Source organism: Thiomonas bhubaneswarensis (assembly GCF_001418255.1).
Lineage (GTDB): Bacteria > Pseudomonadota > Gammaproteobacteria > Burkholderiales > Burkholderiaceae_C > Thiomonas > Thiomonas bhubaneswarensis.
In genome coordinates this window covers 55,886-171,228 of sequence record NZ_LIPV01000007.1, presented here as the reverse complement: position 1 = coordinate 171,228, position 115,343 = coordinate 55,886, and the positions used below count along the sequence as shown (strand labels likewise).

Annotated in this window: 95 protein-coding genes, 1 tRNA gene and 1 riboswitch (2 of these 97 running past the window's edge); of the genes, 51 read left to right on the top strand and 45 right to left on the bottom strand. The window is 65.3% G+C overall.

The window, feature by feature from the left end; all coding sequences use genetic code 11:
• The 3 genes from mctP to ASC45_RS10810 form a co-directional block, all read left to right on the top strand.
• Positions 1-628, top strand: partial view of a monocarboxylate uptake permease MctP gene (mctP, locus tag ASC45_RS10820; RefSeq protein ID WP_055451045.1) — the 3' end only. 911 nt of this gene lie to the left of the window's left edge; the window shows 628 of its 1,539 coding nt (coding positions 912-1,539); its start codon lies off the left edge, out of view; the stop codon is at positions 626-628.
• 175 nt (positions 629-803) lie between these two features.
• A complete protein-coding gene (locus ASC45_RS10815) occupies positions 804-1,202 on the top strand; it encodes an MAPEG family protein (RefSeq protein WP_055451044.1) in 399 nt (132 codons plus the stop codon).
• Positions 1,195-2,448: a CaiB/BaiF CoA transferase family protein gene (locus ASC45_RS10810; RefSeq protein ID WP_055451043.1), complete on the top strand. Its 1,254-nt coding sequence runs from the start codon at positions 1,195-1,197 to the stop codon at positions 2,446-2,448. The genes ASC45_RS10815 and ASC45_RS10810 overlap by 8 nt, the downstream gene beginning before the upstream one ends.
• 44 nt (positions 2,449-2,492) lie before the next feature.
• On the opposite strand, the gene ASC45_RS10805 is transcribed toward ASC45_RS10810, so the two are convergent.
• Positions 2,493-4,178, bottom strand: a complete 1,686-nt coding sequence (locus ASC45_RS10805) for a transglycosylase SLT domain-containing protein (RefSeq protein ID WP_245610029.1) — start codon at positions 4,176-4,178, stop codon at positions 2,493-2,495.
• A gap of 12 nt (positions 4,179-4,190) precedes the next feature.
• A complete protein-coding gene (gene gloB / locus ASC45_RS10800; protein ID WP_055451042.1) occupies positions 4,191-5,000 on the bottom strand; it encodes a hydroxyacylglutathione hydrolase in 810 nt (269 codons plus the stop codon).
• Between the two features lie 24 nt (positions 5,001-5,024).
• Here gloB and ASC45_RS10795 point away from each other — a divergent pair, with 24 nt between their 5' ends.
• Positions 5,025-5,912: a class I SAM-dependent methyltransferase gene (locus tag ASC45_RS10795; RefSeq protein WP_055451100.1), complete on the top strand. Its 888-nt coding sequence runs from the start codon at positions 5,025-5,027 to the stop codon at positions 5,910-5,912.
• A 5-nt stretch (positions 5,913-5,917) separates the two neighbouring features.
• Positions 5,918-6,373, top strand: a complete 456-nt coding sequence (rnhA, locus tag ASC45_RS10790) for a ribonuclease HI (protein WP_055451041.1) — start codon at positions 5,918-5,920, stop codon at positions 6,371-6,373.
• Positions 6,374-6,387: 14 nt separating this feature from the next.
• Here the strand turns inward: rnhA and ASC45_RS10785 are convergent, their stop codons facing one another.
• From ASC45_RS10785 to ASC45_RS10730, 12 genes are all read right to left on the bottom strand, one after another.
• Entirely contained in the window at positions 6,388-11,358 is a 4,971-nt protein-coding gene (locus ASC45_RS10785) for a non-ribosomal peptide synthetase (protein ID WP_055451040.1), read from the bottom strand.
• The gene (locus ASC45_RS10780; protein WP_245610028.1) at positions 11,358-18,740 is read right to left on the bottom strand and encodes a polyketide synthase; all 7,383 of its coding nucleotides are present in this window, start codon (positions 18,738-18,740) and stop codon (positions 11,358-11,360) included. Before ASC45_RS10780 ends, ASC45_RS10785 begins: the two co-directional genes overlap by 1 nt.
• A 254-nt stretch (positions 18,741-18,994) precedes the next feature.
• Positions 18,995-19,948 carry an XrtA-associated tyrosine autokinase gene (locus tag ASC45_RS10775; protein WP_055451038.1) on the bottom strand — a complete coding sequence of 318 codons (954 nt, stop codon included), beginning with the start codon at positions 19,946-19,948 and terminating at the stop codon, positions 18,995-18,997.
• Between the two features lie 9 nt (positions 19,949-19,957).
• On the bottom strand, positions 19,958-21,562 hold the full coding sequence (locus tag ASC45_RS10770; RefSeq protein WP_055451037.1) for an XrtA system polysaccharide chain length determinant: 1,605 nt from the start codon (positions 21,560-21,562) through the stop codon (positions 19,958-19,960).
• A 52-nt stretch (positions 21,563-21,614) separates the two neighbouring features.
• Positions 21,615-23,771, bottom strand: a complete 2,157-nt coding sequence (locus tag ASC45_RS10765; protein ID WP_055451036.1) for an XrtA/PEP-CTERM system-associated ATPase — start codon at positions 23,769-23,771, stop codon at positions 21,615-21,617.
• Between the two features lie 10 nt (positions 23,772-23,781).
• A complete protein-coding gene (locus ASC45_RS10760) occupies positions 23,782-25,452 on the bottom strand; it encodes a TIGR03016 family PEP-CTERM system-associated outer membrane protein (protein WP_055451035.1) in 1,671 nt (556 codons plus the stop codon).
• 38 nt (positions 25,453-25,490) lie between these two features.
• Complete coding sequence (locus ASC45_RS10755; RefSeq protein ID WP_055451034.1) at positions 25,491-26,108, bottom strand: XrtA/PEP-CTERM system exopolysaccharide export protein; 618 nt, start codon at positions 26,106-26,108, stop codon at positions 25,491-25,493.
• Between the two features lie 318 nt (positions 26,109-26,426).
• Positions 26,427-27,416, bottom strand: coding sequence for a sulfurtransferase (locus ASC45_RS10750; protein WP_055451033.1), 990 nt, complete (start codon positions 27,414-27,416; stop codon positions 26,427-26,429).
• Positions 27,417-27,501: 85 nt separating this feature from the next.
• The gene (locus ASC45_RS10745; RefSeq protein ID WP_055451032.1) at positions 27,502-28,224 is read right to left on the bottom strand and encodes a DUF6969 family protein; all 723 of its coding nucleotides are present in this window, start codon (positions 28,222-28,224) and stop codon (positions 27,502-27,504) included.
• A gap of 57 nt (positions 28,225-28,281) precedes the next feature.
• Positions 28,282-28,533 (bottom strand): hypothetical protein, encoded by a 252-nt coding sequence (locus tag ASC45_RS15530; protein ID WP_072243041.1) that lies wholly within the window; start codon positions 28,531-28,533, stop codon positions 28,282-28,284.
• A 104-nt stretch (positions 28,534-28,637) separates the two neighbouring features.
• Positions 28,638-29,240 carry a YeeE/YedE thiosulfate transporter family protein gene (locus tag ASC45_RS10735; protein ID WP_055451030.1) on the bottom strand — a complete coding sequence of 201 codons (603 nt, stop codon included), beginning with the start codon at positions 29,238-29,240 and terminating at the stop codon, positions 28,638-28,640.
• Positions 29,237-29,746 carry a YeeE/YedE thiosulfate transporter family protein gene (locus ASC45_RS10730; protein ID WP_055451029.1) on the bottom strand — a complete coding sequence of 170 codons (510 nt, stop codon included), beginning with the start codon at positions 29,744-29,746 and terminating at the stop codon, positions 29,237-29,239. Before ASC45_RS10730 ends, ASC45_RS10735 begins: the two co-directional genes overlap by 4 nt.
• Positions 29,747-30,171: 425 nt before the next feature.
• Here ASC45_RS10730 and ASC45_RS10725 point away from each other — a divergent pair, with 425 nt between their 5' ends.
• From ASC45_RS10725 to ASC45_RS10710, 4 genes are all read left to right on the top strand, one after another.
• Positions 30,172-31,461, top strand: coding sequence for an NAD(P)/FAD-dependent oxidoreductase (locus ASC45_RS10725; RefSeq protein ID WP_055451028.1), 1,290 nt, complete (start codon positions 30,172-30,174; stop codon positions 31,459-31,461).
• A 145-nt stretch (positions 31,462-31,606) separates the two neighbouring features.
• Positions 31,607-32,413 carry a sulfite exporter TauE/SafE family protein gene (locus ASC45_RS10720; RefSeq protein WP_055451027.1) on the top strand — a complete coding sequence of 269 codons (807 nt, stop codon included), beginning with the start codon at positions 31,607-31,609 and terminating at the stop codon, positions 32,411-32,413.
• 90 nt (positions 32,414-32,503) lie between these two features.
• On the top strand, positions 32,504-32,881 hold the full coding sequence (locus tag ASC45_RS10715; protein ID WP_055451026.1) for a PA2779 family protein: 378 nt from the start codon (positions 32,504-32,506) through the stop codon (positions 32,879-32,881).
• Positions 32,882-32,978: 97 nt separating this feature from the next.
• The gene (locus ASC45_RS10710; protein ID WP_055451025.1) at positions 32,979-33,968 is read left to right on the top strand and encodes a PA2778 family cysteine peptidase; all 990 of its coding nucleotides are present in this window, start codon (positions 32,979-32,981) and stop codon (positions 33,966-33,968) included.
• A gap of 24 nt (positions 33,969-33,992) precedes the next feature.
• Here the strand turns inward: ASC45_RS10710 and ASC45_RS10705 are convergent, their stop codons facing one another.
• From ASC45_RS10705 to ASC45_RS10665, 10 genes are all read right to left on the bottom strand, one after another.
• Positions 33,993-34,751, bottom strand: a complete 759-nt coding sequence (locus ASC45_RS10705) for a c-type cytochrome (RefSeq protein WP_055451024.1) — start codon at positions 34,749-34,751, stop codon at positions 33,993-33,995.
• Positions 34,748-36,085: an FCSD flavin-binding domain-containing protein gene (locus ASC45_RS10700; protein ID WP_055451023.1), complete on the bottom strand. Its 1,338-nt coding sequence runs from the start codon at positions 36,083-36,085 to the stop codon at positions 34,748-34,750. Before ASC45_RS10700 ends, ASC45_RS10705 begins: the two co-directional genes overlap by 4 nt.
• 10 nt (positions 36,086-36,095) lie before the next feature.
• Entirely contained in the window at positions 36,096-36,488 is a 393-nt protein-coding gene (locus tag ASC45_RS10695; protein WP_055451022.1) for a c-type cytochrome, read from the bottom strand.
• Positions 36,489-36,497: 9 nt separating this feature from the next.
• Positions 36,498-37,733 (bottom strand): hypothetical protein, encoded by a 1,236-nt coding sequence (locus ASC45_RS10690; protein ID WP_055451021.1) that lies wholly within the window; start codon positions 37,731-37,733, stop codon positions 36,498-36,500.
• 1 nt (position 37,734) lies between these two features.
• Positions 37,735-39,165 (bottom strand): cytochrome c family protein, encoded by a 1,431-nt coding sequence (locus ASC45_RS10685; RefSeq protein ID WP_055451020.1) that lies wholly within the window; start codon positions 39,163-39,165, stop codon positions 37,735-37,737.
• A gap of 315 nt (positions 39,166-39,480) precedes the next feature.
• On the bottom strand, positions 39,481-40,596 hold the full coding sequence (locus tag ASC45_RS10680) for an NADH:flavin oxidoreductase/NADH oxidase (RefSeq protein WP_055451019.1): 1,116 nt from the start codon (positions 40,594-40,596) through the stop codon (positions 39,481-39,483).
• Positions 40,597-40,713: 117 nt separating this feature from the next.
• On the bottom strand, positions 40,714-41,505 hold the full coding sequence (gene murI / locus ASC45_RS10675) for a glutamate racemase (protein ID WP_055451018.1): 792 nt from the start codon (positions 41,503-41,505) through the stop codon (positions 40,714-40,716).
• Positions 41,502-41,723 carry a cysteine-rich CWC family protein gene (locus tag ASC45_RS15525; RefSeq protein WP_072243039.1) on the bottom strand — a complete coding sequence of 74 codons (222 nt, stop codon included), beginning with the start codon at positions 41,721-41,723 and terminating at the stop codon, positions 41,502-41,504. Before ASC45_RS15525 ends, murI begins: the two co-directional genes overlap by 4 nt.
• 10 nt (positions 41,724-41,733) lie before the next feature.
• Positions 41,734-43,260, bottom strand: a complete 1,527-nt coding sequence (locus ASC45_RS10670; protein WP_055451017.1) for a fumarate hydratase — start codon at positions 43,258-43,260, stop codon at positions 41,734-41,736.
• 50 nt (positions 43,261-43,310) lie between these two features.
• Positions 43,311-43,961 carry a YqhA family protein gene (locus tag ASC45_RS10665; RefSeq protein WP_055451016.1) on the bottom strand — a complete coding sequence of 217 codons (651 nt, stop codon included), beginning with the start codon at positions 43,959-43,961 and terminating at the stop codon, positions 43,311-43,313.
• A 195-nt stretch (positions 43,962-44,156) separates the two neighbouring features.
• Here ASC45_RS10665 and acs point away from each other — a divergent pair, with 195 nt between their 5' ends.
• Entirely contained in the window at positions 44,157-46,136 is a 1,980-nt protein-coding gene (gene acs / locus ASC45_RS10660) for an acetate--CoA ligase (RefSeq protein ID WP_055451015.1), read from the top strand.
• A 50-nt stretch (positions 46,137-46,186) separates the two neighbouring features.
• Positions 46,187-46,277, top strand: a tRNA-Ser gene (locus ASC45_RS10655).
• A gap of 688 nt (positions 46,278-46,965) precedes the next feature.
• On the opposite strand, the gene ASC45_RS10650 is transcribed toward ASC45_RS10655, so the two are convergent.
• The 10 genes from ASC45_RS10650 to putA all read right to left on the bottom strand — a co-directional run bounded on the left by ASC45_RS10650 (position 46,966) and on the right by putA (position 58,769).
• A complete protein-coding gene (locus ASC45_RS10650) occupies positions 46,966-47,400 on the bottom strand; it encodes a hypothetical protein (RefSeq protein WP_055451014.1) in 435 nt (144 codons plus the stop codon).
• Positions 47,401-47,410: 10 nt separating this feature from the next.
• Positions 47,411-48,028, bottom strand: a complete 618-nt coding sequence (locus tag ASC45_RS10645; protein ID WP_055451013.1) for a hypothetical protein — start codon at positions 48,026-48,028, stop codon at positions 47,411-47,413.
• Between the two features lie 327 nt (positions 48,029-48,355).
• Positions 48,356-51,331, bottom strand: coding sequence for a DUF927 domain-containing protein (locus tag ASC45_RS10640; RefSeq protein ID WP_055451012.1), 2,976 nt, complete (start codon positions 51,329-51,331; stop codon positions 48,356-48,358).
• A gap of 13 nt (positions 51,332-51,344) precedes the next feature.
• The gene (locus ASC45_RS10635) at positions 51,345-51,656 is read right to left on the bottom strand and encodes a hypothetical protein (protein ID WP_055451011.1); all 312 of its coding nucleotides are present in this window, start codon (positions 51,654-51,656) and stop codon (positions 51,345-51,347) included.
• Position 51,657: 1 nt separating this feature from the next.
• Positions 51,658-51,930, bottom strand: coding sequence for a helix-turn-helix transcriptional regulator (locus ASC45_RS10630; RefSeq protein ID WP_055451010.1), 273 nt, complete (start codon positions 51,928-51,930; stop codon positions 51,658-51,660).
• Between the two features lie 127 nt (positions 51,931-52,057).
• Entirely contained in the window at positions 52,058-52,642 is a 585-nt protein-coding gene (locus tag ASC45_RS10625) for a hypothetical protein (RefSeq protein ID WP_141655775.1), read from the bottom strand.
• 105 nt (positions 52,643-52,747) lie between these two features.
• Positions 52,748-53,002 carry a hypothetical protein gene (locus ASC45_RS10620; RefSeq protein WP_055451008.1) on the bottom strand — a complete coding sequence of 85 codons (255 nt, stop codon included), beginning with the start codon at positions 53,000-53,002 and terminating at the stop codon, positions 52,748-52,750.
• A complete protein-coding gene (locus tag ASC45_RS15750; protein ID WP_156346983.1) occupies positions 52,995-53,171 on the bottom strand; it encodes a hypothetical protein in 177 nt (58 codons plus the stop codon). The genes ASC45_RS10620 and ASC45_RS15750 overlap by 8 nt, the downstream gene beginning before the upstream one ends.
• Positions 53,172-53,338: 167 nt before the next feature.
• Positions 53,339-54,547, bottom strand: a complete 1,209-nt coding sequence (locus ASC45_RS10615; RefSeq protein WP_055451007.1) for a tyrosine-type recombinase/integrase — start codon at positions 54,545-54,547, stop codon at positions 53,339-53,341.
• Positions 54,548-54,911: 364 nt separating this feature from the next.
• Positions 54,912-58,769 (bottom strand): trifunctional transcriptional regulator/proline dehydrogenase/L-glutamate gamma-semialdehyde dehydrogenase, encoded by a 3,858-nt coding sequence (gene putA / locus ASC45_RS10610; RefSeq protein ID WP_055451006.1) that lies wholly within the window; start codon positions 58,767-58,769, stop codon positions 54,912-54,914.
• 349 nt (positions 58,770-59,118) lie between these two features.
• Here putA and ASC45_RS10605 point away from each other — a divergent pair, with 349 nt between their 5' ends.
• From ASC45_RS10605 to ASC45_RS10585, 5 genes are read left to right on the top strand one after another with little or no spacing between them, the layout of a single operon-like run.
• Complete coding sequence (locus tag ASC45_RS10605; protein WP_082454362.1) at positions 59,119-60,267, top strand: branched-chain amino acid ABC transporter substrate-binding protein; 1,149 nt, start codon at positions 59,119-59,121, stop codon at positions 60,265-60,267.
• A 58-nt stretch (positions 60,268-60,325) separates the two neighbouring features.
• Entirely contained in the window at positions 60,326-61,231 is a 906-nt protein-coding gene (locus ASC45_RS10600; RefSeq protein WP_055451098.1) for a branched-chain amino acid ABC transporter permease, read from the top strand.
• Positions 61,228-62,175, top strand: coding sequence for a branched-chain amino acid ABC transporter permease (locus ASC45_RS10595; RefSeq protein ID WP_055451005.1), 948 nt, complete (start codon positions 61,228-61,230; stop codon positions 62,173-62,175). Before ASC45_RS10600 ends, ASC45_RS10595 begins: the two co-directional genes overlap by 4 nt.
• The gene (locus ASC45_RS10590; protein ID WP_055451004.1) at positions 62,172-63,005 is read left to right on the top strand and encodes an ABC transporter ATP-binding protein; all 834 of its coding nucleotides are present in this window, start codon (positions 62,172-62,174) and stop codon (positions 63,003-63,005) included. The genes ASC45_RS10595 and ASC45_RS10590 overlap by 4 nt, the downstream gene beginning before the upstream one ends.
• Before the next feature lie 2 nt (positions 63,006-63,007).
• The gene (locus tag ASC45_RS10585; protein WP_055451097.1) at positions 63,008-63,754 is read left to right on the top strand and encodes an ATP-binding cassette domain-containing protein; all 747 of its coding nucleotides are present in this window, start codon (positions 63,008-63,010) and stop codon (positions 63,752-63,754) included.
• Between the two features lie 3 nt (positions 63,755-63,757).
• Here ASC45_RS10585 and ASC45_RS10580 read toward each other — a convergent pair whose 3' ends face one another.
• The 3 genes from ASC45_RS10580 to ASC45_RS10570 form a co-directional block, all read right to left on the bottom strand.
• The gene (locus tag ASC45_RS10580; protein WP_055451003.1) at positions 63,758-64,543 is read right to left on the bottom strand and encodes a BPSS1780 family membrane protein; all 786 of its coding nucleotides are present in this window, start codon (positions 64,541-64,543) and stop codon (positions 63,758-63,760) included.
• A gap of 69 nt (positions 64,544-64,612) precedes the next feature.
• Positions 64,613-65,554, bottom strand: a complete 942-nt coding sequence (locus ASC45_RS10575) for a homoserine kinase (protein ID WP_055451002.1) — start codon at positions 65,552-65,554, stop codon at positions 64,613-64,615.
• 52 nt (positions 65,555-65,606) lie between these two features.
• Complete coding sequence (locus ASC45_RS10570; protein WP_055451001.1) at positions 65,607-65,954, bottom strand: hypothetical protein; 348 nt, start codon at positions 65,952-65,954, stop codon at positions 65,607-65,609.
• A 34-nt stretch (positions 65,955-65,988) separates the two neighbouring features.
• Here ASC45_RS10570 and polA point away from each other — a divergent pair, with 34 nt between their 5' ends.
• On the top strand, positions 65,989-68,757 hold the full coding sequence (polA, locus tag ASC45_RS10565) for a DNA polymerase I (RefSeq protein WP_055451000.1): 2,769 nt from the start codon (positions 65,989-65,991) through the stop codon (positions 68,755-68,757).
• A 10-nt stretch (positions 68,758-68,767) separates the two neighbouring features.
• Here the strand turns inward: polA and ASC45_RS10560 are convergent, their stop codons facing one another.
• Entirely contained in the window at positions 68,768-69,472 is a 705-nt protein-coding gene (locus ASC45_RS10560) for a fumarylacetoacetate hydrolase family protein (RefSeq protein WP_055450999.1), read from the bottom strand.
• A gap of 249 nt (positions 69,473-69,721) precedes the next feature.
• Between ASC45_RS10560 and ASC45_RS10555 the strand changes: the two genes are divergently transcribed.
• The 4 genes from ASC45_RS10555 (at position 69,722) to ASC45_RS10540 (ending at position 73,772) form a co-directional block, all read left to right on the top strand.
• Positions 69,722-69,988, top strand: coding sequence for a FeoA family protein (locus ASC45_RS10555; protein WP_055450998.1), 267 nt, complete (start codon positions 69,722-69,724; stop codon positions 69,986-69,988).
• Entirely contained in the window at positions 69,985-72,345 is a 2,361-nt protein-coding gene (gene feoB, locus ASC45_RS10550) for a Fe(2+) transporter permease subunit FeoB (RefSeq protein WP_055450997.1), read from the top strand. Before ASC45_RS10555 ends, feoB begins: the two co-directional genes overlap by 4 nt.
• The gene (locus ASC45_RS10545; protein ID WP_055450996.1) at positions 72,342-72,650 is read left to right on the top strand and encodes a FeoC-like transcriptional regulator; all 309 of its coding nucleotides are present in this window, start codon (positions 72,342-72,344) and stop codon (positions 72,648-72,650) included. The genes feoB and ASC45_RS10545 overlap by 4 nt, the downstream gene beginning before the upstream one ends.
• Positions 72,651-72,782: 132 nt before the next feature.
• A complete protein-coding gene (locus ASC45_RS10540) occupies positions 72,783-73,772 on the top strand; it encodes a potassium channel beta subunit family protein (protein ID WP_055451096.1) in 990 nt (329 codons plus the stop codon).
• 19 nt (positions 73,773-73,791) lie between these two features.
• On the opposite strand, the gene ASC45_RS10535 is transcribed toward ASC45_RS10540, so the two are convergent.
• The 3 genes from ASC45_RS10535 to ASC45_RS10525 all read right to left on the bottom strand — a co-directional run bounded on the left by ASC45_RS10535 (position 73,792) and on the right by ASC45_RS10525 (position 75,710).
• Positions 73,792-74,070 (bottom strand): YkgJ family cysteine cluster protein, encoded by a 279-nt coding sequence (locus tag ASC45_RS10535; protein WP_072243038.1) that lies wholly within the window; start codon positions 74,068-74,070, stop codon positions 73,792-73,794.
• 5 nt (positions 74,071-74,075) lie between these two features.
• Complete coding sequence (gene wrbA / locus ASC45_RS10530; RefSeq protein ID WP_055450995.1) at positions 74,076-74,678, bottom strand: NAD(P)H:quinone oxidoreductase; 603 nt, start codon at positions 74,676-74,678, stop codon at positions 74,076-74,078.
• A gap of 123 nt (positions 74,679-74,801) precedes the next feature.
• Positions 74,802-75,710, bottom strand: a complete 909-nt coding sequence (locus ASC45_RS10525) for a LysR family transcriptional regulator (protein ID WP_055450994.1) — start codon at positions 75,708-75,710, stop codon at positions 74,802-74,804.
• 120 nt (positions 75,711-75,830) lie between these two features.
• On the opposite strand from ASC45_RS10525, the gene ASC45_RS10520 reads away from it, so the two are divergent.
• From ASC45_RS10520 to ASC45_RS10480, 9 genes are all read left to right on the top strand, one after another.
• The gene (locus ASC45_RS10520) at positions 75,831-76,697 is read left to right on the top strand and encodes a pirin family protein (RefSeq protein WP_055450993.1); all 867 of its coding nucleotides are present in this window, start codon (positions 75,831-75,833) and stop codon (positions 76,695-76,697) included.
• A gap of 63 nt (positions 76,698-76,760) precedes the next feature.
• Positions 76,761-77,351 carry an NADPH-dependent FMN reductase gene (locus ASC45_RS10515; protein WP_055450992.1) on the top strand — a complete coding sequence of 197 codons (591 nt, stop codon included), beginning with the start codon at positions 76,761-76,763 and terminating at the stop codon, positions 77,349-77,351.
• Between the two features lie 71 nt (positions 77,352-77,422).
• The gene (locus ASC45_RS10510; protein WP_055450991.1) at positions 77,423-78,415 is read left to right on the top strand and encodes a fatty acid desaturase family protein; all 993 of its coding nucleotides are present in this window, start codon (positions 77,423-77,425) and stop codon (positions 78,413-78,415) included.
• A 121-nt stretch (positions 78,416-78,536) separates the two neighbouring features.
• Positions 78,537-80,402 carry a bifunctional diguanylate cyclase/phosphodiesterase gene (locus tag ASC45_RS10505; RefSeq protein ID WP_156346982.1) on the top strand — a complete coding sequence of 622 codons (1,866 nt, stop codon included), beginning with the start codon at positions 78,537-78,539 and terminating at the stop codon, positions 80,400-80,402.
• Positions 80,365-80,486, top strand: a riboswitch (TPP riboswitch). Its footprint overlaps the gene before it by 38 nt.
• A 31-nt stretch (positions 80,487-80,517) precedes the next feature.
• Positions 80,518-82,443 (top strand): phosphomethylpyrimidine synthase ThiC, encoded by a 1,926-nt coding sequence (gene thiC, locus ASC45_RS10500; protein WP_055450990.1) that lies wholly within the window; start codon positions 80,518-80,520, stop codon positions 82,441-82,443.
• Positions 82,444-82,445: 2 nt separating this feature from the next.
• Entirely contained in the window at positions 82,446-83,558 is a 1,113-nt protein-coding gene (gene thiO / locus ASC45_RS10495) for a glycine oxidase ThiO (protein WP_055450989.1), read from the top strand.
• Positions 83,555-83,788 (top strand): sulfur carrier protein ThiS, encoded by a 234-nt coding sequence (thiS, locus tag ASC45_RS10490; protein ID WP_055450988.1) that lies wholly within the window; start codon positions 83,555-83,557, stop codon positions 83,786-83,788. Before thiO ends, thiS begins: the two co-directional genes overlap by 4 nt.
• Positions 83,789-83,819: 31 nt before the next feature.
• Positions 83,820-84,650: a thiazole synthase gene (locus ASC45_RS10485; RefSeq protein ID WP_141655774.1), complete on the top strand. Its 831-nt coding sequence runs from the start codon at positions 83,820-83,822 to the stop codon at positions 84,648-84,650.
• Positions 84,651-84,652: 2 nt separating this feature from the next.
• Complete coding sequence (locus ASC45_RS10480; RefSeq protein ID WP_055450986.1) at positions 84,653-85,231, top strand: TMEM175 family protein; 579 nt, start codon at positions 84,653-84,655, stop codon at positions 85,229-85,231.
• Between the two features lie 64 nt (positions 85,232-85,295).
• Here the strand turns inward: ASC45_RS10480 and ASC45_RS10475 are convergent, their stop codons facing one another.
• Entirely contained in the window at positions 85,296-85,865 is a 570-nt protein-coding gene (locus ASC45_RS10475) for a hypothetical protein (RefSeq protein WP_245610027.1), read from the bottom strand.
• A gap of 188 nt (positions 85,866-86,053) precedes the next feature.
• Between ASC45_RS10475 and ASC45_RS10470 the strand changes: the two genes are divergently transcribed.
• The 4 genes from ASC45_RS10470 to ASC45_RS10455 all read left to right on the top strand — a co-directional run bounded on the left by ASC45_RS10470 (position 86,054) and on the right by ASC45_RS10455 (position 90,720).
• On the top strand, positions 86,054-87,568 hold the full coding sequence (locus ASC45_RS10470) for a bifunctional hydroxymethylpyrimidine kinase/phosphomethylpyrimidine kinase (protein ID WP_055450984.1): 1,515 nt from the start codon (positions 86,054-86,056) through the stop codon (positions 87,566-87,568).
• A 255-nt stretch (positions 87,569-87,823) separates the two neighbouring features.
• The gene (locus ASC45_RS10465; RefSeq protein WP_055450983.1) at positions 87,824-89,116 is read left to right on the top strand and encodes an NAD(P)/FAD-dependent oxidoreductase; all 1,293 of its coding nucleotides are present in this window, start codon (positions 87,824-87,826) and stop codon (positions 89,114-89,116) included.
• A 25-nt stretch (positions 89,117-89,141) separates the two neighbouring features.
• Entirely contained in the window at positions 89,142-89,678 is a 537-nt protein-coding gene (locus tag ASC45_RS10460) for a helical membrane plugin domain-containing protein (RefSeq protein ID WP_055450982.1), read from the top strand.
• Between the two features lie 106 nt (positions 89,679-89,784).
• Entirely contained in the window at positions 89,785-90,720 is a 936-nt protein-coding gene (locus ASC45_RS10455) for a sulfur oxygenase reductase family protein (RefSeq protein WP_055450981.1), read from the top strand.
• 73 nt (positions 90,721-90,793) lie between these two features.
• Here the strand turns inward: ASC45_RS10455 and ASC45_RS10450 are convergent, their stop codons facing one another.
• Complete coding sequence (locus tag ASC45_RS10450; RefSeq protein ID WP_055450980.1) at positions 90,794-92,434, bottom strand: 3-(methylthio)propionyl-CoA ligase; 1,641 nt, start codon at positions 92,432-92,434, stop codon at positions 90,794-90,796.
• Between the two features lie 90 nt (positions 92,435-92,524).
• Between ASC45_RS10450 and ASC45_RS16205 the strand changes: the two genes are divergently transcribed.
• From ASC45_RS16205 to ppk2, 3 genes are all read left to right on the top strand, one after another.
• On the top strand, positions 92,525-92,851 hold the full coding sequence (locus ASC45_RS16205; protein ID WP_342665700.1) for a hypothetical protein: 327 nt from the start codon (positions 92,525-92,527) through the stop codon (positions 92,849-92,851).
• Complete coding sequence (locus ASC45_RS10445; protein WP_342665699.1) at positions 92,800-93,570, top strand: CorA family divalent cation transporter; 771 nt, start codon at positions 92,800-92,802, stop codon at positions 93,568-93,570. Before ASC45_RS16205 ends, ASC45_RS10445 begins: the two co-directional genes overlap by 52 nt.
• 84 nt (positions 93,571-93,654) lie before the next feature.
• Positions 93,655-94,584 (top strand): polyphosphate kinase 2, encoded by a 930-nt coding sequence (ppk2, locus tag ASC45_RS10440; protein ID WP_055450979.1) that lies wholly within the window; start codon positions 93,655-93,657, stop codon positions 94,582-94,584.
• Between the two features lie 114 nt (positions 94,585-94,698).
• Here the strand turns inward: ppk2 and ASC45_RS10435 are convergent, their stop codons facing one another.
• Both ASC45_RS10435 and fabI read right to left on the bottom strand, forming a co-directional pair.
• Positions 94,699-95,538, bottom strand: coding sequence for a hypothetical protein (locus ASC45_RS10435; protein WP_055450978.1), 840 nt, complete (start codon positions 95,536-95,538; stop codon positions 94,699-94,701).
• A gap of 32 nt (positions 95,539-95,570) precedes the next feature.
• Entirely contained in the window at positions 95,571-96,383 is an 813-nt protein-coding gene (fabI, locus tag ASC45_RS10430; protein ID WP_055450977.1) for an enoyl-ACP reductase FabI, read from the bottom strand.
• A gap of 65 nt (positions 96,384-96,448) precedes the next feature.
• Here fabI and ASC45_RS10425 point away from each other — a divergent pair, with 65 nt between their 5' ends.
• The 14 genes from ASC45_RS10425 to ASC45_RS10360 form a co-directional block, all read left to right on the top strand.
• A complete protein-coding gene (locus tag ASC45_RS10425; RefSeq protein ID WP_072243037.1) occupies positions 96,449-98,284 on the top strand; it encodes an extracellular solute-binding protein in 1,836 nt (611 codons plus the stop codon).
• Positions 98,285-98,396: 112 nt separating this feature from the next.
• Positions 98,397-99,455, top strand: a complete 1,059-nt coding sequence (locus tag ASC45_RS10420) for a microcin C ABC transporter permease YejB (RefSeq protein ID WP_055450976.1) — start codon at positions 98,397-98,399, stop codon at positions 99,453-99,455.
• Positions 99,452-100,516, top strand: a complete 1,065-nt coding sequence (locus ASC45_RS10415) for an ABC transporter permease (RefSeq protein WP_055450975.1) — start codon at positions 99,452-99,454, stop codon at positions 100,514-100,516. Before ASC45_RS10420 ends, ASC45_RS10415 begins: the two co-directional genes overlap by 4 nt.
• Positions 100,517-100,521: 5 nt before the next feature.
• Complete coding sequence (locus ASC45_RS10410) at positions 100,522-102,132, top strand: ABC transporter ATP-binding protein (protein WP_055451093.1); 1,611 nt, start codon at positions 100,522-100,524, stop codon at positions 102,130-102,132.
• Between the two features lie 387 nt (positions 102,133-102,519).
• The gene (gene rimP, locus ASC45_RS10405; protein WP_055450974.1) at positions 102,520-103,092 is read left to right on the top strand and encodes a ribosome maturation factor RimP; all 573 of its coding nucleotides are present in this window, start codon (positions 102,520-102,522) and stop codon (positions 103,090-103,092) included.
• Positions 103,089-104,567 (top strand): transcription termination factor NusA, encoded by a 1,479-nt coding sequence (gene nusA / locus ASC45_RS10400; protein WP_055450973.1) that lies wholly within the window; start codon positions 103,089-103,091, stop codon positions 104,565-104,567. The genes rimP and nusA overlap by 4 nt, the downstream gene beginning before the upstream one ends.
• A gap of 61 nt (positions 104,568-104,628) precedes the next feature.
• Positions 104,629-107,520, top strand: coding sequence for a translation initiation factor IF-2 (infB, locus tag ASC45_RS10395; RefSeq protein WP_055450972.1), 2,892 nt, complete (start codon positions 104,629-104,631; stop codon positions 107,518-107,520).
• A gap of 21 nt (positions 107,521-107,541) precedes the next feature.
• Entirely contained in the window at positions 107,542-107,904 is a 363-nt protein-coding gene (gene rbfA / locus ASC45_RS10390) for a 30S ribosome-binding factor RbfA (RefSeq protein ID WP_055450971.1), read from the top strand.
• A gap of 31 nt (positions 107,905-107,935) precedes the next feature.
• The gene (gene truB / locus ASC45_RS10385) at positions 107,936-108,964 is read left to right on the top strand and encodes a tRNA pseudouridine(55) synthase TruB (RefSeq protein WP_055450970.1); all 1,029 of its coding nucleotides are present in this window, start codon (positions 107,936-107,938) and stop codon (positions 108,962-108,964) included.
• Positions 108,961-110,787 (top strand): translational GTPase TypA, encoded by a 1,827-nt coding sequence (gene typA, locus ASC45_RS10380; protein WP_055450969.1) that lies wholly within the window; start codon positions 108,961-108,963, stop codon positions 110,785-110,787. The genes truB and typA overlap by 4 nt, the downstream gene beginning before the upstream one ends.
• 27 nt (positions 110,788-110,814) lie before the next feature.
• Complete coding sequence (locus tag ASC45_RS10375) at positions 110,815-111,750, top strand: DMT family transporter (protein WP_055450968.1); 936 nt, start codon at positions 110,815-110,817, stop codon at positions 111,748-111,750.
• The gene (locus ASC45_RS10370; RefSeq protein WP_245610026.1) at positions 111,678-112,622 is read left to right on the top strand and encodes a spherulation-specific family 4 protein; all 945 of its coding nucleotides are present in this window, start codon (positions 111,678-111,680) and stop codon (positions 112,620-112,622) included. Before ASC45_RS10375 ends, ASC45_RS10370 begins: the two co-directional genes overlap by 73 nt.
• Positions 112,623-112,669: 47 nt before the next feature.
• Positions 112,670-114,256: a GMC family oxidoreductase gene (locus ASC45_RS10365; protein WP_055450967.1), complete on the top strand. Its 1,587-nt coding sequence runs from the start codon at positions 112,670-112,672 to the stop codon at positions 114,254-114,256.
• 257 nt (positions 114,257-114,513) lie between these two features.
• Positions 114,514-115,343 carry the 5' portion of a TIGR03013 family XrtA/PEP-CTERM system glycosyltransferase gene (locus ASC45_RS10360; protein WP_055450966.1) on the top strand. 571 nt of this gene lie beyond the right edge of the window, so only the first 830 of its 1,401 coding nucleotides appear in the window; the start codon lies at positions 114,514-114,516; the stop codon falls past the right edge of the window.

Sequence of the window (115,343 nt, the reverse complement as noted above, 5' to 3'; positions counted from 1 at the left end):
GCCTGATCTGGCGCCGTACTTCAAGCAGTACGGCCCGCAGTTCGCCATGCCTGGCCTGCTGCTGCATTTCTTCCCGAGCTGGTTCGTGGGCGTGGGCTTCGCGGCGGTGGCGATCGGTGCGCTGGTGCCCGCGGCCATCATGTCGATCGCGGCGGCGAATCTTTTCACCCGCAACATCTACAAGGCCTATCTCAATCCCAACTGCACGCCGCAGAAGGAAACCGACATGGCCAAGCTGGTGTCGCTGATCGTGAAGTTCGGCGCGCTGCTGTTCATCGTGTTCCTGCCGCTGACTTACGCCATCCAGTTGCAACTGCTGGGCGGCATCCTGATTCTGCAGACCCTGCCGGCCATCGTCTCGGGCATCTACACCCGCTGGTTCGACGCCAAGGCGCTGCTGCTGGGTTGGGCCGTCGGCCTGGTCTGGGGTATCTGGGCGGCTTCGCTCAGCGGCTTCAAGTCGTCGGGTTATGCGCTGCACCTCGCAGGCATGGTGATTCCGGCCTACATCGGGCTGTACGCCCTGGTGCTCAATTTCGTCGTGGCCGTGGTGGCGACGGTGGTCATACGGGCGCTGGGCATGGCGAACCCGCAGGACGCCACCGTGGCTGCGGACTACGCGGGTTAGGTTTAACCCAGATTGTCCATGAGGGCGCGGGATGATGGCGAGTATCACGTCAGTTGCGACTGGCTGCTGGGTTTAGCTCCCTGAAGATCGCGTTCGAACGCGACGGCAGTGCCAAGGGCCGACATCGTCGGCCCTTGGTTTTTGTATGCTGCACATTCCTCTACGGAGAACGCCCATGCTGCTCACAGCCATCTTGCTGCTCATCGCCTCGCAACTGCCCATCGTCGCCGCGGGCAAGGCCAAGGCGGGCACCTTTCGTTCGCAGGACAACCGCTACGACAACAACGAGCCCAGGCTATGGCTGGAACGCCAGACCGACCCGCGCAGACGCCGTGCCAATGCGGCGCAGGCCAACAGCTTCGAGGCGCTGCCTTTCCTGTTTGCGGCGGCCTTGTTCGCGCTGTACCTGAAGGCGCCGCTGCCGCTGGTCAATGGCCTGCTCATCGCCTGGCTGGTGCTGCGCGCCTTCTATCTGTGGTGCTATCTGAACGACAAGGCCTCGCTGCGCTCCGCGGTATGGGGGCTGGCCCTGCTGGTCAATATCGCATTGCTGTTTGCCCCGTTTTATGGATGAGTCGACCTCTTCAGTGCCGCGCGGTGCGCTCGACGGCCTGCGCGTGATCGAGCTGGGCAGCCTGATCGCCGGCCCTTTCGCCACCCGGCTGATGGCCGAGTTCGGCGCCGATGTGATCAAAATCGAATCGCCCGCGCAGGGCGACGATCCGGGTGGCGACCCCTTGCGCAGTTGGCGCAAGCTGCACAAGGGCGAATCGCTCTGGTGGGCGGCGCAGGCGCGCAACAAGCGCTGCATCACCGTCAACCTCAAGCATCCCGAAGGGCGCGACATCGTGCTGAGGCTCGTCGAGCGCGCCGACGTGGTGGTGGAGAACATGCGCCCGGGCGCACTGGAAAAACTCGGCCTCGGCTGGGAAGCACTGCGTGCGGTCAACCCCAGTCTGGTGATGGTGCGTATCTCCGGCTTCGGCCAGAGCGGGCCGATGCGCTCGCAGCCGGGCTTCGGCGCGATTGCTGAGGCCATGGGCGGTATGCGCTACGTGACGGGCGACCCCGACCGCCCGCCGATGCGCGCCAATCTGTCGCTGGGCGACTCGATCGCCGCCCTGCACGCCGCGTTTGGCGCGCTGGCCGCGCTGCGCCACCGCGACGCCACTGGCGGGCGCTGGAATGGCCACACCGGCGGCGAGGGACAAGTGGTCGATGTGGCGCTGACCGAGAGTGTGTTCAACATGCTGGAGAGCACGCTGATGGAATACAGCTACGACGGCACCGTGCGGCAGCGCACCGGCACCAGTATTCCGGGCATCACGCCGTCGAATGTCTACCGCAGCAAGGGGGGCGAGTGGGTGCAGATTTCGGGCAATGGCGACGCGATCTTCCGCCGCCTGATGCTGGCCATCGGCCGCGCCGACATGGCCGACGATCCCGGCTTGGCGCGCAATCCGGGCCGCATGGCGCGTGCCGACGAGATCGACGCGGCCATCCAGCAATGGGCCGCGACACAGCAGCCCGACGCCATCGTGCAGGCCATGCGCGCGGCAGAGGTGCCCGCCACGCGCATTTACAGCATTGCCGATGTCGTGGCCGACCCGCAGTTTCAGGCGCGCGGCATGATAGAGGCGCACACCCTGGCCGACGGCACCCCGGTCGATCTGCCCGCCCCGGCGCCGCGGCTGTCCCAGACCCCCGGTGCCACGCGCTGGCTCGGCCCGGCCCTGGGCGCGCATACCGACGAAGTGCTCGCCGAACTGGGGCTGGATGCGGCGCAGATCGCGGCCCTGCGCGAGAGCGGCGCGGTCTAGCGGTCTGTCAGTATCAATCGGCGCGAGCGCGCCGTACCGCACGTTTACTGCTGCGCGACGTCGATCAGGCGCTTGTCGCGCGTCTGCACGCTGTAGCGCAGATCCTTGCGCTCTGTGCGCTGACGTTCGGCGACCTTGACGGGTTTGCGCACGATGTTGCGGCGCTTGATCTGCGGTTTGCGCTCGGCCACCACACGCCGTTTCTCGGTCTTGCGCTCGGCCACCACCCGGCGCTGGTCAGCCTTGCGCTCGGCCACGAAAATGCGCGGCGTGTGGGTGACGTAAATGGTCACGAACTGACCCTTGCGGAAAATGCCGCGCTCCGTGGTGCGGTTCCACTGAGCCACCTGCAGCGGGCTGAGGTGATAGCGGTGCGCGACCCGTTCCACCGAATCACCATACTTGCCCACGCGCAACACCATGCGGCGCCCCGGCGGCGCCTCGGGGGCGAAGGCCAGCACGGCGTTTTCGGCGATGGCGGCGCTGACGTTCTTGTTGGCCTGATCGTCGGCCTTGGGGATCAGCACGGTCGAACCCGCCTTGATGAGCTGCCGCGCCGGAATGTCGTTGGTGTCGCGCAGCATGGCTTCGCTGATGTCGAGCGTGCGGGCCAGTTGCACCGGCGACTGCGTGGACTTCACCGTGTAGGCCGTCCAGGTAGACAGCGGGCCGTTGTAGGCCTGCAGCGCCTGGGCGAAATGCGTGGCGTTGTCATACGGCATGAGAATGCGCGGATTGGTCGCCCCGAGAATGACCGGCTTGGTGTAGGCCGGGTTGAGCGAGCGGAATTCTTCAACGGTCATGCCCGCGAGCTTGGCTGCAAGCGACACGTCGATGTCGCGGGTGATGGTGACGGCTTTGAAGTACGGATGATCGGGAATGTCGGGCAGGGTGATGCCGTACTTGGCGGGATCGGAGATGATGTCTTTCACCGCCTGCAGCTTGGGATAGTAATTGCGCGTTTCATTGGGCATGCGCAGGTCTTGATAGTCCACCGGCAGGTTATGCGCCTTGTTGTAGGCAATGGCGCGCTGTACGCTGCCCTCGCCCCAGTTGTAGGCGGCCAGGGCGATCTGCCAGTTGCCGAACATGTTGTAGAGGTTCTGCAGATAGTCGAGCGCGGCGTTGGTGGAGGCCAGCACGCTGCGGCGGTCGTCCTGGAACAGGTTCTGCTTCAGGTTGTAGTGCTTGCCGGTGGAGGGAATGAACTGCCACATGCCCACCGCATGCGCCACTGAGCGCGCGTCGGGGTTGTAGGCGCTCTCGATGAAAGGCAGCAGCGCCAGCTCGGTGGGCATGCCGCGCTTTTGCACTTCCTGCACGGTGTAGTAGAGATACTTGCGAGCACGCTCGGTCATGCGGGCCACATAGTCGGGCCGAGAGACGTACCACTGCGCGGCCTGGTCCACCAGTGGGCTGTCCATATCAGGAATGGCGAACCCGGCGCGGATGCGCTGCCAGATGTCGGCGTATTGCGGGGTGATGTCCTTGGTGTCGTCCTGCAGCGCTGTCTGCTCGGTGGGTGTGACCGGCGCACTGGCGAGCGTCTCGGCCTGCAGCGGGGTTTCGGGAGCAGCGGGGGGTTCGGTGACGGAGGCGGTCTGGGGAGAGGGACTGGGGGGAGGCGATGCGGCGGAGGTCTTGGCGGCGGGAGGGACGGCGGCGCATCCGGCGGCCATTGCGACCATTGCACCCAGCGCCCAGAATCGCAGTCGTCTCAGTTGCTGCATCGGTACTCACCCCTAGAAATCGTTTTTCCACTCTCGCAACCAGGCCAGTGCCTGCAATGCATCTTGCGGCCTTTGGCCCCTGTAACGCTCCAGCGCCTGCAACACGCCGGGTTCGCCGGTGCGCACAAACGGGTTGATGCTTTTCTCCAGACCGATGGAACTGGGCAAGGTGGGCTGCCCGTTGGCGCGCAAGGCCAGGCACCGTTGCTGGTGCGCCACCACCGCCTCGTTCATGGGGTCTGCAGACCGGGCGAATTGTAGATTAGAGAGGGTGTACTCGTGGGCACAATTTACGGTCGTATTTTCAGGGAGTTGCATCAGTTTGTTCAAAGAATGATGCATTTGGGCCGGGGTTCCTTCGAACAGGCGGCCGCAGCCCGCGGAAAACAGCGTGTCGCCGCAGAACAGCGCCGCCTGATCGCCCTGCAGCGGGCGGGCCACATAGGCGATATGCCCCAGGGTATGACCCGGCACTTCGAGCACCTCGAACCGCACCGGCCAGCCCTGCGGCGTGAACGTATCGCCCTCGCGCAGGGGCTGGGTGCGATGCGGGATGGCCTCGCCTGCCGGCCCCCAGACGGGCGCCGCATCGGCAGGGTGCCTCGCCTGCCACCACTGCAGCAGGTCGGTGATGCCGCCCACGTGGTCGCTGTGATGGTGGGTGACTAGAATGCCGCGCAGTTCCAGGCCGCGCCGCTCGAAGGCATCGATCACCGGCGCGGCGTCGCCCGGGTCCACAACCAGCGTGCGCGGATCGTTCGCGTCGGGCCGGATCAACCAGATGTAGTTATCCCGAAAGGCTGCAAGCGCTTCTGTATGCATGGTGACTCCGATCTGTGGCCTTCGATGAGCCTGCAGCACTGGCTGCAGACGCCGCCCGGTCGCTATGCGCTGGCTTGGGAACAGAGCCAGATCGACCGTGTGGTGAGCGATATTTTCGGCTATCACGCCCTGCAACTCGGCAACCCGGCGCTGCAGGGCCTGGCGCACAACCGCATGCCGCATCGCTGGCTGGCCCTCGATGGCGCCCCGCAGGCCACCTTCGACGGGCCGAGCGTGCGCCCAGTCTGCCTGCTGCCCGAGCATTACGGCGGCGAGCCGGTGTATGCCGAGCCGGGTCTGGTCGATGCGGTGGGTGTGGCCGCAGAAAATGCCCAGGCCCAGCCCGAGTCGTCGCCGTCCGATTTGCACGCCATCCACACCGAACACCTGCAATGCGACTTCACCGCCCTGCCGTTTCCCGCGCAGTCGCTCGATCTGGTGGTGCTGCCGCACACGCTTGAAGGCGTGGACGACCCCCACGCCTGCCTGCGCGAGGTTGAGCGCGTGCTGGTGCCCGGCGGGCAGGTCGTCATCAGCGGCTTCAACACCTGGAGCCTGTGGGGCATGCGGCAGCTCGTCGGCCGCGTCGGCGGCGGCTGGTACCTGCCGCAGCAAGGCGAATTTCTCGCCCCCCGCCGCGTGCGCGACTGGCTGCGGCTGCTCAGCTTCGAGGTGACGCAGGGCCGCTTCGGCTGCTACCGCCCGGCGCTGTGCTCGCCGCTGTGGCTGCACCGCTGGCGCTTCATGGACAAGGCGGGCGACCGCTGGTGGCCCGTGTTCGGCGCGGTGTATTTTCTCGCCGCGATCAAGCGCGTACCCGCCATGCGCCTGGTCGGCAAGGTGGAGATGCGCACCAAGCGCCGCGCCGTGGCGCTGCAACCCGTGGCGCAGCGACAAGCCAGAAAAATCTGAACGACATGACGAACGAGACCGACCCTGAAATCATCATCTACACCGACGGCGCCTGCAAAGGCAACCCCGGCCCTGGCGGCTGGGGCGTGGTGCTGCGCAGCGGCGCGCATGAAAAAACCCTACACGGCGGCGAGGCGCAGACCACCAACAACCGCATGGAACTCATGGCCGCTATTCAAGCCCTCGAAACCCTCAAACGCCCCAGCCGGGTGCTGCTGCACACCGACTCGCAATACGTGCTCAAGGGCATGACCGAGTGGATCGCCGGCTGGAAGCGCCGGGGTTGGACCACGGCCGATAAAAAGCCGGTGAAAAACGTCGATCTCTGGCAGCGCCTGGAAAAAGCCGCCGCCCCGCACGCGCTGCGCTGGGTCTGGGTGCGCGGCCACACCGGCGACCCCGGCAACGAACGGGCCGACGCCCTGGCGAACCAGGGCGTGGAGGCGGCGGGGCGAGGGTAGGGGGAGCTGCTTCGTCAGCCGCCGCGCGAAAGGCCGCCGAATAGTCGCTTGACGAGACCGCCCTTGCGCGCCGCGGCCACGGGCGCCTCGATCTTGCTGGTATCGAGCTTGCGAGCGAATTGCTCGAAGGACTCGAACACCAGCAATCGGGCGTCGACACGCCGACCGGTGCGCGCATGCAATTGCGCGATGACTTGCAGCGCTGAGAGTGAATCCCCGCCCAGATCGAAGTAATTGTCCTGGGGCTGGATGTCGCCAGCGGGGATGCCCAGCAGCGGACTCCAGATTTCCGCCAGCAGTTGCTCGCTTGCAGTCAAGGCGCGGCGCTGTTGCCGCGGTTTGACGTTCGGCGGCGGCGTTTGATCGGGGATGGCAGCGGCTGCCAGATGAGCCAGGGCGCGAGCGGAGGGCGACGCGGCCGAGTCGAGCAGTTGACCGACGGTTTGATCGGGCGCAGCGATCAACCTTTGCACGAGTTCGAGGAAGCGCTCGCGAAGATGGGTCGCCGTGGTTTCGGTGTAGATGTCGGCGTTATAGGTCATCCCGCCTTCCAGGCCGCTCGGTACTTCCATGAGCCACAGGCCGAGGTCTTCGGTGGCGCCCTTCTGGAAGATGAGGATGCTGCTCTGAATCAGTTCCCCCCATTGACGTGGACGTTCGCGTGCATCCTGGAAGGAAAACAACACCTGATACAGCCCGGCCTGTTTGGAGCGTGCCAGCATCTCAGGCTCCATGGCGAGGCGCTCGAAGGGAATGTCCTGGTAGTTGAGGGCGTTGAGGAATTCCTGCTTGACCCGGCGCAGCAAGGCGGTCACAGTTTCGTCGGGATCGAGACGCAGTTGAATGGGGATGAGGTTATTGAAGAATCCCATCACCGATTCGATTTGAGCAAGGGTGCGTCCCCGCACCGGTACCCCCACGGAAATGGTTTCACTGCCAGCCGTCTGCGCCATCATTGCGGCATAGACGGCAAGGGCGAGGGTGGTCATGGTCACGTCGGCCTTGCAGCTGATCGCGCGCAGCGATTCCGTCGAGGTCTTGTCGATGCGTACCCATGCAGATGCACCCTCGCCCGTCATGCCTGCCGTGCGCGGCTTGTCGGTGCTGGGCGCCTTGGGTGTTGGCAGGCTGTTGATGTGGGCGTTCCAGGCATGGAGTTGCTGGGCGAAGGCTTCGCTTTGCATCCATTCGGCCTGCCACTGCGCATAGTCGGCATACGTTCCCGGCAATGGGCGCGGTGCGGGGGGCGTATTTGCAACCATGGCGGTGTATTCCGACGCTAATTCCTCATACAGCAGATCGAAAGACCAGCCGTCCCAGATGATGTGGTGCGGCATGAACAGGAACGCATGCTCTGACGGGCCTAGCTTGAACAGGGCGGCGCGAAACAGTGGGGCCTGATGAATGTCCATGGGCTGATCGACGATGGCCTGCATCTGACGCATCAACTCGGCTTCGCGCTGTTTTTCCGCAATGCCGCTGAGATCGGTGAACGGGATTGCAATCTTCAGTTCGTCCTGAATGACCTGAGTGCGGCTGCCATCAGCCTCCTTCTGAATGAAGGTGCGCAGGGCGGGTTGCCTTTGCACCATGGCATGAAACGCACGCTCAAAGGCCGCAAGGTCGAACGGGCCACGCAATCGGTGCGCCGATGGCGTGTTGTAGGTCACCCGTCCCGGATGAAGCTCCTCCATGAATGCGATGCGCTCCTGCTGTGCAGTCAGGGGAGCAGTCTTGCGCGTTGGGTCATGCCGGAATACGGGGTATCTGGCCTTGCCATCGCCGAGCCGTTGCGCAATCTCGTGCGCCATGCGCTCGGCTGTCGGCGCTTCAAAGACCAAGCGGAAGGGAAGATGCAACTGAAAGGCATTGTTGAGTTGTGCGATCAGTTGCGCGGCCAGCAGCGAATGTCCGCCCAGGGCGAAAAAGTCGTCATGCACACTCAGCGCGGGTAGCTTGAGCACCTTCTCCATGACGGTCATGACGGTTTGCTCAACATCGTTGCGAGCTGCAACGCGGCTCGGTGCGGCCACGGTCTGGTCGGGCTGTGGGGCTGGCAGACGCTTGCGGTCGATCTTGCCGTTGGGCAGCAGGGGCAGTTTGTCGAGGGCGACGAAATGCTGCGGCATCATGTAGGCGGGCAGGCTGGCGGACAGATGGGCGCGCAGCGCGGCGGCGGTGGGGGCGGTGTGGCCCTGCGGCGGCACGACGTAGGCGACCAGGCGGGCGTCGCCCGGGGTGTCTTCGCGCACCAGGGCGACGGCCTGGGCCACGTCGGGGTGCTGCGTCAGGTGCGATTCGATGTCGCCCAGCTCGATGCGAAAGCCGCGCAGTTTGACCTGGAAGTCCAGCCGCCCGAGATGTTCGAGCTGGCCGTCGTTACGCCAGCGGCCACGGTCGCCGGTGCGGTAAAGGCGCGCGCCGGGTTCGGTGGAAAAGGCGTCGGGGATGAAGCGCTCTGCGGTCAGCGTCTCGCGCCGCCAGTAGCCGAGCGCGACGCTGGCGCCGCCGATGTGGATTTCACCCGGTACGCCGATGGGGCAGAGCTGTCCGCGCTGATCGAGCACCCAGACCTGGGTATTGGCCAAGGGGGTGCCGATGGCGATGCCTGCGGGGTCTTCCTGGACCCGCCAGCAGGTGGACCACACGGTGGTTTCCGTCGGGCCGTACATATTCCAAACTTCGCCGCTGCTGCGCAGCAGCTGCGCGGCGAGGTCGGCGGGCAGGGGCTCGCCGCCCACCAGGGCCTTGAGCTGTCGATTCCCTGACCAACCCGCACTGAGCAGCAGGCGCCAGGTGCTGGGGGTGGCTTGCAGTGCAGTGACTGGATGGCGTTCGAGCAGGTCGCGCAGGGCGAAGCCGTCGGCGGCCTGTTCGCGGCTGGCCAGCAACACGGTGGCGCCGTTGGCGAGCGGCAGCAGGAGTTCGAGCACGGCGATGTCGAACGACAGCGTGGTCACGGCCAGGAGCATGTCGCCAGCCTTGAGCCCGGGCCTTTGGGTGACGGCCAGCAGAAAGTTCACCACGGCGCGGTGCGGCAGCATGACGCCCTTGGGTTTGCCGGTGGACCCCGAGGTGTAGATCATGTAGGCCAGTGACTCGGGGGTGGCGTCGCGCTCGGCATCGGGCTGTGGCGCGGTGTCGGGCTGGGCGGCGATGATGGCGGCGTCGGCATCGAGCCAGAGGCTTTGCTCGCGCGGCCAGGGCAGGGCTTCGGCCGAGGTGGATTTGGCGATGAGCAGGGCGAGTTCGGCATCTTCGGCCATGTCGGCCAGCCGCGACGTTGGAAAGCTAGGGTCGAGCGGCACATAGCCCGCGCCCGCGACGAGCACGCCCAGCAACGCGGGCAGCATGTCGGCGTCGCGCGGCAGGCACAGGCCCACGCGGCTGCCGCGCTGCACGCCGCGTGCGCGCAAGGCATGGGCGATGCGATGGGCCTGCGCCCAGAGCTGGGCGTAGGACTGCGGCACGCCGCCTGCGATCTGCGCAGTGGCCTCGGGCGTGCGCAGGGCCTGGGCGTGCAGGAGCTGGTGCAGCATCAGGCCGGGGGGCAGCGGCACCGCGGTGGCGTTGAGTTGCGCGAGCTGCTGACGGTCGGCCTCGGTGACGATGTCGATGCTGCCCAGGGCTTGCTCGGGCGCGGCGCAGAGTCGGCTCAGCAAGGTCTGATAGCTCGCCAGCCAGCGGCGCACGGTGATGTCGTCGAACAGGGCGGCGGCATATTGGCATTCGAGCTGCAGGCCGCCATCGGGCAGAGGCACGGCGTTGACGAACAGCTCGAAATTCTCGGCCTGCCGCGGGTTGGACGAGACGTTCACCCGCAGTTCGCCGAAGCTGCGCAGGTCGATGGCCTGATCGAGGTTGAACATGACCGGCGCGAGCGGCACGCGCGAGGCGTCGCGCTCGATCAGCAGCTTCTGCAACAGGGTGCCGAAGGTGTAGTGCTGGTGCTCGAAGGCATCGAGTACGGCCGATTGCACCGCGGGCAGCGACTGCGCCAGCGGCGCGGCGGCATCGGGCATGAGGCGCAGGGGCAGCAGGTTGACGCCGTGGCCGACGACCGTCTCGAAGCCCGGCAGGGTTTGCCCCGCAGCGGGCACGCCGACCACCACGTCGTCATTGCCGGAGAGCCGTTGCAGCAGGGCGCCGAAGGTGCAGAGCAGGGTCGAGAACAGGCTGGCGCCGGATTTGGCCCCGAGTTGGCGCACGCCCGAGACCAGGTTTGCGGGCAGGACATGATCGATGCGCCTGGAGCTGAACACGCGCGTGGCCGGGCGGGTGTGGTCGCAGGGCAGTTCCAGCACGGCGGGCACGGTGGCGTATCGGCCGAGCCAGTAGGCCTCGTCGGCGCGATGGGCTTCTGTGCCCTCCCGCTCGGCCAGCGCCTGGGCGAAGGAAGCGAAGCTGGCGGGCGCATCGGGTTCTGGCGCTTCGCCCCGCTGGGCTGCGTAGAGCGCGCCGATCTCGCTGACCAGCACGCCGAACGACCAGCCGTCACAGACGATGTGATGCGCGCTGAGCAGCAGGGCGACGTGATCGTCGGCCAGCCGCAGCAGGCGGGCGCGGAAAAGCGGGCCTTGCTGCAGATCGAAGGGCGTGGAAACGGCCTGGGCTGCGGCCTGGCTCAGGGCGGCGTCGCGCTGATCGGGCGCAAGCCCGCGCAGATCGTCCACGGGGATGTCGAGCGCCAGATGCGCGGCGATGAGCAATTGCTGGCCATCGGCGCTCAAGGTGGCGCGCAGAGCGTCGTGTCTGTCGGTCAGGTTGCGCACTGCGGCGCTGAGGGGTTGCAGATCGAAGGCGCCATGAAGATGGAGGGTGATCGACTCGTTGTACGCCAGCGTGGCATCCCCGCCGAGCTGGCAGGCCAGCCAGATTTCGCGCTGGGCTTCGGTGGTGGGCACCACGCGGGCGACGGGCGCGGCGTCGGCGAAGGGGTCATAGTCGACCGCTGTAGCGGACGAGGCGTGGGAGAGGTCGTTCATCATGCGTCCAGGCGGAGATACTTGCCGGGTTGATCGGGGTTGGGGACGAACCAGGCGGGGTTGCCGCTGGGGTCTTTGCCGATGCGCGCGCCGGGCACGGGCGGGCGGCTGGCATCAAAGGCGGCGGGGGCCGCATCGGCGTGGCGGGGAATGAAGTCGGCTTCCTGCAACTCGGCCACGGCTTCCTTGAATGCGGTCTTGATGACGGCGATGTCCTGCGGGGTGTGGGCGGTGGTGAGGAAGCAGGGGAAGTTGTCGAGGATGTGCACGCCGCGGCTGCGCATCATGGCAAACAGCAGGTCTTGCATGGGGTGGTCTTCGGTGAAAAAGATTTTCCACACCGAGGAGAACGATTTGAGAACGATGGGGGCGCCCACTTGGCGGCAGTAGGCGTTGAGTTCGTCCACCATGGCGGCGGTGGAGGTGGTGAGGGTGTGCTGCAGTTCGGGGCCTGCGGCCTTGAGGTGCAGGAGCACGGCCTTGGCCGCGGCCAGGGCTAGGGGGTGGCGCACGAAGGTGCCGGCAAAGTAGGTCACGCCCACGGTGGGCACGGAGTCGTCGCCGTATTGCCACTGGCCGCCGTCGAGCGCGTCCATGAACTGGCGCTTGCCGGCGATGACGCCGATGGGGAAGCCGCCGCCCACGACCTTGCCGTAGCTCACCAGATCGGCGCGGATGTCGAACAGCGCCTGGATGCCGCCGGGATGCGAGCGAAAGCCCGTGACCACTTCGTCGAAGATGAGCAGGGTGCCGGCCTGCGCGGTGAGGTCGCGCAGGGCGTGGAGGAATTCGCGCGGCTGGAAGTCGGGGCGGCGGCTCTGTACCGGCTCGACCACGATGGCGGCGAACTCGTCCATGCGTTCCTTGAGGGCGGCCAGGGTTTCGGGGGTGCCGTAGTCGAACACGACGACGTTTTCCGAGGTGTTGGGCATGATGCCCGGCGCCGCGGGAATGGAGCGGCCCTTCTTGGTGCCGCGCACGATGACTTCGTCGAAGATGCCGTGATAGGCCCCGGCGAAAATGGCGATCTTGCTGCGGCCGGTGACGGTGCGGGCCACGCGCACGGCGCCCATGACGGCCTCCGAGCCGGTGTTGCACAGCGCGGCGCGGTCGGCGCCGGTGAGCTCGCAGATGAGCTCGGCCACTTCGCCCGCCAGCGGGTGCTGGGGGCCGATGTCGTAGCCGTCGTCGAGCTGCTTGCGCACGGCGTCGACGATGAAGGGCGGTTGCCAGCCGAACAGGCTCATGCCGAAGCCGCTGAGGGCGTCGACGTACTCGTTGCCGTCGAGATCCCACATGTGGCAACCGGCGGAGCGGGCGATGACGATCTGGTAGATGATTTCCTTGAGCTGCGGGCGGAAGCCGTTGACCACGCGCGGGTCCGCCAGATGCGGGCGGTGGCGTACGGTGTAAGCCTTGGAGGCCTTGGTGCGCTCGATGTAGCGGCGCATGAAGGCGTCGAGCCGCGCCTGCTGTCGGGCGCTGAGTTCGCCGGTGGGCGCGGTGTGGATGCGGGCGATGGCGCCGAAGGCCTTTTTCACGTCGTACTTGGCGTTGGCGTTGGGGCTTTCGTCATCGGCGGGCGGGGCGCTGGCTGCGGCGGGCGCTTCTGGCGATGGCGCGGGCGCCGCCGGGGCGGCTGGAGCAACCGTGACGGCTTGCTGCGCCTGCGGTGCAGCCTGCGCATCGGCCACGACCGGCTGGGCGAATGCCCCGGGTGCGCCGCTGGGCAAGCCGCCAAGAAGGGCGAGCTGCTGCGCCATCAGTTGCATCTGCTGGGCGATGAGCTGCTGCATGAAGGGGGTGTTCGCAGCCGCAGCCGGGGAGACGGGCATGGCTTGCGGGACGAAGGCGGCAGGCTGGGGCATGGCGAAGGCTCCTGCGGGTGGTGCGAGGGGGGCGTGCGGCGCGACGGCGGGCTGGGCTGCGGGTTGGGGCGTGGACTGAGGTGCGGTTTGGGGCGCTTCGGGCGGAAGCTGGCTGTCGATGTGCCGCGCCAGGGCGTCGACGCTGCGGTACCGTTCCATCAGGTCGCGGAAGGTGATGGGCAGGGCGAAGTCTTTTTTGATCTGCAGCGCGGCCTGGGTGAGGGTGAGCGAATCGAGCCCGAGTTCGACGAAGGCGGCGGTCGGGTCGGTGTCGGCCAGCTCGACGCCAGAGCTGTCTTCGAACAGGGTGTTGAGGCGGGCGATGAGCGTAGGCAGGCGCGAGGCGGCTTGGGTCATGGCGGCAGTCGTCGGAATGGAAATGGAAGAGGCGGCAACGATGGAGGCGGCAGGCGGGGTGCTGGTTGCAGCGCTTGCAGGTGCTGCGTTGGGCTGCAATGCGGTGGGTTGGGGCAGGGCGGGCTGGGGCGCCACGGCGGCATCCAGCCAGTAGCGCTTGCGCTCGAAGGGGTAGGTGGGCAGGAGGATGCGCTGGCGCCTTTCTGCGGCGTCGAACCAGGGCACGTCGTGACCCAGCGTCCAGAGCTGGCCCACGGCGCTGGCGAGTTGGCGCAGCTCGCTGGCAGCCGCGTCGTGCAGGCTGGGCAGGGCGATGGGTGCGCTTTGACCTGCGGTGCCGTGTTGCCGCATCAAGGCGCTCAGGCTGCCGCGCGGCCCGCATTCGACGCCGACCAGCCCGGCATGCAGCGCCTGCGCCGTGCGCACTGCGCTGGAAAAGCGCACGGTATCGCGCAGATGCCTGGCCCAGTAACCGGGGTCGGTGGCCTGCTCGGCGCTGAGCACCAGGCCGGTGCGGGTGGAGATGATGGTGCGCTGTGGCGCTTGCAGTGCAACCTGCCGTACCGCTGCCTCGAACGGTGGCAGGGCCGCATCCATCATCGCGGAGTGGAAGGCGTGCGAGGTCTGCAGCGGGCGGTTGACGATGCCCTCGGCGTCGAGCCGCGTCAGCAGCCGGGCGATGGCGTCGAACGGCCCGGCCACCACGCTGGCCTGCGGGCCGTTTTCTGCCGCGAGGTCGAGATCGGCGTCAAGATAGGGCGAGAGCGCGCTGGCCGCAAGCCGCACCGACAGCATGGCGCCCGGCGGCTGCGCCTGCATGAGCTGGCCGCGCAGGGCCACCAGGGCGGCGGCGTCTTCGAGCGAGAACACCCCGGCCAGCACGGCGGCGACGAATTCACCGACCGAGTGGCCGATGAGCACGCTGGGCTGCAGGCCGCGCTGAAGCCACCACTGCGCCACGGCGTACTCGACGCAGAAGGTGGCGGGCTGGGTGACGGCGGTGGGTTGCAGCGCCGTGGCATCGCTGCCGAACAGCAGGGCTCTGAGGTCGTACTCGGTGTGCGGGGCGAATGCGGCAAGGGCAGCATCGAGCGCTTCGCGGAACTCGGGCAATGCGTCGTAAAGGCCGCTGCCCATGGCCGCATATTGCGCCCCCTGACCCGGAAACAGCAGGGCGACGGGCGGGGGCGTGGCCGGTGCCTGGCGCTGCGCGCGCAACGGTGCCTGCGCTTCGCCGAGGGCGCGCACGGCGTCGGCGGCATCGTCGGCTACGACGGTGAGGCGATGGGCAAAGGCCTTGCGGCCGACCCGCAGGGTGTACGCGGCATCGCCCAGCGGGGTGTCGGGGTGAGCGCCGAGATGGGCGGCAAGCTGGGTGGCGCGCTCGGCAAGGGCGCTGGCGCTGCGCGCTGAAAGCCGCAGGATGAACGGCCCTTGAGCAGGGGTGCTCGGTGCAGGCAGTGGCGCTTCTTCCAGAATGGCGTGGGCGTTGGTGCCGCCGACGCCGAAGCTGCTGACCCCGGCCAGGCGCGGCTGCGCGTCGCGCGGCCAGGGGGAAAGGTCGGCGTTGACGATGAAGGGAGTCTGCTCCAGCCCGAGCCTGGGGTTGGGCGCGTGGAAGTGCAGGGTGGGCGGGATGGTGCCGGTTTGCAGCGCCAGCGCGATCTTGATCACCCCGGTGGCCCCGGCGGCGATGACCGTGTGGCCGATATTGCTCTTGGCCGAGCCGATGCGGCAGAACTGGGTGCGGGCGGTGGTCTGGCGGTAGGCTCGGGTGAGCGCCTCGATTTCCACCGGGTCGCCCAGCGGGGTGGCGGTGCCGTGGGCCTCGACGTAGCCGATGGCCTCTGCGCCGACGCCTGCGGCGGCCAGCGCCGCAGCCACCACGGCGGACTGCCCGTCCACGCTGGGGGCGGTGAAGCTGGCCTTGCCGCCGCCGTCGTTGTTGATGGCGACGCTGCGGATCAGGGCGTGGATGGTGTCGCCATCGGCCAGGGCATCGGCCAGAGGCTTGAGCAGCACCACGGCGGCGCCGTCGGAAAACACCGTGCCCTGCGCGTTGGCGTCGAAGGTGCGGGTGTGGCCGTCGGGCGAGAGCATCGCGCCCTCTTGGTAGAGATAGCCGCTGTCGGGCGGGCAGGTGATGGAGACGCCACCGGCCAGGGCCATGCCGCACTGGCCGCTGCGCAGACTGTCCACGGCCTGGCCGATGGCGACCAGCGAGGTGGAGCAGGCGGTGTGCACGCTCACCGCCGGGCCGGTGAGGTCGAGGCGGTTGGCGGTGCGGGTGGCGATGTAGTCCTTCTCGTTGGCGAGCATGACCTGGAACTCGCCCAGGCGCCGCACCTTGTCGGGATGGGCGCTGACATGGCGCTGAAAGTAGGTGGCGTTGTACATGCCGGCAAACACGCCCACCGGCGTGGCGGTCTGGCCGGGCACATGGCCTGCGCGCTCCATGCACTCCCAGCACAGTTCGAGGAACACGCGCTGCTGCGGGTCCATCAGCTCGGCTTCGAGCGGGCTGATGCCGAAGAAGGCAGCGTCGAAATCGGCCACGCCGTCGAGCACGCCGCGCGCCGCGACATAGGCCGGATCGGCGCGCAAGTCGGCGGGAATGGCCGGGTCGAGCTCGTCGGGGCGGAAAAAGCGTATGCCTTCGCGGCCTTCGGTGAGCATGCGCCAGAAATCCTCCACGCTGGGCGCGCCGGGGAAGCGCCCGGCCATGCCGATGATGGCGATGGGCTCGTCGCGCAAGGCGTCTGCCCTGTGATCGGCGCGGTGGGCGGCGGTGAGGCGGTTGGCGGCGACGCCAACCTGACCGCCGATCTGCGCGGCGATGCCTCGCGGGGTGGGGTCGCCAAAAAACGCGGCGACGCTGAGCTGGCCCTGGCCGCGCTGGCGCAGCGCAGTCAGGGCGCGTAGCACCAGCAGGGAATTGCCGCCGAGGGTGAAGAAGTTGTCCGATGGGCCTACGTGATCCAGACCGAGCACCTCGGCGAACACCGCGGCCACTTCCTGCGACAGACCTGCCGATGGATCGGAGACGGCAGCGCCGGTTTTGGAGATGCGCGTCGGCGCGGGCAGGGCCTTGCGGTCGAGCTTGCCGTTGAGGGTGACGGGCAGGCGGTCTAGGGCAATGAGGTGGGCGGGCACCATGTAGTCGGGCAGAAGCGCAGCCAGGGCGCTGCGCATGGCGCTGAGGTCGAGCACCGCGCCGCTTTGCGCCACGACATAACCAAAGAGTTGCGGACCCAGCGCGGCGTCGCGGTGCAGGTTGACGGCGCAGGCCTGCACGCCGGGCTGTGCAGCCAGCTTGGCCTCGATCTCGCCCAGCTCGATGCGATAGCCGCGAATCTTGATCTGTCCGTCGGCGCGGCCGATGTAGTCGAGCGCGCCATCATCGCGCCAGCGCACCAGATCGCCGGTGCGGTAGAGCAGGCCGTCGGCGTCGAGCGGGTCGGCCACGAAGCGCTCGGCGCTCAGTTCGGGGCGGTTCAGATAGCCCTTGGCCACGCCCCGCCCGCCCACGCACAGCTCGCCCACCATGCCGCGCGGCAGCAGCGCGCCTGTGGTACCTGAACGGACGAACACCTGCGTGTCCTGAATGGGGTAGCCGATGGGAATGGCCAGGGCGTCGGGGGGCAGCGCATGCGGAATACGGTAGGTGGCCGTGAAGGTGGTGCACTCGGTCGGGCCGTAACCGTTGATCAGGGCGGTTTGCGGCAGCGCCTGCAGCGCGCGACGAACGTGGGCGACCGACAGGGCCTCGCCCCCGGTGAGCAGATGATCGAGGCCCTGGAACCAGTGCGGGTCGTCATCGACGATGGCGTTGAACAGCGCCGCGGTCAGCCACGCGCTGCGCACACCGTGGCGCGCGATGCTGCGGGCGATGCCGGGGCCGGTGGGGATCGACTCGTCGTGCAGCACGCAGCAGCCGCCGTTGAGCAGCGGGCCCCAGATTTCGAGCGTGGAGGCGTCGAAACCCAGCGGCGCGGCGTGCAGCATGACGGTCGAGGCGTCGAGCGGCATGAAGGTGGCATCGACGACCAGGCGCAGGATGGCGCGGTGGGGAATGGCGATGCCCTTGGGTTCTCCGGTGGAGCCGGAGGTGTACATCACATAAGCCGTCCCCTCTGGCGAGCACGGCACCTCGTCGAGCAAGGGCGGCGCATCGGCGTCGTTCAACAAGTTCTGGAGGTCGAGGGTCTGGAGCCCGGCGGGAAACAACGCGGCCGTCTCGGCCTGAACGAGCGCGAGGCGGGCAGCCGCATCCCGCACCATATAGGCCACGCGCTCGGGTGGAAACTTCGGGTCGATGGGCAGATAAGCGGCACCAAGCATGAGTATGCCGAGCACCGTGGCGATGGCAGCGGGTGAGCGATCGACACACAGCGCAACCACGTCACCTGGCGCCACACCATGCGCCTGCAACGTCGCCGCCACGGCCCGCGCCTTGGCGTCGAGCTGGGCGTAGCTCCACTGACCATCTTGCCAGCGCAGCGCCGGAGCGTCGCCGTGCTGGGCGCATATCTTGCCAAAGCGTGCAGGCACGCTGAGTGCGGTCGGCGCGGGGCGCCTGGGCGGGTTGAGCGCAAGAAGGGCGGCTCGCTGTTCGGCATCGACCAGATCGAACTGTTCGACTGGCCGCATGGGATCGCGCTCGATGGCGCGGGCGACGGTGAGCACCGCGCGCAACAGCGATTCGGCCCAGGACGCCGGATAAAACCCGGAGGAGAGAACAGCGAGGGTTTGCCGCTGCGGGTCATGAATGAGCAGCAGGGCTTCGGGGAGCAGCGCCGGGGCGTCGTTGGCCTGAGTAGGGTCGAAAAGCCAGATCAGATCGGTGGATGCATCGTCAGGCGTCTCAGTGGGCGGATGAGCCAGATGTTCGCGCAGGCGGTCGATGAGGCCTTGAGCCGTCTCGCCGGGCGCGGCCACCACCGGGAACGACTGACCCGGTCGCACCAGCACCCGTAGCGGCGCATCGGGGCCGCAAAGCCTTTGCAGGGTGATCGCGGCCGCCGCGAGCAGGTGATGGGCCGATGCGTGACCCACTTCAAGCTCGACTCGATAAGGCGTGCGATGTGCTTCAGGCGCGAGCTGGGCGAAATCGCCGAGACGGGACTGGACACTGCTGCTGTTTGTAGGACTGTGCATGGCTGCCACCACCGAAGGCTTGGGTCGGCACTCGTCCGAACCCCCCGTTCGGCAGCCTCCGGCCATGAGGGCATTGCACAGCGTCGGCGGCGGTTTGACTAGGCCTCAAGCAGGGGAGAGGGGCGATCCCGTTGCGATTTCCGGGAATTTCTCACCGAATTCGCCAGAAAAGATGACGGTGCAAACCTATGCCATCAGTTAGGCCGCTTGGGTTCGGCCCCGTCCAGGCTGCCGCAGCGCGGCATGGGGGCGGTTCAATAGGCGTAGTAGCCGTAAGGCGAACCCGCTTTCGGTCCGCGGCTCTGGTTGAGCAGGGTGTAGACCATCGGGTGGTCCTGCAGCATGGTGAGCGATTGCTGTACCGTGCCCTGGTGGGTGCGCCCGGCCTGTACGACGAACAGAATCTGGCCGGCATGCAGCGACAGCGCGCGGGCTTCGGCGGAAGGCAGCAGCGGGGGCGCGTCGAGGATGATGACGCGGTCGCGGTAACGATGGGCCATTTCTTCGAGCAGCAGGTCCATGGTGGCGCTGGCGAACAGCTCGGTGGCCTGGGCGCTGGGCGTGCCCACGGGCAGCACGGCCAGCTTGGGCACGTTGGTGGCGAGGATGAGGTCGGACAGGTCGAGCTCGGGATGCAGCAGCTTGTCGATCAGGCCCTGCGCGGGGGCGATGCCCAGACGTTCGAGCAGGGTGCTGCGCGAGGGGTCGGCGTCGACCAGCAGCACGGTGTGATTGAGCTCGGCGGCGATGCTCATGGCGAGGTTGGCCGCGACGAAGGTCTTGCCTTCGCCGGGCAGCGAACTGGTCACCATGATGAGGTTGGGCCGGTCGATCTTGGTCGAGGCTGCGCCGGTGATGTTGCCCAGCAGCGGTCGCTTGATGACGCGAAACTCGTCGACCAGCAGAGAGCGCGTGGCATGCGGCACGATATAGCCTTGGGCCGCGAGCCGGCTGAGGTCGATCTCGACCTGCTTCGAGCGGGTGCCCATGTCTTGCGGCTTGGCGCTGCGCGCCGCAGGACTGGCGGGCTGGGGCGGCAGCGGGTGCACGCTGGGCGCTGCCGCTGGGCTGGCGGCGGGTGCGCCGGACACAAAGGGCGACGGTGCGGGTGCCGTGGCTTCGGTGGGCGGCGCGGGAGTCCAGGGCACGTCCACGCCTGCGGTGCGCAGCTCTTCCAGACGTTTGACGGCTTGTTCGATGGTGCTCATGGTGTTTCCTTAGACGCCGACCTGCCGTGTGAAATGCGCCCAGATGGCCCAGAGCAGGCCGATCAGGACCATCCCACCCACGCCCAGGGCGAGGTTCAGGTTGTTGCGTTTGTCGTGCGCGAGGATGTCGGGTGAATTCAGCATGGATATGCTGCCAAGCACAGGGCGGTCGATGGATTCCCGCAGGTGGCGCGGGCTGTGAAAGGTCGGCATGACCTGGGAGACGATGAAGCTCGCGGCAACGCCACAGATCAGCGCAAAGAGCACCAGCAGGGCGATGAGCATGGGTTTGCTCGGGAACAGCGGATGGTTTTCCACGCGCGGCGGATCGACCACGCGGAATACGGCGAGTTGCGAGGACGCATCCACCTTCTGCGTGAGCCCGGCCGACTGGCGTCGCGCCACCAGGTCGTCATAGCTCTTGCGGATGACGTCGTAGCCGCGCATCAGCTCGGCGTATTGCTGATCGAGCTCGGGCATCTTGCCGGCCTGGCTGCGCAACTGGCTCAGGCGGCTCTGCGCTTCGGCCACCTGGGCCTGCAGAGAGGCGACATTGGCGTCGGCCTGGGCGACCTGCACCCGCAACTGCTGATAGGCGGGATTGGCGGCGCTGATGGTGTTGAGGGTCGGGACGGGCTCGCCGGTATGGGCGGGCTGTTCTGCCGCAGCTTTCAGGCGCGCCTTCTTTTCGGCCTCCAGTCGGGCCAGGGTCTGGCGGGCGGTGATGACATCGGGATAGTCGTTGGTGTAGCGCTGCAGCAGATCGTCCAGCCGGTTGCGCTGCTCCTGAATGCGTCGTTCGACATCGAGAACCGCGGCGGGAACTCCGGGCGCCGCTGGCGCGGTAGCGGGCGCCATGTAGGGCGCGGTGACGCTGATGGTCGGGGACTCGCCGCGCATTTGCGCGCTGATGGCATTGCGCGCGGCAATCGCGGCGCTGAGTTGACCTTGCAACTGGGAGAGCAGATCGGAAGTCTGGTTGACGCGGGTGTAGTAATCGACGTTGGCGGCACCGGAATAGCCCGGATGCTGGGTCTTGAAATCCTTGAGCTTCTGCTCGGCCGCGGTGAGCCTGCGGCCGTAGTCGGCCACTTGCGCGTCGAGAAACTTGAGTGCCTGCTCGGTATCCTGCTGCTTGCCGCCTATGCCCGAGGCGAGGAACATGTTGACCAGATCGGTGACCACCTTGAGTGCGACCTTAGGGTCGGGGTTGGCGTAGCTGACGCCGTAGAGGTTTTCGCGGGCGTTGATGTTGAGCTTGAGATTCTTGTTGAGCGCATCGACCGCACGGCTCATGACGTCGGGACTGGCGTTGTCGGGGGCGAGATGGTTTTCGCGGACCAATCTTTCGATATTCGGCCGCGCCAGCAGGGTGCGGGCCACCATGGCGACCTGATCGTCGATATTGGGTTGCACGGTCAGGCCCTGCATCAGCGGTTTGAGCAGCGTCTGGGTATCGACATAGACGCGGGCGGAGGCCATGTAGCGCTCGTGGAACAGCGCCACGCCGACGCCTCCGAGCACCATGATGACCCAGGCGGTGAGCAGGCCCACCCATCGCCTGTCCCACATGCCGGGCAGGAGGTTGAACAGAGGACGCAGTAAGTCGTTCATGGTGTGACGTCTCAGAGAAATGTGGGGGCAGGGCTGCCGGAGGGTGCGCCGTTCATGCGTGGGTCTCCAGGGTTTCGAGCACCTGGTTTTCCCACTGGGTCATGAGCCAGGTCTCCAGCGCCTGCGCGATGCGGTCGGAAGCCTTGCCGTCGCAGTTGAAAGGGTTGGGACGCGCCTTTCGATCGCCCTCGAGAATGTCGCCCATCGCCTGGAAGATGCGGCGGAAGTCTCGCCCGACAACTTGATTACTGCCTTGGCGGAGGGTGTGCGTGCGGGCGCAATGGTCTTGCAGGGTCAGGCAGGGTATGCCCAGGTGCGAGCTGGCGTCTTGCAGGTTGGCGCGATCGGTCAAGAGGCAGGTGGCCTGCCTGAGCAGGGCGAGGGTCTGACCATAGGGCCGTTCGGGCACGCAGGCGACGCGGGCACCACGCAGGGCATTGCTCAGCCCGTATTGCAGCATGCGGCTGTGGGTGGCGGCGGGCATGGGCCAGATCACGGGAAGGATGCGACTCAGGCGCTTGGCGTTGGCCAGCATGTCGATCATCTTTTCGCGCGAGGCCGACCATTCGGCGTCTTCGAGCACGAGCAGCGCGTAGCCCTGCGCGTTGGAAAGGTAGGTCTTGGGCACGCCGATGTCGGGCGCGAATTGTTTGGGGTCTGGGGCCTGGGCGATGGCGCCAAGCGTGGCATCGATGCGCAGATTGCCGACGACGCGGATGGACTCGGGCGCGATGCCGTCGTGCGTCAGCAAATCGGCACCTCCCGGATCGAGCGTGAGATGCAGGTCGGTCAGCTGGTCGATCAGGATGCGGTCGATCTCTTGCGGATCGGCGCGGTCGCCGTGGCGCAGCCCCGACTCGATGTGCATGTGCGACAGGCGCCGACGCTTGGCCATCAGCGCCGCGGCCAGTGCGGCATCGCCGTGAGAGAAGGTCAGCACGGCGGTGGGCCGGTAGGTCTCGAAGATCTGATCGAGCCAGTTCGTCCACACGGCCAGGCCGGGCTGTTCTTCCTGTGCATCGGGCAGCAGGGCGAGATCGATTTCCGCCAGGGCCGGGTCGTTGGCAACCGCCGATGTGGCGAGGTGTTCAAGGCCGACGAGCAGGGGCGCTGGCAGGCCGACGTAGACCTTCATCTTCTGCATCAGCGGGTGCAGGGCAATGCGGTCTTCCTGCGTCTGGGCGATGCAGATCAAGGGCCCGGGTTCGCCGGGTTTGGGCGGCGCGGGCGCACGGGTCATCGCTTCGGCGACATCACGCAGGATGGGCAGTTCGGCCAGACCTTGCGGGGCTTGCGACGGCGGTGCATTGGGCTTGGCCGCAGGCGCGGGGGTGTGCACCGGCGCGGTGATCGTGGGCGCGTGGGGCTCCACGGGGTCGGCCGGGCGCATCAGGCCGCCGATTTCTTCGCGAATCTCGCGGGCCACGGTATCGACGCGGGTCGCGTCGATCTGCTCGATGTTGTCGAGAAAGGCCGAGAGCAGCAGCCGGTTGCAAAGCATGTTGATGCGGCGCGGCAGTCCTCCCGTCCAGTCGTGGATGGTGGCAAAGGCGGCGTCGTCGAACTGCGGACGGCCGGTCCATCCCACCCGCTTGAGGCGGTGGATGATGTAAGCGCGGGTTTCGTCTGCGTCCATCGGGCCGATGTGGCAACTGGCGATGATGCGCTGGCGCAGTTGCTCCAGATTGGGCGCGCGCAGCACCTCGCGCAACTCGGGCTGACCGACGAGATAACTCTGCAGCAGGGCGCGGTTGCCGTACTGGAAATTGGACAGCATGCGCAATTCTTCGATCGCGGCCGGGTTGAGGTTTTGTGCCTCGTCGATGACCAGCAGGGCGCGCCGGTTCTGCAGCATCAGCGTGGTGAAGTGCGCCTCGATGGCGGCCAGCAGCTCGGCCTTGGAGGCGTTTTTCGACGGAACCCCGAAGGCATTGGCGACCGCGCGCAGCAGGTCGTCGGCTTCGAGCTGGGTGCTGACGATCTGCGCAGCAGCGACCTTGGTCGGGTCGAGTTCATTGAGCAAGGCGCGCACCAGGGTGGTCTTGCCCGCGCCGATCTCGCCGGTGACGATGATGAAACCCTCGCCTTGCATCGCGCCGTAGCGCAGGTATTGATGCGCGTAGTTGTGGCCCTTGCTCTCGAACAGAAAGCTCGGGTCGGGATTGAGCTGGAACGGAGGGGCGCTCAGGCCAAAGTGGGCTGCGTACATGGGCCGGAGATCAGAACTGATGGGTCAACCCGGCGTAGATGGCCGACTCGTTAGCATTGAGAATGCCGGTATTGGCGGTGTCGAGCAGTTGCCTGCGGGCACCCACCACCAGCAGGGTCTTGGGCGACAGGCGGCGTGAGACCTGCACGATGAAAGTGGTCTGACGGATGCTCACGCCGGTGTTCAGGCCGAAGCCCGTGTTCAGCGCCCGCAACACGCCGACATTCAGGCTCATTACCGGAGTGAGCCTGCGGCCGTAGCTGAGGCCGACGCCGTTCTGCACATAATCGGCCGAGGCCAGCAACAGATAGTTCAGCGGCTTGGAGCCCGGCAGGATCAGGTCTTGGGTCTTGGTGTGGAACAGGCTGGCCGCATAGCTGTTGCGCTGGTCGAGCAATACGGCGGTGGCGGTGAGCGTGTCCTGCAGCGTGGCCGACTGGGTGTAGTAGTTGATCGCGTTGGGCAGGGTGGACGGCAGCCCGGTGACCGACAGCAGGTTCTGCACCGCGCGGGCGCGGGCCGCGGGGTCGGGATATTGCGAGGCCAGCATGCCATCGAGCAAATTGGACAGGCTTACTCCGGACGGAATGGTCTGCAACCCGGCCAGGAAGCTGGAGGGCGCGCGGTTCCAGTTCAGCCGCAGGCTGAGGCGCGCAATCTGCTGCGAGGCATTGACATTCCAGCCGGTGCCAAAGAAACGACGCTCCACCACGCCGTCCACACGGGTGAACACATTGGGCTGCCAGCGGGCCTGCACGCCGTAGATGCTGTGCCCCAGGCTGTCGTAAGACGTGGAGTAATGCTCGTAGCCGCCGATCAACCCGGCCTCGAAATGCGGTGTGAAGGCAAAGAGCGCACGGGCCCGCGCGATCTCGTCACGCACGGTGAGCGAGCCGCTGGTGGTGTAGACGGTTTCCTCCTGCCGCGCGTCGAGACCCCAGCCGAAGGGTGTGGGACGACGGTCGAGCTGGACCGATTGCACGCTGTAACGGCCGTTGCTCAGCGCTTGTCCGGTCTGGTTGCCGCTGATGTGCGTCCAGGTGTTGTCGCTGCGTGCGCGCAGTCGAAGGTTGTCGTCGAAGCGGTGGTCGATGTAGGGGCTGACGCGATATTGGGTTGTGGTGTAGGTGGCGGTGCCGGTGCCCTGCGCCGGAATGGTGAGCAGGGCGTTTTGCTGCGAGGTGATGCCGGCATCGAAATACAGCCACTGATCGACCAGCCGCGCACTCAGCCCCAGCACACCCGACGGCAGCACCGTGTTGCTGTAGGAGCCGCGGGCGTAGTACTGGGCATTGAGGGCGAAGTTGCCGAAGGTGCGCAGATCGGGGCCTTCGGTCTGGAAGGCGATGCCGGGCGTGATACTGATGATGGTGTCCGACTTCGCCGGGGTGGAAGTGCCGAAATACGCATTGCTCGTCTGCACCACCGACATGCCAAGTGACGGTTGCACGAAGTTGCCGCGCGGCACTGGCGCGCTGGCCGCATCCAGCGGGGCGGCCAGTGCGCCGCCCGTTTCATTGCCCTGAAAGGCCTCCGGCAGACCCAGGCCACCAGGCACGGCGGTATTGAGACCCGGAATGGCTCCGGGCACCGTCTGCGCCGAGGCCGCACCGGCATGCAACAGGCACAGGGCCAGCGGGGTCAGCGCGAAAAGGACTCTGTGGCGAAGGGCTGTTTGCATGGTGGGTGTCGGATTGGAGGTAAGCGCTGCGTGGCGGTTCAGAACATGCTTTGCGGAATGATGATGACATCACCCGGCTCGACCGGCACGTTGGCCGACATCTCACCGCGCTTGAGCAGATTGCCGAGCTTGATGCTGTAGGTCTTGCCGTGGCGCTCGAGCACGGCAGCATTGCCGTCGGCGAACTCGGTAAGGCCTCCTGCGGCGATCATCACGTCGAGCAGGGTCATGTTCTCGCGGTAGGGAATGGCGATGGGGCGCACGGCCTGGCCGACGATGCGGATCTGCTGGCTGTACGGGCCATGAAAGCCGGTCACCACCACCGACACGACAGGATCACGCACGTATTTGGACAGGCGTTCCTCGACCTCCTTGGCGATTTCGCCCGGAGTCTTGCCCGCGGCTTGCACATCGGCGGCCAGAGGCGTGGAAATCCGGCCGTCAGGGCGCACCTGGATGGACATGGACAGATCGGGGTTGCGCCAGACGTTGACGTTGAGCGTGTCGCCGGCGCCGACCTTGTAGTGATAGGCGCCCTGGGTGATCTTTTGCGGTGCGGGCGGGTAGTTGTTGGCGGCGCACGCGCCGAGCAGCAGCGCGGCAAACGAAGCCAGGGCCAGACGCCAGAAACTGCTAAAGGGATTGCGATGGAACATGCTCGTCCTCGGTAATGTCGGTGGAGAAGTGTGTAACACCGCCAGATTGTCAAAGGCCAGTGTCGAAGGAACAAGCCCTTATTTGATCGGGTTTCACCCATCTGGCGCTGTGAAATTTCTCACGTCCTCTGGGGGATTGACTTGCCACTGCCCAGGCGGATGCCTCCATCGTTGCGCTTTACCACCCAAATGCGGGGGGCAGGCTGCCACAAACGACAACGCCCGGAACAAGTCCGGGCGTTTGATGCTGCGTCGCAACAATCGGCTCAACCCAGGCGTGCGCCTGAGTGCCGGTGTGCGTCAAAGGTTGCAGATTGCTTACTGCGGCAGGCCGACCGTCGGGTTGCCGAGGTTGGTCCACTCGATCATCGAGCCGGTGTAGAGCTTGGAGTTCTTGTTGCCCAGGATTTCGTGGGTGACGAACCATGCACCGGAAGCCAGGTGGCCGGTGTTGCAGTAGGTGATGGTCTGAGCATCCGGCTGGATGTTGAACTCGGCGTAGATCTTCTTGTAGTCGTCGGCGCTCATGAACTCATGCGCGACGCCAACCGGCTTGACGATGGCATCCGTCGGGAAGGAACGCGCGCCTGGCAGGTGACCACCCGTCTTGTTGATCGGCTTTTTCACAATGCCGAGGAACTGAGCGGTGGGGCGGGCATCGACGAACTGATCCTTGCCGCCTTGCAGGCCTTCCTTGACTTGCTGCATGGTGGCCAGAATGGCCTTGTCTTCAGCGCCAGCGGTCCAGTCGCCCTTGGTCATGGTCGGCTTGTCGGTCGAGACGGGCATGCCAGCCTGCAGCCAGGACGCTACACCGCCGTTCAGGATGGCCACTTTGTCACGCGGTTCGCCGAAGTAGCGCAGTTGGAAGTACAGGCGGGTCGCCATGTCCATCGAGTCCACGCTGTTGCCCTCGGGCACGATGACCAGGGGCTTGTCGACCTTGTTCAGACCTGCGGTGTCCATTGCCTTGGTGAAAAAGTCGGCGGTGGGCAGTTGGGCCTTGATCTTGACGCCGTCGATGGTCTTTTCTTCGCGAATCTTGCCGAAGTCGACGAAGGCCGTCGTTCCGGCAATGTAGCCGCCGACCTTCACCAGGTCTTTCTTGTTGGTCTTCTTGTCGACCTCGAACTTGGGCTCTTCGGTCAGCGTTTTGAGGTCATCGCGGATATCGACGATGACGACTTCGCTCTTGTGCTCGTTGAGCCATTGCGGGGTGACCAGCGGGCCGGGCAGGGTGGCTGCACCGGCGGTTTGGGCGGCGGCAACGGCGATGACGCTCATGCCGATCAGATGCTTCAGTTTCATGTTGGCTCCTCGTCTGAGATGGTGGAACTGCATTTTCAGGGCGTGTACCCGCCCGGCTCACTTCAGGGCGCTTGCGCGCCTGACCTTACTTCTGGGCGCTTGCACCCAGTTCCTCCAACGCAAGAATCTGCGTTGAAAAATCGATACGGCACTGGCTCAGGATGTGGGTGCGCCGGTCTTCCGACCAATGCGTGCGTCCACCTGATTCCAGAGCCTTGATGCGGGCGTCTCGCAGATGGATCACCAGATCGATCTGCGGACGAAAAAAAGCAAACACGGCATCGAGCCAGAGACCGACCTTGTGGGGCCTGGCGTCTTTCAACTCGGTCTGCCGCGCCATGGCGCAGACGCGATCGGCGTCTTCCCAGCATTCGGCTGTCACCCACTGGTTGGTCGTAAAGACGCGCAGCGGCATGCCACGCGCGTCCACCGAGAGCCCGGCAATGTGGGTGTAGCGCTGCTCATGCGGGCAGGTGGCACGGTCGTTAGGGGCAAACACGTGAAAATGGCCGTGCTCGCCCTTCATGCGCTGCGAGGCAGCGTGCGCGTGGTAGTAGAACAGGGCGCCGCTGCGGCTCTTGGCATCGCGCTTGGGATAGTGCTCCCACTCCACATAGGGCGTGGAGCCGATGATCTCGGAGATCACCGTCTTGCCCTTTTGCAGCATGGCCTGCGTCGCCTCCAGGGCGCGCTGACCTGCGGCATACAGATCGCTTCGCTCTTGCTCGGTCAGATCGCGCAGCAGTTCGGCAGTGTGGCGCCGACCCTTGGGGGCATGACCGGACAAAAGGGAAGTGGACTGGATCATGGGCTGGTGTGGCGCCGCTGCCGATGTTCGGCATGCGGCGCCATGGTGGGGATCAGCTTACTTGGAAGGCGCGCAGGGGTTGCTGCCCTTGGAGGGAGCGCAGGGGTTGCTGCTCTTCTTCTCCATTTTTTTTTCCATTTTCTTGGACGGTGCGCAGGGGTTGCTGGGTGCGCAAGGATTGCTCGAAGCGTGTGCAACGCCGGTGGCCGACAGGCTCGACAGGGCCTGGGGCATGGGGGCGACGACGGCAGCAGCCAGGGCCAGGGCGGGAAGGGCTTGAGACAGTTTGATGATGCGGGCTTTAGCCATGTGTAACTCCTGAAGAGTGGTTGAAATACAGAGACGCTGTTCAGATGCGGCCCTGTCCGTGAACAACGTACGGACAGGGTTTGCCGCTGACAACGCGGGTCAATTTAACCGTTTTGTGCGGCAAATGAGCCAGATGCCTTGCCCGCCTTGCGCGTGGACATGCCTGTGCGGGTGAGATAGCCCACGATGACCAGCACGGCGAACAGCAGGCCCCATACGGCCCAGGCCGGCAGGTGCAGCAGTTGCGGCAGGGTGAGGCCGTCCGGTCCGACCTGCTTCCAGGCCCAGCTTTCGATTGAACTGAACACCGAATTGAAGCCCAGGGTGCCGATGGCGATGCCCAGCAGGAAGACCAGACCGTCGAGCTTGCCCGAGAACAGGGCCACGATCGAGGTTCCGGGGCAATAGCCGCCGACGGCCATGCCCACACCGATCAGCACGCCGCCGAGCGAGCTGCCCCAGATGAAGACCGAGGGCACGAACATGTCGCTGACCTGAATGACGCCCAGACCCTGAAGCAGGTAGAGGCCACCGGCGGACACCAGAATGGCGGTGAACATGACCTTGAACACGGCCCAGTCCTTGAACCGAAGCTGGGCGGTGAGCTTGCAGCCACTGCCGAAGCCGGCGTTTTCAAGGACGTAGCCGAAGATCAGGCCAAGAATGATGCCCGATACCGGGCCGGTGTATCCAAGAGGGAAGCTCATTTCCAGAGTCCTTTCGTCAGTTGGCCGAAGACGATGCCAGCGATGAAAAAGCCGATGAGGAACAGAAAACCGGCAGCTGCCAGCGTGGCCGAGCCGGACAGGCCCATGCCGCTGGTGCAACCCAGTGCCAGGCGGGCACCGAAACCGGCGGCGATGCCCCCGATCACGGCGAGCACCAGTCGCAGGCTACGGCCAGCCTGGGTGGGACCGTCAACTTGAAACTTGAAGCGGCCTGCCAGCACGCTGCCGATCAGCGCGCCGATGGCCAGGCCGACGACTTCCCAGACGATCCAGCGGTCGAGGCCGACTTCGAACAGGTTGTGCAGGTAGGTGTGGGCGGCGACCGTGTTGGGGTCGACCTTGCCAGCCACGGCCGCCGTCGCCAGCGTGGTGGCGCCGGTCACGCCGTAGCCGTTGCCGGTGACGAGAAAGGTGGCCAGAAGGCCCAATCCGAGCAGCACTCCGGCCACATACGGGTTCCAGAGTGGACGAGGGGTATTGCGCATGGGTAGGCATCCTCCAGGTGAAGTGCGGCGGCCTCTGACGGGACATCCGCTTGCCCGATCGGATGATCAGGCTTGTCTCAAATCAAGTATAGAAAGGATTACGCAATGCTTCCGGGAGTATTAGGGTTTAACCAGACTAGGACTAACACCGATGCATGAATTTGAAATTTGCGTTTAATCAAGGAATTCCGGTCGGCTCTCTGGAATCCCCGGAAAGTGTAGGGCGGTATAGATATGCTTGAATTCGTGGGCGTAATCATGCGGAAATCGGCGATCCCGGTCGTCGAAGGGGGCGGATTGCGAGTCACAGGGGTTTTGGGGGTGTTCGGCCGAGATCTGGAAGACAGGCTTCGGCCCTCAGCCTTTGAGAACGCCGCCCGAGCGCATTCGGGCATTGCTTAGATTTGCACACAGGAGACCAGGGTATGGCACATATCGTTGTTATGGGCGCTGGCATCGGCGGCATGCCGGCCGCCTACGAGTTGCGCGAAGCGCTCGGCAAAGCCCACAAGGTCACGGTGATCAACACCGTGGATTATTTCCAGTTTGTTCCTTCCAATCCGTGGGTGGCCGTGGGCTGGCGCAGCCGCGACGAGGTGATCTTCGCCATCAAGCCCTATCTCGAGCGCAAGGGCATCGATTTCATTCCCAAGGCGGTGACCAAGATCGAGCCCGAGAGCAATACGCTGACATTGCAGGACGGCGCCAAGGTCAACTACGACTACCTGGTCATCACGACGGGCCCCAAACTCTCCTTTGAGGAAGTGCCGGGCGCTGGGCCACACGGGGGGTACACCCAGTCAATCTGCAGCATCGACCACGCCGAGAAGTGCTACGCCGACTATGAAAAGCTGGTGGCCAACCCTGGCCCGGTGATCATCGGTGCGATGCCCGGTGCGAGCTGCTTCGGCCCAGCCTACGAGTACACCATGGTGCTCGACACCGCGCTGCGCAAGAAGAAGATCCGCAACAAGGTGCCCATCACCTATGTGACCTCCGAGCCTTACATCGGCCACCTCGGGCTCGATGGCGTGGGCGACTCCAAGGGCATCATGGAAAGCGCGTTCCGCAGCCACGACATCCGCTGGATCACCAATGCCAAGACCACCAAGGTCGAAGACGGCAAGATGTTCGTCGATGAGCTGGACATGCAGGGCAACGTAGTCAAGCAGCACGAACTGCCGTTCAAGCACTCGATGATGCTCCCCGCCTTCAAGGGCGTGGACGCGGTGGCGGCGGTGGAAGGTCTGTGCAATCCGCGCGGCTTCGTCATCGTCGACCAGAACCAGCGCAGCCCGAAGTACAAGAACATCTACTCGGCCGGCGTGTGCATCGCCATTCCGCCCACCGGCCCCACCCCGGTGCCCTGCGGCGTGCCCAAGACCGGCTACATGATCGAGTCGATGGTCACCGCCATCGTGCACAACATCGAGGAAGAACTCGCGGGCAAGCAACCCACGCACCGCGGCTCCTGGCAGGCCATCTGCCTGGCCGACTTCGGCAACACGGGTGCGGCCTTCGTCGCCATTCCGCAGATTCCGCCGCGCAACGTCAACTGGTTCGGCGAAGGCAAGTGGGTGCATCTGGCGAAGATTGCGTTCGAGAAATACTTCATCCGCAAGATGAAGAAGGGCAATTCCGAGCCGATCTACGAAAAATACATGATGAAGCTCATCGGTATGGAGCGCCTGCTTCACCCCGAACGCAAGGACTGATCCGTCCGCTGTGTTGAGTACAGCCCGCAGTCGATCAGGACTGCGGGTTTTTTTTCGTCCCCCCAGACTGCGCAATGGCGTGGCGGCGAGGTTAGGCTGTGGACTTGCTGATGTGACGCGCCATGACGTGCGCAGAGAGACGACGATGCTGTTTTCCCTTTTGATTTTTCTGGTGGCCGGAGCTTCGGCGGGCTTCCTCGGCGGGTTGCTGGGGATCGGCGGCGGGCTTTTGCTGGTGGCGGCGCTGAGCTTTGCGCTGCCGGCGCTGGGCATTCCGAAGGACGAAGTGATCCATGTGGCGGTCGCCACGTCGATGGCGAGCATCGTGCTCACTTTCATCTCCTCGGCCACCGCGCATATCCGCCGGGGCGGGGTGATGTGGCCGAGTTGGGCCTGGCTTGCGCCAGGCATGGTGGTCGGCGGCTTTCTGGGCGCGCATCTGGCGCAGATGCTCAGCGGGCAGGCGCTGCGCTATGTGATCGCGGGGTTTTGCGCCTTGATGGCCGTGCAGATGGCCTTGGGGAAAAGCCGCAAGGTGGCAGAGGGGCAGGAGCATGTGCCGCGCTCACCCTGGCTGCTGCCTGCGGGGGCTGGTATCGGCGCGGTCTCGTCGATCGTGGGGATAGGTGGCGGGTCGATGACGGTGCCGCTGCTGGTGGCATTAGGCGTCAAGCCTGTGAAGGCGGTGGCAACGAGCACCGTGTGCGGTCTGGCCATCGCCATTTCCAGCGCGCTCAGCTACATGCTTTCCGTCCATGCGCCAGTGCATCCGCTTCCCGCGGGCGCACTGGGCTATGTATTCTTGCCAGCAGCGGCGGCCACGGCAGTGGCCTCCATGGCGTTGGCACCTTACGGCGTGCGGGTGGCGCACCGCATCTCGGGGGCTTCGCTCAAGCGGGTGTTCGCTGCGTTTCTGGTGGTGGTGGGCGTGCTGATCGCGCTGGGCGGTTGAGACGGATCGCGTACCATCACTACGACCGAGCCAAAAGGCTGTCAGGGCCGTTCACGGCTTGGTCTTTCTTCGACTTGAAAGGGCTTGGACATGAATCCTTCGCGCATTTCCCGTCAATTCTGGGCAGTGACCCTGGGCCTCGGGCTGATGGCATCGGCTCCTGCGGCGCGTGCCGAACTGATCGGAACGCAGCAACTTACCCAATCGCAGCAGAGCGCCAGCGCTGCAACCCTGGCGCAGGATCGACAGACGCTTGACAGCTTCATGGCACGCGCCGACGTGCAGGCCAAACTCGAGCAGATGGGCTTGAGCCAGGAAGTCACGCAGCAGCGTCTGGCCGCGTTGAGCAACGCCGAGGTCGCGCAGTTGGCCGGCCAGATCAACAGCATGCCGGCAGCGGGTGCGCTGGGCTTTCAGGAGATGGTGATCATTCTCCTGGTGGCGATTCTGGTCGTTCTGGCGCTTTGAGCAAAGCCTGGCTTGGGCGGCGATCGGCCGGGCTTGGCCTGGGCAGTGCCGCCATGCGTCGGTACCCTTTGCTCGTTCGTCTGGGTGGGGCTTTGTGATGGTGTTTCGCTGGCGCGGTGCGAGCCGTCTGGCTATGGTGTTGAGCCTGGGTCTGGGAGGCTGCGCTGCGCTTCCTCCGGGCGTTTTCTCGACCTCGCCCCCGCAGTTCCAGAACGGGCGGCTGCTGAACGCGCCCCACGACTTGCCCGCAAGGGCGCATGTTGCCGACGTGCCATTTTTCCCGGACGACAGCCATTATTGCGGCCCGGCTTCGCTGGCCTCCGTCCTGGTCTTCAGCGGGGTGCAGACTTCGCCGCAACAACTGCTCCCCCAGGTGTTCACTCCGGGGCTCGAGGGCAGTCTGCAGTTCGATCTGCTGGGCGCCTCGCGTCGGGCAGGGCGCGTTGCCGTGGTGCTGCCGCCGCAGCTCGGCTTGCTGTTTGCCCAGGTCGCCGCGGGTTTTCCTGTCGTGGTGCTGCAGAAAGTGGGCCTGGGGCCACGGGATTGGCATTACGCGGTGCTGGTGGGTTACGACCTCCAGGGTGATCGCGTGACCCTGCGTTCCAGCACGGCGAGCGATCTGCAACTTTCGATTGAACAGTTCGATCGCTCCTGGGCCGCCGGAGGGCGCTGGGCTTTTGTCGCGCTCGTGCCCGGGAAGTTTCCACCGGATGTCTCCGAGCGCGAGTACCTGCATGCGGTGGCGCCGCTCGAAGGTGTGGCCCCCGAGTCTGCACATGCCGCGTACACGGCGGCGCTCAAGCAATGGCCTCAGTCGTGGATCGCGATGATGGGACTGGGCAATCTGGCCTATGCACGCAAGGATTACGCCCGAGCCGCCATCCATTTTGCGCAGGCTGCACGGATACAGCCGGACAATGGCGACCCGATGAACAACCTCGCCCAGGCTTTGCTGGCCGCCGGGGATTGGAAAGCGGCGCAGGGCGCGATCGACGTGGCCTTGCGACTGGGCAAACCGCATCCCGAGATCTATCGCTCCACAGCGGTCGAGATCGCTAAAGCGCGCGCGGCTGCTCTCGCCGAGTAGCCTGCGCCCTGATGACTGCCCTACTCAGTCAGCCTGGGCGATGCGTGGCTGGCCCAGGCTGGCGTAGTAGCGCGCGATGAGCAGGGTATCGGCTTCGCTCAGGCGCTGGCTGAACTGCCTCATACCCTTGTAGACATCGTTGTGGCGCTCGCCACCGTGATACAGCCGCATGGTGCGGATGAAGTAATCGGTGGTCTGACCGGCAATCGCCGGGGTGGTGCCCTTGCCTTCGCCGTGCAGGCCGTGGCATGAAGCGCAGGCTGTGATCAGGCGGCTGCTGTCGCCCTTGCGCACGATCTGTTCCACCCGCTTGCGCTCGGCGGCGGTGAGAGGCGCGGCGAGCGCGGCCTGGGCCTGGGGTGCGACGGGCTTGGGCAGGCTGGCGTAGTAGGCAGAGACATCGGCGATCTGCTGCGGGGTCATGAGGCGGGCGATGCTGGTCATCAGCCCGGCGCGCTCGTCTTCATCGCGCAGGCCGCTGCGGTAGTCGAGCAGCATTTTGGCGGTGTAGTCGAAGCGTTGGCCGGCGACGCTGGGCCAGTTCATTGTGGCGGCGTTGCCTGTGGCGCCGTGGCAGGAGGCGCACATCATGCTGTCGTGCACCTTCTGACCGGCGGCGGCGTTGCCCTTGGGCAGGTCCTTGAGTGCGGTCTGCAGGGTCACGGGCGTCCAGGGTTTGACCGAGGGCGCAGCGGTTTCGCTGGCTTGCGCGAAGGTGAAAGCGGCCAGCGCGGCGGCAAGGATCAGCGCATGGCGTGTGGTATGGAGGGCGGCTTGCTTCATGCGAAGATGTCCTGGGTGAAGGCTTGGAGCCAGGCTTGCTGATAGACGGCTGATAGACGGATTTGCGCCGGGGTCGCGTCGAAGGGCAGATAGCGCGCCTTGTTCACGCGGCCGATCTTGCCGTCTTCCTTGATCTTGAATACGTCGGCGACGAAGAGCCCGTAGTTTTTACCGGCCAGGGCATAGCAGGTGTTTTCCCACACCGGTGTGCCGGAGCTGCGGCCTGCGAGCTGGTCGGTGATGACGCGCGCTACCCATTTGGCCTGGGTATTGGCCGAGAAGCCCGACTTGGGCATGGCGTCGGCAATGCTGGAGTCGCCGATGACGTGCACGTCCTTGTGCCGGGTGGACTCGAATGTGGTGCGATGCACCGGGCAGAAGCCGCTATCGTTGGTGAGTCCGAAGTCGAAGGCCACCTGCCCGGCCACCATGGCGGGGATGATGTTGATGACGTCGGCCTTGATTGCTCCGTCCGCGGTGTGCAGGGTCATGGTCTTGGCGTCCAAGCGCTGCGGTGTGCCGCCGGCCTTGGCCTGAACCCACTCCAGCATGCAGGGCTTGGTCGATGGCTTGAGCTCGGCCTTGATCTTGGCGCGGTATTCCTCGGGTGGCTGAAAGCCGTAGAGACGGTTCCACCCCAGCATGGCCGTTTCGTCGGTGACGAAGCTGTCTTTCGGATCGGCGATGATGACCTTGGCGCGCGGGTTGTGGCGGCTGAACCATTCGGTCATCAAGGCGGCGCGCTCGTAAGGGCCGGGCGGGCAGCGGTAGGGGTTAGGCGGCGCCGCGATCACGAAGGTGCCGCCGTCGCGCATGCTCTGCAACTGCTTGGCCAGCAGGGCGGTCTGTGCCCCGGCAATCCAGCCGCTGGGCACCTGGGTTTCGGCCACTTGCTCGCTGTAACCGGGCAGACTGTCGTAGCGCAGCTTGATGCCGGGCGAGACGATGAGCTTGTCGTAGGCCAGCACTTTGCCGCCTGCGGTGGTCACGGTCTTGGCCACCGGGTCGAGGCTGCGCGCGGCATCGAACACGAAGGCCACACCGTGCTTCTGGCGCAGCGCGTCGTAGCTCACCTCTAGCGCCTGCATGGTGGTGTGCTGGTTGAGCACTTCGCTCGAACCGTAAGGCCGGATGTAGACCGGGTTCTTTTCGATCACCGTGACCTGCAGCGTGGGGTCGGCCAGCTTCAGATACTTGGCTGCGGTGGCACCGCCTACGCCGCCGCCGACGATGACGATGCGGGCCGAGGCCTGCCCTGCGCGGACGATGGCAGGAAAAGCCGCCAGACCGAGGGACGCGGCACCGGCGAGAAGGAATTGACGACGTGTGTTCATGAGTCGCTCCTCATTCGGGTTTGACGTTGGCGAAGTAGCCCGCCATGGCGTCGATTTCGCCATCACTGAAGCCCTGGGCGACATGGCCCATGAGGGTGGATGGGCGCTTTCCGCTACGGAAGTCGCGCATGGCCTGCACGAACTGTGCGCGGGGCATGCCGGCCAGGGGCATGAAGGCGGCGGCCTTCAGGCGGCCTTCGGTGCCGTGGCAGCCGGCGCAGGTCTGCGCCATGGCGCCGCCGCTGGGCGGGGCTTTCGGCCCGGGAGGCAACGGCGCCGGGGTGGTGGAGGCCACCACGGGCTTGGCCGCTGCGGGACTGGCAAACACGGGACCGCTGGCCCCCAGCAGGCCGATGGCGAACACGAGGCCGATCAGGGCGAGGGTGAGATGTTGAAGTCGCATACGAAATCCTTAGCGCGCCCAGACGATGAAACCGACGACGAAGAACTGCACGATCCACAGCCCGATCAGCCACATCGACGCGGTGCCGATGCGGTCGATGGCGGGGGAGGGCGTGTAAATCTGGCCCTTGGGCGTGTGCCCGACCTTCCACGCGACGGCAAGGAAATAGGCCAGGGTGCTGCCGCCGATGAGGGCGAAGGTGGCGAAGAACAGCACGTTGCTGTACCAGTCCATGTGGACCGGGTAGGTGAACACGTCGTAGCCGTGCACCCCGCGCAGCACGTCGTAGCGCAGCACTTCACGCAGCGCCGCCACGGCGATCAGCGCCACGGCGCCCAGGGCGAAGGGCGCGTAACCCAAGGAGGAGTTCAGCGTGCGCTGCCCCAGCAGCGTGGGCAGCGCCACGGTCAGCAACAGCAGCGCCACGCTGAGAAGCACGATGGGCGAGGTGGCAAAACCGGCGATGTTGGCGGGCAGGGTGGCCATCCAGCCGCCGAGGAACACCAGGGCGACCACACCACCGACGTTGAGCATGCGGCTGGCCAGGCGCCCGACCCATTGGAGGTAGGGGGCGTCGGCCTTATGGCCCGCATGCAGGTAGCGGCGATAGGCGAACAGCCAGGCGCCGGTGACGGGGGCGGTCAGGGCGATGAAAAAGCCGAAGCGCCAGAGGTTGTAGTCGTGCAGGCTGTGGCCGCGTGGGTCGATCACCCCGCCTGGGGCATACCACTCCATCCACTTCTCGGGGCTGAGCATCTGCTGGGTCAGCACATGCATGATGAAGCCCACCACGAGAAACAGCGCCAGCGCCGCCACCAGGCTCCAGCCCGAACGCACGGCGTGCTGCGGATCGTCCAGGTGATGATTGCGGCTATAAAAGAAATACAGCGCCATATAGCCTGCGATGAGCAGCAGGATGAAGCCGACCACCCACCAGGCCGACAGCACGTTGGACGTGTACCAGAACGGGTCGTAAGTCACCTGCACGAACAGCAGCGGCGCCACCCCCAGCACCACGGCCACCGAAACGGCGATCTTGGCTGTGGTGGTCATGGCGGCCGCCAGACGGCGGCGCATCGGGTCGCGGCTGAAGGCTTTGGCCAGCACCAGCGCGGTGCCGCCCAGCATGACGTGGACGGCAGCGATGTGCAGCGCGAAGGTCAGCACGCCGAGCACCAGGAACACGATGGGGTGCGACGGCACGCCCGCTACGTCACGCAGGGCATAGAGCATTTCGGAATTCATGTCAGCGCACCTCTTCGATGGAGTTGACGGGGGATGTGGTCTTGTCGGCTTGCGCCAGCGCCGCCTTGTGCTGGATGTGGGCGATGGCGGCCTGTGGCTGCTTCATGTGGACAATGAACACCGCCAGCGCCTCGGCCTCCTCGGGCTTGAGCGGAATCATGGGCATGTACATCGTGGCGCCGGTGGACAGCGCGCCGCGCAGATAGTTCTCCACTTCGCTCACGTTGGTCGTGCCGCCGAAATAGCTGTGCAGCGGACGCATGCCGGTCTCGCTGAGCGAATGGCAGTTGGAGCAGGTGGTCAGCGCCAGCGATTCGCCCACCTTGAGCATGTTGTCGGGCGTGACCACGCGCAGATTGTCGGGGACGAAGACCTGCGTCTTCAGGAAGCCGTGCGTCTCCAGCAGCGGGATTTCGCTCTTGATGTTCATGCCCGGCACGTCGCGGCCGATGACCTGGTTGGAATAGACGTACTGGCCTGCCACCCAGGGTTTGCGGATCGACTCCCGCGCCACTTCCTCGGGCCAAAGGCCGAGCACCAGAATGCTCACCGTGGCCACCGAGGCGCCCCACACCACCAGGGTGCGCGAGGAGATCAGGGTCATGACGAAGTAGGCGAGGATGCCCAGCAGCACGGTGATGATGGCTGGCTGGAAGTAGGAGGGCAGGCGGTTGTCCATCACCAGATGCGCCGTCTCGGGCAGGGTGCGGATGTACCACTGGAACAGCGCGGCGCCGGTGATCGACGACACGATGCCCAGCCAGGCCAGCTTGCGCGAGATCTCGCGCTTGAACGCCGGGTCGGTGATGCGCGCGGCCACGATGCCGCCGACCACCGCCGTCATGGTGAACATGAAGGCCGTGCGCATGGCGAGCTGGGCGAAGGTGTTGCTGCCGTAGAAGCCGTTGAGATAGCCACCCTCGGTGAACCAGACTTCCTTGCCCGGCACCATCATGAACGACAGAATGCCCAGGATGATGAGCATGGTGGTGTAGGACGCCATGCCGAAGATCACGGCGATGCGCATATGCGTGCGCTGATCCACCCGGCCCACGAAATAGATCACCAGATAGACGCCCACCACCTCGATGACGAAGAACACCCACTCGGTGGCCCACTTCCACACAAAGCTGTGAATCAGCGCCGAGATGCCGCGCGGGCTGGCCACCGTGGTGGTGAACCAGATGCCCGGACCGGTGATCGAGCCGATGACGTAGGAGAACACCAGCAGGAAAAGGCCGTATTTGCGGATGTAATCCAGCAACTGCGGCTGGTTGCGGCGGTAGGCGATGACCGCCAGATAGGCAAACAGCATGGCCGCGCCGACCGACGTGTGCGATGCCAACACGTGAATGGTGGCCATGATGCCCACCACCCAACCACTGCCCACGCCCGGTTCATACCAGGTGGGATAAAGCCCGACCCAATCCATCTCGACTCCTTGACGCGGCGCTGTGTACGCCGGAATGTTGCAAATAGCGACAAAGTGTTACGGGTGGGAGTATCGGAAGATGAAGGGTGAGGGGGTTTAATCTTTGTCAAATTACGCACCGAGATGTGCAGGTTTTTCTATATGTGCGTGACGGTCGTCACAAACGCCCGGCGGCGCTTGAAAAACAAGGGTTTTCTCGGATTGCGTGGTCATGTGATCAGATGGTGCAGGTCGCCATCGCGCAGCTTCGTCACGCCAAATCTTTTGATGCAGGACAAGCGCAGGCCTGAATGGCCCTCGGTCAGCAGAGGCAGGTCAACGCTGGCCGATGGCCGCGTTGGCAAACACCCCGCGCGCCTCGCGGGGTTCGCTGCGCCAATACTGCGGGGGCACTTTGACCTGAGCACCGAGTTCGGCGGCGGCATGCCAGGGCCAGTGGGGGTTCCACAGCAGGGCGCGGGCAAGCGCAACCAGATCGGCCCGGCCGTCGGCCACGATGGCTTCGGCCTGCCTAGCCTCGGTGATGAGGCCGACCGACATGGTGGGCAGGCCGGTCGCGGCGCGAACCGCCTCGGCCAGCGGCACCTGATAGCCAGGCCCGATGGGAATCTGCTGCCTGGGTGAAAGACCGCCGGAGGACACGTCGATCCAGTCGCATCCGCGTTGCTTGAGCGCGTGCGCGAAAGCCAGGGTCTGCTCCAGATCCCAGCCGTCTTCGACCCAGTCGGTGGCCGATACCCGCACCCCCAAGGGAATGGCCGGCGGCAGCACCTCGCGTACCGCGTCGAAGACTTCCAGCGGAAACCGCATGCGCTGGGTCAGGCCGCCGCCGTAAGCGTCGTCGCGCTGGTTCGACAGGGGCGAGAGAAACTGATGCAGCAGATAGCCGTGCGCACAGTGCAATTCCACCGCCTGCAGACCTAGTTCGGCACTGCGCCGCGCGGCCTGAATGAAAGCCTCGCGAATGCGCGCAAGTCCCTCAGCGTCGAGCGCCTGTGGCGGGGCTTCCTGGGCTGCGTGCGGTATCGCGGAAGGCGCCACGGTCGCCCAGCCACCCTGGGAGGCGGGCAGGAGCTGGCCGCCGTCCCAGGGTCGGGCGCTCGACGCCTTGCGGCCGGCGTGCGCGAGCTGAATGCCGATGGGCATGTCGCTGAACATGCGCACGTCGTCGAGCACGCCGCGCAGCGCCGTCACATTGGCGTCCGAATACAGGCCCAGGCAGCCGGGGGTGATGCGGCCGATCGCTTCCACCGCGGTGGCCTCGATGAACAGCAGACCCGCGCCGCTCTGGGCAAGCTGGCCGAGGTGGATGCGGTGCCAGGCCGTGGCATTGCCCTCCACGGCGCTGTACTGGCACATAGGGCTGACGACGATGCGGTTACGCAGCCCGAGGGCGCCAAGGGAAAACGGAGAAAACAAGACGGACGACATGGGGAGCGATCGAGAGGGTGCCGCCGACCAGGATGAGACGAGCGGCGAAAAAGAGGCTTGCCGCGCATTTTCCCCGTGTACGTGATTTTTTGCACGACGGCGGTCGGTCACACCTTCTCAGTCTTGCACTTCCTCCCAGCGCTGCACCGTGGCGTCGTGCTGACCACACAGATCGGCCATGCGCCGCAAGACGGCGAGATCGCCGTTGGTGAAAAGATGCGGCGGCTCGGCCGGCCGGGTGGGCTCGGCCTTCCACAGCCGGGCGGTTTGGCGGGCGACGGGATCGGCGGTGTCGATCAGCTGGACGTGAGGGCCGAGCTCGGTCTGGATCGCTGATGCGAGCAAGGGATAGTGGGTGCAGCCCAGCACCACCGTGTCGCAGCGGGCCGCGCGCAAGGGCTTGCAGAACTGGTGGATCAAGGCCTTCAGATCGGGCGCCGCCAGATCGCCACGTTCCACGGCATCGGCCAGGCCGGGGCAAGGCTGCAGCACCGGTTCATCGGCTGACGTGTGGGTGTGCAGCAGGGCGCGAAACTTGGCGCTGCGCAAGGTCGATGGGGTGGCGAGGACGCCCACGCGCCGCGCATCACTACGGGCCAGCGCGGGCTTGACGCCGGGTTCGATACCGACGAAGGGAAGGTCGAACTCTGCGCGCAATGCAGTGATGGCAGCCGCCGTGGCCGTATTACAGGCCACGACGATGAGCCGGGCGCCCTGCTCGACGAGGAAGCGGGTGATCCGGCGCGATCGCTCCAGCAGGAAGGCATCGGAGCGGTCGCCGTAGGGCGCGTTCGCCGAATCGGCCACATAGATCAATCGGGCTTCGGGCAGGGCCTCGCGGATGGCGCGCAGCACCGTGAGCCCGCCCACGCCCGAGTCGAACACGCCGATGCTGGCTGGCCTGTTCATCGCCACTCGGCACGCTGCGCAGGCTCAGTGCCTGCGCAGCGCGGGCACAGGCAGGCCACGCGCCGGCTCGCGGGGGGAATGCGGGCGAGAGTTTCGGGTGCGATGTGCACCGAGCTGCACCAGCACTGAAGCGCCGGGTTGTCACAGGCCATCGCGCACCCATTGGGCTGACCGCACAACGGGCAGCGGGTGTCGTCGCCATCGGGCGGTACGCTCATTCACAAGCTCTTAGAGGGCGCTGACAGGAATCTGCGCGATGCGGGTCTTCCACTCTGCCGGGCCGGTCTGGTGTACCGAAGTGCCCGTGGCGTCGACGGCCACGGTCACGGGCATGTCCTGGACGGTAAAGGCGTAGATGGCTTCCATGCCCAGGTCTTCGAAGGCGACCACGCGCGCGGCTTTGATGGCCTTGGCGACGAGATAGGCAGCCCCGCCTACGGCTATCAGCGAGGCGCTGCGGTGTTTCTTGATCGATTCGATGGCCAGTGGCCCGCGCTCGCCCTTGCCGATCATGGCGATCAGGCCCGTCTGCGCCAGCATGGTTTCGACGAACTTGTCCATGCGCGTGGCGGTGGTCGGGCCGGCAGGGCCCATGACCTCGTCGCGAACCGGATCGACCGGGCCGACGTAGTAGATCACTCGGTTGGTGAAGTCCACCGGCAGCTTTTCGCCACGCGCGAGCATGTCGGCGATGCGTTTGTGGGCGGCATCGCGTCCGGTGAGCAATTCGCCCGACAACAGCAGCGTTTCCCCCGGTTTCCAGCTCGCCACTTCTTCGCGGGTGAGCGTGTCGAGATTCACCCGGCGGCTGCGCGCCGCATCGGGCACCCAGTGGACTTCTGGCCAGAGGTCGAGGCTGGGCGGCTCCAGATAGGCCGGGCCGCTGCCATCGAGCACGAAGTGGGCATGGCGCGTGGCCGCACAGTTCGGGATCATGGCCACGGGCTTGCTCGCAGCATGGCAGGGATAGGTCTTGATCTTCACGTCGAGCACGGTGGACAGACCACCCAGCCCCTGGGCACCGATGCCCAGCGCGTTGACCTTCTGGTAGATCTCGATGCGCAGTTCTTCCAGCTTGGTTTTCGGTCCGCGCGCCAGCAGATCGGACATGTCGATATCGTCCATCAGCGCCTCTTTCGCCATGAGCATGGCCTTCTCGGCGGTGCCACCGACCCCGATGCCCAGCATCCCCGGCGGGCACCAGCCGGCGCCCATGGTCGGCAGGGTGGTGGCGACCCAGTCGACCAGGCTGTCGCTCGGGTTCATCATGATGAACTTGCTCTTGTTCTCGCTGCCACCGCCCTTGGCGGCGACCTTCACCGACACGGTATTGCCAGGTACGAGGTTGACGTTGATGACGGCCGGGGTGTTGTCGCGCGTGTTCTTGCGCGCGAAGATCGGGTCATCGACGATGGAGGCGCGCAGCACGTTGTCCGGGTCGAGATAGCCCTGGCGCACGCCAGCATTGACCACCGCATCGAGGCCGTCGTCAAAGCCCTCGAGCCGCACGTTCACACCGATGTCGAGAAACACGTTGACGATGCCGGTGTCCTGACAGATCGGCCGGTGGCCCTCGGCGCACATGCGGCTGTTGGTCAGGATCTGGGCCATGGCATCCTTGGCCGCAGGGGACTGCTCGCGCTCGTAGGCGCGTGCCAGATGGCTGATGTAGTCGGCGGGGTGGTAGTAGCTGATGAACTGCAGGGCCGAGGCGATGCTGTCACGCAAATCGGCGGCTCGAATGATGGTGGTCATGTTGTGAACGTGTTGTTGTCGTTGAAGGGGGTGCAGCCAACCCGCGCCGTTCAATGGGCTTCGTCGGTGGGGGCGTGGCCCATCAGCATGGTGCGGGTCATCATGCGGTCGGTGTAGGCGATGGCCATGGCCGAAAGCAGAAACACGAGGTGGATGCTGGTCTGCGCGATCAGCGCCTTGACGCTGTATGCATCGGCATTGATGAAAGTGCGCAGCAGATGGATGGACGAAATGCCGATGATCGCCATGGCCAGCTTGACCTTGAGCACCGAGGCATTCACATGCGACAGCCATTCCGGCTGATCGGGATGCCCTTCGAGATACATGCGCGATACGAAAGTCTCGTAGCCGCCGACGATGACCATGATGAGCAGGTTGGCGATCATCACCACGTCGATCAGGCTGAGTACCACCAGCATGATGGTGGTCTCGGTGAGCTTGGGCGCATGTCCGCTGGCCACGGCCTGTGCGCCTTCAGCGGGCAGCGGGTTGCGCACCGCGACGGCTTCGAGCAGATGGGCCAGCGACGCCTGGTTGCCGAATGCGGCACCGATCAGATCGGTCAGTTCCACCCAGAAGTGGAAGACGTAGACCCCGAGCGCAAGAATCAGCCCCACATACAGTGGCAACTGCAGCCAGCGGCTCAGGAACAGCAACCGGGGAATGAACGGGATCTGCGGCATGTCGGGAGGTCGGGCCATGGGGTCTGTGGTGCGTGATCGATGACTGTTCGCAATTCTAGGAGGCGCGGCTGCAGCAGGCCGCTGATGCATCCGGCCAGATTGCGCACAATGACAGATGTGCAGCGTCAGGGCTGCGTAAGGGCGCAAAATTCAGATAGCGTTGTTTTTGTCTGCGCCTTTTTGCCGCGATTTCACAAAACCAAGGAGACTGTCATGAGCGATACCCCCGCACATCCGCATGAACGCAAGGTTTATTACCCCGGGCAACAAGCCGTACAGTCCGCCCGCATTTCCGGCATGGATGCTTATCGCGCCCTATGCGCCGAAGCCGAGGCCGACTACACCGGCTTCTGGGCCCGCTTGGGCAAAGAGCACCTGCAGTGGCAGCAGCCCTTCACCCGCGTACTCGATGACAGCCAGGCGCCGTTCTACAAATGGTTCGATGATGGCAAGCTCAACGTCTCATACAACTGCCTGGACGTGCATGTGCAGGCGGGCAAGGGCGACAAGACCGCCATCGTGTTCGAAGCCGACGATGGCACCGTCACCCGTGTGAGCTACAGCGAACTGCTCGACAAGGTCGGCCGATTCGCCAACGCGCTCAAGTCGCTCGGCGTGAACAAGGGCGACCGCGTGGTGATCTACATGCCCATGTCGGTCGAGGGCGTGGTGGCCATGCAGGCCTGTGCGCGCATCGGCGCCACCCACTCCGTCGTCTTCGGCGGGTTTTCCGCGCAGTCGCTGCGCGACCGCATCGAAGATGCCGGCGCGGTGCTGGTCATCACCGCTGACGAGCAACGGCGTGGAGGCAAGTCCTTGCCCTTGAAAGCTATCGTCGATGAAGCCCTGGCACTGGGAGGCTGCGAAACCGTGCGCCATGTGGTGGTGTATCGGCGCACAGGAGGGCAGGTCGCGTTCAATCCGCCGCGCGATCTTTGGATGCACGAACTGACCGCGGGACAAAGCCCGGATTGCCCGCCGATCTGGGTCGAGGCCGAGCACCCGCTGTTTCTGCTCTACACCTCGGGCTCCACCGGCAAGCCCAAGGGCGTGCAGCACTCCAGCGCCGGCTATCTGCTGTGGGCCAAGCTCACCATGCTGTGGACCTTCGACATCCGGCCCGACGATCTGTTCTGGTGCACAGCGGACATCGGCTGGGTCACGGGGCACAGCTACATCGCCTACGGCCCACTGGCCTGCGGTGCGACCGAGATCATGTTCGAGGGAGTGCCCACCTATCCCGACGCCGGGCGGTTCTGGAAGATGATCGAGCAGCACAAAGTCACCATCTTCTACACCGCCCCCACCGCAATCCGCTCCCTCATCAAGGCCGCCGAAACCAACCCGGCAGTCCATCCGCGCAACTACGATCTCGGCAGTCTTCGCATCCTGGGCACCGTGGGCGAGCCCATCAACCCGGCTGCCTGGGAGTGGTACTACGAGCACATCGGCGGCGGCCGCTGCCCCGTGGTCGACACCTGGTGGCAGACCGAAACCGGTGGCCACATGATCACGCCGCTGCCCGGCGCAACGCCCATGGTCCCCGGCTCCTGCACCTTGCCGCTGCCAGGCATCACCGCCGAAGTCGTCGACGAAACCGGGCACGGCGTACCCTGGGGCACAGGGGGCATTCTGGTCATCAAAAAGCCCTGGCCGTCTATGATCCGCACCATCTGGGGCGACCCCGAGCGCTTCAAGAAGAGCTACTACCCCGAAGAACTGGGCGGCTACTACCTCGCAGGGGACGGGGCCATCCGCGACGCCAATGATGGCTACTTCACCATCACCGGGCGTATCGATGACGTGCTCAACGTTTCCGGGCACCGCATGGGCACGATGGAAATCGAATCGGCCCTGGTATCGCACCCGCTGGTGGCCGAGGCCGCCGTGGTCGGCAGGCCCGACGACATCACCGGCGAGGCCATCTGCGCCTTCGTCGTGCTCAAACGCAGCCGCCCCGAAGGCGAAGAAGCGCAAAAGATTGCCGCCGAACTGCGTGCCCACGTCGGTATGGAAATCGGCCCTATCGCCAAGCCCCGCGACATCCGCTTCGGCGACAACTTGCCCAAGACCCGATCCGGCAAGATCATGCGCCGCCTGCTTCGTTCGCTGGCCAAGGGCGAGGCGGTCACTCAGGACACTTCGACGCTGGAAAATCCCGCCATCCTCGATCAACTCGGCAAGACGTATTGAGCATGATGGCCCAAGCCGCCAGAGGTACCCTGCTATAGTTACTGGTTACCGGAGAGATGGATGAGCGGTTTAAGTCGCACGCCTGGAAAGCGTGTAAGGGTCAATAGCCCTTCGGGGGTTCGAATCCCCCTCTCTCCGCCAAGAGCACTATGTAAGCCAATGATTTCGTGGGCTTTTTTCTTTTCTGGCTCTGCGCGGTCTTACCGCCGGTCTTACCGGCGTGCAGGAATAGGCGGGTTATCCACAGATCAAACGGCCCGGCATTCGGCCAACGCGGCGCTTATCTTGCACTCACCGGCGTCATGATTTGTTCGCCCGTACCCCCGCGTGATGCGGGGCGGCGTGGCGAAGTCTTTTCGCGCGTGACAAGCCAGGCAGTTGCACCAGGAAGGCTGCGGGGCGACTGGATCGGGGAAGCGGCGGCACAATGCTGATAGAGAATGTCTGCAGTGTCTGCACTTTGTCTGCACTTTGTCTGCACTTCACCAAAACCCCGCAAAGCCAGCATTCATGCGGCCTGCAGCCGCTTTTCCCGTGGTGTCTGCAGTGTCTGCAGTCGATTTTCACCGCCGGGCCGCGCAAGCCCGCATTTTCATAGCGCAACCCTATCGAACCGCGCCTGGTGCCGCGTTAACCCCCGTGTTATGCAGATCGTCAATCAATCTGGAAAATTCTCCACCTAGCGAAGAATCGCGCCGTTTCGCGCCGTGCGGCGCCAGGGCCGGGGAAGGACCCGCAGGGGGGGTAGGGCAGGGCGAAAAAAACCCGGCGCTAGGGCCGGGCAAACCGTGGTCAGCCTGCTATTGCCTCCACGGGGAAACGGGCTGCGTTATCTGCCGTCTCGCATCTTGCGCGCAGCTTCTGCAGCGCGCATTACATCGGCTGCGGTGAGCTTGCGCGGTGCAGGCGCATGCTGGCGTGTCAGTGGCCTTGCCACTTGTCGCACAAGCCGCAGAGCAGCGTCGCTGTCGCCATGCAGCGCAACATATGCGTCAAGGGTCAGCGCTGGGTTGCGTGCGGCTTCTGGTGCGCTCAGCAAAGCCTGAATGCGCTGACGTTCAGCCTTGCGTCCAGCCCGGTAGGCATCGCTTCGGCCCTGCGCTGACAAGGTCTTGCCAGCGTGTGCAGCGCGCTCCGATGTGTGCAGCTTCGGCAACGGTGCAGGCCGGTGGTTGATGCCGACAATGCCCAGCTTTGATGTAATCGACATCAGCATGCGCTCGATCTGCGCCAGGCGGGTTGTGGTGGTGGATTTCGTGGTCATGTCGCTCTCCTCACTGCGGCAGAGCATCAGGCAACCCCACCTGGTAGCCTTGGTGCAGGCTCCAGGACACTAGGCGCAATTCCTGCCCGGCGTCAGATCGAACGGCCATCGGCAGCGCCACTTGCAGCGCCTGGTCGCCAGGATACCGGCGCGTTGCCTCAACATTGCGGGCGCGCGCCTGGTTGAAAACGGCGGCGCGCTGGGACTGTGCCGCAATCACAGCGGCCAAAGCCTGCCGAGCTGCATCGAGCTGTTTCGCAAAAGCTGCTGCAGCGCTTTGCACGGCAGCCTGCGCGGTGTCGAACTCAGATTGCAGATTGCTGGTCTGCTCCTGCCAGACGGCGCGCTGCGCTTCGTCAATGGCCTGCCCGCCGGTCTGCTGCACCAGCTCTGCCAGCTCAACGGCGGCCTGCGCGCGCCGCACTTCGGCATCGGCGGCAATCAGATCATCCGGGGAAACCGTGCTGCCACGGGCAGCGGCTGCCAGCACATCGGCGCGGGCAGCGGCTGCGGCGTCGAGCTGTTGCCGCGCCTGTTGGACAGCACCGTCGAGCTGGGTCTGGCGTTGCTCAGCAGCGGCAAGCTGCTGCGCCGGGGTGATGGTCGAGGGGGTTGCGGAAGTTGTCATGCTTCAGTCCTTTCAAGGCTAGTGGTAGGGAAAAAGTGGCGTCAAATTGCGCCGGGCTTTCGGTCGGTGACACAAAAACACTGCAGACACTGCAGACAGGCCGAAAAAGTCATGTAAGGTATTGAATAGAAACGTGTTTTCTGTCTGCACTCGCACTGCAGACAAATCCCGATCAAACTGCAGACTGCAGACAAATTTCTCCGCAGCCGTGCACAGCCGTTCGGCCCGCCGGGTGGTTTCATCTGGTGAGCGCCGATGTCTGCGCCTTCTTGCTGCGCGAAAATGAGACCCTGCGCGCCGCCGCACCCGGCGGCCCGGCTCACAAATTCAGGCTTCATCGTCGCCCTCAAAGATGCTTGGCAGGATGTGATAAACCACGGCCCGGCCCAGGCCAGGTAGGCGAACCGTGCGGTCAAATGCCCGGCCCTTGTCCGTCTGCAGGTGGTTTTTGTCGCGCAACACGCGCAGCACAGCGCGGTAGTCGAAACCGTCACAGACTTCCCGGCGGAAGGTTTCTGGGAGAACGAAGTAGTCCCAGCTCTCCACAGAGCCTGTGACATCTTTGGCCGCCTTCCGAAAACCCGCGCGGCTCAAGGTGCGGGGCGCGTGGTCATCATCTGCGCGCGCCCAGTCTGTGAAGCGGCCCTCGCCGTGTAGCTCCAAAAAGCGCCGCACCTGTGCGAGCTGCTGCCTGTCCTCGCTGTTGCCTAGGCCGCCCCGCGCAGCCAGCCAATCATTGAAGCACCGACGCGCAGCGCGTTCGGCTTCACCAGCAGGCCAGCCGGTGATGCCTGCCGCAGTTGCCAGCTCACCCGCAGCGCCCACCACGGCAAAGCGCCGCCCCACACGGTGAACCTGCCCGCTGGCGGCATCAGGTATCCAGTCCATCGCCAGGCGCTCGACGGCCTCCCGCATGTGCGGGCGCAGGGTGTCTGCCCGGCTGACGCAGTGTTCCAGAAAGGCGCGGGCAGCGGTGCCGTGGTAGGCGTCTGCGGCCTTGCCGAGATAGCTCGCCAGCGCCTGCGGCGTTTCCCTATCGTGCAGCCTCTCGAACAGCCCCATGCCAGCCCCGGCATCTGCGGGCAGATCGACCAGGCGCAGCTCTTGCCCGGCGCGGGCGGTTTTGTTTGCCGACAGCATGTGCTGCGCAATGCCCACTTCGCCTGCAGACAGCAGCATCAGTAGCCAGGTCAAGCGCGGGCGCGGCAGGCCGGTGCGGCTGGCGCGGCTTTTGCCGACACCGTTGCTGAGCATGTAGGAACATTCGCCCACCTCACGCGCATCGATCTGCGCGATCTCGTCGAGGATCAGCAGCCGGTCACAGTGTGCGGCAGCAGTGCCCTCGATCGCGTTTGATGTTGCACGCCAATTCTGCGCATAGGCGGAAGGCCCATAGATTGATGCGGCAACGCGCAGCGCCGTGGACTTGCCGCTTGAGCTGTGACCGACCAAGTGGAAGCCGCCGCCGCTCTCGGCGGAAGGGCGCAACGCCATGCCCGCGAAGGCGGCTGATATGGCAAACACCAAACGGCTGTTCCCCACGGCATAAGCTGCAATGCGGTCACGCCACTGCGCCAGGGTGCCGCGCTGGCGCAGCGTATTCTCGGCAGCGGCTTCGCTCTGAAAAATCAGGCGCTCGCTGGCGTTGCCCAGCACCTCATCATGCAGCACGTACACGCCGCCGGGATGCCAGCCCAGGCGATCCACGCAGCGCGCGAAGGCGTCCGGGTTGCGGCTTTGCACATAGGTCGCCAAGAGTTGCCGGGCGCGCGGTGCCGTTCTGATGCGCAGGCCCATCGACAACAGCGCGGCCCGAAACTCTGCACCGTCCCCAGCCAACAGCTTTGCGGGCGCGGCCCATTGGCGGGGGTGGCCTGCGGGATCGTCAAACTCAAGCAGAAACCCCCAATCGCCGCCGTTCCCGTCGCGGGTGCGGGCTGTCACACGCAGCGGGCTGCAAATCCACAGCGGGGCCTTTGGTCGCCCTTCAGCGTCCATCTCGGCAAACCAGACACCGCGCTCGTTCAGGCTGAAGCGGTCATGCCCAGGCACGGCGGCGTGTACGTGCTGCGCGTGCTGCAGATCATCGCCAGGTGGCGCGGCGGCGGGTTCTTGCTGCGCGTGCTGCAGATCATCGCCAGGTGGCGCGGCGGCGGGTTCTTGCTGCGCGTGCTGCAGATCATCGCCAGGTGGCGCGGCGGCGGGTTCTTGCTGCGCGTGCTGCAGATCATCGCCAGGTGGCGCGGCGGCGGGTTCTTGCTGCGCGTGCTGCAGATCATCGCCAGGTGGCGCGGCGGCGCGGGCCTGCGCAATGGCCTGCTCGATGCGCGCCTTCACGACTTCGAAACCGGCGCTGAGGACCACGTCGTTGAAGTCGATGTTCTGCCCCTGCGCAGTTTCAGGCAGCACCACAGCGCCATGCGCCAGGCGGGCGGCTTTGTCTGCTGCGATGCGGCCCGCGTTCTTGCCGGTGCGCTGCTCGGTCTCGAAGTCGTTGTCGCCCGCGATTAACAGCAGCGGCTGCGGGCCGAAGTGCTGGCGCAGCGCCCGTGCAATGTGCGGCAGGTTCGTGCTGTCGAAAGCGCAGGCCACCGGGCGGCCCGTGGCCTCATAGAGGCTTGCGGCGGTGGCGTAGCCTTCACAGACCAGCAACGCATCAGCCCCGGCGGGGTCTCCCAGCCAGTGCAGCAGGCCGGTCTTCTGTCCGCCCTTGAGAAACCGCTTTTGCGGGCCGTTTGCCGGGCGCGCTGGGGCGATGGTCTGCAGGTTGCGCAGCTCGCCGTCGATGGTGCGCATCGGGATCAACAGCCGCTCATCGGGCAGGAAGCGCGCGCCATGCGCACCGCAGCCCTTTTGCGCCAGGTAAGGACTTTCGCCGGTGTCGCTGGCCTCGCTCCAAAGGCGGACGGCTAGGGCTGCTGCGGCGTCTTGCGCGGCCTTGCGGGCTGCGCGCTCTGCAACATCCCGCCGCGCGCGCTCTGCCGCTTGCGCGGCCCGCTGTCGCCGGGACAGGGCGGGCTGTGGTGCATGTTGCGCGGGCCGGTAGCCATGCTGTTTTGCCAGGTGCAGCAAAGTGCCAATTGTCACGCGCCCGCTGGCCGTGATGCTGCGCCAGGTATCGCGGGCGGCGGTGGCGTCGTAGCTTTTGCCGCTGGCGCTCCACTCGTTGAACAGATCAAAGCCCCCATCCCCCAGCTCGGACTTGATCGCCATCGCCACCCGCGCCCATTCTTCACGGGGCAAGTCGGCAGGGATGCAGGCCAGGGCCTCGCGGATTTGGTCGGGCGTGAGATGTTGTCGCATAGAGCCCCGCGCCTCAAGCATCGGACTGATGCCCGAGTTCGGCGCTCGAATTGACCACGCTCTGGAAAAGCGGTTCACCGTCGCCAGAAAGGCCAAAGACTCGCACCCCCAGACGCCATGGGATCACGGTTAGGCGGTAGGTTGCGCCCTCGTGTTCAAACGTCGCTGGGATGCTCTCGGCAATCGCTACGCGAGCGCTGCGCAGCAGGTCACGCAACGCAGGCCATTCGGCTGCGTCGCTGATGCTGACGCCAGGCGAACGGCGCAAATCCTGCGCCTCACGCTCAATCGCCAAACGGCATGCTTCATCGGCGGCTTGCGTCATCTCAGGCCCCCAGGCGCTGCAGCGCTTCGAGGATGTCGCCAGCGCGCCAAAATGACGCATGTCCCACTTTTCGAGGTGGTGGCAAGCGGCCTTCCTTCACCCAGGCGTAGAACTGGGTTCGCCCACAGGCCAGCAGCGGAGGAGCGCCGTTCAGGCCGAGAATTTGATGCAGCCGAATGAGGCTGTCAGGATGAATGTTTTCGGTGGCGGGAGCAACGCGCTGCGGGCGGCGTGCATGGGGATTTTTGACGGGGTGAACGGGTTTGGTTTGCATCGCATTTTCTCGAAACGAGTTGAATATGCGATGAACTTTGAGCGCGCTACCGCGGTGCGCGCAACTCGCTATCGAAAATCAAGCAATGACGCGGCTTGCAGGGCAATAGCGCCTCGGTAGCGATTCATTAGCGAGTCGGTTTTTTCGGCTGCTTGAACGCAGATTGAAATGGGCTGCTGGGCATTCTGGGGGTGCTGGCCTTGTCATGTCTGGATTCTTCCTCTGACCTGCCTGCATACCAGATTTTTCGAATCGTGGAATCAGCCAATCTGAAGTGCGCGGCGGCGCGCTTGATGTAATCCCGCTGCCGTTGCCCTATGCACTTGCGGATGAACGCCACGATGTCGGCGTCGCGGGCCGAGAGGTTTTCTCCGTCTGGCTTCTCTGGCTCTAACGGCTCAGGCCATGCAACAGCTTGCGCCGCCCATTCCGAAAACTCGTCAGCGGTCAGACCGAAAAGCACAAACCATGCATTCCCCGATCGGGAGATGTCTTGCGCTGACACGCGAACCCCATTTGCGACACGGCGCAGGGTGATGCGGCCCGCCATCGCGTCACGCTCCAAGCTGGACACAATATCGGGGTGCGTAGCGCGCTGCATCACGACATCATCGGGAAACATTCGGTGCGCCAGATCGACGGCCAAGTCGAGCGCACTCAAAGTCTTTTGATTTTTTGCGGCCCGTGGACTGGCCCGTCTGGTTTGATTCATGCGATTGCCCATCGCGCACCCGGTAGAAGTGCCCAGGCCAGGCACACGGGCAATGCGCTTTTCGGCACTGCGGATCAGGCAGGGCCTAGGCCGGGGCGAAAAGGGTCAGCGGAAAAAGTGCATTTCGCCGATGTAAACGCCGGTCACTGCATCAGCGGGCAGGCGGGCATTTTTGGCTGCATTCCGAGCATCTTCTGCGTGTTGGAACGGCCCGGTAAGGGGCGACTGAATCACCTTTGTGCCGTCTGCCAGCACGCGGTCGCATGCCGCGTAATACTCGATCCGCTTGACGCCGCGCATGCGAATTGCCAGTTCTTCCGCTGTCAGATCATCGTCGAGTCCGAGTTCGCTCTTAAGCATGGCAGGCCTCCCCAGCGATGCGCGCAAGCAACTCAACCGCTGCGACAAGATCATCGCTCTGGTCGTAGTCATGGTGCGCGCGGATCAGCGCATTTGCTCCGAGAGCGAGATTGCGAATGGAGAACAGCCGCTTCTCGGTTTCCGTGGTGATATGGTCTTGTTCAGCCATGATGTGAACCTCCTTAGAGGTTGCGTTGTGGTCAGGGCTGCGCGGTGTGTGTGCGCCGCGCGGCCCGCCTTTCCCGGAAAACCGCCGGGATCGGTTCGGGGTGAAGTTACCCCGGAAAATCGGGTGCAAAACCGAACGCAAGATAACCGGCGTGCTGGCCGAATGCCTCATGCCGCGCTCACCAGGTGAATGATCTTGCCGGTGCCGGTGCAGAAGTCGGCCCATGCGCGCATCAATTCCCGGCGTCGCTCGAACAGGTCAGATCGTTGATAGGCGGCCTCTACCCGGTCGGCATTGACGTGCGCCAGCGCGGCCTCGGTCACGCTGCGCGGGTAGCTGGTCTGCTCCTCGCACCAGACACGGAATGACGATCTGAAGCCGTGCGCAGTCACATCGGGCGCGATGCTGTGCAGGGTCTTGTTGACGGCAACATCTGACAGCAGGCTATCCCTGCCGCCGGGGAACACCAGGTCAACCCCAGGGCGGCGCAGCGCGGTCATCGTGTTGATGATCTCGATTGCTGGCGCTGACAGCGGCACGCGGTGCGGCCTTGCCGCCTTCATGCGGTGTGCCGGGATCGTCCAAGTCGCTGCGTCCAAGTCGAACTCATCCCATCGCGCGCCTCTGGCCTCGCCACTGCGCGCAGCCGTCAAGACGATGAACTGCAAGCACAGCGCGGACACGTGCGTTTTCTCTGCCAGCGCGGCCATGATGCGGGGAACGTCCTGATAAGGCGCTGCGGCGTGATGCTCAGGCTTGGTGACTTTGCGCGGCGCGGGCAGCACCTTGTCGAGCGTGCCTTTCCATCTTGCCGGGTTGCGCGTGCCGTCGCACAGGCCATGCACGGCGGCGTAGTCCAGCACCGCCTCGATGCGGCCTCGCACGCGCTGTGCGGTCTCGGTCTTGGTTGCCCACATCGGCAGCAGGATCGCTTTCACGTCAGCCAGGCTGATCTCGGCAGGCAGCTTGTTGCCAATGGCGGGAAAGGCGTAGTCGCGTAGGGTGTTACCCCACTGCTGCGCATGCTTGGCGTTCTTCCAGCCGGGGCGCTTGGCCTCGATCAGCTCGGTGGCGCACTGCTCGAACGTCTTGCCGGGTGCCTGCGCCTCCTGCGGGCGGATCACATCGGCGGGATCGGTGCCAGCAGCAACCGCTTTGCGCATCGCCTCTGCCACATCGCGGGCCTCTGCCAGCGAACGGGTGTGCAGCGGCCCCAGGCCGATCTCCCGCACGTTGCCTGCGGCCTTGTATCGGAACACCCAGGCGCGTGAGTTCGAGTCTCGAACGCGCAGATACAAGTTGCCGCCATCGCTGTGAAAACCCGGCCCTGCGGTCTCCACCTTGCGCGCTGAAAGGATGTGCAATTTCGTCGCCATGTCCACACTCCGCCAACTTCGCCGGTCTTACCGGCGGTCTTACCCGTTGACGCGGATTGTAGGGGATTCTTGCGGATTGGTGCGGACAGTCTGCGCTGTAAGTGTCTGGATTTACTAGGGATATGTGGAGCGGTGCGGACAGGTGCGAACGAAGGTTTGGCTTTCCCTCTCTCCGCCAAAAAATGATCCCAAGTTATTGATGTGACTTGGGATTTTTCTTTTCTGGAAGTCCGAAACCTGCTCGCGGGTTTTGCCTGGTCCGACGAGCTGGCGTGTTTGCCTGTAGATTGCGGATATTGTTCCGATCACGGCATGGGCAGCTGCCTGGGCCTTGGGAATGCGTTCCACGCTTTGGATGCGCGATTCAGCCGATGGCCATGAGGCTGGCATTCCCGCCGGCGGCGGCCGTGTTGATGCTGATTGACTGCTCATGCAGCAGAAGTTCGAGCGGATAGTCGGCATTGACCAGGCTGTCGCATGGTGACAGGGCAAAGACCGGGACAACGGCGTGTTCGAAATGGGCGACTTCGGCTTGCAGCGTCAGCAGACCTGCGGGATGGCCTGCATACAAGGCGGCGTCGGGGGCGTCGTCGGGCTGGGCCGGTCGCACCCAATCGACCAGGGTCTCGGGAATGATGTTTGCAGCGGCCTGGGCATGTGGCCCTGACAGCAACGCGCGGTTTCCACTGGCCAGTGCGGCTGCGGCCTGACGCAACAGGCCGTCGCGGCTGTCGGCGTGGCAAAGCAGGGCGCCTCGCGGCTTGAGCACGTACTGGTTCTGCTCGCCGACCGGGCCTTGCAGGGTGATGGGCTCAAATGTCGGCGCCTGCACGGCATAGTTGCCCAACGCTTCCGGGTCGATGCCGTGGCTCTGTGCGGCCTCGGTGAGCAGGTCCAGTGCGGCGGGTGCCTGGTCGGCGCAGGGCAGAAACGGGGGGCAGGACGGCGCGATCAGGCGGCGCAGATAGAGCGGCCCGCCCGCCTTTGGACCGGTGCCCGAGCGCGCATGTCCGCCGAAGGGCTGCACGCCGACCACGGCACCGATCATGTTGCGATTGACATAGATGTTCCCGGCATTGATGCGGGACGTGACGTGAGCGATGGTCTCGTCGATGCGGCTGTGGATGCCGAAGGTCAGCGCGTAGCCCAGCGCGTTCACGGCGTCGATCGCTGCGTCGAGTTCGCTGCTGCGGTAGCGCAGCACATGCAGTACCGGCCCGAACACCTCGCGCCCGAGGACATCGATTGATGGAATCTCGATCAGGGTTGGCGCGACGAAATGGCCTCGGCGCGTTTCGGGCGGGAGGTCGGGGGAATAGATGGTCAGCCCCCTATCGCGCATGGCATCGATATGGGCGAGGATGGTGTCTCGGGCTTCGGCGCTGATGACCGGGCCGACGTCGGTGCCGAGCCGGTCGGGCCGACCGATGGCCAGCTCGGCCATTGCGCCACGCAGCATGTCGAGCAGCCGCGGCGCGATGTCTTCCTGGACCAGCAAGATCCGCAGGGCAGAACAGCGCTGGCCTGCTGAATCGAAGGCGGACGACACGATGTCGGCCACGGCCTGTTCGGGCAGCGCCGAGGAGTCGACGACCATCGCATTCTGTCCGCCGGTCTCGGCAATCAACGGAATCGGCAGGCCTTTGGCGTCGAGGCGCGAGGCAAGCTGCGTCTGGATCAGTCGCGCCACTTCCGTGGAGCCGGTGAACAACACACCGCGGATGCGGGCATCGCCCACGAGCGCGGCACCAACTCGGCCATCGCCCGGCAAGAGCTGGAGCGCCCCCGGAGGCACACCCGCATCGAGAAGCAGGCGCACGGCCGAGTGAGCGACGAGTGGCGTTTCCTCGGCAGGTTTGGCGAGCACGACATTGCCTGCGGCCAGCGCCGCGGCGATCTGTCCGGTGAAGATGGCCAGTGGGAAGTTCCACGGACTGATCGCGACCATCGGTCCGAGCGGTCTGTGCTCGGCGTTGTGAAAGCGCGTGGCCACCTGCGAGGCGTAGTAGCGCAGGAAATCGACCGCTTCTCGCACTTCGCCGATTGCCGCGGGCAGGGTGCGCCCGGCTTCGCGCACGATCAGGCCGACCAGCCAGGGCAGGCGCTCCTCGAACAGTTCGGCGGCACGTTGCAGAATCGCGGCACGGTCAGCGGCCGGTGTGGCCTGCCAGACCGGTGCCGCCTGCAATGCCAGCGTCACGGCGGTATCGATCTGCTCGGGCTGCGCCTCGGTAACGGTGCCGACCTGATCGCGCAGATCCGCCGGGTTGCGCGCAGGGCGCGTAGGGCCATCGATCTCGCCGGTGGCGAGAATCGGTCGTGCCTTCCAGGTCGCATCGACGCCAGCCAGCGCAGCCGCCGCGAGTGAGCCCAGACGCTGCTCGTTGCTCAGATCGAAGCCGGCCGAGTTGTCGCGCTCGGAGCCGTACAGTGTGCGCGGTAGCGCGATCTTCTCATGCCCCGCACCCAGCGGGGAGATGCGTTCGGCGATGTCGACGGGGTCGGCGACGAGCTCGTCCAGACTCACCGAGGGATCGTTGATCCTGTGAACGAAGGAGGTGTTGGCGCCGTTCTCGAGCAGTCGGCGAACCAGGTAGGCGAGCAGCGTCTCGTGGGTGCCGACCGGGGCGTAGATTCGACACGGCCGGTTCAGACCTTCGGCAGAGATCACCTCTTCATAAAGCGGCTCACCCATGCCATGCAGACACTGGAATTCGTACTGGCCAGCGTAGAAGTTCTCGCCCGCCATGGCGTGGATCGCCGCGACGGTGTGCGCGTTGTGTGTGGCGAACTGGGGAAACACCGCCTCTGGCGCCTCGAGGAGCTTGCGGGCGCAGGCCAGATACGACACATCGGTGTGAACCTTGCGGGTGAACACCGGGAATCCTTCGAGGCCGTCGATTTGTGCGCGCTTGATTTCGCTGTCCCAGTAGGCTCCCTTGACCAGACGCACCATCAGACGCCGCTTGGAGCGATGCGCCAGATCGATCAACACATCGAGCACAAAGGGCGCACGCTTTTGGTAAGCCTGCACCACGAAGCCGATGCCGTTCCAGCCCTGCAGCACGGGATCGAAGCACAGGCTCTCCAGCAGGTCGAGGGAAAGTTCGAGGCGGTCGGCTTCTTCGGCGTCGATGTTCAGGCCGATGTCGTATTGCCGCGCCAGCCGTGCCAGATGTGCCAGCCGGGGCAGCAGTTCATCCATGACCCGGTGACGTTGCGCCCGGCTGTACCTGGGGTGCAGTGCCGACAACTTGATCGATATGCCCGGGCCATCGTAGATGCCGCGCCTTTGCGCCGACTTGCCGATGGCATGGATGGCCTGCTCGTAATCGCGCAGGTAGCGTTCGGCGTCATGGGCAGTGACCGCGGCCTCTCCCAGCATGTCATAGGAATGACGGAACCCCTTCGCTTCCCGCTTGCGGCTGTTGGCCAGGGCATCGGCGATCGTCTGCCCCAGCACGAACTGCTCACCCATCAATCGCATCGCGATATTTACCCCGCCGCGCACCATAGGCTCGCCGCCACGGGCGACCAGACGCGCGAGCACGGACGACAGGCTCGCTTCACTGCTGGTTGCGACCAGACGTCCGGTGAGCAGCAGCCCCCAGGTGGCGGCGTTGACGAACAACGATCGGCCTCTTCCCAGGTGGTTCTGCCAGTTGCCGGCGCCTATCTTGTCACGTATCAGGGCGTCGCGGGTCGGGGTATCGGGGATGCGCAGCAAGGCTTCGGCGAGGCACATCAGCGCGATGCCTTCCTGGCTCGACAGGGCATATTCCTGCAGAAGCGTTTCAACGATGCCCCGGGTGCGTTTGGAGCGCAACCGCGTCGCCAGCATCGTTGCGGTCTGCTGTGCCGCTACCGAAAGAGGTGGTGGGAGTCTGGCCTGGGACAACAAGGCGGGAACGCATTCGGCCTCCGGGCGACGATAGGCGGCAGTCACTGCGGCGCGCAGTACCGTCTGCGGTTGCACCTCATGGGCGAGATCGAGAAACGGCACCAACGCCGTGGGAGACTCGTCCGGTATCTCTGCGATCTCCCCAGCGTTGTCTGGGCCCTGTTCCGATACCAGGCTTTCGCCATTTTCTAGGCGTTCGAGACCCTGCAGTATCAACTGCTTGACGACGAAGTGAGGCGTCCGCCCGTTCGCCTCGGCGGCGGCTTTGAGCCGCATACGAATCTGTTCGTCGAGCTTCACGCCGATGGTGGTCACGGCCATGGTTGCGCCTTAAATGTTTGAATCGGAAAAGGGTTGCACCTCAAGTTGAAGCTTAAGGCAAATCAGTAGGCGCCTTCGTCATTGGGTACAACTTTTTACATCAAAAAAGGTGCAACCCCGATGCGCGATTGTCATGCGCGCAGTATCTTGCACCCTATGGCAGCAGGCAGCCCGGTGCCCGTCACCGCCTGTGGATCAAGACATCTGCAATGGGTTCATGGAGTCGGGCGGCAAGGCGTATTTCTCGGCTCGATTCATTGAGCCTCGCAGTACCTGAAGTACGAGTCACCGTTGGTCTTGGTGCTGTAGAGGCAAGATCGCCCGTTCACTTTGCGACAAGGAGACAGCAATGCAACGTTTCAGCAAAATCGTGTTGACGAGCCTGATGGCGGCAGGTCTGGGCCTGGGAGTGGCTCAGGCCCAGGCTGCTTCGCTGATCAAGATCGGCGTACAGGCCCCGATCACCGGACAGTATGCGAATGAAGGCCAGGGTATCGCTGACGCGGTGAAGCTGTTGGTCAAGCAGCAGAACGCCAAGGGTGGTCTGCTCGGCCACACGCTCGAGGTCAAGGTCTGCGACGACCAAGGCGAGGCGGCTCCCGCAGCGATCTGTGCGCGGCAACTGGTCAATGATGGGGTGCTAGCCGTCATCGGCAGCTACACCAGCGGTGCGGCGCTCGCTGCCGAACCGATCTACGCCCGTGCCAATGTGATCCAGACCTCTGACGGCACCAGCGATGAACTGACTGCGCACGGCTTCAAGACCTTCTTCCGCAACGCGCCACCGAACAGCGCCGAAGCGTTGTTCACGGCGGGCTACTTCAAGGCAGCGGGCTTGAAAAAAATCGCTGTTATTACGGATCACTCCAGCTTCGCCACCGGGCTGGCCGACGCGGTCGTCGCCGATGCAAAGAAAGAAGGGATCGACGTGGTCGACAAGGCGTTCATCAACGCCGGATCGCAAAATTACACGCCGGTGCTGACCAAGCTGAACGCCATGCAGCCCCAGGCGGTTTACTTCTCCGGCTACTACACCGACGGCGGACTGATCAAGGCACAGATGGCGCAGCTCGGCATGAAGGCCAAGTTCATCGGTGGTGATGCCAACCAGAACGTGGCTTTCGCGAAGATCGCGGGCAAGGCGGCCGCTGGCGCTGTCATCATCAACGTACCGGCGCCGCAAGACCTGCCCTACCCGGCGGCCAAGGAGTTCCTCACGCAGTTCAAGGCTGCCTATGGCCACATGCCCCCGAGCATCTTCACCCTGACCAACGCCGATGGCCTGCGCGCCATCATTGCGACCGCCGAGAAGATCAAGAGCGTCGAGCCCGGCAAACTGATCCCGGCACTGCATGAGTTGAAGGACTTCGAGGGGCTGACCGGAACTTTCTCCTGGAATGCAGTCGGCGAGCGCACCGGCAGCCCGTATGTCGCTTTTGAGGTGATGCCAGACGGTAGCTACAAGATCATCTATCCCGCTTCGGCAGCTAGCCACTGATCTTGCATAGCCATTGCGCGTGGCGGCAGCAGCCGTCTCGCGCGGGGGAGACATCGTGATGCTGAGCACCGTGCTTCAGCAGCTTGTCAACGGCCTGACGGTAGGCGGCATCTACGCGTTGATCGCGCTGGGCTACACCATGGTCTACGGCGTGTTGCGGCTGATCAATTTCGCGCATGGAGATCTTTGCATCTTCGGCGCCTATATCGGTCTCGTGGCGCTTGGGTCGGGAGCCGGCAGTGGACAGTCGCAACTGTTGCTGCTCGGGGCCGCATTCCTTGCCGCCGCAGTGGTGGTGGGCGTGGCTGGTGTGGTGCTCGAATTCACCGCGTACCGGCCACTGCGCAAGGCCGATCGCTTGTCAGCCGTCGTTTCTGCATTGGGCGCATCGCTGTTCATCGAGAACGGCATCATGTTGATCTGGGGGCCACAGCTGCAGGTGTTTCCCAGCAATCTCTTGCCGTCGATGCACTGGACCTTCGGTGGCGCACGCATCGACCTCGTGCAATTGCTGATCATCGCGGGAAGCGCGCTGCTGATGGCCTTGCTCTACTGGTTCGTCCACCATACCCGCTACGGCACCGCAATGCGTGCCACGGCCAGTGACCAGGATGCAGCGCGACTCATGGGCATCAACGTCAACCGCGTGATCGTCAGCGTCTTCGTGATCGGCCCGGCGGTTGGTGCGATCGGTGGCCTGTTCATTGGTCTGTACTATCGACAGGTCTATTTCACCATGGGCTGGACCTACGGCCTGAATGCCTTTATCGCGGCGATCATCGGGGGCATCGGCAACATCCCCGGGGCGATGCTCGGCGGCGTGTTGCTGGGGCTGTTCAATGCCTTCGCTGCAGGCTTCATTTCGAGCTCCTGGCAGGAGGCGATCACCTTCGCCCTGCTGATAGGCATCCTGCTCGTGCGTCCAACCGGGCTGCTCGGCGAACGTGTCGCGGAGAAGGTATGAGCAAAATCGTCGCAGCGCTGCGTCATCCCCTGCTCGGGTCGGCGCTCTGGGTGATGGGTCTGGCGATTCCGTTCGTCCTCGATCCAACCTGGGTGTTCATCGCATCGCTCTTTGCGGTGTATGCGATTGTTGCGTTGAGCCAGGACCTGGTGCTCGGCCGCGCTGGCATGTTCGACATGGGGCACGCCGTGTATTTCGGTATCGGGGCCTACGTCACGGCCATCCTGAACACCCAGTTCGGCTGGCCGGTGTTCGCCACCTGGCCGCTGGCAGTGCTGGCAGCCGCGCTTGTGGGGGCGGTGCTGGCTGCTCCCATCGTCAGGCTGCGCGGCGACTACCTGCTGGTGGCGACCATCGGCTTCAATGCGATATTCGTGCTTGCGTTGAACAACAACGTCGGACACATCACCGGCGGCGCCGATGGCATCTTCGGCATTGGCGTGCCCAGTCTGTTCGGATGGCAGATCGCCAGCGCTTCAGCGCAGTTCTGGCTCGATTGGCTGGCGTTTGCGGTGGCGCTGGTGTTGATCCGAAACCTGGACCGTTCTCACCTGGGACGGACCTTCTACTACATCAAGCATGACCAGCTTGCGGCTACGACCATGGGGATCGACACCCACCTTTACCGCGTGCTGGCGTTCGCGCTCGGTGCCGCGCTGGCTGGGTTTGGCGGCACGCTGTTCGCCACGCTGATGGCAGCGGTCAGCCCGGGTGCGTTCGTGTTCACCGAATCGGTAACGTTGTTCGCGATCGTGCTGGTCGGCGGGCAGGGCTCCATCCCCGGAGTGCTGCTCGGGACGACGTTGATGTTCGTCGTGCCGCAGGCCTTCCGCAGCTTCGCCCAGTACCGTTATTTCGTCTTCGGCATCGCCATGGTCCTGGTCATGGTGCTGCGCCCGCAAGGCATCTGGCCGCGGGCGCGGCAACTGCGGGAGAAGGCATGACCGTTTCGCTCACGAGCCCTGACGAACTGTTGCGTCTGGATGGTGTGGGCATCCGTTTCGGCGGACTGCAGGCTGTCGACGATCTGAGCTTCTCCGTCGGACAGGGACAAATCGTCGGATTGATCGGCCCCAATGGCGCTGGCAAGACCACTGCGTTCAACATGATCACCGGGGTTTACAAGCCAACCGAAGGGCGGATCATCTTCGATGGCCGAGATATCACGGGGTGGGCGCCGCACCGCATCGCCCGGGTCGGCATCTTTCGCACCTTCCAGACCATCCGGCTGTTTTACGGCCAGAGCGTGCTGGTCAACGTGCTGGCCGGACTGCACCTGAAGACCCGGCAGCAATGGTGGCAGGGGCTCCTGCGCACCCCGTCGCAGCGGCAGGAGGAGACCGAGCTGCGTGCCACGGTGACGGAGTTGCTCGCACGCTTGCAACTCGATCATCTCGCGTATGAGGACGTTGCCTCTCTGCCCTACGGCGTGCAGCGTCGTGTCGAGCTGGCGCGTGCGTTGGCTGCCCGGCCCAAGCTGCTGATTCTCGACGAGCCGGCTGCGGGGCTCAACGATCAGGAATCCGCTGCACTCAATCGCACCATTCTGGATGTGCGCGATGAGGGCATCAGCGTCTTGCTGGTCGAGCACGATATGAACGTGGTGATGAACGTGACCGACAGCATCGTCTGTATCAATTTCGGACGCAAGATTGCCGAGGGCAGACCCGAGCAGATCCGTGCGCATCCCGAAGTCATCGAGGCCTATCTTGGCAAGGACGAGGATGAGGACGCTGAACAGCCGCAGGACACGGCAGCAAGAGGTGGTGCATGAATCTGCTCGAGATCGAAAAGCTCGACGTGCGCTACGGCCATATCCAGGCTCTCAGGGGCGTGAGCCTGTCGGTGAGCGAGGGTGAGATCGTGACCCTGCTCGGGGCGAACGGGGCAGGCAAGACGACGTTGATGCGCACCATCAGCGGCCTGTTGCGGCCGCACGCTGGCGATGTGAAGTTGCGCGGCAAGTCCATTGTCCGGGTTGGGGCGGACAACATCGTTCGTCAGGGCATTTCGCAGGTTCCTGAGGGACGGCGGGTGTTTCCCACATTGAGCGTGGCCGAGAATCTGCTGTTGGGTGGCTACACCCGGCCGACCGCAGAGGCCAAGGGCAGCATGCAACGTGTGCTCCAGATGTTTCCAAGGCTGGCCGAACGTCGCGCCCAATACGCGGGTACGCTTTCGGGCGGCGAGCAGCAGATGCTGGCGATCGGCCGCGCTCTGATGGCCAAGCCGACCCTGTTGCTGCTCGATGAGCCCAGCCTGGGTCTGGCACCGATCATCGTGCGCGACATCTTTCGCACTTTGCGGCAGATCCGCGAACAGGGCATGACCGTGCTGCTGGTCGAGCAGAACGCGCGAATGGCGCTGAAACTGGCCGATCGCGGTTATGTGCTCGAGACCGGCCGGATTGCGCTGCAGGGGTCAGCCCAGGAGCTTCTGGCGTCGCCCGAGGTGCAAGCCACCTACCTTGGCAAGGAGTCTGGTTCTCATGCCGCGATCAGCACACAGGCTGACGACTCCTGACGATCACGCTGCAGGTGTTGCAGCCTCAGCGCCGATCAGCGATTCGTAGCTGGCGTAGAACGACAGGATATAGGCCAGAAACAGGGCGATGACCACGGGCATGCTCAGCGTGGCCGACAGCGCTTCGCTGGCGCCCAGCAGGCTGGCGACCAGCACGATGAGCGTGGGCAGGCTGAGGAACAGCAGCAGCCACTGCACCGCGTAAATCGCGAACGCCTTGAGGTTGCGCACGCACAGCACGAAGCTGTAGAACAGCGCCTTGACGGGCGGCATGGCGTGCCAGACCACCAGGGGCGGCGCCAGCCAGAAGGCCAGCGAAACCGGTACATAGGCCAGGGTCGCGGCAATGGCCCCCATGCGCAGGCTACCGTCGGCGATGGTGCTTGCCGGTGGTTTGTCGCCGAGGAGCAGCAGGCGCAGCATGGCGCCGCCGTCGAACAGCGATCCCACCCCGAGCACCAGCAGCACGGCCAGGGTGTAGAGCACCGCCAGAGTCACCATATGTCGCAGCGCCTGAGGGCCGGCGCGAAAGCCGGTGAGCAGTACCGTGGGCCAGAGGGGTTGCTTCTGCGCGATCTGTCGGCTGGCTTGCATGAACCCTATCGTGCCGAACTGCACCACGAGCAGCGGGAACACGAGGCCGATGAAGGGAAGAGCCGAGACGAATCCGGTCACGACGATGTAGGCCACGATCATCAGCAGCGCGGCCCATGGTTGCGTCGCCAGGCGGCGAAAACCACTTTGGACCCAGATCAGGCCTTCGCGGGCAGGAACGGTGCGCAGTTGCATGTCAGGAGGGAGAGCAGGGGAGGATGGCCGGATGAGCTGCCATGGTATCGGCAGCCCAAAGGGCCAGGGTCAGTCTGGCATGAGGCGCTGACGCAGCACGCGCTCGAAGTGCGCGGGGTCGTGCGGGGTGAGCAGATGGGCGTCGCGGGGCAGGTGGTAGTCGGCCAGGCGCGAGGTCCAGAAGCGCAGCGCGGCGGCGCGCAGGGCGTCGGGCAGCAGGCTGTGCTCGACCTCGGTGAGGGGGCGCACGGCCTGATAGGCCTGCAGCAGCGCATCGCGGCGCGGGGCATCGAACGCGCCTGTCTCCAGGTGGATGCACCAGTCATTGAGCGCGACGGCCAGATCGAACAGCCAGGTATCGACCCCGGCGAAGTAGAAATCGAAGATGCCGGAAAGCGTCTCGCCCTCGAACAGCACGTTGTCGCGGAACAGGTCGGCATGCACGGCGCTGCGAGGCAGCGAAGCATAGGTCGCCGATTCGGCGACGGCGGTCTGGTGCGCGAGTTCGGCGCTGATGAGCGCGCGCTGATCCCCCGTGAGATAGGGCAGGATTTCGGGAATGATGCGGCGCTGCCAAGCCAGCCCGCGCAGATTGGGCAGCGTGCCGCCGTAGTCGCGCGCGGCCAGATGCATGCGCGCCAGCCAGTGGCCCACCTGCGCGCAATGCACCGCCTGCGGCTGCAACTGGCTGCGACCTTTCAGCCGCGTTACCAACGCGGCCGGTTTGCCTTTGAGCGTATGCAGCGTTTGCCTGGCGCGGTCGGGCATGGGGTCGGGGACGGGAACGCCATGCGCGGCGAGGTGGTGCATCAGCCCGAGGTAGAAGGGCAACTGCTCGGGCTGCAGCCGCTCGAACAGCGTGAGCACGAACTGGCCCCGCGTGGTCGTCAAAAAGTAATTGGTGTTTTCGATCCCGCTGGCGATGCCTTGCAGGTCGGTGCGCGTGCCCAGATCGAAGCGAGACAGCCAAGCGTCGACCTCTGCTTCATCGAGCGGTGTGAAAACGGCCATGAACGGGAATCGGAAAGATGAGGGCGGGCCAAGGTGGCGGCCCGTCAGGGGGTTACTTGAAGGTGAACACCTTCCACTGCGCCTGCCCCTCCATGTGGGCCGGATCGGTGTTGGACGAGATGGACGGCGGCACGATGTTGTAGGCAGCGCCGCCATGCAGGGGCTGAACCTGAATGGAAGTGGTCGCTCCGCGCACCTGCTGCTCCTGAATACGCACGGTCCGATCCTGAGTGACGTTCTCGCGCACGAGAGGTTCGGGGAACTTGGGCTTGGGTTGGGTATCCGTCAGTGGTGCAGCAGGCTTGGACTGCGCGTGAGCGACCTGCGGCGGAAAAACGCCGACAAGCAACGACGACACGCCAAGGGCGCAAAGGACTGGAGCGGAGCGGAGCGACTTCATGCGTCGATTTTACGGCGCGCCCGATAATGCGCGGATGAATTCTGACGCGCATTCCGACACCGCCCCCACCCTGCTGCTGGTGGATGGCTCAAGCTACCTCTATCGCGCCTTCCACGCCATGCCCGACCTGCGCGGGCCGGAGGGCCAGCCCACCGGGGCGCTATACGGCATGGTGGCCATGCTGCGCCGCTTGCGCGAGCAGTATCCGGTCGCCAAGGGGTATCGCTACTCCGCCTGCGTGTTCGACGCCAAGGGGTCGACCTTCCGCAACGACATGTACGACCAGTACAAGGCGCATCGCCCGCCGATGCCGCCCGAGCTGGTGGCGCAGATCGAGCCCATTCATGAAGCCGTGCGGCTGATGGGCTGGCCGCTGCTGGAGGTGCCAGGGGTGGAAGCCGACGACGTGATCGGCACCTTGGCCGTGCGGGCGCATGCGCAGGGCATCCGCACCCTGATCTCCACGGGCGACAAAGACATGGCCCAACTGGTCAACGACCACATCACCCTGGTCAACACCATGAGCAACGAGGTGCTCGACGAGGCCGGGGTGCTGGCCAAGTTCGGTGTCGCGCCGAACCGCATCGTGGATTACCTCACCTTGGTCGGCGACGCCGTGGACAACGTGCCGGGCGTGGACAAGGTCGGCCCCAAGACGGCCGCCAAATGGTTGGGCGAGTACGGCTCACTCGACGCCCTGATCGAACATGCCGACGAGGTGCCGGGCGCCGCGGGCAAGAACCTGCGGGCTGCGCTCGACTGGCTGCCCACCGCGCGCAAACTGGTGACCATCCGCACCGACTGCGATCTGGACGGCTACGCACAGTCCTTCGACCGCGATCTGCTTCCCCGGCCAGAGGACGCGCAGGCGCTGCTGCCCTTTTTCACCCGCAACGGCATGCGCCGCTTCAGCGCCGAGATCAAGGCGCAGACCGTGAGCGAGGAAGCCGCCCGGCAGGTGTCACTGCTGGATGACGATCCACCCACAGAAAAGAGTGCGCCCGGGGCGTATGAAACCGTTTTGACCTGGGCGCAGTTCGACGCTTGGCTGGCCCGCATCGACGCGGCCGAACTCACCGCCATCGACACCGAAACCGACTCGCTCGACCCGATGCGTGCGCGATTGGTGGGCATTTCCTTGAGCGTCACGCCTGGCGAGGCCGCCTATCTGCCCCTCGCGCACGCCTACCCCGGGGTGCCGCAGCAGTTGCCGCTGGCCGAGGTGCTCGAACGCCTGCGTCCCTGGCTGGAAAGCGCCGACAAGCCCAAGCTGGGCCAGAACGCCAAGTATGACCGTCATGTGCTGGCCAATGTCGGCGTGACTGTGCGCGGCTATGCGCACGACACCTTGCTGCAAAGCTATGTGCTGGAAGCGCACAAGCCGCACAGCCTCGATAGCCTGGTGAGCCGTCACCTGGGGCGCGACGACACCCTGAGCTATGAGCAGGTCTGCGGCAAGGGCGCCAAGGCCATCACCTTCGATCAGGTCGCCCTCGACGTGGCCACGCGCTATTCGGGTGAAGATGCCGACCTCACCCTGCAGGTGCATCGCAAGCTATGGCCGAGCATCGAGGCGGACGCGGGGCTGGCGCGCATCTACGCCCTGGAGATGCAGGTCAGCGAGATCCTGCAGCGCATCGAGCGCACCGGTGTGCTGGTGGACGGCGATCTGCTGCGGGCACAAAGCGCCGAGCTGGGCGCCAAGATGCAGGCCCTGGAGGCGCAGGCCTTTGATCTGGCCGGAGGGGCTTTCAATCTGGGCAGCCCCAAGCAGATCGGCGAAGTGCTGTTCGACCGCCTGCAACTGCCGGTGCAGAAAAAGACCGCCTCCGGCGCCCCGTCCACCGACGAGGAGGTGCTGGAGAAACTGGCCGAAGACTATCCGCTGCCGCGCGTCATCCTCGACCACCGCAGTCTGTCCAAGCTCAAGAGTACCTACACCGAAAAGCTGCCGCAGATGATCAACCCCGCCACCGGCCGGGTCCACACCAACTACGCCCAGGCCGTGGCCGTCACGGGTCGTCTGGCGTCCAACGATCCCAACCTGCAGAACATTCCGGTACGCACCGCCGAGGGGCGGCGCATCCGCGAGGCTTTCATCGCGCCCAAGGGCTGGCTGATCGCTTCGAGCGACTACTCGCAGATCGAGCTGCGCATCATGGCGCATCTCTCGCAGGACGCCGGGTTGCTTGCCGCCTTCGCCTCGGGGGAGGACATTCACCGCGCCACGGCGGCCGAGATCTTCGGTGTCACGCCGCTGGAAGTCAGCCCCGACCAGCGCCGCATGGCCAAGGTCATCAACTTCGGCCTGATCTACGGCATGAGCGCCTTCGGCCTGGCGCGCAACCTCGGCCTGGAGCGCAGCGCGGCGCAGCTCTACATCGACCGCTACTTCGCGCGTTACCCCGGCGTTGCGGCGTATATGGAGCGCACGCGCAGGCTGGCGGCGGAGCAGGGCTATGTCGAGACCGTGTTCGGCAGGCGGCTGTGGCTGGCCGACATTCACGCCAGCGGGCCACGCCGGGCTGCGGCCGAGCGTGCAGCCATCAACGCGCCCATGCAGGGCACCGCGGCCGACCTCATCAAAATGGCGATGGTCGCCGTCGATACTGCGCTCAGCCGTGAAAAGCTGCGCACCCGCATGGTCATGCAGGTGCATGACGAACTAGTGCTGGAGGTACCCGAGGACGAGACGCACTGGGTGCGCGAGCACATTCCCCGCCTGATGGCCGGTGTGGCTCAGCTCGACGTGCCGCTGCTGGCCGAACTGGGCATGGGCGCCAACTGGGAGCTGGCGCACTGAGCATTGCTGCTCAGACGATGCGCACCTGCAGCGGCGTCAAGCCCTCGATCTCGCCGCGCAGAATCTGGCCGCGGGAGATGGCGCCCACGCCATCGGGCGTGCCGGTGAAGATCAGGTCGCCGGGCTTGAGGGTGAACAGGGTCGAGAGCCGGGCGATGGTCTCGTCCACCGACCAGATCATCTGTTCCAGCCGCCCCTGCTGACGCACGGTGCCATCGACCGACAGTGCAATGGTGCCGGTCATGGGCGGAGCGTCGGTCTGGCGCGGGGTGATCGGGCCGACGGGCGCCGACTGATCGAAGGCCTTGCCGATTTCCCACGGGCGGCCTTGCGCCTTCATCTGGCCCTGCAGATCGCGCCGGGTCAGGTCGAGGCCGACGGCGTAGCCGTAGATGTGCGCGGCAGCCTGATCCACCGCAATGTCGCGCCCGGCCTTGCCGAGGGCGACGACGAGCTCGATTTCATGGTGCAGCTCGTGAGTGGCGCTCGGGTAGGCGATGTCGCCGGTGTGCCCGGCTGGTACGGCGATCACCGCATCCGTATCGCCCGGCTTGCAGAAGAAGAACGGCGGCTCGCGGGTCGGGTCGGAACCCATCTCGCGGGCGTGGGCGGCGTAATTGCGTCCGACGCAATACACCCGGCGCACCGGATAGGTCTGGGCGCTGCCCACGATCGGCAGCAGGGCGGGGGAGTGGGGCGGGAAGACGGTCTGCATGGCGTTGGCGTAAGAACAACAGAGACCAGTGTAGGCGGCGCAAACACTCGCGAACGGGGTTCTCCCGTGGCATTCACCGTCTGTTACAGCTGCGTGGATCGCGTTTCACACGCATGCTTGATGCAAGTCAGAACGCACGCTTAGGATTTAAGGAATGATAAAAATTCCTATTTACATCCGTATTCGTGCCCTAGAATGAGACCCGCGCTTCTTACCGCTGGTTATCGCCTACCGCCATCCTGCTCTGCCATGTCCATCCATTCTCAAACCATGTCCCTGGCGCAACTCATGCCGGGTCAGTGCGCCGAAGTCGTCGAAGTCGACGGCGGGCGCGCCATGACGCAGCGCATGCTCATGCTCGGCATCCGCCGCGGCACCGGGCTGTGCGTGGTGCAGGGGCCGAGCAAGCGCGGGGTGGTCGTGCGCGTCGGCGGCGCCCGCATCGCCCTGGGGCACGGGGTGACCGAGCGGATTCGCGTGCAGCCTGCAAATCTGCGCGCAGGAGTCGTGGCATGAGCGCCTGTCACGACAGCGGCTGCGCGCCCAAGACCCGACATGGGCAGAGCGGACGGCAGGTCGTTGCCCTGGCGGGCAACCCCAACTGCGGCAAGACCACCATCTTCAATCTGCTGACGGGCGCGCATCAGCATGTGGGCAACTGGCCCGGCGTGACGGTGGAGCGCCGCGAGGGTTCGGCCAGTGTGGGCGAGCGAAAACTGTCGGTGGTCGATCTGCCCGGTGTTTACAGCCTGCTCGGCGGCGGCGGGGTGGATCAGCGTGTCGCGCGGGAGTATCTGCTGGGCGAAGAGGTCGATCTGGTGGTCAACATCGTCGATGCCTCCAATCTGGAACGCCATCTGGCGCTGACGGCCGAACTGCTCGAAGTCGGCAAGCCCATGGTGCTGGCGCTGAACATGATCGACGAAGCCCAGGCGCTGGGGCTGGAGCCGCAGGTTCAGGTGCTGTCCGAGCGGCTGGGCATTCCGGTGGTGGCCCTGGTTGCCCGCAAGGGGCGAGGCCGCAAGGAACTGCTCCAGGCCATCGATACTGCCCTGAGCGAGGGCGCGGTGCCGCAGGCGCCCGGCTACGGAGCGGCGGTGACGCAGGCGCTGGAGACCGTGGCAGCCGCGCTGCCCGGCGCGCAGGCCAGCATGGCGGCGCGACGAATCGAGGCCCTGCGTCTGCTGCAGGATCTGGCCGAGCCGCCGACAGCCGCATTGCAGGCCGTGGTGCGGCGCGAACAAGCAGCGGTGGAGTCGGCCGAGGGCGAAGCGGCGGTGGACTGCATCGCCGCCGCGCGCTTCGGCTGGGCGCACGAGGTGGCGTCCGCCGCGCTGCAGCGACGTGGTGAGCCGGGTCTGCGTCAGCGCGTCACCGAGGTGCTCGACCGCGTGGTGCTCAACGAGTGGCTGGGCGTGCCGATTTTTCTGTTGGTGCTCTACCTCGTGTTCGTGGTGAGCTTCTCGGGCGGCAACATCTTTCTCGACTTTTTCGATCAGGCGTCGTCGGCCTTGCTGATCGGGGGCGTCGGTCATGTGCTGCTGCAACTTGGCCTGCCCGACTGGGTGGTGCAGGTGGTGGCGGGAGGCGTGGGCGGCGGGCTGAATCTGGTTATTGCCTTCATTCCGCCGATCGGCCTGACCTTCCTCTTTCTCGCCCTGCTCGACGATTCGGGCTATATGGCGCGCGCCGCCTACGCGATGGACCGCTTCATGCGGCGCATGGGGCTGCCGGGCAATGCCCTCGTGCCCATGGTCATCGGCTTCGGTTGCAATGTGCCGGCCATTATGGGTTCGCGCATCATCGAAGATCCGCGCGGGCGGGCGCTGACGGTGCTGATGCAACCCTTCATGTCCTGCTCGGCGCGGCTGACCATCTACATGGCCTTCGCCGTGGTGTTCTTCCGCGACAACGGTGGGCAGGTGGTGTTTCTGCTCTACGTGCTCGGCATCGTGGTGGCCCTGCTGACGGCGTGGTTGCTGGGGCGCACCGCCATGAAGGGCGAGCCCATGCCCTTTGTCATGGAACTGCCGCCCTACCGCCTGCCCAGCGTGCGCAGCGTGGTGCTGCAAAGCTGGCAGCGGCTGAAGGTCTTCATCTTCCGCGTGGGCAAGGTGATCGCCGCCATCGGCCTGGTGCTGTTCATCCTTCCCGGCATCGGCTGGACCAGCCAGGGGCTGAAAACCACGGACATCGATCATTCCCTGCTCGCGCAGGGCAGCAGGGCGCTCACGCCGCTGTTCGAACCCATGGGCATCACCCGCGACAACTGGCCGGCTGTTTCGGGCCTGATCGCGGGTGCGGCGGCCAAGGAAGTGGTGATCGGCACCCTCAACGGCATCTACCAGCGCCAGCAGGCGGCCGACGCGATGGAGACCTATCGCCACCCCGACGTGCTCAACAAACTGGGCGCGGCCGTGATGACCATTCCCGACAACGCCAAGACCTTTTTCAGCACCCTGACCGACCCGCTGGGCCTGCACGATCTGAGCTCCGCCAAGGACGCTGAGACGGCCTCGGGTGCCACCAACGAAACCCTGGCGGGGCTTGCCGCCGCGTTCACTCCGCTTTCGGCCTTCGCCTACCTGGTGTTCGTGCTGCTTTACGTGCCCTGCGCCAGCACCATGGGCGCGTTGCGCCGCGAAGTGGGCTGGGGTTGGATGATGTTCTCCATCGCCTACGGCATCGGGCTGGCCTGGGGCGCGGCCACGGTGATCTACCAAGTGGGCACGTTCGCGCAGCATCCGCTCAGTTCGGCCGGGTGGATAGGCGGGTGTCTGCTGGCCTTCGCCCTGTTGGTAATCGGCCTTCGGCAGTATGGCAACCGTGGCGGCCTGGGTTCGACCTCGGCTCTGGAAGGTGCATCGGCATGAGCATGGCGCTGTTCGCCGTGCGCGATGCGCTCAAGGCGCGGCAGATGGCCACGCCTGCGCAGATTGCCGCGGATCTGCAACTGCCGACGGGCACGGTACAAGACATGCTCGCCCATTGGGTGCGACGGGGGCTGGCGGCTGAGGTCGCATCGGCGCCCGAGGGACGAAGCTGCGGCAGCGGCGCCTGCAACACATGCGGCCAGTGCGCCGCGCCGTCACCGGCCCAGGTGCTCTACGTCTGGCAGGGCTTGGGCAAACCTCAATCGGCTCCTCGCCCGGTGATTCCTCTGCGCCCCGCGGCCTGACCCTTATCACGGCGCACACCGGTGCGTCGCTGCAAGGTTTTGCTCCAGGGTCTAGGCTTTCTCTGCTGTCTTTGTTGCGCGCCAATCGGTGCGCGCTTCGTTTATTGACCGGAGAGTCCCATGCACACCCCCATGATCTATCGCCACCTCGGCCGCAGTGGCCTGCAAGTCAGTCTGTTCTCGCTCGGTTCCTGGGTGACGTTCCACAACCAGATCGATGCTTCCGGAGTGCGCGAAATGATGGCTGCCGCGCGAGATGCCGGTGTCAATTTTTTCGACAACGCCGAGGTCTATGCCAATGGCCAGAGCGAGCGCCTGATGGGCGAGGCGCTGGCGCAGCTCAAGTGGCACCGGCTTGATTACGTGGTTTCGAGCAAATTCTTCTGGGGCCTGGACGCTGGCACCGCCGAGAAGCCGCGGATCAACGGCCGCAACACCCTCAACCGCAAATACCTGATGCAGGCGGTGGACGGCAGTCTGCAGCGCCTCAAGCTCGATTTCATCGACCTGATCTACTGCCACCGCCCCGATCCGCATACCCCGATCGAGGAGACCGTCTGGGCGATGCACAACATCATCGAGCAGGGCAAGGCGCTCTATTGGGGCACCAGCGAGTGGAGCGCCGACGAAATCCGCGCCGCCTACGACATCGCGCAGCAGCATCACCTGCACAAGCCGGTGATGGAGCAGCCGCAGTACCACCTGTTTCACCGTTCGCGGGTGGAGCGCGAGTATGCGCGGCTCTATGACGACATGGGGCTCGGGCTCACCACTTGGAGCCCGTTGGCCTCGGGTCTGCTGACAGGCAAATACCGCCACGGCGCGCCTGCGGGCAGTCGAGGCGCGATGCAGAGCGTGAGCTTTCTGCGCGATGGTCTGCTCGATGCCGACCGCAACGCCGCCGTGCAGCGCTTCGAGACCATTGCGCAGCAACTGGGTTGCAGCGTGGCCCAGCTCGCCTTGGCCTGGGTGGCGCACTACCCGAGGGTGAGTTCGGTGATTCTGGGCGCGTCGAAGTTGTCGCAACTGGAGGAAAACCTGGGGGCGCTGGGCGTACTGCCCAAGCTCACCCCAGAGGTGCTCAGCCAGATGGACGCGATCTCGGCACCGCTGGCGGCTTGATCGGCCGCCATCCGGCCTCTCAAGGCGCCGTTTCACGCTCCAGCGCGCTCAGCCAGCGCAGGGCGTGCTCGCGCTCATCGCCGCACATCTCGGCGGTGGGCTGCAGGCCGCTGCAACAGGCGGGGCGTTCCGGTTTGCCGAACAGGGCGCAGCGCAGATCGTCCAGTAGCTGCACGCAAGGCACGCCTGCAGGCTTGCCCTGGGGCATGCCGGGAATGGGGCTGCTGATCGACGGTGCGATGCAACAGGCCGCGCAGCCCGGCCTGCACTCAGCCGCGCTTGAGGTGTGACCCGGCACGTCGATCAGCCGAACAGCTTGTGGGTGACTTCGGCAACGTGCTTGCCCTGATAGCGGGCGATGTCGAGTTCGTTCGCGCTGGGCTGGCGGCTGCCGTCGCCCTTGCTCAGCGTGGTGGCGCCGTAGGGCGTGCCGCCGGTGATTTCGTCCATGTTCAGCAGACCGCCGCAGGCGTAGGGCACGCCCACGATGACCATGCCGTGATGCAGCAGGGTGGTGTGGAACGAGGTGAGGGTGGTTTCCTGCCCGCCATGCTGCGTGGCGGTGCTGGCGAACACGCTGCCGACCTTGCCGACCAGCTTGCCCTGCTGCCAAAGTGCACCGGTCTGGTCGAGGAAGTTGCGCATCTGTCCGCACATATTGCCGAAGCGCGTGGGCGTGCCGAAGATGATCGCGTCGTAGTCCGCCAGATCGTCAGGCTTGGCGATGGGAGCCGCCTGATCGGTCTTGGCATGGATGGCGGCCAGCGTTTCGGTCGGCATGGTCTCGGGCACGCGCTTGATGTCCACGGTGCAGCCCGCAACGGCGCGCGCACCCTCGGCAACGGCCTGTGCCATGGTCTCCACATGGCCCCAGGTGCTGTAGTAGAGGACAAGAATTTTTGCCATTTCTGATTTCTCCTGATGATGGGTTTGTGCAAGCAAGACAGGCCGATTCGGCGCTGTCTGTGGCATTGTGGTCGGGTGGCGGCGTTTTTGCAGAATGGGGGAGATCGCGCGGGGCCGGGCCGTTCAGACGGCCGGGTCTTCGCCCAGGTGCTCGGCCAGAAAGTCCACCAGCGCCCGCACGGCCGGCAGCAGCCCCCGGCGCGATGCGAATACCGCGTGGATGATTTCAGGCCGCGGCGCCCAGCCCGGCAGCACATGGCTGAGCTGGCCCGCGGCGAGTTGCGCCTGCACCATCATCAACGGAAGCTGCACGATGCCTGCGCCGGCCATGGCCGCCTCACGCAGCGCGGGCATGCTCGACGAGACCAGCCGCGGCTGATGTCGAACCTGGGCCTGCTCCCCTTCAGGGCCATGCAGATCCCAAACCTGGGTCACCCCGAGCTGGCTGCCCAGGGCCAGGCTAGGCAGTCCGGACAGATCGGGCGGGGTCAGAGGCACCTGCGTGCGCTGGAGCAGGGCCGGGCTGGCCACCAGCACCTGCAGACGTTCGCCCAGCGTGCGTAGCACCAAATCGCTGTCGTCGAGCGGGGGCGGGCGCACGCGCAGGGCCACGTCGATGCCTTCGGCCACCACGTCCACGCGCCGGTTGGTGGCATCGAGCTGCAGTTGCACTTGCGGGTAGCGCACCATGAAGTCCGCGACCAGGGCGCCGACCTGAGCATCGAGCAGAGCGACGGGACAGGTCATGCGCACCGCACCGCAAGGCTCGGCGCGGGTTCGCGCAATGGCCTCGTCCGCAGCCTCGGCCTCGACCAGCATGGCCTTGCAATGGGTGTAGTAAGTCTGCCCGATTTCAGTGACCATGAAGCTGCGCGTGGTGCGCTGAATCAACCGGGTGCCCAGGCGCGCTTCGAGCAGCGCGATGCGGCGGCTCAGTCTGGACTTGGGCATGCCCAGCGCCCGCCCGGCCGGCGCGAAGCCGCCGTGCTCGACCACCTGAGTGAAGTAATACAAATCGTTGAGATCGCGCATGGTCGTATTGTTCCACCAGTGAGACGATGATGGCGAAAAATGCGACTACCTAAGTCATCGTTGCGCACCTATTCTCACTGCACGACGAAGCCGGTGCTTCGAATTTCAGGAGAGAAAGTGATGAAAACCCTCCAAGGCGTTTACAGCAACCCCCGGCAGCACTGGGTGGGCGACGGCTTTCCGGTGCGTTCGCTCTTCAGTTACAACACCCACGGCAAGCATCTGAGCCCCTTCCTGCTGCTCGATTACGCCGGGCCTGCGCAGTTCGAGCCTGCAGCCAGACCGCGCGGCGTGGGCACTCATCCGCATCGCGGTTTCGAGACCGTGACCATCGTCTATCAGGGCGAAGTCGATCACCGCGACTCCACGGGCGCCGGGGGCCACATCGGCCCGGGTGACGTGCAGTGGATGACGGCGGGCGGAGGCATTCTGCACGACGAGTTCCACTCGCAGGCGTTCACCGAACGCGGCGGCACGCTGGAGATGGTGCAGCTCTGGGTCAACCTTCCGGCTCGCGACAAAAGGGTCAGGCCGGGCTACCAGACCCTGCTCAACGCCGACATCCCCGATGTCGCGCTGCCCGGCGGGGCAGGGCGGGTGCGCGTGATCGCCGGGGCCTACGCCGGACACCAGGGCCCGGCGCGCACTTTCACACCGATGGACGTGTGGGACGTGCGGCTGACCGCGGGCGCGCAGACGCGCTTCGACATCGCCGCCGGGCGCACGCTGGCGCTGGTGGTGCTGCACGGCGCCGTGAAGGTGAACGGCGAGGCGGTGGTGCGCGCGTCGCACTTCGCTCAGCTCAGCCGCGAAGGCGAGGGCGTGTTGGTGGAGGCGCAGGAAGATGCTACCGTGCTGCTGCTCAGTGGCGAGCCGATCGACGAGCCCATCGTCGGCTACGGCCCCTTCGTGATGAACACCGAAGCCGAGATCGTGCAGGCGATGAACGACTTCAACAGCGGCCGCTTCGGCAGCATTGCGGCATGAGCCGACCGGCCCTGGAGCGATCCGGGGTCGGCCTTGTCTGACACCACCCGGAGTTCGATCCCCATGAACAGTCTGCGACTTCTCATCCTCCCCGGCAGCGTGCGCGCCGGTGCTCTCAGCGGCCGACTAGCCGCCAGCGCTGCGAACCTGGCACCGGCCTGCGGCATGCAGCCCCGCCTGTTCGACCTGCGCGCACTGGCGCTGCCGCTGTACGACGGCGATCTCGAAGCGGCGCAGGGCGTGCCCGCGGGCGCGCTGGCCCTGCGCGCAGCCCTGATCGACAGCGACGCCGTGCTTGTGGTCACACCGGAATACAACGGCTTTCCAACCCCTCTGGTGATCAACGCCTTCGACTGGCTGTCGCGCATTCCCGCGGGCGAGCAGCCGGCCGGGCTGGCGGTCACGGCGAACAAGCCGGTGGCGCTGCTCTCGTCCTCGCCGGGGGCACTGGGCGGGCTGCGGGCGATGAATGCGCTGCGGCAATACCTGCAGATGGCCTTTGCCATGCTGGTGATTCCGCAGCAATACGCCCTGGGCCGCGCGCACGAAGCCTTCGACGAGCAGGGCGCCCTGCGCGATCCCCGCGCCGCGCAAGGTGTGCAGGGCGTGCTCGATGCCCTGGCAGGGCTGGCGCGGGCCTTGCAAAAGGACTGATACGCGGCACGGCGCTGTCGCAGCGTTGACATCTGGCGCGGTCAAAATGCTAGGGGCCATCCCGCATCAAGATGAACCGACCCGACGCACCCCAACGCCACATTGCCGTGCGCACCAACCTGCTGCTGGTTGCAGGCGGCGTCGGCCTGAATCTCTGGCTATGGCTGGGGCTGCCGTTGGCGCTGCCCAATGCCCCGCTTCTGGCGTGGACGTTGCTCCCGCTGGTACTGGCCACCACCACGCTGTGGTCGGTGATGCACGAAGGCATTCACGCCGTGCTGCACCCGCGCCGTGCGGTCAATGATGCGCTCTCCCGATTGCTGGCAATCGGCTTTCCCGCGCCGTTTGCGGTGCTGCGCTTTGGGCATCTGAAACATCACCAGTTCAATCGCACCGCGCTCGACCGCACCGAGGTGTACGACCCCGCAGAGAACCGCTCCGCCGTGGTTCGCGTGCGTTATTACCTGCATCTGCTCGGTGGGCTTTACTTCGGCGAAGTGGCTGCGCTGCTGCTGGTCTGGCTGCCCCGCCAGGCGGTGCTGGCCTTGCTGCGGCGCCTGCCGACCGAAGAAGGCCTGCCCGCCCTGACCGACAGCGTGCAGCGCCAGTTGCTCACGCCCGAGGTGCTGCGCACGATGCGCATCGACAGCCTGTTGTCGTTCGCGCTCATCGCGACCGGCAGCGTCCTGTACCTGCAGACCGGGGCGCTGTGGCTGCTCGTGCTCGCGCTGATGGGGCGCGGACTGCTGATCTCGCTTACCGACAACGCCTACCACTACGCCACCCCCTTGCATGCGCCGGGGGACGACGTGCGCCATGCCCTCAACCTGCGCTTGCCACGCTGGGCCTCGCGGCTGATCCTGCATTTCAACCTGCATGCGGTGCACCATCGCCATCCCGCCCTGCCGTGGAACGCGCTGCCCGCCGCCGCGCAGCCCGGCGAGATGCATGGGGCGCCGGCCTATCTGCGTGCGCTGCTGCGCCAATTGCGCGGCCCCTTGCCCTTGCAGACTCTGCCCAGAAGAGCGGACATGCCGACTCATCGCACTCGGCCGTTGGGGTGACGCAACGGCGCGACGGGCGTCGGCTGCCGCCAGCGTGTCGCGCAAGTGTCACTGAGTTTTCACGAAAATTTCATAAAAAGCGAGGCCGTCTTTCGGCCTCACGCCGACCCGCGCCCGTTCCATGCTGACCTCACCTTCCAGCCTGCCCGATTTCCAGGCCATCCTGCTCGATCGACTGTTGCGCGATCACGCGCTGAGCGTGGTGTTTCAACCCATTGCGGATTTGCGCGGACGGGTGATCCACGGCTTCGAGGCGCTGGTTCGAGGGCCTGAGGGGACGCCGTTGCACGCGCCCGCTGCGCTGTTCGCCGCGGCGCGGGAACTCGGTCGCCTGGCCGAACTCGACCGGCGCTGCGTGCTGACCGCGCTGGAGACCTTTTCCCGCCAGGCGCTTCCGGGCTTGCTGTTTCTCAACGTGAGCCAGACCCTGTTCGACGCAGGTTGGCTGTCGAGCGAGGACATGCTCGACCACCTGCAGAGCCTTGGACTGGAGCCGTCGCGGCTGGTGTTCGAGCTTCTGGAGACCGACGATCTGCAGGTGGACACCCGTGCGTTCGAGGAAGCGCAGACCCTCAACCGTCTGGGCTTCGCGCTCGCGCTGGACGATATCGGCCAGGGCTACGGCCGACTGCGCCTGTGGCAGCGCCTGCAGCCCCGCTACCTCAAGATCGACCGCGAGTTCATCGATGGCATGGCGGAAGACCCGATCAAGTCGGCCTTCGTGCGCTCGGTGCTGACTCTGGCCGAGGCCAGCCGTTCCTGGGTCATCGCTGAGGGCGTGGAACACCTGCGCGATCTGCAGGCGCTGCGTGCAGCCGGGGTGCCGATGGCGCAGGGCTACGCCATCGCCCGGCCGGTGGCGCAACCGGCGCTCGACCTGAATCATGTCGTGGTCGAGGCGGTGGAAGGCGCTAAGCCAGGCAGCCCGATGCGCGCAACGCAGACCAGCATCGAGCGCTCAGCGCTGGGTCTGGCGCGGGCCATCGCTCCGGTGGCGCCGCAGACCCGGCTGGAGGAACTGCTACGCCGCTTTGACAAGCAGCCGGACCTGATGTCAGTGCCCGTGGTCGATGCTCAGGGCATGGCGCTGGGCATACTCAACCGCTACGTGCTGGCCGATCGGCTGTGGCGTCCGCATGTGCGCGACCTGCTGGGCAACAAGCCCTGCGCGCTGGTGATGAGCAGCGACGTGCTGCGGCTGGACATCAAAAGCTCGCTGCAACAGGCCAGCGACCTGATCGCCGATTCCAGCTATCGCCATGCCACCGAGGGCGTGCTGATGACCGAAAACGGCCACTACCGTGGCCTGCTCCTGGTCGGCGATCTGCTGCGACTGGTCACCGAATTCCAGATGCAGGCCGCGCGCTATGCCAACCCGCTGTCGCTGCTGCCGGGCAATGTGCCGATCAACGACCACATCGACCGCCTGCTCGAACGCGAGATCGCCTTCACGGCGGCCTACTGCGATCTCGACCACTTCAAGCCCTTCAACGACGCCTACGGCTATCGGATGGGCGACGAACTCATTCTGCAAGTGGCCAAGGCCTTGCAGGCGGTGTTTTCCGGCGCGGAGGATTTCGTCGGCCATGTCGGCGGAGACGATTTCATCGTGCTGGGGCTGGGCGAGGACATGCCCGAGCGGCTGCGGGCGGCACTGCAGCGTTTCGACCAGGATTCGCGCTGCTGCTTCACCGACGATGCGCTGAAAAAGGGTGGCTACGAGGCGGAGAACCGCCGTGGTGAACGCCAGTTCTTCACCCTGCCTACCCTGTCGATCGGCGCGCTGCAGGTGCAGCCCGGCACGTTCGAGTCGCACCGCGAACTGGCGGCGGTGCTGGTGGAGCTGAAAAAGGCCGCCAAGCAGACCCCGGGGCACAGTCTGTTCATCGACCGTCGCAGTTATACCGCAGGTCGGCAGTTACCCGGCCTTGGCAGCGCCTATACTGCGCCCGAGCTTGTCGGAGCGCCGGGCGAAATTCCCGGCTGAGACTGCGTAACGCAGAATCCGCTGAACCTGATCGGGCTAGGGGAGCGATCTCCAACCCGCGTAGGAAACCAGGCACCGGTGCAACGGCAGGCATTCATCCATCCCCGGAGGAACCATGTCTGCTCTGCCCGAATCCCGCTACAAGGTGGACGCCGCCGATCTCAGCGCGCGCATCACCCGATCCCCCTTCGCCCAGTCCCGCAAGATCTATCTGCAAGGCAGCCGCGCCGATCTGCGCGTGCCCATGCGCGAGGTCTCTCTTGCCGACACCCCGGCGCTGTTCGGGGTGGAGAAGAACGCGCCCATGGCGCTGTACGACACCTCCGGCCCTTACACCGATCCGCAGGTGGATATCGACCTCACCCGTGGCCTGCCCGCGCTGCGCGCGGCGTGGATCGCCGAACGCGGCGATACCGAACGTCTGGATTCCTTCAGTTCCGAGACCACGCGCCACCACAACGCCGATGCCGCGCTGGATGCGGTGCGCTTCCCGCATCTGCCGCTGCCGCGCCGGGCCAAAGCCGGGGCCAACGTCACGCAGATGCACTACGCGCGCCGCGGCATCATCACCCCGGAGATGGAGTTCATCGCCCTCCGCGAGAACCAGCGCCTGGACGCGCTCACCGACGCCGGGCTGCTCAAGCAGCATCCGGGCCAGAGCTTCGGCGCCAGCATTCCCGCGCGCATCACCCCCGAGTTCGTGCGCGACGAGGTGGCCCGCGGCCGCGCCATCATCCCCAACAACATCAACCACCCGGAGAGCGAGCCGATGATCATTGGCCGCAACTTCCTGGTGAAGATCAACGCCAACATCGGCAATTCCGCGGTCACGAGTTCCATTGCCGAAGAAGTGGAAAAGATGGTCTGGGCCATCCGCTGGGGCGCGGACACGGTGATGGATCTCTCCACCGGCAAGCACATCCATGAGACGCGCGAGTGGATTCTGCGCAACTCGCCGGTGCCCATCGGCACCGTGCCGATCTACCAGGCGCTGGAGAAGGTGGGTGGCGTGGCCGAAGACCTCACCTGGGAGCTGTTCCGCGACACGCTCATCGAGCAGGCCGAGCAGGGCGTGGACTATTTCACCATCCACGCCGGCGTGCGTCTGCCGTTCGTGCCGCTGGCGGCCAAGCGCGTCACCGGCATCGTCTCGCGCGGCGGTTCGATCATGGCCAAGTGGTGCCTGGCGCACCACAAGGAGAGCTTCCTCTACGAGCACTTCGAGGACATCTGTGACATCATGAAGGCCTACGACGTGGCCTTCAGCCTGGGCGACGGCCTGCGCCCAGGCTCGATCGCCGATGCCAACGACGAGGCCCAGTTCGCCGAACTCGACACCCTGGGCGAACTTACGCAGATCGCCTGGAAACACGATGTGCAGGTGATGATCGAAGGCCCCGGCCACGTGCCCATGCAGCTCATCAAGGAGAACATGGACCGGCAGCTGGAGAAGTGCGGCGAGGCGCCGTTCTACACCCTGGGGCCGCTGACCACCGACATCGCGCCCGGCTACGACCACATCACCAGCGCCATCGGCGCGGCGATGATCGGCTGGTATGGCACCGCCATGCTCTGCTACGTCACGCCCAAGGAGCACCTCGGCCTGCCCGACAAGCAGGACGTGCGCGACGGCATCGTCACCTACAAGATCGCCGCGCATGCTGCGGACCTCGCCAAGGGCCACCCCGGTGCGCAGGCGCGCGACAACGCGCTGAGCAAGGCGCGCTTCGAGTTCCGCTGGGACGACCAGTTCAACCTCGGCCTCGACCCGGAAAAGGCCAAGGAATTCCACGACGAGACCTTGCCGAAAGAGGCGCACAAGACTGCGCACTTCTGCTCCATGTGCGGGCCGAAGTTCTGCTCGATGAAGATCACCCAGGAAGTGCGTGACTACGCTGCGGGCAAGGGCGTGAAGACCGAGCTTGCGGTGGAAGCCGGCATGGCCGAGATGGCCGAGCAGTTCCGCGCGGGTGGTGGCGAGGTGTATGTGAGCGTGCCCGTGCCCGGCGCGCGTGCGCCGCAACCGGCCGACAAGGCATGACCATGGTGGCGAAGCGCACCGCGCATGTCGCCATCGCCGGGGCCGGGCTGGCCGGGCGGCTGCTGGCGTGGCGGCTGTTGGGCGCCGGGGTGGCGGTCAGCCAGATCGACAGCCGCGCCCGTGACGACCGCGACCTCGCCGCTGGCGTGGCCGCGGCCATGCTCGCACCGTATGCGGAACTGGTGGTGAGCGATGCCGAGCTGTTCGCGCTGGGCGAGCAGTCGCTGGCGCTGTGGCCGCAGTGGCTCGCCGAGCTGCAGGCGCAGACCGGGCAGGCGGTGGACTTTCATCAGCAAGGCTCGCTGGTGGTGGCGCATGCTCCCGATCATCCGGGGTTGGCGCACTATGCCGATCTGATCCGCTACCGCCTGCCTGCCGACAAGCGCGATGCGGTGAAAAGCCTCGACGCGGCGGCCGTCGCCGCGCTCGAACCGGCGTTCGCCGGGCGTTTCGACCGCGGTCTGTGGCTGCCCCTTGAAGGGCAACTCGACAACGGCCAATTGCTCAACGCCCTGCAACTCGCCATCGCTCAAGGCATGGCCCAGACCGGCGGGCAATGGCTGGAGCGCACCACCGTGGCAAGCGTGGACGCGCACAGCGTGCACACCACCGACGGCCAGGCGATCGAGGCCGACACCGTGGTGGACTGCCGCGGCGTGGCCGCAGACTGGCCCGGGCTGCGCGGCGTGCGCGGCGAGGTGCTCACGGTGCATTGCCCGCAGGTGGTGCTGCAGCGGCCGGTGCGGCTCATCCACCCGCGCTACATGCTCTACATCGTGCCGCGCGCCGAAGGGCGCTTCGTCATCGGCGCCACCGAGCTGGAGTCGCAAGACACCGGGCCGGTCACCGTGCGCTCGATGCTCGAACTCGCCAGTGCGCTTTACAGCGTGCACCCGGCGTTTGGCGAGGCGCACATCGTGCGCGCTGCCACCAGCCTGCGCCCGGCCACCGACGACCATCAGCCCGTATGGGCGCAGCGCGACGGTGTCTGGCACTTGAACGGGCTGTACCGCCATGGATTTCTCGTCGCGCCGGCCATGGTGCAAAAGGCCGAGCGCACCTTGCTCAACGCGCTGGCGAGCGACGCCGCGCATGCTGTGGAGATGAGCCGATGAGCCCGTCCTCGACCGAACCCCGATCCGCCTTGCCCTTGCAACTCAATGGCCAGGCCCTGGCCACCCATTGCGCCACACTGGCCGAGTTGCTCGCCGAGCATGGTTACGACACGACCCGGGCCATGGCCTGCGCCGTGAACCAGCAGTTCGTACCGCGAGACCGCTGGGCCGAAAAAAAGCTCCAGGCCGACGATCACATCGAGGTCGTCTGCCCCGTGGTGGGAGGCTGAGATGGACGGGAACGATTCGACGCCAGGCACCATGAACCCACCCTTTGCAGGCTCGCCCCTGCTGACGCAGCCCGATCCGTTGCAGGTGGGCGGCGTGTCGCTGAACAGCCGCCTGTTTCTCGGCACGGCGCGCTATCCGTCGCCCAGCGTGCTGGCCGATGCCGTCATGGCCGCGCAGACCGAGGTGCTCACCGTGTCGCTTCGGCGTCTGGCACCGCAGAGCCAGGCCGGGCAGCCCTGGTGGCAACGCATTCGCTCGCTCGGGTGTCACCTGCTGCCCAACACCGCGGGCTGCCACAGCGCCGACGAAGCCGTCACGCTGGCTCATATGGCGCGAGAGATCTTCGACACGCCCTGGATCAAGCTCGAAGTCATCGGCGACGACTACACCCTGCAGCCCGATCCCTGGGGCACCGTGGCGGCGGCGCAGACTCTGGTGCGCGAGGGCTTTGCCGTGTTTGCCTACACCACCGACGATCTCGTGACGGCGATGAAGCTGCGAGACGCCGGGGTGGCCGCCATCATGCCCTGGGCCGCACCCATCGGCACCGGCGCCGGGCCGCGCAACCTGCCGGCGCTGCGCACCCTGCGCGAGCGCCTGCCCGACAGCGTGCTGGTGGTCGATGCCGGCATCGGCACGCCCCACCATGCCGCGCAGGTGATGGAACTGGGCTATGACGCCGTGCTGGTCAACACCGCCGTGGCCGAGGCTGGTGACCCCGTGGCCATGGCGCGCGCTTTTGCCCTGGGCGTGCAGGCTGGCCGCCTGGCCCACCGCGCGCTGCCCATGCGCACCCGCGAGGTGGCCCAGGCCTCGACGCCCATGGTGGGCGTGCCGTTCTGGCACCAGACGGGAAGCTGAGCATGGAAAGAGGACGTGTCGAAGCCTTCAGCGATGGCGTGTTCGCCATCATTATCACCATCATGGTGCTCGAACTGAAAGTGCCGCATGGCGAGCAAGTCGAAGCCTTGCTGCCGCTCTGGCCGGTCTTTCTCAGCTATGTGCTCAGCTTCGTCTACGTGGGCATTTACTGGAACAACCACCACCACATGTTTCACGCATCCGACAAGGTGAACGGTGGCGTGCTGTGGGCCAACCTGCACCTGCTGTTCTGGCTGTCGCTGTTTCCCTTCGTCACCGGCTGGATGGGCGAGAACCACTTCGCCGCATGGCCCGCTGCGGTCTACGGCGTGGTCTTGCTCATGGCGGCGCTGGCCTACTGGATGCTGAAAAACACCTTGATCGCGGCGCAGGGCGTGCATTCGCTGCTGCAGCGCGCTGTGGGGCGGGATTGGAAGGGCAAGCTGTCGCCCGTGCTCTATGTCGTGGGCATTGGACTCACGCTGTGGCAGCCGTGGCTGTCACTCGCGCTTTACGTGGCCGTGGCCTTGCTCTGGCTGGTGCCCGATCGCCGCATCGAGCGCTCGCTCATTGGGCACTGACCCCATGTTCAGCCGCGCTGTCTGCGTCCGGCCCGGTCATGCGACCGGACGCAAGGGCCAAGGCTCAGGGCCGGTCGTAACGGTTGCCGTTGTCAGGCCGACCGTGACCATGTCCATTTCCGTGGCCGTTACCGTGGCCTTCACCCGGGCGCTGATCGGGGTAATGGCCGGGAGGACCGCCTTGAGGACCATGTTGCGGCGGGCCTGGGCGATAGGGCGAGCCCTCTGGCCCGGGCCGAACGCCGCCCTCGGCACGAAACCGCTTCCAGTGCGGATCACGGTCGTAGCGCTGCGCGCGGTACTGGGCACGCTCCCAGTCGTGGTCGCGGAACTTGCGCAGTCCAGGAGGGATGCGCTTGGCAGGATGCCATGGGCCGCCGTAATGCGGGCCGGTGTACCAGCGCCCGCCGCTGTTGTAGTAGTACACCCCGCCGAGGAAAAACAAGGGCTGCGACACGCCAAGTGCGACATAGCCGCTGAACTCGGGCAGCCACACCATGGTCGGCGGCGCGGCCACGACCACGGGCGGGGGTGCATAGACGGGCTGCGGAGCCACATACACGGGCGGTGGCGGAGGCGGCGTGCCTATGGTGAACTGCACGCTGACGGGAGGGCCTTCGGCGTGTGCAGGCAATGCCCATGCACACGTGCTCAGGAGGAGAGAGGAGACTACGAGATGAGGTTTCATGGGGATTCCAACGCGAGGTCAGACGAAACGTTGACAGCGGAGTTGCGCTGCGGTGTGTAAGCCCAGGGTAACAAAACAACGGAATCGATCCCGCGCGACATCCTTACACTGCAGCGAACAGGGAGAATTCGAACATGACAACAACCCCTTATCTCCTCACCATTGCCGGCCACGACCCCGCAGGAGGCGCCGGACTCGCAGCGGATCTGGCGACCTGGCGAGCCTTGGGCTGGCGCGGTGCCAGCATCGTCACGGCCATGACGGCGCAGAACTCCTACGGCGCGCAGGCCGTGCAGGCGGCCGAGGTCGGCATCGTGCGCGACAGCCTGCGCACCCTGCTCGCAGACGGCGAGCCCGCCGCGGTCAAGATCGGCATGATCGGTCATCCCGCCGTGGCCGAGGAGGTGGCGCAGTTCGTCGAGTCTCGTCAGTGCCCGGTGGTGTGGGATCCGCAACTGACCTTGGTCGGCGGCGCCGAGCCCTGGACCAAGGCGCAAGGCGGCGGGCTGGCCATGCGTCTGGCCCAGCGCGCCGATCTCATCACGCCCAATCGTGCCGAAGCCAGCGCCTTGCTCGATCTGCCGGTGTGGGACATGGGGCCGCCTCCAGCCGCCTGGGTCACCGCCATCCGCAGTCGCTGGCTCGAAGCCGGTGCGCCCCACCGCACCGTGGTGGTCAAGGGCGGCAATGCCTGGGGCGCGCACAGCACCGACTGGGTCATCACCCGCAGCACGGTGCTGCCGCTGGTCAGCCGTCGCCTGCCGCGCAGCGCGCAGGGGTCGGGTTGCGTGCATGCAAGCGTGTGCGCGGCGCGTTTGGCCGAGGGCTGGAGTGTGCTCGATGCCGCAGCAGAGGCTCAGTTGCGTGTGCACGCGGGGATCGATCAGGCGATCGCCGCCGGGCCGGGGCGGCCGATGACCCGTACCGACGCCCGGGCCGACAGCGACGATCTGCCGTGGCAGCCCCTGCCTGGGCAGTCCGAAGAGGCGTCTCCCGATTTCGCCCGACTTTCGGGGCAGATCGGCTTCTATCCCGTCGTACCCGACGCCGACTGGGTGCTGCGGCTGCTGGAGTGGGGCGTCTGCACCATTCAGCTTCGCATCAAGGAGCTTGAGGGCGCCGCGCTGCGCATGCAGATCCGCACGGCGGTGCAGGCCGCACGCGAGGTGCCGGGCACGCAGCTCTTCATCAACGATCATTGGCGCGAGGCCATCGAGGTCGGTGCCTACGGCGTGCATCTCGGGCAGGATGACGTGCACACCGCCGACCTGCCTGCCATTCATGTGGCCGGGCTGCGTCTCGGCCTGAGCACCCACACGCCTGCCGAAATGGCGCGCGCCCACGCCCTGCGGCCGTCGTACATCGCCCTCGGGCCGGTCTTTCCCACCACGCTCAAGGCCATGCCCTATCGGCCGCTGGGACTGGAGCGGCTGGCCCAGTGGCGGCAGTGGCTGTCGCCGCGTTACCCGGCGGTCGCCATTGGCGGCATCGGCCTCGATCAGATGGCTGCCGTGCGCGCCACGGGCGTGTCGGGCGCTGCGGTGGTCAGCGCGGTGACGCAGGCGGTCAACCCGCGACTCGCCGTACGCGAGGCGCTGCACGTCTGGCCCGCCTGCGCTGACGAGGCGGTGGCGCAGGCGATGGTCTGAAGCCTCACTGTTGGTGCTTTACGACTCAAAGATTAAATTTCTCTGAGATTCACGGTGCTTTTTCAGAGAAATGGTGAATCAATGTCGTTCCTGTAAACAGATGCAATAAATCCGATATTTGGTTTGCGTTGACATACTCGCTGGACTATTGTCGATTCAGGTCGGCTCGATGCTGCGGCGTTCGCGGTGTTGAGTTGGACCTTCGGGGGCGGGCTTCTCCGGTCCCGGATTGACAACTCAGATGAGGAGAACGCCATGAGTGCAGCCAAACCACGGGTTCTGATTCTGGGCGGCAACTTTGCCGGCCTGGGCAGTGCGCAGGAGATTCGCAAATACGCAGGCGACAGCGTCGACATCACCGTGATCGACCGCAAGCCTTACCTGCTGTATGTGCCCAACATCCCGGCCGAGGTCTTCGAGAACCGCAACCCGCAGTTGACCATGACCATGGACATCCTGGAGCCCTTGCACGACATCGGCGCGGGCTTCATCCAGGGCGAGGTCACCGCGCTCGATGTGGACGCCAAGCGGGTGGACTACGTGCCGAGCGAACGACCGGGCGCAGCCCCGACTTCCACGACCTATGACTATCTGGTGGTGGCGCTGGGCAACCGACTGGCCTTCGACAAGATCGAAGGTTTCGCCCAGTTCGGCCACACCGTGACCGACAACACCTATGGCGAAGCGCTGCGCCAGTTCTTGATGCACGACTACAAGGGCGGTCCCATCGCCATCGGTTCAGCGCGGTTCAGCCAGGGCGATGGCGCCAAGGGGCTGGCACCGTATCCGGGCGGCAGCATTCCTGCGGCGGAAGCGGCCTGCGAAGGCCCGCCGGTCGAAACCATGCTGGCCTGCGCCACCTGGCTTGGGCAGCAGGGCAAGGGTGGCCCCGACAAGATCACCGTGTTCACGCCGGCGGCGCTGATTGCGGAGGATGCCGGCGAAAAAGTTGTCGGCCAGTTGCTCGACATCGCCAGCGGCATGGGCTTTCACTACATGAACAAAACCCACGACATCAAGCGCCTGACCGCCGATGGCGTTGAATTCGCCAATGGTCAGTCGGTCGAGGCGGAGCTGAAAATCATCTTCCCCGACTGGGTGCCGCATGCCTTTCTCAAGGGCTTGCCGATCAGTGACAGCGAGGGTTTCATCATCACCGATCTGCTGATGCGCAATCCCAAGTACCCGACCGTCTTCGCCGCGGGCGACAGTGCGGCGGTCACCGTGCCCAAACTCGGCGCCATCGGCCACCAGCAGACCGAAATCGTCGGCAAGCAGATCGCCAAGGACATGAAGCGCCTCACCGCCGAACAGGCCGACGAGGCATTGCAGCCGGTGGTCTATTGCATCGGCGACATCGGCAACAACCAGGCCTTCTACATCCGCTCGAACTCCTGGTTCGGCGGCGATACCCAGGTGCTCAAGCTCGGCCACATTCCCTACATGCTGAAGATGCAGTACAAAAATCTGTTCTTCCGCTCCAAGGGCAAGATGCCGCCGTGGGGCCTGGACGCCGCCCGTGTCATGGCCGAAAAGATCGCGGCCTGAGCCGAGGCTTCATTGGGAGACCACCATGGATATGACCGATGGAATGAAACCGGCCCCAACGGCGGCCACGCCCGCGCTCAGCGCCACGCAGTGGGTCGCGCTGGGCCGCATGGCCGACCGCTACGCGCAAGCCGAGGAACTGGGCAGCTTCGCCGTGAAAAACCTGGGCGGCGAAATGACCGAAGCGGTGCTGACGCTGACCGACCTGTTCAAAGACCCCAAGCTGCTGCCCGCACTGCGCGAACTGCTCGCCACGCTGGTCACGCTGCATGAAGTGGGGGCGCTGCGGCAACTGCGCGACAACGCCATTCTGGCTGCTGAAGGGCTGCGCGATACCGACCTCAACGCCACCATGACACAGATGCTCAAGCTGCCCGACAAGATCGGCGCGGTGATCGATCAGGCCACGCAGGGCACGTCCGACAAGGGCCTGGGCGGCTTTGGCGGCCTGATGCACGTGCTGCGCGACAAGGAAGTGCAGCACGGCATCCAGACCCTGGCGCGCATGGCGGGGGCGCTCAACAACAAAGACGCCAACGGCCAAGCCTCACCCACTCACTGACCGCGCCCAGGCGCCGCTCGCCTTCCCGAATCCCTGCATCGTTCAACGGGCTCCAGCCGGGGCCCTGGGGAGGCCTTTTTTCCAACGTTTTGTCGAAGGAGTTGGTATGAACCGCAATCCCATCATCGCCATCAACCAGGCCAAGGTGGCCAACCGCCCGGAAAGCTATGCCACCATGATGAAAGTCGGCCCCAAGGTCTGCATCACCACGGCCTCGCACCCGGGGTTCCTCGGCTTCGAGCAGTTGCTGCAGACGGGCATCCATCCCATGGCCGGTCGCTACGGCGGCGGCGCGGTGGACATGCGCGAGACCCTCAACCCCGTCGGCATGTATCAGTACACGGTGTGGAAGGACGTGAAGTCCCACGAGGAAATGCACCACGACAATTTCGACACCATCTACGAGCTCTGCGGCCACTGTCTGGACATGGTCATCGAGGGTCCGTGGGAGCCGTATTACGAAGTCGTACGCTCCGACCTGCCGCAGATCATGGGCATGACGGACGTGCCCAATGTGCTGGGTCAGGCGTTTGCCGAGCAGAAGCCCGTTCCCAAGGTGGCCCTTGCGTCGCAGCGCTGCATCGCCGTGGGCGACCATTGGGTCATGGACGGACACGAAAAGGCATTCGAGGCCGGCGCCATCGCCACGCTGGAGTTCATGAAAATGAACGTGCCCGGCATGATCGGCTGGATGGCGATGAAGCAGGTCGGCGTGTCGGCCATCGGCTCCTTCCAGCTCGACCCCGAAGGCATGATCAAGGCCACGCTGGGCGCGAACCCCCCGGCCTACAACACCAATTACGGGAACACGGTGCACGACACGCCGCCCATCCCGGCGCAGAAGCCCACACAGTACCTGGTGCACATGGAGTGGGAGTCGCCCGAACATGCCCACATGGGTCTGGGCCACGCCATGGTGGACTATGAGCTGCGCAAGATCCACAACGAGGGCGTGCTGGCGCACCTCGACAAAGGCCCTTACTACATGTTTTTCGCGCCGATGATGGAGCAGGGTTTGTGGCGCGGCAAACTCAAGATGTGAGCCGGCTTCGGCTCATCACGCCGCCGCGCACGGCCCTGGATGCGAGGGCCGTGTCCGCAGGCTGGCACTTGCATCAGGGTTGAGGCGCAGACGGCTTGCCGCCCACCAGCTCGTCGCGCAATCGGTTCTTGAGCATCTTGCCCGTCGCCCCCAGGGGGATGGCGGGGACGAAGACCACATCGTCGGGAATCATCCACTTGGCGACCTTGCCCTCGTAAAACCGCAGCAGCTCGTCGCGGTCGAGCGTGGCGCCCTCGCGCTTGACCACGACCAGCAGCGGCCGTTCGTCCCACTTGGGATCGGGGCGGGCGATGCAGGCTGCTATGGCCACTCCGGGGTGGGCCATGGCGATGTTCTCCAACTCGATGGAGCTGATCCATTCGCCGCCTGACTTGATCACGTCCTTGGTGCGGTCGGTGATCTGGATGTATCCGTCGGCGTCGATGGTGACGACGTCGCCCGTCGGAAACCAGCCGTCCTGCAGCGGGCTGGGGGCCTCGCTGCGGAAGTAATCGCTCGCAATCCATGGGCCGCGCACCAGCAGATTGCCTGCGGATTTGCCGTCCCAGGGCAGGTCGGCGCCGTTGCCGTCGACCACCCGCACATCCACGCCGAAAATCGGCCGCCCCTGTTTGACCTGCAGCGCGAACTGTGAGGCCTTGTCGAGCTTGAGGTGTTTGTTTTTCAGGCTGCACAGCGTGCCCAGAGGACTCATTTCGGTCATGCCCCAGGCGTGCAGGACATGAATGCCGAGTTCTTCCTCAAAGGCACGGATCATGGCGGGCGCCGCCGCCGCGCCGCCGATCACCGTGCGCTGCAGCGCCGGCAGCCGCACCTGCTGCTCGCGCATGAAGTTGAGCAGTCCCAGCCAGACGGTGGGCACCCCGGCGGCCAGGGTCACGCCCTCGTCGCGCATCAGCTCGAACAGCGATTTGCCGTCGAGCGCCGGGCCGGGAAACACCAGCTTGGCGCCGGTGAGCGCCCCCGCGTAGGGAATGCCCCAGGCGTTGACGTGGAACATGGGCACGACGGGCAGCACCGCATCGCGGGCTGACAGGTTCATCACATCGGGCAGTGCCGCGGCATAGGCGTGCAGCACGGTGGATCGATGACTGTAGAGCACGCCCTTCGGGTGGCCCGTGGTGCCGCTGGTGTAGCAAAGTGACGAGGCGGTGTTTTCGTCGAATACGGGCCACGGATACTCCGACGACTGCGCTGCGAGCAGGGCTTCGTAGCTCAGAACGCCAGCTACGGTCGCCGCCAGTTCGGCGGGCAAGGTGTCGGCCTCGCATAGCGCGATCCAATGCTTTACCCCGGGGCAGCGCTTTGCGACCGCCTTGACTAGAGGAGCGAAGGTGAGGTCGAAACAGACCGCACGGTCGTCAGCATGGTTGATGATCCAGGCGATCTGGTCGGGATGCAGCCGGGGATTGAGGGTGTGCAGAATGCGCTCGCTGCCCGAGACCGCGTAGTACAGCTCGAAGTGCCGGTAGCCGTTCCAGGCGAGCGTGCCCACCCGATCCTGCGCCGCGATCTGCAGCGCGTCGAGCGCGTGGGCACATTGCGCGGCGCGTTGCCGAACCTGCGCGTAGGTGGTGCGGTGAACGTCGCCCTCGACCCGGCGCGAGACGATTTCACTGTCGCCGTGGTAGCGCGCGGCAAAGTCGAGCAGACCGGAAATCAACAGCGGGTGGTTTTGCATCAGGCCCAGCATGGCAGTCTCCTGTAATGGGGTGTTGCAAGCCATTGTTGCACCGCTGCCGAGCGGTGACCTGCCCTCGGTTCACGGGAGTTTGCGATCATCATGGCTTGCACCGCCTCCCCGAAAGACCCCATGCCGCTTGCCGTCCCGATCTATTCCTCCAATCAGTCCGGGCTTATCTGTGGCTATCTGTTCGACGCCGAGGGCCGCGGGCAGCCGCTGGAGCTGAACGAGGCCGCTCGCTGGCTGCACGAAGAAAAGCCGCAGGACGACGCTTTCGTCTGGCTGCATTTCAACGCGGCCAACGTGTCGTCGGAAAAGTGCTTCAGGCCAATCTGGACAACGCCGAACACTGCTTCGAGACCTAGCGCGAAGGCGTGCGATCCACCCGGCTGGAGGTGGTCGATCAGGCCCTGGTGGCCGTGGTGAACGACGTGGTGTACGACTTCGCGCAGCGCGAATCGCTGCAGGTTGCCACGTTGTGGATGAGCGTGGAGCGCCATCGAGTCATCAGCGTGCGCATGCAGCCGCTGCGCGCCATCGACCATTTGCGCATCGCGGTGAAGGCGGGGGAGTCGTTCGTTTCGCCGCTGGCGCTGGTCGATCACCTGCTGCGCGACCAGGCCGACGTACTCATCGCCATCCTGCGCAGCACCGCGAGCAAGGTCGATGCCATCGAGGATCAGCTCATGGCCGGTCGGCTGGGCCGGCGACGCTTGCAGCTCGGCGCGCTGCGTCGCAATCTGCTGCGGCTGCAGCGCCTGCTGGCCCCGGAGCCTGCCGCCATGTTCCGCCTGCTCAGCCGCCCGCCGCGCAGTCTGGGCCCGCAGAATTGGGATGAACTGCGTCAATCGACCGAAGAGTTCTCGCTGGTGCTGCGCGACCTCGCCGCACAGCAGGAGCGCATCAAACTCCTGCAGGAGGAAGTCGCCGCGGGCATCGAGGAGCGCACCGGCCGCACGCTGTTCGTGCTCACCGCCGTGACCGTGGGGGCACTGCCGATGAACGTCATCGCCGGTCTTTTCGGCATGAATGTGGGCGGCATTCCCTTCGCCGATGACAGGGCAGGGTTCTGGACCAAGCTCGGCCTGGTCGTGGCCGCTTCCGCGCTGGTGGCCTGGCTGCTGTTTCGCGGCCGCGATGACTGAAAAGGCGCACGCGCCCACGAAGCCGCCGGAAATCGGCCTGTCATGCTCGTTGCGTAGAGTGATCATTTTTTCACGGAGGCCAGCATGACCGAGCGCACCCCTTCGGATCGCGGCGCACTACAGCGCCGCTTGCACGACGACATGATCGACAGCATCGACGAAGAGCTGGAGATGGAAATCGACGATGCGCGCATGGACGATCTCATCCGCGAGGCCACCGATGCGGCGACCCGTGACATGGACGTCGATCGCCGCTTTTACTTCCAAGAGTTGCTTCGGCTGCAGGGCGAGCTGGTGAAGTTGCAGGACTGGGTGATGGAGCGCAAGCTCAAGGTCGTGGTGCTGTTCGAGGGCCGCGATGCCGCAGGCAAGGGCGGTGCGATCAAGCGCATCACCCAGCGACTGAATCCCCGGGTGTGCCGCGTGGCTGCGCTGCCAGCGCCCAGCGAGCGCGAGCGTTCGCAATGGTACTTCCAGCGCTATGTGCAGCACCTGCCGGCCGGCGGCGAAATGGTGCTGTTCGACCGCAGTTGGTACAACCGCGCGGGCGTGGAGCGGGTGATGGGCTTCTGCAGCGACGACGAGTTGGAAGAATTTTTCCGCAGCGTGCCCGAGTTCGAAAAAATGCTGGTGCGCTCGGGCGTGATCCTGCTGAAGTACTGGTTCTCCATCACTGATGACGAACAGCACAGCCGCTTCTTGATGCGCATTCACGACCCGCTCAAACAGTGGAAGCTCTCGCCGATGGATCTGCAATCGCGCGTGCGCTGGGAGCAATACACCAAGGCCAAGGAGGACATGCTCGACCGCACCCACATCCCCGAGGCCCCGTGGTGGGTGGTCGAGGGCGTGGACAAGAAGCGCGCGCGGCTCAACTGCATCCGCCACTTGCTCAGCCAGATCCCGTATCAGGAGATCGAGCGCGACCCGGTGGTGCTGCCCGAGCGGGTACACAACCCGGAGTACTACCGCAAGCCGGTTCCCGCTGAACTCTACGTGCCGCGTTATTACTGAGCGCAGCCCGCCTCCCGTGGGGGTGAGGCCCGCAGCTCATCCAACAGAAAGCCTCGACAGGCCAATGGCTTTACATCTTGTCGCCGTTCTGCGCAGGGTCTGCGGCAGCAACGTTCACCGGCGCACTTCGACTAGCCACATCGATCCATTGGCCTTGACGCTTTTTTTCGACGACCACTCCGGGTCGAGCACGGCGTGCGCGGCAGTGGTGCGGACCCAGGCATAGGCGCCCGAGCACTGGTCGTAGCCGTTGTCGTTTTGCCCGCCGAGCGTCCAGCCGGCCGGGGCGAAGTAGGGGTTGTAGGGGTCTCGCGCGGAGCTGCTGTAGTCGGCCGGGCCCCAGAACGACACCACGATGCTGCCCGCAGCCGTGGTTTGCAACGGGGTGCTCAGGCCATAGGGCGAACTGTTGCTGAAACCCCAGGCGCCGATGTCGCTGGCGCCGCTGAGGACGACGACATACAGGCTGGCCTCGTCCGAGGCGTGGCCCGGCGCCTTCACCAGGCTCCATGTCTGCCCGGCGCCGCCACGCACATCGCGGCCCACGAACAGCGCCGTTCCGGCCTTCTGGTCGGAGTAGGTCTGCATGGAGCCGATGGGCGAATAGACATTGCCCTGGTTGTCCTGCACCGACTGGAGTGTTGCGGGCGACTGGGTCAACACCTGCACCAGCACAAGGGCGCCGTGCGCAGGGATGGCGACGGGCGGAGTGCTCAAGACCGGAAGATCGGTGCCGTCGGAGTTGGCTGCGTAGGCGTGCGCCATGACCGCCACGGCTTGCGGTTTTGCCAACGACGCCTTGGCCGGCAGCGTATAGGCCGTGGCGCCCGCGAGGTAGCCGGGAACCCCGGCCGCTCCCGCAATGGAGGACGGCGAGGCGGAGCGGTTGCCGCAGGCCGTCAACACGAGAGCGGACAGGGCGATGAGCCCGCGGCGCATGAAGGGGGCCGTCATGGCAACTCCTTTCGCTGCCCCGTCTGCCAGTTTCAGTCCGCGCCCAGCGCGGCCATGCCGCCGACCACGGCGTGCATGCCGGCATCGACATGCAGGATCTCGGCGGTGATGCCGGCGGCCAGATCGGACAGCAGGAAGGCCGAGGCGTTGCCGACCTGCACGGTATCGACATTGCGGCGCAAGGGGGCGTTGGATTCGTTGAATTTGAGCATCTTGCCGAAGTCGGCAATGCCCGAGGCCGCCAGGGTCTTGATCGGCCCGGCGCTCACACCGTTGACCCGCATGCCTCGCGGGCCCAGCGACTCGGCCATGAAGCGCACCGTGGCTTCGAGGGCGGCCTTGGCCACGCCCATGGTGTTGTAGTTGGGCACCACGCGCTCGGCGCCCAGATAGGTCATGGTGATGAGCGAGGGCATGTTCCCCGCCTCGACCGACTTGGTCAGCAGCGGCAACGCGGCCTTGGCCAGCGCGGGGAAGGAATAGGCCGAAATGTCGTGGGCGATGCGGAAGCCTTCGCGGGAGAGGCCGTCCATGAAGTCGCCAGCGATCGCCTCGCGCGGGGCGAAGCCGATGGAGTGCACCAGGCCGTCGAGCTGAGGCCAATGCGCGGCCAGGCCCTTGAACGTGGCTTCGATCTGCTCATCGCTGCTGACATCGCAGTCGAACACCAGGGTGCTGCCGAACTCGGCGGCGAATTCGGTGATGCGCTGCTTGAACCGCTCGCCCACATAGGTGAACGCCAGCTCGGCGCCCTCGCGGTAGCAGGCCTGGGCGATGCCGTAGGCGATGGAGCGGTTGGACAGCAGGCCGGTGATGAGGATGCGTTTGCCTTGAAGGAATGCCATGGTGCAGTGATCTCGGATTGCAGGGGTTTGCCGCCGGGCGGCGGCAAGTCGTGCAGAATTCTCGCATGGCCCATGCCCTGTCCCGCCCGTTGTCGCCCGCGCGCCGCCGTCTGCTGCAGACCCTGCCTTTGGGATTGCTGGCGCTGCCGTCGGCCTGGGCGGCGCAGACGTTGCGTGGCGCCTACGCGCTGTACGACCAGCCCAAATACCCGCCGGACTTCACCCATTTCGACTATGTCGATCCGGCCGCGCCGGTGGGCGGGCACATCGTGCTTACCCCGCCCACGGTCGGTGGCAGTTTCGACAAGTTCAATCCCTTCACCCTCAAAGGCAATGCCGCGCCGGGGCTGAACACCCTGGTGTTCGAAAGCCTGATGACCCCGAGCTGGGACGAGCCCAACACCGTGTACGGTCTGCTGGCCGAAGACATTGCCGCGGCCGACAACGGCCTGTCGGTGCAGTTCCGCATGAATCCGCAGGCGCGGTTTTCCAACGGCGACGCGGTCACCGCGCACGACGTGGCCTACAGCTTTAACACCCTCATCAGCGCGGAGGCCGCGCCGCAGTTCGCGAGCATCTACGCCGATGTGGCCAGGGTCGCCGTGCTTGACCCGCGCCATGTGCAGTTTGTCTTCAAGCGACGCAACCACGAGCTGCCCATCCTGCTCGCCGGGCTGCCGGTGTTCTCGCCCAAATGGGCGGCGGGTCGCAAGTTCAGCGAGGTGATCGACGCGCCCATCGCCAGCGGCCCCTACCGCATCGCCCAAACCGCGCAGCAGCGCGACATCACCTACGCCCGACGCCCCGACTACTGGGGCTGGAACCTGCCGGTGCGCCGCGGGCAGTTCAACTTTGCCGAGGTCGGCTACAAGCTCTACCTCGACGGCACGGCGCGGCTGGAGGCGTTCAAGGCGGGTGAGTACGACCTGTTGCAGGAGTTCATCGCCCGCAACTGGGCGCGGCAATATCGCGGCCCCGGTTTCGACAGCGGAGCGCTCATCAAACTGGAATTGCCCAACCACAATCCCGCCGGGTTTCAGGGCTTCGTGGTCAATCTGCGCAGGCCGCAGTTTCAGGATGTGCGGGTGCGGCAGGCGCTGGCGCTGGCGCTCGACTTTCAATGGCTCAACCGCATGCTGTTCTACGGCGCCTACAAGCGCATCGAAGGCTACTTCGCCAATTCGCCGTTCGAGGCACATGGCAAGCCGGACGCCGCGGAACTGGCGCTGCTCGAGCCGCTGCGCGCACAATTGCGGCCCTGCGTGTTTGGCACCCTGCCGCGCATGCCCAGCACCGACCCGCCCCACTCGCTGCGCGGCAATCTGCTGGAGGCCCGCAGCCTGCTGGAGCAGGCCGGTTGGCACTGGCGTGATGGCGCCTTGCGCAACGCCAGGGGTGAGGCGCTGGTCATCGACTATCTGGACACGCAGGGGGCGATGTCGCGCATCATCTCGGTCTATGCTCAGGCGCTGCAACGGCTGGGCATCACCCTTAACTACCGCCAGGTCGATTTCGCCCTGTATCAGCAGCGCATGGACAGTTTCGATTTCGACATGACCACCATCCGCTATGGCGGCAGCACCAGCCCCGGCAACGAGTTGTTCGACCGATTCGGCTCGCGCGCCGCAGACATCCAGGGTTCGGACAACGTCTGGGGGCTGCGCGACAAGGCTGTGGACGCGCTGATCGAAAAAGTCGTCGCCGCCAACACCATGCACGCGCTGCAGACCGCCTGCCGCGCGCTCGACCGCGTGCTGGTGTGCGGCTGGTATTCGGTGCCGCAGTGGTACAGCGACACCTTCCGCGTGGCGATTGCCGCGCACAAGTTCGCCTGGGCCAAGACCCTGCCGCTCTACTACCAGCCCGAGGGCTGGGCGGTGCAATGCTGGTGGAGGGTATGAAGACCCCCACGCTTCGACTTCGTCTGCGCTGCCCCCCGAGGGGGCTCACCCCGCCTTGGGGCGGCCCGGCGGCGGGGTGGTTCGCCGTGCGCGAGGCGACAAGGGAGTGCGTATGAATCTCTGGGCCTACATCCTCAAACGGATGTTGTTGATGATTCCCACGCTGCTGGGGGTGCTGACCATCACCTTCATCGTGGTGCAGTTCGTGCCGGGCGGGCCGGTGGAGCAGATGGTGTCGCAACTGCGCGGCAAGGACGGCGGCGGCGCTGGCGAGGCCGCTGCCGCCCAGGGCATCTACCGCGGCGCGCAGGGCATTTCGCCCAAGCAGCTGGCCGAGTTGCGACAGCTCTACGGCTTCGACAAGCCGCCGCTGCAGCGCTACCTCGACATGCTGTGGCAGTTCGCGCACTTCGATCTAGGGCGCAGCTACTACCACCACGAGGCGGTGTGGACGCTGATCAAGGAGCGCCTGCCGGTGTCCATCTCATTGGGGCTGTGGAATTTTCTGCTGACCTATCTCATTTCCATACCGCTGGGCATTGCCAAGGCGGTGCGGCATGGCAGCCGCTTCGATGTGTCCACCAGCATCGTCGTGCTCGTCGGCTATGCCATACCGGGCTTCGTGCTGGGCGTGCTGTTGCTGGTGCTGTTTGCCGGGGGCACTTGGCTGCAATGGTTTCCGCTGCGTGGGCTGGTGTCGGACGACTGGGCGCAACTGAGCCTGTGGCACAAGATCACCGACTACCTGTGGCACATCACCCTGCCGGTGGTCGCGTCCACCGCGGGAAGCTTCGCGGTCATCACCATGCTGACCAAGAACGCCTTTCTCGAAGAAATCCGCAAGCAGTATGTGCTGACCGCCAGGGCCAAGGGCTTGAGCGAGCGGACGGTGTTGTGGCGGCATGTGCTGCGCAATGCGCTAGTGCCGCTGGTGACCGGTTTTCCGGCGGCCTTCATCGGCGCGTTCTTCGCCAGCTCGCTGCTGATCGAGACCCTGTTTTCGCTTCCCGGGCTGGGCCTGCTTTCCTACGAAGCCGTGATGCGCCGCGACTATCCGGTGGTGATGGGCTCGCTGTATCTGTTTACCCTCATCGGCCTGTTCACCAAGCTGATTGCCGATCTGAGCTACGTCTGGGTCGATCCGCGCATTCAGTTCGGAGCGTTGCGATGAGCGCGGTTTCCGCCCCGGCTGACGAGCCCCGCGCATCCCGCCATCCCTTTCTGGCGCAGGGGTGGCGCCGTTTTCGCGCCCACCGTCTCGGCCGCTGGAGCCTCTGGCTGTTCATCTTGCTGTTCGGTCTGAGCCTGCTCGCCCCGGTGCTTTGCAACGATCGACCGCTGCTGGTGCGCTACGAAGGACGGTTCTACCTGCCCTTGCTGCACGACTATCCGGAAACAACCTTCGGCGGTGATTTCCACACCCCGACGGACTACCTCGACCCCTACATCCGCGCCCGCCTGTCGGCGCCCGGCAACTTCGCGATCTATCCCCTCATCCCCTACAGCGCGACCACCATCGACTATTACGCGCAGCGGCCGTTTCCTTCCTCGCCCTCGGCACGGCACTGGCTGGGCACGGACGATCGCGGGCGCGATGTCTTGGCGCGGCTGATCTACGGGTTTCGGCTGTCGGTGCTGTTCGCCCTGGCGCTCACCGTCACTGGCACGGTGCTGGGCATGCTCATCGGCGCAATTCAGGGCTATTTCGGCGGGCGCATCGACCTGTCGGTGCAGAGGGTGATGGAGGTCTGGGGGGCTATGCCCGAGCTGTATCTGCTGATCATCTTTTCCGCCGTGTTCGCCCCGGGGCTGGCCTTGCTGCTCATCTTGCTGTCGTTGTTCGGCTGGATGGGACTGGCCGACTATGTGCGCGCCGAGTTTCTGCGCAACCGCCAGATGGACTACGTGCGTGCGGCGCAGGCGCTGGGCCTGTCGCATGGGCGGATCATGTGGCGTCACATCCTGCCCAACAGCCTCACGCCGGTGGTGACCTTCCTGCCGTTTCGCATGAGCGGCGCCCTGTTGGCGCTGACCAGTCTGGATTTTCTCGGACTCGGTGTGCCGCCGCCCACGCCCAGCCTGGGCGAACTGCTGGCGCAGGGCAAGGCCAACCTCGATGCCTGGTGGATTTCCGCCGCCGCGTTCGGGGCGCTGGTCACCATCCTGCTGCTGCTCACCTTCATCGGCGAGGCGCTGCGCGACGCGCTCGACCCGCGTCACACCGGTTCGTGATGAAGATGAACGACGCGGCGTCAACGCCCCTTCTCAGCGTGCGTGGTCTGCAGGTGCGGTTCGGCACCCGCACGGTGGTGCACGACCTCGATCTGGATGTCGCCGCAGGGGAAAAGGTCGCCCTCGTCGGCGAATCCGGGTCGGGCAAGACCGTCTCGGCACTGGCGGTGCTGCGACTGCTGGCCGGTGCCCAGCAGTCGGGCAGTGTGCGCTTCGATGGCCGCGAGCTGAGCAGCCTGAGCGAGCGCGCCATGCGCGCTCTGCGCGGCAAGGACATCGCCATGATCTTTCAGGAGCCGATGACCGCGCTCAATCCGCTGCACCCCGTCGGGCGGCAGATCGCCGAGGTGCTCGAACTGCACGAGGCCCTGCCGCGCCGCGCCGCCTGGGCCCGCGCGGTCGATCTGCTGGCGCAGATGGGCCTGGAGCAGCCGGGGCGGCGGGCCTTCGATTACCCGCATCAGCTCTCCGGCGGTCAGCGGCAGCGGGCGATGATCGCCATGGCGCTGGCCTGTCGGCCACGTCTGCTGCTGGCCGACGAGCCGACCACGGCGCTGGATGTGACCGTGCGGCGCCAGATTCTCGATCTGCTCGATGCGCTGCAGGCCGAGTACGGCATGGCGCTGTTGTTCATCACTCACGATCTGCCTCTGGTGCGACGTTACATGCACCGGGTGGCGGTGCTGCAGAAGGGCAGGGTGGTCGAATCGGGCGCGGTCGCCGAGGTCTTTGCGGCGCCGCGTCACCCCTACACGCAGATGCTGTTGAACAGCAGGCCGCGGCGCCAGGTCGCACCGCCCCAGGCTGCAGAACCCCCGGAAGTCTGTCTCCGGGCCAAGGGACTGAAGATACGGTTTGCGCAGAGCGGCGGGTTCTGGCGCAAGCGCTGGCACGACGTGCTGCACGACATCGCACTGGAACTGCCGGCCGGACAGACCCTGGGCGTGGTCGGCGAGTCGGGCAGCGGCAAATCGACCCTGGCGCTGGCCATGCTGGGTTTGCTGCCGCGACAGGGTGGCGAGGTCAGCCTTCTCGGGCACGATCCGGGCAGGCTGACCGGAGCGGCGCTGCGTGCGCTGCGTGCCCAGGCGCAGATCGTGTTTCAGGATCCGTTCTCCAGTCTGTCGCCGCGGCGTACCGTGGCGCAGATCGTCGAGGAGGGGCTGGAGGTGCATCGGCCCGGGTGGAGCGCCCAGCAGCGCCGCGCTCGCGTCGAGCAAACGCTAGCCGAAGTGGGGCTGCCGCTCTCCGCGGAGGAACTGGACCGCTATCCCCATGCCTTTTCAGGGGGGCAAAGGCAGCGCATCGCCATGGCACGCGCGCTGATTCTGGAGCCCAGAATCCTCATCCTCGACGAGCCCACCAGCGCCTTGGACGTGACCGTGCAGCAGCAGGTGCTCGACCTTCTCGGCGCGCTGCAACGGCGGCATGGACTGGCGTATGTGCTCATCAGTCACGATCTGGCGGTGATCGGCGCCCTGGCGCATCGCGTCGTGGTGCTGCACCGCGGCGCGGTGGTGGAGGAAGGCCCGGCGGAGGTCATTCTCAGCTCGCCGCAGCAGCCTTACACCCGGGCGCTGCTGGCCGCATCCGACTTGAACAACGATGCGGGCTGACGCGCCATGCGGTTGCCAAGCATGGCCGTGCTCCCCTATAATCCACTTTTTTGTTGGCCGCAAGACAAGCATGGCAAAGCAGTTGCGGGCTGGTCACAGCCGTGAAATCAACGACTGCGGGGCAGCGACGGCGATGTCGGGTGAGTCAGGGCGCGGCAGATGATGTGAATTTTGACGTGCGCCGTGCCCAGGGCCGTTAGAGCGGCTGGGGTAAGCGGTGAGGCACCAAAGCAGTGCGCAGCGCGAGGGCCTGCTCACTGCACAGAGCAACAACTGGGCGACGTCATCGCCCTTTTTTTTTGCTCGCGCTGTTTGCTGCGCCCGGTGTTGCCGGACGCCGCTGGAATGGCAAGGCAGGAAGGTTTTTTGAGCGACTTTGGTAAACACATGAGTGCAGCACAGGCAATCGAAACGGCAGTCACCAGTCTGGGACTGGAGCTCGTGGAGGTGGAACACCTGCCGCGGGGCTTGCTGCGCGTGACGATCGACCACGCCGACGGTGCGCCGGTGACCGTGGAAGACTGCGAGCGGGTGACGCGGCAGTTGCAGTATGTGTTCGAGGTCGAAAATGTCGACTATGGTCGGCTGGAGGTTTCGTCGCCCGGGCTGGATCGGCCCTTGCGCAGGCCGGAAGATTACGTGCGTTTCGCGGGCCTTGAGATCGATGTCGTGCTGCGCGCGCCGTTTCAGGGACGCAAGAAATTCCGTGGCGTATTGCTCGCCCGCGGCGAAGAGGATGCGCAAGGCCGGTTTTCCATTGCATTGTCGCCCCCCGAGACGGAGGTGAAGCGCAAGCCGGGCGCTGGCAAGAAAAAGGCTCAGACGGCCAAGGCTACCGGTTTGGCGGCCGAGGGTGTGGGCGAGGGCGAGGACACGGTGTCCGTCATGAATTTCAGTCTGGCCGAGGTGCGCGATGTGCGCCTGGTGCCTGTTGTCGATTTTGGGAGTGGTCGAAAATGAGTCGCGAGATTTTGATGCTGGTGGACGCCTTGGCGCGTGAGAAGAATGTCGATCGCGAAGTCGTCTTCGGCGCTGTCGAGGCTGCGCTGGCGTCGGCCACCAAGCGCCTGTACGAAGGCGAGGCCGACGTGCGGGTGCAGATCGACCGCGAGACTGGCGAATACGAAAGTTTCCGCCGCTGGCATGTCGTGCCCGACGAGGCTGGGCTGCAATTGCCCGACAGCGAGATTCTGCTGTTCGAGGCGCGCGAGCAGATCCCCGACATCGAAGTGGGCGATTACATCGAAGAACCGATCGAGAGCATCGCCTTCGGCCGTATTGGTGCGCAGGCGGCCAAGCAGGTCATTCTGCAGAAAATCCGTGATGCCGAGCGTGAACAGATCCTCAACGACTTTCTCGCCCGCAACGACAAGATTTTCAACGGTACGGTCAAGCGTCTCGACAAGGGCGATGTCATCGTCGAATCGGGCAAGGTCGATGCGCGCCTGCGCCGCGGCGACCTGATCCCGAAGGAAAACCTGCGCGTGGGCGACCGTGTGCGCGCGGTGATCACCAAGATAGACCGCACCGCACGTGGCCCGCAGATCGAAATCTCGCGCACCGCGCCCGAGTTCATGATCGAGCTGTTCCGCCTGGAAGTGCCCGAAATCGAACAGGGGCTGCTGGAGATCAAGTCGTGTGCGCGCGAGCCTGGCGTGCGCGCCAAGATCGCCGTGGTGTCGCACGACCGTCGTGTCGATCCCATCGGCACCTGTGTGGGCATCCGTGGTTCGCGCGTCACCGCGGTGACCAACGAACTCGGCGGCGAGCGCGTGGACATCGTGCTGTGGTCGGAGGATCCGGCGCAGTTCGTGATCGGGGCGCTGGCACCGGCGAACGTCTCGTCCATCGTGGTGGATGAAGAAAAGCATGCCATGGATGTGGCGGTGGACGAGGAAAACCTGGCGCTGGCCATCGGGCGCACCGGTCAGAACGTGCGTCTGGCCTCCGAACTGACGGGCTGGAAGATCAACATTCTCAGCGCCGAAGAGTCCGACGCCCGCAATACGCAGGAAATCGAGAAGATGCGCAGCCTGTTCGTCGAAAAGCTCGACGTCGATCAGGAGGTGGCCGACATTCTCATCGCTGAAGGGTTCACCAGCCTCGAAGAGCTGGCCTATGTGCCGATCAACGAAATGCTGGAAATCGAGGCTTTCGACGAGGACACCGTCAACGAGCTTCGCGAGCGCGCCCGAAACGCCCTGCTCACGCAGGAAATCGCGCGCGAGCAGAAGCTCGACGAAGTCGATGAGGCGCTCAAATCGCTCGAGGGTCTGAGCACAGAAGATCTGGCATTGCTTGCAGAGGCGGGCGTGTTGACCCTGGACGATCTGGGCGATCTGGCCACCGACGAACTCGCGGGCATTCTGCACACCGACGATGAAAGGGCCGCCGCGCTCATCCTGAAGGCTCGCGCGCATTGGTTCGACGCCTGAGGCCTTGTTGAACTCGCGCCCCATCTTCAAACGTTTCAAGCCGTACTAGGACACACCATCAATGGCCAGTCATACCGTCGCACAACTCGCCGCAGAACTCGGCAAACCCTTGAACCTCTTGCAGGAGCAACTGCAACAGGCGGGAGTCGGGACGCGTGCTGCGGACGATGTCATCAGCGAAGCCGACAAGGCACGCCTGCTCGAACACCTGCGCGCGGCTCATGGCGTCGCGGCGGCAGGCGAGCGCAAGAAAATCACCCTGACACGCAAGCAGACCAGCGAGATCAAGCAGGCGGATGCCACCGGCAAGGCGCGCACCATCCACGTGGAAGTGCGCAAGAAGCGGGTGTTCGTCAAGCGCGATGATGCCCTCGTGTCTGGTGCCGAGGCGCAGGCCTCGACTGAGAGCGGCGAGCCGGTGATCGACGAGGCGGAGCTGCAGCGGCGCGAGGCCGAGGCGCAGCGTCAGGCCGATCTGCTGGCGCGGCAGGCCGAAGAACTGGCCGCACAACGGGCAGCGGAGCAGGAGCGCCGTGCCGCTCAGGAGCGCCAGGAGCTGGAAGCTCGCGAGCAGGCCGAGCGCGAGGCGCAGGCCGCCCGCGAAGCTGCTGCCAAGGCGCAGACCGCTGCCGTGACTTCGCAAGCGGAGCAGTCCGAGTCCGACAGTGATGCGCAGCAGACAGCGCAAGCGGCCTCGAAGGCACAGGCCGCGGCGACCGAGCGCGCCGCCGCCCAGAAGAAGCAGGACGCGGAAGAGGCGGCTAAGCTGCAACAGATCGAGAAGCGCCGCAAGGCCGCCGAGGCCGAAGCGGCCGCCATTCGCGACATGATGGCGCGTCCGCGCACGGTGTTGCGCGCCGAGAAACCAGCGGCCAAGACAACCGAGGCCTCACCCGCGAGCGGCACCATCAAGGGCACGATACACAAGCCCGCGGTCGGCGCCGCCAAGACGGCAGGCGCGACCACCTCGCCGACTTCGGCGAAGAAGGACGACAAACAGGTCAAGTCCGAAAAACTGTCTTCTTCGTGGGCCGACGATGCGGCGAAGAAGCGAGGCGCAGCGATCAAGCCACGCGGCAATCCGACCGGGGCGCCCGGGGGCTGGCGCGGACCGAAGACCACGGCGGGCCGCCGCGGTGGCCGCAACGACCGCAATGCCGAACCGCAGGCGCCCGCTGCACCCGCCGAGATGATCGTGCGCGAGGTGCATGTGCCTGAAACCATTACCGTGGCCGAACTGGCGCACAAGATGTCGGTCAAGGCCGCCGAGGTGATCAAGAGCCTGATGAAGCTCGGTCAGATGGTCACCATCAACCAGGTGCTCGATCAGGAAACGGCGATGATCGTGGTCGAGGAACTGGGCCACACCGCCGTTGCGGCCAAGCTCGACGATCCCGAGAACTTCCTCACCGAAGAGGGTGACGGCGCGCATGCCGACGCCGAGCTGTTGCCGCGCGCGCCCGTGGTCACGGTCATGGGCCACGTCGACCACGGCAAGACCTCGCTGCTCGACTACATCCGCCGCGCCAAGGTGGCGGCGGGCGAGGCGGGCGGCATCACGCAGCACATCGGCGCCTATCACGTCGAAACGCCGCGAGGCATCATCACCTTCCTCGACACCCCGGGCCACGAGGCCTTTACGGCCATGCGCGCCCGCGGTGCCAAGGCCACCGACATCGTCATTCTGGTGGTGGCCGCTGACGACGGCGTGATGCCGCAGACCAAGGAAGCCATCGCCCACGCCAAGGCGGCGGGGGTGCCGCTCGTCGTGGCTCTGAACAAGATCGACAAGCCCGGCGCGAACCCCGATCGCGTCCGCCAGGAACTGATCGCCGAAAGCGTGGTGCCTGAAGAGTACGGCGGCGATTCGCCTTTCGTTCCCGTGTCGGCCAAGACCGGGCAGGGTGTGGACGATCTGCTCGAACAGATTCTGCTGCAGGCCGAGGTTCTGGAGCTGAAGGCGCCGGTCGATGCGCCGGCCAAGGGACTGGTGATCGAATCGCGTCTGGACAAGGGCCGCGGCCCGGTGGCTACGGTGCTGGTGCAGTCGGGCACGCTCAAGCGCGGCGACGTGGTGTTGGCCGGTGCTTCATACGGCCGCGTGCGCGCCATGCTCGATGAAGTGGGCAAGTCCGTCACCGAGGCAGGGCCGTCGATTCCGGTGGAAATTCAGGGTCTGACCGAGGTGCCCAGCGCTGGTGAGGAAATCATGGTGCTGCTCGACGAGCGCAAGGCACGCGAAATCGCCCTGTTCCGTCAGGGCAAGTACCGCGACGTCAAGCTGGCGCGTCAGCAGGCGGCCAAGCTCGAAAACATGTTCGAGCAGATGGACGAGAACAGCAAGAACCTGCCGCTGATCATCAAGGCCGACGTGCAGGGCTCGCAGGAGGCGCTCATCCACGCGCTCACCAAGCTCTCGACCAGCGAGATCAAGGTGCAGGTGGTGCATGCGGCAGTGGGCGGCATTTCCGAGAGCGACGTCAACCTGGCCATCGCCTCCAATGCGGTGATCATCGGCTTCAACACCCGCGCCGATGCCGGAGCGCGCAAGCTGGCCGAGAACAACGGCATCGACATCCGCTACTACAACATCATTTACGAGGCGGTCGACGAGATCAAGGCGGCCATGTCGGGCATGCTCACGCCCGAAAAGAAGGAAGAGGTGCTGGGTCTGGTCGAGATTCGTCAGGTGTTCCGCATCCCGAAGGTCGGTGCGGTCGCGGGTTGCATGGTGCTGTCGGGCCTGGTGCGCCGCTCGGCCCATGTGCGCCTGCTGCGCAACAACGTGGTCATCCACACCGGAGAGCTCGACTCGCTCAAGCGCTTCAAGGACGATGCGCGCGAAGTCAAGGAAGGCTTCGAATGCGGTCTGTCATTGAAGAACTATCAGGACATTCAAGAGGGCGATCAGCTCGAGGTCTTCGAAATCAAGGAAGTGGCACGCACCCTGTAAGGGCGGCGCAGCCAGACTGAAATGAAGCGCGCCACGCCCAACCGGACCCAGCGTATCGCCGACCAGATCCAGCGCGATCTGGCCGAGCTGATCCAGCGCGAGCTGCGCAACCCCAAGCTCGGGCTGGTGACCCTCACCGATGTGCAGCTCACGCCGGATTACGCCCATGCCAAGGTGTATTTCAGCGTCATCGGGGCCGAGCCCGAGACGGCGCGTCAGTTGCTGAGCGACAAGGCCGGTTACCTGCACAGCCTGTTGTTCAAACGCCTGCAAATCCATACCGTGCCCACGCTGCATTTTCTGTTCGATCCGACGACTGAGAAGGCCGCCGAGATGGACGGACTCATCAAGCAGGCCTTGTCGCACCAGGCCAAAGACGACTGACCCGGCGCAGCGCGCCCGGGTTGCGACCACCATGAATGTTCAGAAAGCGCCTTGGGAGGCGGTCAACGGCGTGCTTCTGCTGAACAAGCCTCGCGGGCTGACCTCGCAGCAGGCCTTGTTTCGCGTGCGTCGGCGCCTGCGCGCGGCCAAGGCAGGGCATGGCGGCACGCTCGATCCTTTGGCCGATGGCCTGCTGATGCTGTGCTTCGGTGCCGCGACCAAGTTTGCCCAGCGTCACCTCGAAGCCGACAAGCGCTATGTCGCCGTGCTGCAGCTCGGCGCCCGCACCACGACCGATGATGCCGAGGGCGAGATCGTCGAGCGCCGCGCAGTGCGGGTGGACCGGGCGCAGGTCGATGCCGTGCTGCCGCGCTTTCTTGGCGCCATCTCTCAGACGCCGCCCGTCTACAGTGCGCTCAAGCGTGACGGCCGACCGCTTTATGCCTATGCTCGCGCCGGCGAGGCGATCGAGGTCGCCGCGCGCACCGTTCACATTCACGCCATCGAGGTGCTGTCTCTGGTGGATGAGCGGCTGACGCTGGCCGTGCACTGCGGCAAGGGCACCTACATTCGCGCCCTTGCGCGCGACATCGGCGAGGCCCTGGGCTGTGGTGCCCATCTGGCTGCGCTCACCCGCACGGCAAGTGGCTCATTCGAGCTGACACAGGCCCTGGCGCTCGAGGCGGCCGAGGCTCTGGATCAGGCTGCCTTGCGCCGCCAGCTGCTGCCGACCGATGTGTTGCTTCAGGCCGCACCCAGGCTGGATCTCGATGCTGCGCAGACGCAGCGCTTCCTGCACGGCGCCCGCCTGAGCGGCCTGCAGCCGGGCGGACTGATCAAGCCCGGCGAGGACGTGCGCATCTACGGCCCCCTGGCGGTCGGGCAGGCGGCTGTGCTGCTGGGCATCGGTGCGCTGGAGTCTGGCGCGTTGGCGCCGCGTCGTCTGCTGTGCGCCGATGAGCTCGCTCCAGACGCAGCCGTTCTGTCGCAAAAATCCGCTACACCTGCCCCCATTTCATCCTTTCAAAACGAATCTCCCCTTCAGGACGCAACGCCATGAGCAAATCCATCCGCAACATCGCCATCATCGCCCACGTCGACCATGGCAAGACCACCATGGTGGACCAACTGCTGCGCCAGTCGGGCACCTTCGCCGAACATGAAAAAGTCGTGGACACGGTGATGGACAACAACGCCATCGAACGCGAGCGCGGCATCACCATTCTGGCGAAGAACTGCGCGGTGAGCTGGCAAGGCACGCACATCAACATCGTCGATACCCCCGGCCACGCCGACTTCGGTGGTGAGGTCGAGCGCGCTCTGAGCATGGTCGACGGCGTGGTGCTGCTGATCGACGCGCAGGAGGGCCCGATGCCGCAGACCCGCTTCGTCACCAAGAAGGCGCTGGCCCTGGGTCTCAAGCCCATCGTCGTGGTGAACAAGGTGGACAAGCCGGGTGCCAAGCCCGATGCGGTGGTCAACGCCGCTTTCGACCTGTTCGACAAGCTCGGCGCGACCGACGAACAGCTCGACTTCCCGGTGGTCTATGCCTCGGGCATCAACGGCTGGACGTCGCTGGAAGAGGGCGAGCCGGGGCAGCAGTGGGGACCGGACATGTCGGCGCTCTTCAACACCATCCTCAAGCACGTGCCCCCGCACAGCGGCGATCCGGCCGCGCCGCTGCAACTGCAGATCTCCGCGCTCGACTACAACAACTTCGTCGGCCGCATTGGCGTGGGGCGCATCAACGCCGGCACGATCAAGCCGGTCATGGACGTGCTGGTGATGGAAGGCCCCGAGGGCAAGTCGTTCAAGGGTCGCATCAATCAGGTGCTGACCTTCCAGGGGCTCGATCGTGTGCAGGTGACCGAGGCCGGTCCCGGTGACATCGTGCTGATCAACGGCATTGCGGAAATCGGCATCGGCGTGACCGTGACCGACCCGCTCGACCCGGCGCCGCTGCCCATGCTCAAGGTGGACGAGCCGACGCTGACCATGAACTTCTGCGTCAACACCAGCCCGCTGGCCGGCCGTGAAGGCAAGTTCGTCACCAGCCGCCAGATCTGGGATCGACTGCAGAAGGAACTGCAGTCCAACGTAGCTCTGCGGGTGAAGGAAACCGACGAGGACGGTGTGTTCGAAGTGTCGGGCCGTGGCGAACTGCACCTGACCATCCTGCTGGAAAACATGCGCCGCGAAGGCTATGAGCTGGCCGTGTCCAAGCCGCGCGTGGTGTTCAAGGACGTGGACGGCGTGCGCCATGAGCCCATCGAGCTGGTGACGGCTGACATCGAAGAGGGCCATCAGGGCGGGGTGATGCAGGCGCTGGGCGAGCGCAAGGGCGAACTGGTCAATATGGAGCCGGACGGTCGCGGTCGCGTGCGTCTCGAATACCGCATTCCGGCGCGCGGGCTCATCGGTTTCACCAACGAATTTCTCAACCTGACGCGCGGCTCGGGCCTGATCTCCAACATCTTCGACGGCTACGAGCCGCACAAGGGCGAGATTGCCGGACGCAAGAACGGCGTGCTCATCTCCATGGACGACGGCGAGATCTTCACCTACGCGCTGGGCAAGCTCGACGACCGCGGGCGCATGTTCGTCAAGGCGGGCGACCCTGTGTACGAGGGCATGATCGTGGGCATTCACAGCCGCGACAACGACCTGGTGGTCAACGCGACCCGCACCAAGCAGCTCACCAACTTCCGCGTCTCGGGCAAGGAAGACGCCATCAAGATCACCCCGCCCATCGACCTGACGCTGGAGTATGGCGTGGAGTTCATCGAGGACGACGAGCTGGTCGAAATCACCCCCAAGAGCGTGCGCCTGCGCAAGCGCTACCTGACCGAAAACGAGCGCAAGCGCGCCGGCCGCTCGGCCTGAGCTCGTTCACAGCCCGGCGTGCGGATCATGGCGACCCAGCCTCATGCGCGTGCCGTGCTCGCCATGGTCGGCGCCACGCTGCTCTGGAGCGTGGCGGGCGTGGTCACACGCCATCTCCATCATCAGGACGGACTCGATCTGGTGTTCTGGCGCAGCGGCTTTGCGGCGCTGGGCGTGCTTGTGTGGCTGCTCTGGCGTCAGGGGCCGCGTGGTCTGGCGCGCGATGTGCGCAACGCCTCTCCGCTGTTGTGGCTCTCGGCCGTGTTCTGGGCGGTGATGTTCACCGCCTTCATGGTGGCTCTCACGCTCACCACCGTGGCACAGACGCTGATTGCCGACAGTCTCAGTCCCTTGATTGCCGCCTTGCTGGGCTGGCTGATACTGCGTCACGCCCTGCCGGCGCGTACCTGGCTGGCCATCATGCTCGCCCTCATCGGCATGGGGTGGATCGCCTGGCAGAACCTGCATCATGCGAATGGATCGACGCAGTTGCTCGGCATGCTGGTGGCCTTGGCCGTGCCGTTCAGTGCAGCAGCCAACTGGGTCAGCCTGCGTCGCGCGGGTGTCGCCGTGCCGATGCAGGCGGCGGTCATGCTCGGGGCCTTGTTCTCGTTGGCGGCGGTGGCGTTTCCGGCATGGCCTGTCACGGTGGATCTGCATGATGCGATCTGGCTCGCCTTCCTGGGCGTTTTTCAGCTGGCGATTCCCGGTCTGCTGGCGGTCTGGGCCGCGCAGCGTCTGGCGCCGGCTGAAGTGGGGCTGCTGGGTTTGCTCGAGGTCGTATTCGGTATTCTGTGGGCCTGGGTCGGTGCCGCAGAGCAACCGGCGCTGGGTACCTTGATCGGCGGCGGGCTGATATTGCTGGCGCTCGTCGGCAACGAGTGGTGGGGTTGGCAAAAGATCAAATGGGGGGCACGCGCATGTATGGACGGTTATGCCGATGGGGAGGGGCGGTCGCTCTGACCGCACTGTTGCTGGCGGGTTGTGGCGGGGGATCGACAGCGACGGTTGCTGCGCCCGACGCGCAGACCCCGCAGGCCGCTCCGCAGGTGGCTGCGCGCAGCACGCCCATGGGTGTGCTGGTGCCGCTGTATGGGTATCCGCTGGTATCGAGCGGCAGTGGCGCTTCGTACACGACCGAGGACAACCCGGCATGGACGCAGGTCGCCGCCGGTGCGGCCCTGGTGCCCACGGTGGCCATCATCAACCCGAGCAACGGGCCGGTCGCCTGCACCTCGCCGCCTTCGGCGACGTTGGCGGCGTTCGAACAGGGCATCGGCAAGCTGCGGGCGGCCGGCGTGACCGTGCTGGGTTATGTCCACACTCTTTACGGCAATCGCGATCCAGCCCTGGTTGCCGTGGACGTGCAGACCTATGCGCAGTGTTACGACGTCGACGGCGTGTTCTTCGACGAGGTGTCGACTCAGGCGAGCAAGGCAAGCTATTACGCCCAGGCAGCTGCCACCGTGCGCGCAGACATCAAGCCTTCCAGCGGCAAGGCTGCTCTGGTCGCCATCAACCCGGGCACCTATCCCGACAGCACCCTTGCCGACTCGGCCGACATCACCGTCATGCACGAAAGTGCCGATCTGAACCTTGCCGCCGTGCCCACCAGCCTGAGCAGCTATCCCACCACGCGATTCGCCTATCTGGCTTTGGGACTCAGTGAACTGCCGCAGCTTCAGACCAGCATGTTGTCGAGTCTGTACCAGAGGGGTATCGGCTATGTCGATCTGACGGATCAGGGTGCTGGCAACGATCCGTGGGCTACGCTGAGCACGCAATACTCTGCCATGATCCAGACCCTCCATCAATTGAATCAAGGGACGAACTGAAGCCATTGCAGTCCGCTCTTGGATAGATCCGAGGCAAGACACGCCCCATGGCATACGACACGGTGATCGTTGGCGCGGGTTCGGCCGGCTGTGTTCTGGCGAATCGTCTGAGCGCCGATCCCAACCACAGCGTCCTGCTGATCGAAGCCGGTGGAGCCGATTGGCACCCCTACATCCACATGCCTGCGGGCATCGCCAAGCTCGCGGGTCAGCCCCGCTTCAACTGGAACTACACCACCGAGCCCGAGCCGCAACTGCATGGCCGACGCCTTTGGTGGCCGCGGGGCAAGGTGCTGGGTGGCTCAAGTTCGATCAACGCCATGTGCTATGTGCGTGGCGCGCCGCAAGACTATGACCGATGGGCGGCCCAGACCGGCGAGGCTGCCTGGTCCTGGACGTCGGTACTGCCCCTGTTTCGAGCCATGGAGTGCAATACGCGCGGCGCCGACGTCTGGCATGGCGATCAGGGCGAACTGGGCGTGAGCGATCTTCGCTACCACAACGTGCTCACCGACGCTTTCGTGGCCGCCGGAGTCTCCTACGGGCTCAGCCACAATCCCGACTTCAACGGGCCTGTCCAGGAGGGCGTCGGGCTCTATCAGGTCACGCAGCGCAACGGTCTTCGACATTCGAGCGCGGCAGCCTTCCTCAGCCCCGTTCGCGACCGCGGCAATCTCACCGTGATGACGCACACGTTGACCGAGCGCGTCCTGATCGAGCGGGCGCGCGCCGTGGGCGTGGTCGTGCGGCAACACGGGCGGCCGAGCTGGCGCATCGAGGCGGGCCGGGTCGTCCTGTGCGGCGGGGCGATCAACTCGCCGCAACTGCTCCTGCTGTCCGGCATTGGCCCGGCCGACCACCTCCGCGATGTCGGCATCCCCGTGACGCTCGATCTTCCGGCGGTGGGCGAGAACCTCCAGGATCATCTCGACATCTGCACCCTGACGGCCTGCACCCGGCCGGTGAGCTACGACAAGGCCAACGTCGTGGCGGCGGGGCTGCGGTTCTGGCTGACGCGGCAGGGAATCGGCACCTCCAACGCGGCCGAAGGCGGTGGCTTCATGCGATCGCGCTTCGCGACCGATGAACGGTGCGATGTGCAATTTCACTTCGTCCCGGCCCTGCTCGACGATCATGGCAGGGGGCGTCTGCCGGGGTACGGTTACACCCTGCATGCGTGCGTGCTGCATCCCCTGAGCCGAGGGCGCATCCGACTGCGCAGCGCCGATCCGGCGGCAGCGCCGATGATTCAGCCCAACTACCTGAGCGATCCCGAGGGCGCAGATCTGCTGCGCATGTGCGAAGCCGCGCGGGTGTCCCGCGACATCCTGGCCCAGCCGTCCTTCGATCCCTGGCGCGGCGACAACATCTTTCCAGGAAAGCTGGTGGGTTCGGACGGCGACCTGAGCGAATTCATCCGCAGAAAGGCCGAAACCGTCTATCACCCGGTCGGCACCTGCCGAATGGGGGCAGACGCTGCCAGCGTGGTCGATCCTCAGCTGCGCGTGCGAGGTGTCGAGGGTCTGCGTGTGGTCGATGCCGCGGTCATGCCCGAAGTGCCGACGGGCAATACCAACGCGCCCACGCTCATGATCGCGGAGCGCGCCAGCGCCTGGATGACACGAGGCGCCTGACGGCGTGGGCCGTACCCGACACCACCCTGCGAATCGGGGGGAGGAGGCCCACGCTCGGGGATAGACCTGTCATTCCCGATTGATAACAATGAGCCGGATCAGCTGCAAATAGGGATTTGTCGCCGGAATTGCCAACTACTTCACATCGGTTCTTCGGCATCTCAGCGCAAAATCTTCCCAACGTCGAACGGCAGAAGTCTGCATCTTGACCCTTCCCGAGATCGCTTGCCAGCGAACCCCAACGATCAGAGTGAAAAATGTTCAAGATATTTAACATTTACATACCCGCGAAGATGACACTGGAATTGCTGGTCGACATGGCCATTTCCATGCTGTCGTTTGGCTTTGCCACCTTCACGGTCTATCTCCTGACTCCTGGCAGCCATGATTTTGCCTACTGGGTGAAGCAGAGTACCTACCCGTTGATGCTTTATGTAGGTCTTACCGCGCTTCTGTATACCGCACTCGGCATCTACAGAATCGAGGCAGAAAACACCCTGCGCGATTTGCTTGGGCGCGCATCGGTCGCTTTTGCCTTGGCCTTTTTCCCGGTCTATTGGTTCACACTGATGTTCACCGAGGCCGACAGTTCGTTCAGGGTTCTGGCTTTCACCTATCTTTACCAGATGGGCGCTCTGATTCTGTTCCGCTTCATTATGCTGCGACAGTCTGCTCTTTCTCGGATGACGCGGCGTATTCTCATTGTGGGTAATGGGCGTGAAGCACAATCGCTTTCGCGCCAGATTCAAGATCACCATCATTCGGCCTACACCGTTGTCGGCTTCTATCCCACCGAGTCTGGAGATCAGGTGCAACTGAACGGCCAGGTCTTCGACGGCTCGATTCCTCTTGAGCATGTCGTTCTGGAGGAGCGGGTTGATGAAATCATCATCGCCGTGCGCGAGCATCGCGGGGGCGTGCTGCCGATTCGCCAGTTGCTCGAGGCGCGCATTCTCGGCACTCCTGTGCACAATCTCCCCACTTTTTATGAGCGCCTGAAAGGCGAAGTTCCGCTGGAAAGCATGAAGGCGAGCTGGCTCATTTACGGCGGAGGTTTCACACAGGGTCATATCCGTGCCCTGGCCAA

Bases quoted from the DNA above. Each gene is read 5' to 3' on its own strand.
- ASC45_RS10815 (WP_055451044.1), top strand. From the start codon at position 804: ATGCTGCTCACAGCCATCTTGCTGCTCATCGCCTCGCAACTGCCCATC.
- ASC45_RS10810 (WP_055451043.1), top strand. From the start codon at position 1,195: ATGGATGAGTCGACCTCTTCAGTGCCGCGCGGTGCGCTCGACGGCCTG.
- ASC45_RS10805 (WP_245610029.1), bottom strand. From the start codon at position 4,178: ATGCAGCAACTGAGACGACTGCGATTCTGGGCGCTGGGTGCAATGGTC.
- gloB (WP_055451042.1), bottom strand. From the start codon at position 5,000: ATGCATACAGAAGCGCTTGCAGCCTTTCGGGATAACTACATCTGGTTG.
- ASC45_RS10795 (WP_055451100.1), top strand. From the start codon at position 5,025: ATGAGCCTGCAGCACTGGCTGCAGACGCCGCCCGGTCGCTATGCGCTG.
- rnhA (WP_055451041.1), top strand. From the start codon at position 5,918: ATGACGAACGAGACCGACCCTGAAATCATCATCTACACCGACGGCGCC.
- ASC45_RS10785 (WP_055451040.1), bottom strand. From the start codon at position 11,358: ATGAACGACCTCTCCCACGCCTCGTCCGCTACAGCGGTCGACTATGAC.
- ASC45_RS10780 (WP_245610028.1), bottom strand. From the start codon at position 18,740: ATGCACAGTCCTACAAACAGCAGCAGTGTCCAGTCCCGTCTCGGCGAT.
- ASC45_RS10775 (WP_055451038.1), bottom strand. From the start codon at position 19,948: ATGAGCACCATCGAACAAGCCGTCAAACGTCTGGAAGAGCTGCGCACC.
- ASC45_RS10770 (WP_055451037.1), bottom strand. From the start codon at position 21,562: ATGAACGACTTACTGCGTCCTCTGTTCAACCTCCTGCCCGGCATGTGG.
- ASC45_RS10765 (WP_055451036.1), bottom strand. From the start codon at position 23,771: ATGTACGCAGCCCACTTTGGCCTGAGCGCCCCTCCGTTCCAGCTCAAT.
- ASC45_RS10760 (WP_055451035.1), bottom strand. From the start codon at position 25,452: ATGCAAACAGCCCTTCGCCACAGAGTCCTTTTCGCGCTGACCCCGCTG.
- ASC45_RS10755 (WP_055451034.1), bottom strand. From the start codon at position 26,108: ATGTTCCATCGCAATCCCTTTAGCAGTTTCTGGCGTCTGGCCCTGGCT.
- ASC45_RS10750 (WP_055451033.1), bottom strand. From the start codon at position 27,416: ATGAAACTGAAGCATCTGATCGGCATGAGCGTCATCGCCGTTGCCGCC.
- ASC45_RS10745 (WP_055451032.1), bottom strand. From the start codon at position 28,224: ATGATCCAGTCCACTTCCCTTTTGTCCGGTCATGCCCCCAAGGGTCGG.
- ASC45_RS15530 (WP_072243041.1), bottom strand. From the start codon at position 28,533: ATGGCTAAAGCCCGCATCATCAAACTGTCTCAAGCCCTTCCCGCCCTG.
- ASC45_RS10735 (WP_055451030.1), bottom strand. From the start codon at position 29,240: ATGAGCTTCCCTCTTGGATACACCGGCCCGGTATCGGGCATCATTCTT.
- ASC45_RS10730 (WP_055451029.1), bottom strand. From the start codon at position 29,746: ATGCGCAATACCCCTCGTCCACTCTGGAACCCGTATGTGGCCGGAGTG.
- ASC45_RS10725 (WP_055451028.1), top strand. From the start codon at position 30,172: ATGGCACATATCGTTGTTATGGGCGCTGGCATCGGCGGCATGCCGGCC.
- ASC45_RS10720 (WP_055451027.1), top strand. From the start codon at position 31,607: ATGCTGTTTTCCCTTTTGATTTTTCTGGTGGCCGGAGCTTCGGCGGGC.
- ASC45_RS10715 (WP_055451026.1), top strand. From the start codon at position 32,504: ATGAATCCTTCGCGCATTTCCCGTCAATTCTGGGCAGTGACCCTGGGC.
- ASC45_RS10710 (WP_055451025.1), top strand. From the start codon at position 32,979: ATGGTGTTTCGCTGGCGCGGTGCGAGCCGTCTGGCTATGGTGTTGAGC.
- ASC45_RS10705 (WP_055451024.1), bottom strand. From the start codon at position 34,751: ATGAAGCAAGCCGCCCTCCATACCACACGCCATGCGCTGATCCTTGCC.
- ASC45_RS10700 (WP_055451023.1), bottom strand. From the start codon at position 36,085: ATGAACACACGTCGTCAATTCCTTCTCGCCGGTGCCGCGTCCCTCGGT.
- ASC45_RS10695 (WP_055451022.1), bottom strand. From the start codon at position 36,488: ATGCGACTTCAACATCTCACCCTCGCCCTGATCGGCCTCGTGTTCGCC.
- ASC45_RS10690 (WP_055451021.1), bottom strand. From the start codon at position 37,733: ATGAATTCCGAAATGCTCTATGCCCTGCGTGACGTAGCGGGCGTGCCG.
- ASC45_RS10685 (WP_055451020.1), bottom strand. From the start codon at position 39,165: ATGGATTGGGTCGGGCTTTATCCCACCTGGTATGAACCGGGCGTGGGC.
- ASC45_RS10680 (WP_055451019.1), bottom strand. From the start codon at position 40,596: ATGTCGTCCGTCTTGTTTTCTCCGTTTTCCCTTGGCGCCCTCGGGCTG.
- murI (WP_055451018.1), bottom strand. From the start codon at position 41,505: ATGAACAGGCCAGCCAGCATCGGCGTGTTCGACTCGGGCGTGGGCGGG.
- ASC45_RS15525 (WP_072243039.1), bottom strand. From the start codon at position 41,723: ATGAGCGTACCGCCCGATGGCGACGACACCCGCTGCCCGTTGTGCGGT.
- ASC45_RS10670 (WP_055451017.1), bottom strand. From the start codon at position 43,260: ATGACCACCATCATTCGAGCCGCCGATTTGCGTGACAGCATCGCCTCG.
- ASC45_RS10665 (WP_055451016.1), bottom strand. From the start codon at position 43,961: ATGGCCCGACCTCCCGACATGCCGCAGATCCCGTTCATTCCCCGGTTG.
- acs (WP_055451015.1), top strand. From the start codon at position 44,157: ATGAGCGATACCCCCGCACATCCGCATGAACGCAAGGTTTATTACCCC.
- ASC45_RS10650 (WP_055451014.1), bottom strand. From the start codon at position 47,400: ATGACCACGAAATCCACCACCACAACCCGCCTGGCGCAGATCGAGCGC.
- ASC45_RS10645 (WP_055451013.1), bottom strand. From the start codon at position 48,028: ATGACAACTTCCGCAACCCCCTCGACCATCACCCCGGCGCAGCAGCTT.
- ASC45_RS10640 (WP_055451012.1), bottom strand. From the start codon at position 51,331: ATGCGACAACATCTCACGCCCGACCAAATCCGCGAGGCCCTGGCCTGC.
- ASC45_RS10635 (WP_055451011.1), bottom strand. From the start codon at position 51,656: ATGACGCAAGCCGCCGATGAAGCATGCCGTTTGGCGATTGAGCGTGAG.
- ASC45_RS10630 (WP_055451010.1), bottom strand. From the start codon at position 51,930: ATGCAAACCAAACCCGTTCACCCCGTCAAAAATCCCCATGCACGCCGC.
- ASC45_RS10625 (WP_141655775.1), bottom strand. From the start codon at position 52,642: ATGAATCAAACCAGACGGGCCAGTCCACGGGCCGCAAAAAATCAAAAG.
- ASC45_RS10620 (WP_055451008.1), bottom strand. From the start codon at position 53,002: ATGCTTAAGAGCGAACTCGGACTCGACGATGATCTGACAGCGGAAGAA.
- ASC45_RS15750 (WP_156346983.1), bottom strand. From the start codon at position 53,171: ATGGCTGAACAAGACCATATCACCACGGAAACCGAGAAGCGGCTGTTC.
- ASC45_RS10615 (WP_055451007.1), bottom strand. From the start codon at position 54,547: ATGGCGACGAAATTGCACATCCTTTCAGCGCGCAAGGTGGAGACCGCA.
- putA (WP_055451006.1), bottom strand. From the start codon at position 58,769: ATGGCCGTGACCACCATCGGCGTGAAGCTCGACGAACAGATTCGTATG.
- ASC45_RS10605 (WP_082454362.1), top strand. From the start codon at position 59,119: ATGCAACGTTTCAGCAAAATCGTGTTGACGAGCCTGATGGCGGCAGGT.
- ASC45_RS10600 (WP_055451098.1), top strand. From the start codon at position 60,326: ATGCTGAGCACCGTGCTTCAGCAGCTTGTCAACGGCCTGACGGTAGGC.
- ASC45_RS10595 (WP_055451005.1), top strand. From the start codon at position 61,228: ATGAGCAAAATCGTCGCAGCGCTGCGTCATCCCCTGCTCGGGTCGGCG.
- ASC45_RS10590 (WP_055451004.1), top strand. From the start codon at position 62,172: ATGACCGTTTCGCTCACGAGCCCTGACGAACTGTTGCGTCTGGATGGT.
- ASC45_RS10580 (WP_055451003.1), bottom strand. From the start codon at position 64,543: ATGCAACTGCGCACCGTTCCTGCCCGCGAAGGCCTGATCTGGGTCCAA.
- ASC45_RS10575 (WP_055451002.1), bottom strand. From the start codon at position 65,554: ATGGCCGTTTTCACACCGCTCGATGAAGCAGAGGTCGACGCTTGGCTG.
- ASC45_RS10570 (WP_055451001.1), bottom strand. From the start codon at position 65,954: ATGAAGTCGCTCCGCTCCGCTCCAGTCCTTTGCGCCCTTGGCGTGTCG.
- polA (WP_055451000.1), top strand. From the start codon at position 65,989: ATGAATTCTGACGCGCATTCCGACACCGCCCCCACCCTGCTGCTGGTG.
- ASC45_RS10560 (WP_055450999.1), bottom strand. From the start codon at position 69,472: ATGCAGACCGTCTTCCCGCCCCACTCCCCCGCCCTGCTGCCGATCGTG.
- ASC45_RS10555 (WP_055450998.1), top strand. From the start codon at position 69,722: ATGTCCATCCATTCTCAAACCATGTCCCTGGCGCAACTCATGCCGGGT.
- feoB (WP_055450997.1), top strand. From the start codon at position 69,985: ATGAGCGCCTGTCACGACAGCGGCTGCGCGCCCAAGACCCGACATGGG.
- ASC45_RS10545 (WP_055450996.1), top strand. From the start codon at position 72,342: ATGAGCATGGCGCTGTTCGCCGTGCGCGATGCGCTCAAGGCGCGGCAG.
- ASC45_RS10540 (WP_055451096.1), top strand. From the start codon at position 72,783: ATGATCTATCGCCACCTCGGCCGCAGTGGCCTGCAAGTCAGTCTGTTC.
- wrbA (WP_055450995.1), bottom strand. From the start codon at position 74,678: ATGGCAAAAATTCTTGTCCTCTACTACAGCACCTGGGGCCATGTGGAG.
- ASC45_RS10525 (WP_055450994.1), bottom strand. From the start codon at position 75,710: ATGCGCGATCTCAACGATTTGTATTACTTCACTCAGGTGGTCGAGCAC.
- ASC45_RS10520 (WP_055450993.1), top strand. From the start codon at position 75,831: ATGAAAACCCTCCAAGGCGTTTACAGCAACCCCCGGCAGCACTGGGTG.
- ASC45_RS10515 (WP_055450992.1), top strand. From the start codon at position 76,761: ATGAACAGTCTGCGACTTCTCATCCTCCCCGGCAGCGTGCGCGCCGGT.
- ASC45_RS10510 (WP_055450991.1), top strand. From the start codon at position 77,423: ATGAACCGACCCGACGCACCCCAACGCCACATTGCCGTGCGCACCAAC.
- ASC45_RS10505 (WP_156346982.1), top strand. From the start codon at position 78,537: ATGCTGACCTCACCTTCCAGCCTGCCCGATTTCCAGGCCATCCTGCTC.
- thiC (WP_055450990.1), top strand. From the start codon at position 80,518: ATGTCTGCTCTGCCCGAATCCCGCTACAAGGTGGACGCCGCCGATCTC.
- thiO (WP_055450989.1), top strand. From the start codon at position 82,446: ATGGTGGCGAAGCGCACCGCGCATGTCGCCATCGCCGGGGCCGGGCTG.
- thiS (WP_055450988.1), top strand. From the start codon at position 83,555: ATGAGCCCGTCCTCGACCGAACCCCGATCCGCCTTGCCCTTGCAACTC.
- ASC45_RS10485 (WP_141655774.1), top strand. From the start codon at position 83,820: ATGAACCCACCCTTTGCAGGCTCGCCCCTGCTGACGCAGCCCGATCCG.
- ASC45_RS10480 (WP_055450986.1), top strand. From the start codon at position 84,653: ATGGAAAGAGGACGTGTCGAAGCCTTCAGCGATGGCGTGTTCGCCATC.
- ASC45_RS10470 (WP_055450984.1), top strand. From the start codon at position 86,054: ATGACAACAACCCCTTATCTCCTCACCATTGCCGGCCACGACCCCGCA.
- ASC45_RS10465 (WP_055450983.1), top strand. From the start codon at position 87,824: ATGAGTGCAGCCAAACCACGGGTTCTGATTCTGGGCGGCAACTTTGCC.
- ASC45_RS10460 (WP_055450982.1), top strand. From the start codon at position 89,142: ATGGATATGACCGATGGAATGAAACCGGCCCCAACGGCGGCCACGCCC.
- ASC45_RS10455 (WP_055450981.1), top strand. From the start codon at position 89,785: ATGAACCGCAATCCCATCATCGCCATCAACCAGGCCAAGGTGGCCAAC.
- ASC45_RS10450 (WP_055450980.1), bottom strand. From the start codon at position 92,434: ATGCTGGGCCTGATGCAAAACCACCCGCTGTTGATTTCCGGTCTGCTC.
- ASC45_RS16205 (WP_342665700.1), top strand. From the start codon at position 92,525: ATGGCTTGCACCGCCTCCCCGAAAGACCCCATGCCGCTTGCCGTCCCG.
- ppk2 (WP_055450979.1), top strand. From the start codon at position 93,655: ATGACCGAGCGCACCCCTTCGGATCGCGGCGCACTACAGCGCCGCTTG.
- ASC45_RS10435 (WP_055450978.1), bottom strand. From the start codon at position 95,538: ATGACGGCCCCCTTCATGCGCCGCGGGCTCATCGCCCTGTCCGCTCTC.
- fabI (WP_055450977.1), bottom strand. From the start codon at position 96,383: ATGGCATTCCTTCAAGGCAAACGCATCCTCATCACCGGCCTGCTGTCC.
- ASC45_RS10425 (WP_072243037.1), top strand. From the start codon at position 96,449: ATGGCCCATGCCCTGTCCCGCCCGTTGTCGCCCGCGCGCCGCCGTCTG.
- ASC45_RS10420 (WP_055450976.1), top strand. From the start codon at position 98,397: ATGAATCTCTGGGCCTACATCCTCAAACGGATGTTGTTGATGATTCCC.
- ASC45_RS10415 (WP_055450975.1), top strand. From the start codon at position 99,452: ATGAGCGCGGTTTCCGCCCCGGCTGACGAGCCCCGCGCATCCCGCCAT.
- ASC45_RS10410 (WP_055451093.1), top strand. From the start codon at position 100,522: ATGAACGACGCGGCGTCAACGCCCCTTCTCAGCGTGCGTGGTCTGCAG.
- rimP (WP_055450974.1), top strand. From the start codon at position 102,520: ATGAGTGCAGCACAGGCAATCGAAACGGCAGTCACCAGTCTGGGACTG.
- nusA (WP_055450973.1), top strand. From the start codon at position 103,089: ATGAGTCGCGAGATTTTGATGCTGGTGGACGCCTTGGCGCGTGAGAAG.
- infB (WP_055450972.1), top strand. From the start codon at position 104,629: ATGGCCAGTCATACCGTCGCACAACTCGCCGCAGAACTCGGCAAACCC.
- rbfA (WP_055450971.1), top strand. From the start codon at position 107,542: ATGAAGCGCGCCACGCCCAACCGGACCCAGCGTATCGCCGACCAGATC.
- truB (WP_055450970.1), top strand. From the start codon at position 107,936: ATGAATGTTCAGAAAGCGCCTTGGGAGGCGGTCAACGGCGTGCTTCTG.
- typA (WP_055450969.1), top strand. From the start codon at position 108,961: ATGAGCAAATCCATCCGCAACATCGCCATCATCGCCCACGTCGACCAT.
- ASC45_RS10375 (WP_055450968.1), top strand. From the start codon at position 110,815: ATGGCGACCCAGCCTCATGCGCGTGCCGTGCTCGCCATGGTCGGCGCC.
- ASC45_RS10365 (WP_055450967.1), top strand. From the start codon at position 112,670: ATGGCATACGACACGGTGATCGTTGGCGCGGGTTCGGCCGGCTGTGTT.